Genomic DNA, 111372 nt, shown 5'->3' on the forward strand with positions numbered 1-111372 from the left:
CGACGTCCGAGGAACTGGAGAAAAAGGGCATCAAGGACTTCCAGCTGGATTATGCGATCAAGACGCTGAAGCGGCTGGCGCCGGGCACGCCGTCGACCGTCGCCAAGTCGCGCTAAGGACGTCCGTCAGCTTATGGCTTCGGCCGCACAGCGAGGTTCTGCACCCATGCCCGGCAGCGCGCTGGCGCGCCTGATCGCGCTCATCGTGCCGGTTGCGCTGCTCGGCGGCGCTCTTGGCTCCCAGTATGTTGGCGGACTTCACCCCTGCGAGATGTGCTACTGGCAGCGCTGGCCGCATGGCGCAGCGATCCTGCTCGCCGCGGCCGCCTTCGCAATGCCGGCAAGGTCGCGGACCCTGACCGCGCTGGCGTCCTTGGCCATCGCCATTTCCGGTGCGATCGGCGTCTATCATGCCGGCGTGGAAATCGGTTGGTGGCAAGGCATAACGACCTGCACTGCAGGCGGCGCGCTCAGCCTCGACCAGCTGATGAAGGTACCGCTGGTACGCTGCGACCAGATCCAGTGGTCGCTGTTCGGCATATCAATGGCGGGCTGGAACGCAATCATCTCGCTGGGCGCTTTTGCGGCGATCTCGGCGCTTCTCATCCGGAGCAGGCCGTGAGCCGCTGGAAGCCCGGCGACGCCCGTCCGGACGCGACCAGCATGCTGCGGGTCGACCAGGCCGGCGAATATGGCGCCACTCGAATCTATGCTGGCCAGCTAGCCGTCATCGGTCAGGACCGACCCGCCGGGCGCGTGATCGCCCGCATGGCCAATCAGGAGCGCCGCCACCTGGAGCGCTTCGATGCTCTGATGGAGGAGCGGGGTGTCCGGCCGACGGCTCTGCAGCCTTTGTGGAAAGTCGCGGGCTTCGCGCTCGGGGCGGCCACCGCCCTGATGTCGGAGCGGGCGGCGATGGCCTGCACCGATGCGATCGAAACGGAAATCGACCGCCATTACTCCAGGCAGCTCGCCGAACTGGGCGACAGCGATCCTGAATTATCGGCCGACATCGAAGCCTTTCGCGCCGAGGAATTGGAGCATCGGGACACTGCCCGCGAGCATGGCGCAGCCGAGACGCTGGGATATCCCCTATTGACCGCAGCCATCCGTGCGGGATGTAGGGTGGCAATCGGCCTGTCGAAGCGAATCTGAGTGAATTTGAGGAACCTGAGGGGCGGCCGGGCCGCTGAACCGATCGAAAGGACGCCTGTAATGTCGAAGCTGCCCCTGGCCCTTGCAGCCGCCGCCACCGGCCTCGCCGCGCTGGCCCTCCCGTCCGCGCCCGCGCTGGCGCAGAATAACAACGGCAAGGTGAGCGAGATTATCGTTTACGGCACCGACCCGTGCCCGCGCTCGACTGACGATGAAATCGTCGTTTGCGCGCGCAAGCCGGAGAGCGAGCGCTATCGCATTCCCGAAAGGCTCCGTCAGGGCGGTTCGTTGCAGTCGCGCCAGTCCTGGGCCGCGCGCGCCAAACAGTTCGAAACGGTTGGCCGGACCGGCGTCAACAGTTGCTCGGCGGTTGGGCCGGGCGGCTATACCGGTTGCGAGCAGCAGCTGATCAACCAGGCGTTCAACGAGCGCGAGGAGCAGGTCTCCAACGAAAGCTCGCCTCGCTAGGCCAAGCTAGGCCCTCGATTTTTCGGCCTGAATCCACGCATTGATCTGCGCATCCAACGCATCCAGCGGCACCGCGCCCTGCCCGATCACCGCATCATGGAAGCGGCGGAGGTCGAATTTCGGCCCCAGTTCCTTCTCTGCCCGGGTCCGAAGTTCGCGGATCTTTAGCTCGCCAAGCTTGTAGGCGAGTGCCTGGCCGGGGTTGGAGATGTAGCGGTTGACCTCGGAATCGATGTTCTTGTCGGTCAACGCCGTATTGTCCTTCATGAAGGCGACGGCCTGCTCCTTGGTCCAGCCCTTCGAATGGATGCCGGTGTCGACCACCAGCCGGCAGGCGCGCCACATCTCGTAGCTCAGGCGCCCCATGTCCTTCTGCGGCGTGTCGTAAATGCCAAGCTCGATGCCCAGCCGTTCCGAATAAAGTCCCCAGCCTTCGACAAAGGCGGTGAAGAAGGCCCCGTATTTGCGCCAGGCGGGCATGTCCAGCTCTTGCTGGGTCGCAACCTGCATATGGTGTCCCGGAACGGCTTCATGGACGGTCAGCGCCGGCAATTCCCAAAGCGGCCGCTGATCGAGATGGGTCGTGTTGACGAAATAGGTGCCCGCGACGCCTGCGTCGGGGCTGCCGTCCATATAATAGGCCGTTGTATTGCCCTCCGCCGTTTCCAGCGGAATGGGTTTCACGCCATAAGGCAGGCGCGGGAGCTTGGTGAAAAGGGTCGGCATCTTGCCGTCGATAGTCTTTGCCATCAGCGCCGCGGCCCCCATCAGCTCTTCGGGCGTCTTGGCGAAATATTTGGGATTGGTCCGCATGTCCGCGATCATCGCCTCGCGGCTGGCGAAGCCCGACTTTTTGGCGAGCGCATCCATCTCGGCGCGAATGCGAGCCACTTCGCCGAGGCCGAGCTGGTGGATTTCGTCCGGCGTGCGATTGGTCGTCGTCTGCTGTCGAACGAGGAAGGCGTAATATTCCTTGCCCTGCGGAAGCGCCGAAATGCCGACGCTCTGGCGACATTTGCCGGCGAGTTCCTTGTGATAGACGTCGGCCCAATTCTGGTAGGACGGATTGAGCTTGTCAGTGATCAGTGCCTTGGCCCGCGCCTGCAGGTCGGCCCATTGCGCGTCAGTCACGCTCGCCGGTTTCGGCGCAGCGAACGGCGCGTAAAAGCGGGACTTAGTTGGATCGGCGGCGATCACGCCAGTGATGGTCGGCTCGAACGTGGTCAGCGTCACGCACGGCTGAACGAAGCCTTCTTTGGCGGCCTTGCGGCTGATGTCGGCCATGTTCGCCATCTGCGCCGGAACTTGGCCGATACGGGCGAGGTAATTGTCATAGTCGGCATAGGTGCGGACGGGCTGCATTTCACCCAGCCCTGCCCAGAACTGATGCAGGCTGCCGAGTGTCGAGAACAGCATCTGCCGTTCGCCGAATCGGTTGCCGGCAATGGCATCGGACAGCGTACGCCTGAGGATTGCATAATTGGTCTGGTCGGCGGGCGACAGCGAAGCCTCCGGAATCGCCTCGAGCCGCTTTAGGTCGGCTGCGGCCTCGGCGGTCTGCCGGTCCATCTCCGCCAGTGTGAAGACACCGAGCTCACGATCGTATGTGGTAACACCCGTCTGGGTGGCGAGGATCGGAGAATCCTTCAGGTTCGCCGCCCAATAATCGTCCATTAGCTTGTGAAAATCCTCGGTCGGACCCGCCAGCGCCGGCGCGGCGATCGACAGGCAGGTGGCGGCAAGCGCAATCTTCAGGTGACGCATGTGATTGACCCCCTCGTTAGGGCGGCAAACTAATCCCGCCTCGACAGGGCGCAAGTGCCTTCGACGGACGGCAGCGGCGGAACTTCCAATCCCGCCATGCGCTGCTGCCTCCGGTGCCATGACAGTCGCCGACACAACTCCGGACTTCGAGCCCGCTCCGCCGCACGACCGGGCCTTCCTCGGCCATCCCAAGGGCCTTGGCTATCTGAGCTTCACCGAGGCTTGCGAGCGCTTTTCCTATTATTCCATGCAGACGCTGCTGGTGCTCTACATGGTGCAGTATCTGCTGCATCCCGGGCACGTCGAGAATGTCGTCGGCCTGCAGTGGCTGAGGACGCATTTCTATGCGGGGCTCGACGGCCAGCCGCTCGCGTCTGCAATATTCGGCACGTACACAGCTCTCGTCTATGCGACGCCAATCCTCGGCGGCATCATCGCCGACAAGTGGCTGGGCCGCCACAAGACTCTGATCCTCGGCGGCATCTTCATGGCGATCGGCCATTTCCTGATGGCGTTCGAAGGCAGTTTCCTGCTCGCCTTGTTCGCGCTCGTCGTCGGCGTCGGCCTCTTCAAAGGCAATATCGCAACCCAGGTCGGCGCGCTTTACGGTGACGAGGACAACCGCCGGGCGATGGCCTTCCAGATCTTCTACATCGCCATCAACGCCAGCGTCATCGTCGCGCCGCTGATCACAGGCACGCTTGGCCAGAAAATAGGCTGGCACTGGGGCTTCGGCACGGCTGGCGTCGTCATGGTTTTGGGGCTTTTCATTTACATCTCAGGCAAGAGATGGCTGCCGGCCGACACCGTCCATCCGAACAGCGTCACTGACGAGCCGGCACCCCCTCTCGACAAGATGGACGGCAACGATTGGACGCGTGTGATTGCGCTGATGCTGCTGATCCCGGTGATGGCGGTTTCGCTCCTGACCAATCAGGAGATATTCAATGCCTATCTGGTTTGGGGCGATGAGCATTTCGCGCTCAGCTTCATGGGCACCCAAATCCCCAGCACCTGGCTAATCACCCTTGATGCGGCCTTGAGCTTTTCCATGCTCGTCGGCGTCGCCCTCTTTTGGAAATGGTGGGGCACGAAGCGCCGCGAGCCCGATGAGCTCGGAAAGATGATCATCGGATCATGCTTCACGATCGCCGGCGGCCTCTGCCTGTTCATGGCAGCGCTCACGCAGCCCGCGGCCGGCAAGATCGGCCTGTTCTGGCCGTTCATGTTCCACCTGCTGAACAGCATCGGCTTCGCCAACATCCTGCCGGTCAGCCTGGCGCTCTTCACCAAAGTTGCGCCGCGGCAGATCACCGCGACCGTGGTCGGGCTCTATTACCTGGCCTTCTTCGCGGCAAACGCCGTCGTCGGTTATGTCGGCGGCCTCTACTCGTCGCTGCCGACCACGACCTTCTGGCTGCTCCACGTCGCCAGCGCCGCCTTCGGCCTCGTCTGCTTCATCATCTTCAAGGTGACCATGGCCAGCCGCATGCATCACAGGACCGAGCCGGCGACGGCCTGACGACACCAACCTTGCCCCGCCGCGTTGTAGCGGCATGAGCGATCGAGCCATTGCCGAGCACGGCCTTTCCGACGCGCTCCAAGCCGAACGGGGCCTCCAGCCGGGCGGCAACCTGCGCCGCGCCTGGGAGGAACTGCTGGCCGAAGCCCGCAGATGCACGCGCTGCGACCTTTATAGATGCGCGACGCAGACCGTGTTCGGCGAGGGCCCGCTGGACGCGAAAATCCTGTTCGTGGGCGAGCAGCCGGGCGACCAGGAAGACGTGGCTGGCCGCCCGTTCGTCGGCCCCGCCGGCCAATTGTTCAACGAGGCCTTAAAAAGGGCCGGCATCGATCGCGTCGAGACCTACGTCACCAATGCCGTCAAGCATTTCAAGTTCGAGCTCCGCGGGAAGAAGCGCATTCATAATTCGCCCAACGCCGGCGAGATCACCGCTTGCCGCTGGTGGCAGGAGCAGGAGCGCGCATTGATCAGGCCGCCGCTGACCGTGGCGCTCGGCGGCACGGCTGCCCGGTCCCTGTTCGGGAAGGCCATGACGATTTCAAAACTCCGCGGCGCTCCGCACGAGCTACCGGATGGCAGCGAATGCTGGGTGACGGTGCACCCGAGCTTCCTGCTGCGCATGCCCGAAGAAGTCCGCCGCCGCGAAGAACGCGCGCGCTTCGTCGAAGACCTCATCGCGATCCGCAAGCGAGCGGCGAAGCTGGCGGGCTAGAATCCGAAACGGAGCTGGGCCCGAATTGACCGGGGGGCGCCCGGCGCAATGTTGTTATCGCCATTGGTCATCGGGAAATAGTCGACGTTGAAGATGTTCTCCAAATTGACCTGCGCCTCCACTCCCTTGAGCAGCTTGTAATAAGCGGCAGCGTCAACGCGAGTGTAGCCGGGAAGCGTCACACTGTTGCCGATCGACGCATAGGACTTCGACCGGGCGACCACGCCAAGGCCAAGCCCAAGCGATTTCGAAACGTCATAGCGGTTCCAGAGCGAGAAGCTGTGCCTGGGCACGTTTGGCACGTTGCAATCGCCGCTCGCGCAGGCCGTCGTCGCCTCGGTCACCTCCGCCTTCTGCCATGCGTACCCTGCCGAAACCTGCCAGCGTGGGCTGAGGCTCCGCTCCAACCCGAGTTCCAGGCCACGGCTGCGCTGTTCTCCCGAAAGGAGGAAAGTCCCGCTGCCGTCCGGATTCGCGACGCGCGTGTTGGTGCGATCGAGGCGATAGATTGCCGCGGTCGCAAGCAGCCCGTTGATAGGCTCCCATTTCGCACCGAGCTCGTAATTGTCGAAGCGTTCCGGCTTCAGCGAAGACGTGTTGATGTCGAGGCCGCTGAACTGGTCACCCGACTGCGGAAGGTACGAACGGCTGTAGCTTGCATAGATTGACAGATTTTCGCCCGGCTTGAGGACGAGGCCGAAACGTGGCGACAACAGCTCATCTCGGCGGCTGAAACTGCGATCCACGGCGGGCCTTAAGTCGTCGACTTCCAGTTTGAAGCTGTCGAAGCGCAGGCCGGCGACGATCTCGAGCCATTCCGTCGGCCGGATCTGGTCCTGAACATACAGAGCACCGATGCTCGCCTTCGTTCGGTTGTTCGCGTCGGTGGGGAGCGGCGCGAAGACGGTGATCGTATCGACGGTCGGATCGCTTAGCGGCACGGAGCCATCGGGCAGGATTCCGGTCCCGGATACAGCGCCGGTCAGGCGGTGGTTGCGAGTCTTCTGCCGCCCGACCTCGAAGCCAAGCAGGAGCGTCTGGTCGACACCGCCCAATCGGCTCTCCCAGATCAGGTCGGTTTCGCTCAACAGGTTTCGACGGTCGTTGCGATTGTTATAGGCGCCGAGCTTGACTCGCTCAGGCAGCGTCGAGGTTGCGGCAAGGACGGCGCCGTTCGGGAAGATGTTCTGATAGAATTTGTTGAAGTCGCCGAAGATCGTGTGGTTCCTGATCGTCAGGCCCGGCGCAATCTCGTGCTCGGCGCCGAACCGAGCGATGTTGGCGTCTACCTTCGCGTAACTCTGATCGGGATCGCCGAAGAAGGTCCGGTCGAAGCCTTCCAGCGGCTCGCCTACCTTCGACGGCACGCCGCGGTCGGCGGTCCTGCGGTCGTGGAAAAATTCGTAGCCGAAATCGAGCCGCGTAGCTTCGCCAGCCTGGAAGGCGAGCGTCGGGTTGATGCCGTAGCGCTCCAGGTCGACATGACGGCGGAAGCTATCCCCGTCTTCGTACATACCGGTAAGGCGGACGGCGACATTGTTGCCAAGCAGCTGGTCGGCATCGCCCGAAAATCGAACGCTGCCGTAGTTATCGGTCGAAACCAGCGCTTCGCGATGTGAACCGAAGGTGGGCCGTTTGATGACGCGGTTGACGATGCCGCCGCCCCCGCCGCGGCCGAAAATCATGGCGTTGGGTCCCTTGAGGACTTCCACTCGGTCGACGTTGTAGAAATCGCGGAAATACTGAACGTCGTCGCGGAGGCCATCGGCGAAGAAATCCGCTGTCGAGCTGTTGCCGCGCAGCGTGAAGGTGTCGCGATTGCCTTCGCCAGTGGCGGGGCTCGCTCCGGGCACGAAGGTCAGCAGGTCGCCGACGGACCGAATTGCCTGATCCTCGATCTGCTTTTCCGAGATGACGGTCAAAGCCTGCGGGATGTTGCGGACCTCGGTATTTGTCTTCGTCGCCGTTGAAGTGCTCTTGGCGCCATATTCGGCGCGCTGGCCTGTGACGGTGATCGATTCGGCCCCGGCCGCCGCGGCTGTCGCCGCCAAAGTTTCACTATCCGCCGCCGCTTCCGCGGCTAAGGCCGGCGTAGCGAACGCAAGCAGCGACACGGCGGATAGTTGAACCGAAACCGAACGCATTCCCTTGGACCCCTTACTCTCGTTGAGGCCCGGTTAGCGTTACTGATAATCATTCGCAATAGCGATGACAGCAATTGTTTCGGTCAGTCGCTCATTCAGCGGCCAACAGGGTTTCCGCACCGCCAAGGTCGACCGAGACGAGGCGGCTGACGCCCTTTTCCACCATGGTCACACCATAGAGCCGGTGCATCCGGCTCATCGTCACGGCATTGTGGGTGACGATCAGGTAGCGGGTGTCGGTTTCCTGCGTCATCCGCATCAAGAGGTCGCAGAAGCGTTCGACATTGGCATCGTCCAGCGGCGCGTCGACCTCGTCGAGCACGCAGATCGGCGCCGGATTGGTCAGGAACAAAGCAAAGATCAGCGCGACCGCCGTCAGGGCCTGCTCGCCGCCGGAGAGCAGGGTCAAAGCGCTCAGGCGCTTGCCTGGCGGCTGGGCCATGATCTCCAGCCCCGCCTCCAGCGGGTCGTCGCTTTCGACCAGCTCCAGGTGCGCCTGGCCACCATCGAATAGGGTCGTGAACAGGCTGCGGAAGTGGGCGTCCACTTTCTCATAGGCCTCGAGCAACCGCACCCGGCCCTCGCGGTTGAGGCTGCCGATCGATCCGCGCAGGCGATTGATCGCCTCCTGCAACTCGTCGCGCTCGGCGGCTCCGGCCAACCGGCTTTCCTCGAGCTCCGCCAGTTCCTGCTCGGCGACGAGGTTCACTGGCCCCAGGCGCTCGCGCTCGGCGGTCATGCGGTCGAGGTTGGATTTCTCCGCGTCGGCATCGTCGAGCGCTTCGGAATCGAAGCCGATGCGCTCCGGCAGCAGGGGCGGCGGACATTCGAACTGCTCGCCGCATTCCCGCGCCAGCTCCGCACGCCGCGCTTCCTGGCCCTCGGCGCGGGCGACCGCCCCGGCACGCATTTCGCGGGCTCCCGCGAAGGCTTCGCCGGCCTCGGCCAGCTTGCGGGCGGCGGCAACGCCGCTGGCCTCCGCCTGCGCCTCGGCGGAGGCTGCCTGCGCCGTCCAGGCGTCGCTCGCCTGATTGTCCTTTTCGATCCGCGCGATTTCCCCGGCCAAGCGGTCCGGCTCCCCGGACATTTCCTGCCGCTCGCTCGCCAGCTCCTCGGCCCGGCTAGCCGTTTCCAGCAAGCGGGCTTCGGCGTCCTTGGCGCGCGTCCGCCATTCGCCCTGTTCGCGCTGGGCGGCGGCGTCGCGTTCCCGATCGGACGCCATTTCACGGGCGCGCGTCGCGGCAGCGGCGCGGATTTCCGCAACCGCTTGGCCGGCGGCACTCGCCGCCTCGCGCGCAGTGTCGATTTCACCGGCCAGCTGGGCCGGGTCCGCGAGCGCATCCAGCGTGCCCTGTGCGGCCGTCACCGAATCCCGTGACGCGGCCAGCAAAGGCTCGAGGTCGGCGCGGCGCTCGGCCAATGCCGTGCGCTGCGCTTCGAGCCTCTCCAAGGCCCCGGCGGCGGCGTCGGCGGCGCGGGCCGCATCACGTCCCTGACGCTCGGCCGCCGTCGCGGCGGCACGGGCTGCTTCCGCATCGCGGCGATGCTGCTCGACCGCCTCGGTCGCCCGGTTTCGGCCCATCGCCGCCTCGTCGACAGCCGATTGCAACGCCGGCAATAAGCGCTCGATTTCGGCCAAGCGATTGGCGCGGATCAGCCGCTCAGCCGCCGCCGCGCCCCCTGCCTCCGCGACAAAGCCATCCCAACGCCGCATGCGGCCGTCACGGGTCACCAGCCGCTGGCCAATCGCCAACGGCTGGCCAGTGTCATCATCGGCAACGCCCACCTGGGCCAGGCGCCGTGCCAGCTCCTTCGGCGTGGTTGCATGCGCCGCCAGCGATTGCAGGCCCTCAGCCAACGCGGGATCACCCGCCCGGGCATCGCTTCCCACCCAGCGCCGCGGGCCGTCGCCGCCGATCGCGGCTTCAAGGTCGTCGCCCAGAGCCGCCGCCAGGGCCCGCTCGTAACCCGGTTCGGCGCGGACTTCGACAAGCGCCGCGCCGCCGCCCTGCGCTAGCGCCTTGCTCAAGGCATCGCGTTCGGACGTCGCCGCCGCCAACGCCGCGCGTGCCGCCGCCAGTTCGCTTTCATAACGGTCGCGGGTCTCGGCGGCCTCGGTCCGGCCATGCTCCGCATCCGTCAGCGCCGCTTCGGCGCTGGCCAACGCCTTCGTTGCTTCGGCTGTCGTCCTTTCGGCTTCGGCCTTGGCGTCGACATGCTCGGCGCCATCCCCCAATTCCTCGATTTGTCGCGCCAGCTTGGCGGCCTCGGCCTCAGTCCGCTCGGCTTGGGTGCGCGCCGACTCCAGCGCCGCCTCGGCAACCCGGCGCTCCGCGCGCATCGCCGCTTCGCGAGCTAGCAAAGCAGCAAGGTCCGCCTCTGCCTGCCGCGATGCGGCTTCGGCGGCCGTCAAATCCGTCGCAATCCGTCCAGCCTGCGCCTCGCCGTCGGCAAGGCGGGACTCGATCTGACCGCGCTCCGTCTCCAGCGCGGCGATGGCTTTGGCGGCATCCTCGCGCAGCGCTTCCTCGCGCGCGGTCTCGACCTGCAACGCATCCTGCAGCCGATCGAGCTCGGCGAGCCTGCGAACCACTGTGTCTCGCCGCGCCCGCGCGGTCGCCAGCTCATGCGCCAGCGTCCGTCCACGGTCCCGGGCATCGGCCAGTGCCGACCGCCGGGCCGATAGCTCGGACGCCTCCTGCTCCTGCGCCAGCTGCGCGTCCTGCATGCCCTGCTGCAGCGCCGCCACGGCAGCGGCCGCGCGGCGCGCTTCCTCGGATGCTGCCTTGGCCGCCCGGTCGGCCTCGCGCCACCGCGCGTAGAGCAGGCGTGCTTCGGCGGCGCGGATCTTCTCCGACAGCTGGCGGTAGCGCTCGGCCGCTCGCGCCTGCCGCTTGAGCGCCGATGCCCGCGCTTCCTGGTCGCCAAGCAATTCATTGAGGCGGGTGAGGTTGGTCTCGGTCGCCCTGAGCTTCTGCTCGGCATCCTTGCGGCGTGCGTGAAGCCCGGAAATCCCGGCCGCTTCTTCCAGCATTTGCCGGCGCTCCACCGGCTTGGCGGCGATGACCGCGCCGATGCGCCCCTGGCTGACCAGCGCCGGCGAATGGGCGCCCGTCGCCGCGTCGGCGAACAGCAAGGCGACGTCCTTCTGACGAACGTCGCGGCCGTCGATCCGATAGGCGGACCCGGCCCCGCGCTCGATACGCCGCGTGACCTCGCTTTCGCCATCGGCATCTTCGTCACCGCCGTCGCCGGCCTGCCGTTCGATCAACAAAGAGACTTCGGCGAAATCGCGCGGGGGGCGCGTCGCCGTCCCGGCGAAGATGACGTCCTCCATGCCGCCGCCGCGCAGCGACTTGGGGCTGCCTTCGCCCATCACCCAGCGAATGGCTTCGAGGAGGTTGGATTTGCCGCAGCCGTTTGGGCCGACCACGCCGGTCAGCCCTGGCTCGATCCTCAGTTCAGCCGGCTCGACGAAGCTCTTGAACCCACCGAGCTTGAGCCTGCGAATTCTCAACGCGCCCCTCCCCTAGCGCGCCCGGCCATTACCCGCCGAGCGCCGCCTTGATCTTGCCTTCCAGCTGGTTCCAGACGGTCGAGCTGTTGTCCATTTTCACCAGCTCGCCGTTGAGCAGGAAGCCCGGTGTGCCCGGAATGTTATAAGCCGACACGGCGTCGTTCTGCATCTGCACCAGCCGGTCGACCTCGGCCTGGTTGGCAAGGCAGGCGTTGGTCTTCTCCGCCGGCAGGCCGCGCAGAGCCGCCCAATCCTGGAAGCCGGCGATCTTGGCCAACTCGACGAATTGCTGGTTGGGCGGCAAATTCTGGATGGTCTGAAGCTTGCTCTGGTCAGCAGCCTGGATCTTGGAGACCCAATCGCGCTGGTCGGCATAGAAGCCCCGCGTCAGCCCAAAGAAGCTGGCCGGGCCGCCGCAGCGCGCCACCAGCGACGCGGCTACATCATAGGGATCGCGGACGAAGTTGCGGAATTCGTAGCTGACCTTGCCGGCCTTCACGTAATTCTCGATGAGCGGCTTGGCGCCGGTCTCGTCGAATTCGGCACAGTGCGGGCAGGTCAGGGATCCGAACTCGACGATCTTCACCTTGGCATTGGGGTCGCCCATCAGGAAGCCGCCTTCGGGCGTTTGGCTGACGACCGTCGTCCAGTCGCCGTTCTTCGGCGGCGCGACGGGTTTCACCGGACCGGATGCGGCCGTGCTGCTCTTGTTGCCGGCCTTTTCGGCATTGCAGGCGGCGGTCGCGAAGCTGGCGGCGGCAAGCGCCAGGAAAAGTGTGCGGGTTTTCACTTTGGCAGGCTCCGAATGATGGGAATGGGTTTCTCGTCCACAGGAGTGACAACCGGTGGCCCGGTCGTCGCGGCGATATGCCCGGCAAGCGAGGTGAGGCAAGCGAGAAGTTCCGGGTCGGCGATGGCGCGCAGGCCCTCGCCAAGCTCAGTCGGCACGTCGGACGGTTCCCGCCGCTGCCGCTTCGGCGTCGAACTCGGCACCTTGCCCTGGCGGAACGCGACCTTGTTGATCGCCTCATAGCCGAAGAAGCGATTGACCCTTTCGATGATCATCGGGCCCAGATGCTGGATCAGGGGCGCATGGGCACCTTCGACCAAAAGTGTAAGCGTGCCGCCCGATTTCTTGCCCGTCGGGAAGCGGATTGATTCGGGTACGGAGACATGGCCGTAGCGGTCCCCGACGATTTCCTTCCAGCGGCTGACGATGCTCGCCTGGACAAACCCGAACCGCTTCAAGGTCGTACCGCCGATGTCACCCACCAGGTCCCCGCACGACCGGGCATGGCCGCGGCGCGGAGAATCGTCGTTGGTGGGCTTTCGCTTCGACATTCGCCTTGGTCATGCCATAGCGCTTCCATGAGCGCCAATGCCGCAAGCCGGCTTTTGCAACATTATGTGGATAACTTCAGGCGCTTGCCGTGGCGCTCGCCACCCGGCTCGCCGCCACCCGAGCCCTACCGGGTGTGGCTCAGCGAGGTGATGTTGCAGCAAACGACGGTTGCGGCCGTGACTCCACGCTTCGAACGCTTCCTGGAGCGCTGGCCGACCATCGAGGCATTGGCCGCCGCCCCCGAAGCGGATGTCATGCAAGAATGGGCAGGCCTCGGCTATTACGCCCGGGCTCGCAACCTCATTGCCTGCGCCCGTGCCGTCGCGGCAATGGGAGGCTTTCCAGCTTCCGAGGCCGAGCTCCGCAAGCTGCCCGGCATTGGCGCCTACACATCGGCTGCCGTTGCCGCGATTGCCTTCGGCGAGGCGGAGGTCCCCGTCGACACCAATGTCGAACGCGTCGTCGCCCGCCTGCATGCGCTGACCGACAAGTCCGCGGTCCCTGCATTCGCTAAGGCCATGATGCCCGAAGGCCGGCCCGGCGATTTTGCGCAGGCGATGATGGACCTGGGCGCCAGCATCTGCAGGCCCAGGGCTCCCCTGTGCACGCAGTGTCCGCTCGCCGCCGATTGCAGGGCCTTTGCGCTGGGCACGCCCGAAGCCTTCCCGACGCCAAAGCCGAAGACAATCCGCCCCCAGCGCTACGGCATCGCCTGGTGGATCGAACGCGACGGCCTTGTCTGGCTGGTCCGCCGTCCCGCCAAAGGCATGCTTGGCGGCATGGCGGCGCTGCCCGGTCCGGATTGGCAGGACGAGCCCGTCACGGCGAACGCCATCGCCTGGGTGACGCATGTCTTCACCCATTTCGCCCTCGACCTCACCATTGTCCCCGTGGCCGAGCCATGCGGCGAAGGCTGGTGGCAACCCATCGACCGGCTGTCCGAAGCCGGCCTGCCAACGCTTTATCGCCGCGCTGCCGAGGCCGCGCTTGCCGGGATGACCGCCCTTGCCGCCTGACGTTTTCTTCGGCGGCCTCGGCCTCGACCGCGCCGATGTGCTGCGCGCCCAGCCCGAACGGATTGCCGAGCTTGCCACGCGGCCCGATGCCCGCCAGCTGCAGTGGGCCGAAGGCTTGCCCTTGCTGGACAGCGAAGGCCGTCTCAATTGGGGAGATCTCCAGGACCCGCAGGTCTTCCTGGGCCTCGATGGCGATTCCCCGCGATTCTCGTCCCTGCCCAGGGTGGACGCCGGCCGCTCCGCCTTTGGCTTGCTAGCCGACCTCAACGACAAGGACGCGCCGCTCTTTGCCTGCGCCTTGAGCCTCGCCAATTGGCACTCGCGGCATCCCCATTGTTCTGTGTGCGGCCATGCCAGCGACATCGTCCGCGGCGGCTGGTCGCGGCGTTGTCCGGACTGCGGCGCCGAGCATTTCCCGCGCTCCGACCCGGTCGTCATCATGCTTGCCGAGCATGACGGGCGCCTGCTGCTGGGGCGCCAGCCCCACTATCCGCCGGACCGCTATTCAGCCCTCGCCGGGTTCGTCGAGCCGGGGGAAAACATCGAGGCCGCCGTCGCGCGCGAAATATCGGAGGAGGCAGGCATCGCCGTCACCGATGTCCGCTATATCGCCAGCCAGCCGTGGCCCTTCCCTTCGACATTGATGATCGGTTGCCAGGCACATGCACTCAGCGACGAATTGACCATCGATTTCACCGAACTCGAAGACGCGCGGTGGTTCACCCGCGACGAGGTCGCCGCAGCGCTTGCCCGCGTCGAAAATCCGCCATTCCTGCCACCGCCGCGCCACGCCATCGCCCGCACATTGCTCGAGCATTGGCTGGCCGCTTGATGAACTGATTGGCGCGCCTTAAAGGATGCGCCAATTCACCGCTCCAATCGTCGGAAAAGACCTTCATGCAAGATCGCCAGAACACCATTAACGGCTGGGTGCTGTTCGCCGGAATCGTCGCCCTGGGCGGCACGATCGTCTTCGGCGAAGTGTTCCATGCGGAGCGCCCTGAACATATGGGCTATCCGATCGAAGGCGTGGTCGAGGAAGGCGCCGGCGCTGCCGAGGCGGAGAAGCCGATCGAGTTCTACCTCGCGTCGGCAGATGCGGTGAAGGGCGAGCAGGTCTTCAAGAAGTGCGCTGCCTGCCACAATGCCGACAAGGGCGGCGCCAATGCGCTCGGCCCGAACCTGTGGGGCGTGCTTGGCGAACCGATCGGCAAGGGTGCCAATGGCTTCGCCTTCTCCGACGCTTTGTCCGGCAAGGGCGGCAATTGGGACTGGGACTCGCTCGGCCAATGGCTGCACAGCCCGAAGAAGTTCGCGCCCGGCACCAAGATGACCTTCGCCGGCCTTTCCAATCCGGAAGACCGTGCCAACGTCATCGCCTTCCTGAATGCGCATAGCGACGCTCCGAGGCCGCTGCCTGCGGCTCCGGCTGAGGCCGCACCGGCGGCTGGCGACAAGGCGGCTGCAGAAGCCGCGGGCGCCGGCGCTCAGAAGGCCGAGAACGAGCCTGTGCTCAACGAGCAGCAGGCGGCCAAGGGCGGCCAGAAGAACGTCGGCGGCGAAGGCGCGCCGAAACTGACCGGTACCGATCCGACCGCCAAGCCGAAGCAGTGAGCCAGGCCGGTGGTGAGCAGCAAAGCCGCCACCGTCGCCGACTATCTCGCTGAGCTACCGGCCGACCGCCGGGCAGAAATCGAGAAGGTACGTGACCTGGTTAACGCTGCGCTGCCCGCCGGATATCGCGAAGGCATGGCCTGGGGATTGATTGGCTGGGTCGTTCCGCTCGAAGTGCATCCCGACACATACAACAAGCAGCCTTTGCTGTACGCAGGGCTGGGCGCGCACAAGAACTACAATTCGCTCTATCTAACCTGCGTCTACGCCTCGAAGGAGCGAACCGAGCGCCTTAAGGCAGCAGCAGCCGAAGCCGGCAAAAAACTCGACATGGGCAAGAGCTGCATACACTTCCGACGCGCCGAAGACCTGCCGCTCGATCACATCCATGACGAGATCGCCTCGACCGCACCGGATAAATTCATCAAATTTTACGAGGAAGCCCGCCGCAGCGGCAGCTGTTAGTCGTTTTCGTAATAGTCGCGGACGAACTTCCAGGCTTCGTCGGCATCCTCGCACCAGTGGAACAGGTCGACGTCTCCCGGCGAGATCACGCCTTCCTCGGCCAGCGCCTCGAAATCGATAACCCGGGTCCAGAAATCCTTGCCGAACAGCAGGATCGGCAGCGGCCGGACCTTGCCGGTCTGGATGAGCGTTAGCAGCTCGAAGAATTCGTCGAATGTGCCGAAGCCGCCAGGGAACACCGCTACCGCCCGCGCGCGCAGCAGGAAGTGCATCTTCCTCAGCGCGAAATAGTGGAACTGGAAGCTGAGATCCGGCGTGACATAGCTATTGGGCAGCTGCTCGTGCGGCAGGACGATGTTGAGCCCGATCGACTCCTTGCCCTCATCCTGGGCGCCGCGGTTGGCGGCTTCCATGACCGACGGGCCGCCGCCCGAGCAGACGACAAAATGCTTCTTGCCTTCCTCATCGCAATCGCAGCGGCTGGCATGGCGGGCGAGTTGCCTCGCGATGTCGTAATAATGCGACTTGGCCTTCAGCCGCTCGGCGACCTTGCGCTGATAATCTGTCTGCGCGCCGGCGAGCAAAGCATCGGCCTTGGCTGGTTCCGGGATGCGGGCGGATCCGTAGAAGACGAAGGTCGAGCCGATATTGGCTTCGTTCATCAGCAACTCGGGCTTCAGCAGCTCGAGCTGGAAGCGCACCGGCCTCAGGTCCTGCCTCAACAGGAAGTCCGTGTCCTGGTACGCGAGCTTGTAGGCCGCGCTCTCTGTTTGCGGGCTGGACGGCACATGCTTGGCGGCCTGTGCGTCGACCTTGGCTTCAGGGAAGATACGCTTGGGAGGGATATGGTCAGCAGTCATAGGCGGCTGGCCTTAGCCGACCATATCCCAAAGCCCAAGCGGCTCAGGCCGTCACCTCCTCGCGGCGTCCGCCCCAATCGATGTGGCGGGTGGCGTACATGACGCCGGCCAGCGCCGCGAAGAGCAGCAGCGAACCGATCAGCAACGAGAAGGCCTCGAGGCTGAGCAGGATGTAGAGGACCGCATAAAGGCCGATCAGCAGCCCGCCGATAAACGTCGCGCGACGCCAGCTCTTCAGCACCGCTGCCGAATAGGCCGTGTTGAGACCGGCGATTGCCGCCGACGCCAGCACATAAGCAGGCGTGAAGCCGATGACCTCGGCGAAGGCCAGCAACAGGACGAAGAACAGCACCAGCGCCGCGCCCATCAGCAAATATTCCACCGCCGATACGCGAACGCCGCCGATGACATCGAACAATAGCAGCGCGAGAAACGTGAAGCCGATGAACAGGAAACCGTATTTCACCGACCTGTTGACCTGCGAATAGAGGTCGACGGTCTGGATCAGGCTGATCTGGGCAGACTGCGCCTGGCCGGCATCCTGCATGACCACCGGCGCCGGCTTCATGGTCGGGGCGGGCGTATCCGCGACCGCGCCCGCGTCGGCGGTCGAGATCAGCGAGCGGCCAAGCGCCAGGTTGCCAATGTCATAGCTGGCGGTGAAACCCTTGCCGGTGACACTGCGGTTGCCGGGAATGAACGACCCTCCGAAGCTCGGGCTCGGCCAGTTGGAGGTCACCGCCCATTTGGTGTCCCCGGCCTGCGGGGCCAGGCTGAGGGCGCCGTTGCCGCGCACCTCATAGGCATAATTGACCGCGATATTGCCGCCACTGGCCAGCGATGCCGCGTCGATGAATGCGAAAAAGCCGCGCCCGCCGCTGCTGCCGCCGCCGGGTTGGAGCCGCAGCGGCGTGCCTTGTGCAAGGACCTTGGGATTGGCGCCGAGGCCGCGCGGATCGCTGAGCGAGAAGCGCAGTTCGGCGCGGTCGAACTTGAGGTCGGGCAAGCTAATTCCGAAACGGGCTAGGTCGGGCGGCAGCACGAATCGCGCTCGGCCTTCCATCTTCGCATTGTAAATCACCGCCTCGTAAATCGAGCGCTTCCGGTGCTGCGACTGTATGTCGGTCTTGAGCTCGACGGTTTCGGGAGCGAGGGTCAACTCCCGCACCACGTCGCGTGCCACCGTCGTGCTCTTCCCTGCCTGGACGACCGTGTCCGTGGCGGTGGCGCGATAGGGGATGACCAGTACCGGCCCGGCCATCGCCTGTGGGCCGCCCCAGCCTTCGGTGATCGAGGCTTGGGCCTGCTCCGACTGGTTCTGGCGGTCATAGACCAGCGCCCAGACCATGAAGGTCGGAATCGCCAGCGCCGCGGCAATGAGTATCGCCATCAGCAATTTGAAACCCGGTGACCGCTCACCGCCCGATTTGATCATGCTCCATCCCCTTGCTTGTCATGGCTGCACATTGCCGGCCTGACCGGCAAGGGGTCATGAGCGGAGGGTGAGCAATTGCTGAATTGAGCGCTCAGCGGTTGAGCGGCTTGCAATAATGCTGCTGCTCTTCGGGTGACGAACGCAGGCGGGTCGTCACATAATATTCCGCCGCTTGGCTCGCATAGTCGCGATGCGCATCGTCGATGAAGGGCGCCGCGTCCTTCAACCATCCGGCGAAGCATTCCGCGACCGGTTTTGTCGAATGCCCGCAGTCAACGAAGTTCCCGTAGGCGGACTTCCATTGCAAGAAACGCGCGCGATCCATGGGTTCGCCGTGACCGGGAATCAGAGTCTCGAACCGGGTCGCCGCCACCTCGTCTATCGCCTTACGCCAGCCGTCCGGGCAGGCCGTGTCCATGAAGGGCACAAGGCCGACGACGAGGTCACCGACAATGGCCAGCCTCGCCTTGGGATCGTAAAGCCACAAGTCCGCCTCGGTTGCCGCAAAATGCGCAACATGGACGTCGAGCCTGCGACCGCCGATTGTGAGGCTCCGAGATTCCTTGACGACATCAGTCGGTCGCAACGTGTCGGGGTGATCCATCACATAAAAGCCGCGCTGGAGCTCCGCCTGCATCGCCGGCGGCACTTTGCCAGATTTCAGATACTCCTCGGCGCCCTTGCGGCTCTTCGGAAAGAAGTCCGTGATCGCACCGTCGATGGCATCCGTCGCATAGACACGTGCCCGCGGATAAGCGGCGCGGATTTCGGCATTGCCCGTCGTGTGATCGAGGTGCCAGTGCGTGTTGAAGATGGCGATGATCGCCCGCCCGCGCTCCTTCGCATAAGCCAGCAGGCGGTCGCGATGTTCGGGATGCCGCCCGGTATCGATCAGGATCAGCCCGTCCTTCGTGTCGAGGAAGATGCTGTTGCCGTCCGGTCCCTTGCCGGGCGTCACCTGTCCTGACACGAGGTGATAGTCGACCGGCACCGAAGCCGCCGTCAGCAACCCTGCCGCGATGATCAAAAGCCTGCGCACCGGCGCCCCCTTTGCCCTGCCGCTCGCAGGCTAGGGCGGTGCGCAGCATCGGAAAGCGGCGGTCGGCAGAGGCGTCAGGATTTTCGCCTAACGGAGGCTCAGTACACCCGGGCCTTGGGCTTGATGTAATCGACGTCGCTGGTCAGCGTATATTCGTGGACCGGTCGGTAATCGATCTTCACGCCGCCTCCGTTGCCGCCCCAGCCGTCGAACCAGGCGATGGTGTGCTTCATCCAGTTCTTGTCATCGCGCTTGGGGTAATCCTCATGCATGTGCGCGCCGCGGCTTTCCTTGCGATTGGCGGCGCAATGCATGGTGACAACCGCCTGGCTAAGGAGGTTGTCGAGCTCCAGCGTCTCGACCAGGTCGGTGTTCCAGATGAGGCTGCGATCGGTGACGCGAACGTCCGCCATCCTCTTGTAAACGGCGTCGATCTTCGCCTGGCCCTCGTCCAGCGTGCGTTCGGTGCGGAAGACCGCGCAATCGGCCTGCATCACTCGCTGCATCTCCAGCCGGATTTCGGCGGTGGGGGTGCCCCCTTCGGCATGGCGGAACTTGTCGAGCCGCGACAACGACAGATCGGCGCTGTCCTTCGGCAACTCGGGCTGCTTGCCGTTCGCCTGCAGGATTTCGCCCAGCCGGTGACCGGCTGCGCGTCCGAAGACGACCAGGTCGATGAGGCTGTTCGAGCCGAGGCGGTTGGCGCCATGAACCGAGACGCAAGCCGCCTCGCCGACCGCGAACAGGCCGGGGACGACGGCGTCGGGATTGCCGTCCTTCAGCGTGACGACTTCGCCGTGATAGTTCGTCGGGATGCCACCCATGTTGTAGTGGACGGTCGGCGTCACCGGGATCGGCTGGCGGGTCAGGTCGACGCCGGCGAAGATCTTCGCGGTCTCGGTGATGCCCGGAAGGCGCTCGGCCAGGATCTTCGGGTCGATGTGGTCGAGATGGAGGAAGATGTGATCCTTGTGCTCGCCGACGCCGCGGCCTTCGCGAATTTCCATTGCCATCGAGCGTGAGACCACATCGCGGCTGGCGAGGTCCTTCGCGCTCGGCGCATAGCGCTCCATGAAGCGCTCGCCCTCGCTGTTCGTGAGATACCCTCCCTCGCCGCGCGCGCCTTCGGTGATCAGCACGCCGGCGCCGTAAATTCCGGTCGGGTGGAATTGGACGAACTCCATGTCCTGCAAAGGCAGCCCGGCGCGGAGCACCATGGCGTTGCCGTCACCGGTGCAGGTGTGCGCGGATGTCGCGGAGAAATAGGTGCGACCATAGCCGCCGGTCGCAAGCACGACCGACTGGGCGCGGAAGCGGTGGATCGAGCCGTCGTCGAGGCACAGGGCGACGAGGCCGCGGCACGCGCCGCCTTCCATGATCAGGTCGAGGGCGAAATATTCGATGAAGAAGTCAGCGTCGTATTTCAGGCTCTGCTGATAGAGCGTGTGCAGCATGGCATGGCCCGTGCGGTCGGCGGCGGCGCAGGTGCGCTGTGCGGCCGGGCCCTCGCCCATATTCTGGGTCATGCCGCCAAAGGCGCGCTGGTAGATCTTGCCTTCGTCGGTCCGGCTGAACGGCATGCCGGCATGTTCAAGTTCGTAGACGGCGGCGGGCGCCTCACGGACGAGATATTCAATCGCGTCCTGGTCGCCGAGCCAGTCGCTGCCCTTGACGGTATCGTACATGTGCCACTGCCAATGGTCGGGGCCCATGTTGCCGAGCGAGGCGGCGATGCCACCCTGGGCGGCGACGGTGTGGCTGCGGGTCGGGAAGACCTTGGTAACGCAGGCGGTCTTCAGGCCCTTCTCGGCCGCGCCCATCGTCGCGCGCAGGCCGGCGCCGCCGGCTCCAACGACGACGACGTCATAGACATGGTCGATGACCTTGTAGGCGCTGCTCGTCATGCTGCGGCTCCGAAGGCGATTTTCAGCAGGCTGAACAGGGCCCAGGCACCGCCGCCGATGCCGGCGAACAGGATCAGGCCGTTGAGCGCGAGGTTGTTGCCGGCGTCGTGGACGTAATCATCGACGACGACCTTCAGGCCATCGATGGCGTGGACGAAGGCGGTGACGACGAACAGGAACATCGGCACGAAACCGCTGGCAGACTTCAACCACTCGGCCAGCGTCGCCCGGTCGAGCGACGGCAGCAGGACGAGCGAGACGATCAGCCAGATGCCGAGCAGCAGCAGCGCCGCACTGGTCAGCCGCTCGCGAAGCCAGTGGCCGCCGCCATGATGCGAGGAGCCGAGGCCGCGAACCTGGCCGAGCGGGGTCGAACTTTCCTGCGCGCTCATTGATTCACTCCCAAAATCAGGAACACGGTCAAGGCCGTCAGGAAAAGGCCGCCGACAATGGTTAGCACCGCGAAAAACCGGTTGGTCTTGAGCTCGAACCCGGCGCCGATGTCCATGACCAGATGCCGGATGCCGCTGAGCAGATGCTGCCAGAAGGCCCAGGTCAGGCCGATCAGTACGACCAGCCCGTACCAGCGCGTCGCGTGAGTGGTGAAGGTCGCATAGGCGTCACCGCCCGCAGCGATCGCCCACAGCCACCAGGTCAGCACGGCGAGGCCGACCACCGCGAGCCCGCTGCCCGTGATACGGTGAAGGATGGAGACGGTCATGCCCGGCCCCCAGCGCCAGACTTGAAGATGTGGCGATAACGGCCGGTCCGAATTGCGGCTCATGCGCTTGGATGCTCCCGATGGAATGGCGCTGACCGCTTAGGAGGCACTTGTCGGCGGCGCAAGTTTCGCGCCCCTCCCTAACCCGGTCTTAACCATTCGCCCCTCATAGCCGCCCGCTAGAGACGGCAATTGGCTTTCGAGGATTGTGAGAATGGCGAGCGTGCGTGGCAATTCGAGTTACGATCTGGCGCGTGGTGTGCGCCTGTATGAGGAGGACGGCCCCCTTCCGGAGCGGGCCGCCAACCTCTGGCGTGTCGTCGCCTCCGCCGACGCTGAAATGGCTCGTGCCTTCTGGCTCCGTTATCGCCGCTCGGACGAGGTGATGAGTCCGATTTCGGATGCCAAGGTCAATGAGCTTGTAAGCGACATCCTCCCTTACCTCCGCGACAAGTTCGAGCGCATCGCCAGCCCGCAATGGGTCGAGACGGCGCGCGGCTTCGTCGAAAACGCGCTGGCCAAGAACGTCACGCTGTCGACCTTGCTTGCCGGCCTTGCCGCCCAAACGGACGCGGCCTTCGCTGCCCTCCGTGCCGCGGTCGAAGAAGGCCCGGAACTGGTCAATTGCTGCCGGACGCTCAGTGACGTCCAGATGCTGGAAATCGATGTCTTCGTGCATCACGCCGTTGCTTTCACCCGCGCGGAAGCCGACGCCCGCCAGGCTAGCCACGCCAATAATTTCAACCAGAAGGTGGTGGGCGTCGTCCAGCGCTGCACCGCGGAGAGCGAGCAGCTGCGCTCGCAGGCATCGACCACGTCGAGCGCGGCTCGCGGCATGCTCGGCAAGACCAGCGAAGTCGCCGCCGCCGCGGAGCAGTCGGCGACCGCCATGCGTGAAGCCGCGCAGACCGCGGCCGGCCTCATTCGCGCCATTGAAGACGCCCGTTCCGAAGTGGAAGTCGCCGCCGGCGTCGCCACTCGCGCCGGCGACCAGGCCGAGGCTGCCGTGAAGGTTAGTCAGGCCCTCAGCTCGCACGTCGAAGCCATCGAATCGATCCTCGGCCTGATCCGCGATATCGCCGGCCAGACCAACCTCCTTGCCCTGAACGCGACCATCGAGGCTGCCCGCGCCGGTGATGCCGGCCGCGGCTTCGCGGTCGTCGCCCAGGAGGTGAAGAGCCTCGCGTCGCAGACTGCCCGCGCCACCGACGACATCACCGCCAAGATCAGCGCCATCACCGCCGCGACCAAGCAGACCGTCGAAGCAAACGGCTCGATCCAGGCGACGGTCGAGGAGGTCGAAGCTTCCGCCAACCGCATCCGCGAGGCCATGGAGCTCCAGGCCCAGACCGTTACCATGATCACCGCAGCCGTCGACGAAACCGCGCTTGCCGCGGATTCCATGTCCTCGACCATCGCCGCCATCCGCAGCGATACGGAGAATGTCGCCAAGGACATCGACAATGTCGAACAGGGCTTCGGCCGCTTTTCCGAGCAGATCTCCGACTTCCGGTCGGCGACCAGCGAGTTCGTTTCGAAGTTCGCCGCGTAGGAGCAACCCGAGGGATATTTTCCCATGACCGCCTTGCAGCCATTGACGGATACCCAAGTGCAGAACCGTCTCGACGCCTACAATGCCGGCGGCAAGCTGGAGCGTGACATCCGCGCGCTCTGGGATGATTCCGGAGACCTCATCGAAGCCGAGGTCCGCGACCAGTTCGGCGAGCAGGCCGCCGAGCGCGTCCGCAAGCATTACACGTCGAAAGTCGATGCCGACTGGGTGCAGGAAATCGCCGAATATGGCCGCCGCATTTTCAGCGAGAAGACATCGGTCCCGGCCTACATCGCCGAGCGTGACAAACTCGTCGGCAAGATCACGGCGCGGATGTTCGAGCGCTTCGCAGCCGAGCCCGACAGGCTGCTTGAAAACACGCTCTCCTTCCAGCGGCTGACTACCTATGAGACGGACATCATCCTGGCCCAGGTCGCATTGCTCGAGGCCGACGATGCCGCCGAGGCTCGCGGCGAGCAAACCAAGATGTTCGAGCGCAAGGTTACAGACCTCGTCGGCAAGGGCGTCAGCCAGTCCGAAGCCCTGATCCAGCGCACTGGCGCCACCGCTGCCGCCGCTCGCGGCATGCTCGGCAAGACCAGCGAAGTCGCCGCCGCCGCCGAGCAGTCCGCGACCGCCATGCGCGAAGCCGCGCAGACGGCGGCTGGCCTCATTCGCGCCATCGAGGACGCCCGTTCGGAAGTGGAAGTCGCCGCCGGTGTCGCCACTCGCGCCGGCGACCAGGCCGAAGCCGCAGTGAAGGTTTCCCAAGCCCTGAGCTCGCACGTGGAAGCGATCGAATCGATCCTCGGCCTGATCCGCGACATCGCCGGCCAGACCAACCTCCTCGCGCTGAACGCCACAATCGAAGCCGCCCGCGCCGGTGACGCCGGCCGCGGCTTCGCGGTCGTCGCACAGGAAGTGAAGACGCTGGCTGCCCAGACGGCCCGCGCCACCGACGACATCACCAACAAGATTACGGCCATCACCGCCGCCACCCGCGAAACGGTCGAGGCCAATGGCTCGATCATGGGCACGGTCGAGGAGGTCGAGGCTTCCGCCAACCGTATCCGCGAGGCGATGGAATTGCAGGCCCAGACAGTGACGATGATCACCGCTGCCGTCGATGAAACGGCTTTGGCTGCCGACTCGATGAGCTCCACCATCGCCGCGATCCGCAGCGATACGGAGAATGTCGCCAAGGACATCGACAGCGTCGAGCAGGGCTTCGGCGAATTCGGCAAGCAGATGGTCGACTTCCGCGCCGCCGCGAAGGACTTCGCCAGCCGCGTTGCCTGAGGACCCCGCCCCGCGCTAGTCGGGGCAAATGAACATCCTGCTCACCGGCGCGAGCCGCGGCATCGGTGCCGCCACCTATGAACTGCTGCGATCAAAGGGCCACCAGGTTGTCGGCCACTGCACGCAGGGCAGCGAGGATTTGGTTGCCGGCGACCTTGCCGAACCAGGCGCGCCCCGGAAGATCTGGGACGAGGCCCTCGCCCGGCTCGGCCGCATCGACGTGCTGGTCAACAATGCCGGCATCTTCGAAGCCATTGAGGACGACGCCTCTGACGCCGAGTGGCAGGCCGGCTGGACCCGCACTCTAACCGTCAATTTGACGGCTTCCGCCGACCTCTGTCGCTTCGCCGTCCAGCATTTCAAGGCGAATGGCGGCGGCCGCATCGTCAATGTCGCCAGCCGCGCCGCCTTTCGCGGCGACAGCCCCAGGCACTGGCACTATGCCGCCTCAAAATCGGGCATGGTCGGCATGACCAAGACCATCGCTCGCGCCTATGCGGCCGATGGCGTCCTCGCCTTCTGCGTCGCGCCCGGATTTACCGTTTCGGAGATGACCGAGGAATATCTGAGCGGGCGCGGCGGCGCATCGATCCTCGCCGACATCCCGCTCGGCCGAGTCACCAGCACCACCGAAGTCGCCGAGGCCATTCGCTGGCTCGCGACCGAGGCGCCCGCCGCTTCGACCGGCTCGGTGATTGATCTCAATGGAGCCAGCTATGTTCGTTAGCCTCGCCGCCGCCGCGCTGGCCGCCTCGGGTCCCGCGAGCATGCCCGAGTGGCACACGGCCTGTGACGGCAAGGAAGCCTGGAGCGATCCCGCGCCGCCGCTTCACGTCTTCGGCAATGTCTATGACGTTGGCACCTGCACGATCACGGCGTTGCTGATTACCTCGCCGAAGGGGCACATCCTGCTCGACGCCGGTCCCGCGGAGTCCGCGCCGGCCGTCGCCGCCAACATCGAGCGGCTCGGGTTCAAGCTGTCGGACGTCAAACTGATCGGCGGCAGCCACGAACATGTCGACCATGTCGGCGGCATCGCCGCGCTGCAGAAACTGACCGGCGCGACCGTCATGGCCGCTGCCCGCGCCTATAATCCCTTTGAGACCGGCGAGCTCGACAAGTCGGACCCGCAGTCGGGCCTCCTTCCCCCTTATCCAGGTTCGGACGTCGGCATGATCCTTTGGGACGGCCTCGTCGTCGATGAAGGGCCGCTGCACCTGACCGCCCACATGACCCCGGGCCACGCGCCGGGCGGCACGACCTGGTCGTGGCGATCCTGCGAGGACAAGCGCTGCGTCAGGATCGTCTATGCCGACAGCGTGACGGCGGTGTCGCGCGACGATTACCGCTTCAGCGACCATCGCGGCTACGTCCTCCGCTTCCGCCGCAGCCTCGGCGAGATCGGCCGCCTCGATTGCGATTTGCTGATCACGCCGCATCCGGGAGCCAGCAATTTCATCGACCGTCTCGACGGCAAAGCTCCGCTGATCGATTCCGGCGCCTGCAAGGCCTATGCGGACAAGGGCCGCGCGGCGCTCGATGAACGGCTCGCGAAGGAAAAAACGCCATGAGCTGGCGAGTCAGCCTCGACTGCACCAAGGCGGAGGCCGAGGCGTTGCCCGATTCCGGGGATCTCTTTCCGGACCTCGACAATCCTCCGGTGATCGTCGCCGAAGAACCCGACCCGGCGAGGCCGGACCTGTGGCGGCTGCATGCCTATTTCGACGAGCAGCCCGGCTGGAACGAACTCAAGGTCCTCGAAACCCTCGCCGACGAGGGCGACCCGGTCCTCGAGCGGCTCGACGAAACGACCGACTGGGTAACCGTCAGCCAGGCGGGTCTGGAGCCGATCCGCGCGGGACGCTTCTTCGTCCATACTCCGCCCCACTACAAAGAGCGTCCAGAAAGCGCCCTCTGCTTCGAAATCGACGCCGGCCTGGCCTTTGGCACTGGCCAGCATGCGACCACCGCCGGTTGCCTGGCCGCTTTGGACCGTCTGGAACGAAGCGGCGCCAGCTTCTCGAACATCGCCGACATCGGCACCGGCACCGGCCTCCTCGCTTTTGCCGGTTTGGCGCTCTGGCCGGACGCCAAGGCGATCGCCACGGATATCGATCCGATCGCGGTCGACGTCAGCCGCGACAATGCCGCCATCAATGGCGTGAAGCTCGGGATGCAGGCGGGGGAACTGCTGCTGGCGGTCGCCGACGGCATGGACTCACCGATGCTGGCCGCCCGCGCGCCCTTCGACCTGCTGATCGCCAACATCCTCGCCGGGCCGCTGATCGAGCTGGCACCGGCCTTCGCCAAGGCAACCGCGCCGGGCGGGACGATCATTCTCGCCGGGCTGCTCGATACGCAGGCGGACGCCGTCATCGCGGCTTATGAATCGCAAGGGGCGACGCTCGTCGAGCGAGGCCCCGGCGAGTGGACCGTATTGGTTCTACAGGCTGCCTAGGCAGCGGCGACGATTTCCGCCCACTCCGCTTCACCGATGACTCGGATGCCCAGTTCTTCGGCCTTTTTGAGCTTGGACCCTGCGCCCGGGCCGGCGACGACCAGGTCAGTCTTGGCCGATACCGAGCCTGCCGCCCGTGCCCCCAGCCGCTCGGCCTGGGCCTTGGCCTCATCGCGGCTCATCGTCTCCAGGCTACCGGTGAAGACGATGGTCTTGCCGGTCCATTCCGTCTCGCGCGCGGTCGAGACGAAGGCCGCGGGCCTGGCCAACGCCAGCAGGTCGGCGAGCTCCTCACGATTGTGCGGCTCATGGAAAAAGTCGACAACCGCTTCCGCGACGACCCCGCCGACGCCTTCAACAGCCGACAACTCGGCAATGGCGTTTTCGCTTCGAGCCACCCGCTCCAGCTCTTCGATCGTGCCGAAGCACTTCATCAGGTCTTTGGCGGTCACCGCGCCGACGTGGCGGATGCCAAGTCCGAAGAGGAAACGCGCCGGGTCGAAGCCGACCCGCGCGTCAATGGCGGCAAGCAAATTGTCGACCGATTTTTCCTGCCAGCCCTCGCGGCCGATCAGCTCACCGCGTCGTCCCTTCAGCCGGAAAATATCCGCCGGCCCCTTCAGCCACCCAAGCTCGACAAACTCGACGAGGCTCTTCTCCCCAAGCCCGTCGATGTCCATCGCCCCGCGCGAGACGAAATGGCGCAGGCGCTCGATGCGCTGGGCGGGGCAGATCAGGCCCCCAGTGCAACGGACATCGACTTCGCCTTCCTCGGCGACGGCTTCCGAATGGCACTCGGGACAATGGTCAGGAAAGGCGTACGGCTTACGCCGCTCGTCGCGGGTGAGGTTCTCGACGACCTGCGGGATGACGTCACCGGCCCGCTGGATGCGAACCCGATCGCCTTCGCGCAGGCCCAGCCGCGCAATTTCGTCGCGGTTGTGCAGCGTGACATTCTGGACGATCACGCCGCCGACCCCCACCGGGGTCAGGCGACCGACGGGAGTGAGCTTCCCAGTCCGCCCAACCTGGATTTCAATCCGCTCCAGAGTCGTCTCGGCCTTTTCAGCCGGGAACTTGTGCGCCAGGCCCCAGCGCGGCGCCCGCGCCACCTGTCCAAGCCGCTCCTGCCAGTCGAGCCGGCTGACCTTATAGACGACGCCATCGATGTCGTACGGCAGCTCAGCCCGCTCATGCTCAATGGTGCGGTAGTGAGCGAGCGCCTCCTCAATGGTTTCGCAGCGTTTCAGGAGCTCGCTGACGGGAATCCCGAACCCCTCGATTGCGCGCATGGCGAGGATTTGAACCGTCGCCAACGGCTCGCTGACCTCGCCCCAGCCATGGGCGAAGAAGCGCAGCGGGCGAGACGCCGTCACCGCGGGATCCTTCTGCCTGAGAGAACCGGCGGCGGCGTTGCGAGGATTGGCGAAGACCTTCGCCCCCGCGGCTTCTTGCCGTTCGTTCAGGGCGGCGAAGTCGTCCTTCGACATGTAGACTTCACCGCGCACCTCCAGGACATCCGGAGCGCCGGCAATGCCCTGCGGAATGTCGCGAATGGTGCGGACATTGGCGGTGACGTCCTCACCGACGGTGCCGTCGCCGCGAGTGGCTGCAAGGACCAGCACGCCATACTCGTATCTCAATGAGCAGGAGAGGCCGTCGATCTTTGGCTCGGCGGTCATCGCCACCGGTTCACTGTCCGGCAAATTGAGGAAACGCCGGACGCGCGCGACAAACTCGCGGACTTCCTCCTCGGAAAAGGCATTCTCCAGGCTGAGCATCGGCCGGGCATGCGCGACCTTGGCGAGACTGGATGTGGGCGCGGCGCCGACAGCCTTCGATGGCGAATCCGGACGAACGAGCTGGGGGAATCGCGCCTCGAGCTCGGCATTCTCGCGGATCAGCGCGTCATATTCCGCATCGGAGATCTCCGGCGCGTCCTGGTCATGGTAGAGGCGGTTGTGGCGGGCAATTTCCCTCGCCAGCCGCATTAGCCGGTTGGCCGCATCCGCTTCGGTGATCGTCTCAGGCAAACAGCTCACCAAGGAAATCGTAAAGCGCCGCGAACGATCGCCGCGCCGCCGCCGCCTGATATTCGACGCCGGGGATGCCGATCTGCGCGGTTGCATTGGGGTTGGTGAAGCCGTGGCCGGTGTGGCCGTAAGCGTGGATCTGCCAGTCGGCACCGGCTTCCGTCAGCTCTTTCGCCAGAGCGACGACCGCATCCGGCGTGACCATCGGGTCGTCCCAGCCGTGATAGCAAACCACTTTGGCGCTGATCTTGTTGGCGGGCAGGCCGGGCGGATCGAATAGGCCGTGGAAGCTGGCCACGCCCGCGATGTCCTCGCCGGTTCGCGCGAGGTCGAGCGCGCACTTGCCGCCGAAACAGAAGCCCATGACGGCAATTTGGGTTGAATCCACCTCGGATTGCCCACGGGCGAGTTCGAGCATGGACAGCAACCGGTCGCGCAAATTGGCGCGGTCCTTCCCGACGCGGCCCATCTCCCCGAACATCACGTCGCGCGCTGCTCCGCGGAATTGCTTCCCGAACATGTCGACGACCAGCACATTGTATCCACGCCCCGCAAGGTCGCGCGCCCAGCCGATTTCCAGGTCGGTGATCCCCATGACCGAAGGGATTAGGATGACGCCGGGAAGCGCCTGGCCCGTCCCGTCCGTAACCAGGACGCTCTCCAACTGGTCGCCGTCGAACTCGTGGGCGATATTGCGCTGCTCGATACTCATTATGCCGCCTCCATCAGCCGCGCGGCCTGAGCGCGGGCCTCATCGGTGATTGCCGCGCCTGAAAGCATGCGGGCGATTTCCTCGCAACGCTCTTCCGGCGAAAGTTTGCGCACCGTCGTCCGGGTGCCGCCGTCGCCGTGGCTCTTCTCGATCCGGTAATGGTGCGCTGCCCGCGCGGCGACCTGCGGGCTGTGGGTGACAACCAGCACCTGGGCATCGGCCGCCAACCGCGCAAGCCGTTCACCGATTGCGCTCGCGACCGCGCCCCCGACACCGCGATCGACCTCGTCGAAGATCATTGTCCGCGCGTTGCCGGCTTCGGCCAGCGCCACCTTCAGCGCCAGGATGAAGCGCGACAATTCGCCGCCGGAAGCGATGCGGGTCAGTGCCCCGAACGGCGCGCCGGGATTGGTCGAGACCTCGAACTCGACTCGGTCCATGCCTTTCGGGCCGGGCTCCGCATCCGCGATCGCGGTCCGGAACCGGGCCGCATCCAACTTCAGCGGCGCGAGTTCCTCGGCGACTTTGGCATCTAACCGCCGCGCGGCCTCTTCCCGTCGGGAGCGCAACGCACTGGCGACGGCATCATAGGCAACTCGCGCCTCGCGCAGCGCCCTCTCCAGTTCGGCAAGCCGCTCGCCGCCCGCTTCTATGGCCTGCAGTTTCGCCTGCATTTCTTCGCCCAGCGCCGCCAGCGCATCAGGATCAACGCGATGCTTGCGGGCCAAGGCGCGAATCTCGAACAGCCGTGCCTCCGTGGCCTCCAGCCGCGCCGGGTCGAACGCCAATGCATCCGCGGCGCGTGCGATTTTGTCCTCGGCCTCGCCCGCCTCGATCACCGCCCGATCGAGCGAGGCCAGCGCTTCGGCCAGCAACGGATGATCCGCCGCGCCTCGTTCGATCCGCCGTGCCGCCAGCCGCAAGTTTGCCAGCGCGCCGTCCGATCCGCCGAGCAATTCGTCGAGTCCGGTCAGGCTTTCCCCGGCCTTTGCGCCGGCCTGCATTGCCGCCCGCTCCTCGGCCAGCCGCGTCTCCTCTCCCGCTTCCGGGCCAAGTGCCGCAATCTCGTTCGCCGCATGCTCGAGATAATCGCGGTCGCGCTCGGCATTGTCCGCCAGTTCCCGGGCCTCATCCAGTTCCCGTGCGATCTCCTCGACCTGGTTCCAGGCCGCCTCCACGGTCGAGACATCGATACGCCCGAAAGCGTCGAGCAAGGCGCGATGGCCACGGGGATTGAGAAGCCCACGATCATCGTGCTGGCCGTGGATCTCGATCGCCTGCGCGGAAACGTCGCGCAGCAGCGACGCCGGCACGCTCGCGGCCCCTGCAAAAGCCCGGCTGCCGCCATCGGCCTTCAGCGATCGCCGCAGGATGACCGGCTCGCCCGGCTCATGGTCGATGCCCTGCTCGTCGAGCACCGCCAAGGCGGCATGGCCGTCCGGCAGCTCGATCTCGGCCGATACGCTGGCTTGGCCCTGTCCGCTGCGCACCAGCGACGCATCCGCGCGGTTACCCAGCGCTAGCCCGAGCGAATCGAGAAGGATGGATTTGCCGGCGCCGGTTTCACCGGTCAGCACGCCGAGGCCCGGCTCGAACTCGAGCGCGAGCCGGTCGATCAGCACCACGTCCTCAATGATGAGCTGCCTCAGCATCCGGAGGCGCCCGCGAGGATCAGCTCTGCGGCGTCGCTGCCGCTGCCGGCGCGTGCCGCTGCATCAATTTGTAGCTGCGATCATACCACTTGCTGCCAGGGTAGTTGGCGCCCAGCACTGCCGCGGCCTTCTGCGCCTCATCGGGAATGCCGAGGGCAAGATAGGATTCGACCAGGCGCTCAAGCGCTTCGGGCGTGTGGCTGCTGGTCTGGTATTTATCGATAACGGTTCGGAAGCGAATCGTCGCCGCCAACCAATTGCCCTGGCGCTGGTAGAAGCGGCCTACCTCCATCTCCTTGCCGGCAAGGTGGTCGTTGATGAGGTCGAGCTTCAGCCGCGCATCGGCGGCATAGCGGCTCTCGGGATAACGGCGGATTAGCTCGTTGAAGGCGTCGGATGCCTGCTGCGTAATCCCCTGGTCGCGGTTCACGTCCTCGATCTGCTGGTAATAGCTCATCGCGATCAGATAGTTCGCGTACGGGGCGTCCTTGTTGCCCGGGTGAATGGTCAGGAAGCGTTGCGCCGAGCTGATCGCGTCCGGATAGGACTGCGCCATATAATAAGAGAAAGCGCTCATAAGCTGCGCGCGCCGCGCCCAGACCGAATAGGGATGCTGGCGCTCGACTTCGTCGAAGGTCTTGGCCGCCATCAGGTAATCCTTCTGGTCCAGCCGCTTCTTGCCCAGGCTGTACAGCGTGTTGACGTCGCGGGCGACGTAGGCCGTATCTCCCTTGATCTTGTTCTTCGCGCAGCCGGCGACGGGGAGGATCAACGCGGCAGCGACGAGCGGCGCTGCGATACGGGTCAGGGTCGACATGGCGGGCTTTCTAGCGCGGGGTATTGGGGAGGCCAAGCGTCTGGATGGAGCTTATTTTCTGAACCGCCGATTGCCGGTCAGGAGTCGCGGGCCGGCTCGCCGCGTCCTGCCGGCCGTGCCTCGTCCGCCGGCGGCGGCCCCGAGGACAGGCCGAGCGTGATCAGCAGCGAGGACGAGACATAGATCGACGAATAAGTGCCGATGATGATGCCCAGGATCATCGCCGAGGTGAACCCGCGCAGCACATGGCCGCCGAAGATCAGCAGGGCGCCAAGGGCCAGCAGGATGGTCAAGGACGTCATGACCGTCCGCGGCAGCGTCTCGTTCACCGACAGGTCGATCAAATTGCCGAGGTTCATCTTGCGGTATTTGCGCAGATTCTCGCGAATGCGGTCGTCGATGACGATCTTGTCGTTGATCGAGTAGCTGATGATGGTCAGCACGGCGGCGACAATGTTGAGGTCGAACTCCATCCTCGTCAGCGCAAAGAAGCCCAGGGTCATGAGCACGTCGTGGGCAATGGCGACGAAGGTCGAGACGCCGAACTGCCATTCGTACCGGAGCCATGAGAAGATGGCGATTGCGAACACCGCCAGGAACACGGCGAGAAGCCCGTTGCGGATAAGCTCGCCCGAAACCTTGCCCGACACGGTATCCGACCGCGTAAACTGCACGCCCGGATTGGTCTGCTCGACGGCCGCCTTCACCTTGGCGACGACACGGTTGGTAGCGCCGGAGTCCGTCTCATGCGGCAGCGGCAGGCGGATCGACACCGTCTTCGGGTCACCGAATTGCTGCAACGAGCTCTGGCCGACGCCGAGGCTGTCGATCGTGCCGCGCAGCGTGTCGAGATGCGCCGGCTGCTGGAACTTGGCCTCGATCATCAGGCCGCCGACGAAATCGACGCCGAGGTTGAGGCCGCGGATCCCGACCAGCGCCATCGCCCCCAGCGTCAGGGCGGCGGTGATTCCAAACGCCCAGTAGCGCAGCTTGACGAAGCCGATGTTGGTGTTGTCGGGAATGAGCTTCAGGTGACGCATTGCGTTCGGGCCTTAGATATTGAGCACGCGGGGCCGGACGCGCCGGAGCCACAGCGCGACAAGCATGCGGGTGAAATAGACTGCGGTGAACACGGACGTGATGATGCCGATCAGCAGGACGACCGCGAAGCCGCGCACCGGCCCGGAACCGAGCGCCAGCATAATGACGCCGGAAATCGCGTGGACGGTATTGGCTTCGAAGATGGTGCGGCTCGCTTCCTTGTAGCCGAACTCGATCGACTGGATGACGCCGCGGCCTCGTCGCTGTTCTTCGCGTATGCGCTCGTTGATCAGCACGTTTGCGTCGACCGCGGCGCCGATGGTCAGAATGAAGCCGGCAATGCCCGGCAGCGTCAGCGTCGCGTTGAACAGCGCCATGACGCCGATGATCACGAAGGCGTTAATCACCAGCGCGATGTCGGCATAGACGCCGAATCGCCCGTAGGTGATCAGCATGAAGATGATCACGGCCAGCGTCGCGACGATGCTGGCGACGACGCCCTTCTGGATCGAGTCCTTGCCGAGCTCCGGTCCGACCGTTCGTTCCTCAATGACGTTCAGCTTCACCGGCAGCTTGCCGCTGGCAAGGCTGACAGCCAGCTGATTGGCGCTCTCTACGGTGAAATTGCCGCTGATCTGCGCCTGGCCGCCAAGGATGGGTTCGTTGATGTTCGGGGCCGACAGGACCTTGTCGTCAAGGATGATCGCGAACGGCTTGTTGACGTTCTCCTGGGTCACCCGGCCAAAGCGGCGGGCGCCGGTCGAGTTGAATGTGATCGAGACGACCGGGCGGCCGTCCTGGTCGAAGCTTTGCTTGGCATCGGTCAATTGCTCGCCGGAAACCATGACGCGGCGCTTGACCGCGATCTTGGAGGAACCGTCCGCCATCGTCAGCACCTGGCTGCCTGCGGGCGCACGGCCCTGCGCGACCTGGGCCGGGTCGGCCGTAAGGTCGACCAGCTTGAACTCAAGCCGGGCCGTCTGGCCGATCAGCTGCTTCAGCGCTTCTGGGTCTTCGACGCCCGGCACCTGCACCAGGATGCGGTTGCCGCCTTGGGTGATGACCGTGACTTCCTTGGTTCCGCCCGGATCGATGCGGCGGCGGACGACCTCGCGGGCGACGCTCATCGCATTCTCGATGGCCTGCTTGGAACCACTGGCGGTCGGGGTCAGCACGACCCGCGTCGTGTCGACCACCTGGACGTCCCAGTCGCGCTGGCCGGTCATGCCCTGCGGGCGGGTCATGGCCCGCATGCGCTCGACCGCGGCATCGACCTGCGATGGGTCGCGGACCATGAACGACAGGCGCCCACCCTGCGTCGAGATGTCACCGATGGCGATCTTGGGGTCGCCGCGGCGAAGCTCGGTCGTGACCGAATCCTCCATCGCCGCAAGGCGCGTCTTGTCCATGTCCCGCGCATCGGCCTCGAGCAGCAGGTGACTGCCGCCGGCAAGGTCGAGACCCATGCTGATCTTGTAATGGGGAAGCCACTTCGGCCAGCTCGACGCCAGCGGCGTGCCGGCGATCAGGCTAGGGATGGAAAGGAAGATGCCGACCGCAATGGTCAGCGAAATCAACCAGATTTTCCAGCGCGGGAAATCGAGCATCGATCGTGCGCCTTAGTCGTTGGCCGGTTTGGCGTTCTTGCTGAACACCTGGCTCAGAGTCGACTTGACCACGCGGACCTTCACGCCTTGCGCGATTTCCACCTCAACCTCGTCGTCGGTGATCTTGGTCGCCTTGCCGCGAATTCCGCCGCCGGTGATGACCTCGTCGCCCTTCTGCACCGCGTTGATGGCCGCGGTGTGCGCCTTCATGCGCTGGTTCTGCGGACGCAGGACGAGAATGTAGAAAATGATGAAGACCAGGGCCATCGGCATGATGAAGCCGATGAGGCCGGCAGCGCCGCCTGCAGGGGCCGCGGCCGAGGCCAGGGTGGTCGCGAAAATCGAGCTGGACATGAGAGGAAGAGATTCCCTTCGAAGGACTTGGCCGCGTTCTTTGCGCGATCGCGCGGATAGCGCAAGAAATGCGATGGTCGGGGCGACTGGATTCGAACCAGCGACCCCCACACCCCCAGTGTGATGCGCTACCAGGCTGCGCTACGCCCCGACCGATGCCACCGCTCAGGGCAGCGAGGGGCATCTAGTCAGGCGGGCCAGCCAAGGCAAGGTCAGGAGGAAGAGTGCCGCGTCGAAAGTCCAAAAGAAACAGGCTCCTCAGGCGAATCGCGCTGGCGATTGCGGCGATTCCAGCGGCCTATCTGCTGGCGGCGCTCATCGGCTCGCTGATCCCGGTCAATCGCGCCTGGAATGAGCCTGACGACGGAATCACCATCTATGTCGCCAACAACGGCGTCCATGCCGACCTCATCCTGCCCGCCGACGTCCAGGGCCTCGATTGGGCGCTGCTCCTGCCGAAAGGCGACTTTGCCGCGCCCGACCCGCAAGCGCATTGGGTCGCGTTCGGCGCCGGCGAGCGGCGGGTCTACCTCGACACGCCGCGCTGGCGGGACATCACCCTGCCCACAATCTGGTCGGGCTTGAGCGGCGGCGGGAGGGTCATGCACGTCGAATGGGTCCGCGACCCGGCTTATGCGGCTCGCGCCATTCGCCTGCGCCCCGAAGAATATCGCCGCCTGTGGCAATCGATCCGCGCGGAGTTCGCCCTCGACGCCAATGGCCGACCGACCCGCATCGATCATCCGGGTTACGGCCCGGACGACGCTTTCTACCAGGGCCGCGGCAAGGCCAATGCCATCAGCACCTGCAACGTCTGGGCCGCCGACCGCCTGCGGTTGGCAGGCGTCAGGACGAGCTTGTGGTCACCCTTCTCACAGGGGCTCGTCTGGCGATATCGCTCGGAAGGAACGCTCGCGAAACAATAATGCTTGCATAGCCGCGGCATCGGCCCACAGTTCGCCACGAAATTCGGGGGCTTGGCCCATGGCGACTGTCGCACTTGATTCCGCCGCACCGGCGGCGGTCCGCCGTCACCCTCCGGGCCTGTGGACGCTGGCAGCCACCGAACTGTGGGACCGCGCCAGCTTCTATGGCATGCAGGCGCTGCTGATCCTGTACATGACGCAATACTTGCTGCTTCCTGGCCCAGTCGACCAGGTGGTTGGGCTGCACACGCTCAAGTCGGTTATTACGGCCGTCCGGGGCCCGCTTAGCGTTGAAGGTCAGGCGACCCAAATCTTCGCGCTCTACATCACGGTGCTTTCGCTGCTGCCACTTGTCGGGGGCTGGCTCGGCGACCGGTTCATCTCGCGGCGAGCGGGGGTGATCGCCGGGGCGTCGCTGATGAGCGCGGGTCATGTCTTTCTCGGCTACACTGCGACCTTTCTGGTCGGTCTAATGCTGGTGCTTGCCGGTGCGGGATTGCTCCGTGGCAACGTCACTCCGCAAATCCGGGCGCTTTACGACGCCGAGGACACACGCACCGCCGAAGCCTTCCAAATCTTCTATCTCACGGTTTCGGGGGGCGGCTTCATTTCGCCGCTCATCATCGGCATCGTCAACGAGCGGTATGGATTCCATCCCGCCTTCGCCATCGCAGCGGTCGGCATGCTGATCGGTCTCGCCTGGTATCTCGCACGGATGAAAACGCTCCCGCCCGACCCACCCCGGACGATGCGTGTCGACAAGGCCGCGGCGCTCACGAGTGCAGAGAAACGCAATGTCCGCACACTCCTCCTGTTCTTCGCCGTGCCCCTCGCCTTCTGGGTGGCGCAAGCGCAGGTCTGGAACATCTACAACATATGGGTGAAGGACCATGTGGACCGCGTGATCGGCGGGTTCAGGATCCCGATCCCCTGGCTGCAGTCTTTTGACAGTCTTGCACCGATGGTGATGGCGATCGCTGCCATCTTCTATTGGCGGAAGGGTGTACCCCGCACCGAGAATTACGGGCGGATGGCGGCGGGCTGCGCCCTGTTCGGCCTCGGTATGTTGATCCTCGCCGCCGCGCCCTCCATCGCCGGGCGTGAGTCCCGGATTCCAATCTTGCTGCCGATCGCCTTTCACATCGTTTCGAACGCGGGCTGGGTCCTGTTCGTCCCGACCTGCGCCGCTTTTGTCGCCACTTACGCACCCGAGAGTTGGCGCGGAACGATGCTCGGGCTCAACTTGCTGACCGTCAGCGTTGCCGGCTTCGTCAGTGGCCCGCTTAGCAGTATCTACGAGGCGCGCGGGCCGACCTTTTTCTGGGCGGCGATCGCAGTCGTGCCGATTGCCGGAAGCGTCATCCTGCTCGTCGCGACACCGTCACTGCGACGTCTCCTAACACCTCTGGAGGTGCCTCAGAGCACGTAGCGGCTGAGGTCGGCGTTGCGCGCAATGCCGGCCAGCTGCGCCTCCACGAAAGCCTTGTCGACGACCAGGCTATCGCCCTTGCGGTCCTCGGCGGTGAAGCTGACCTCTTCGAGCAGCTTCTCCATCACCGTCTGCAGCCGCCGCGCGCCAATATTCTCGACCGCCTCGTTCACTTCGGCGGCGATCCGCGCCAGCGCCTCGATGCCGTCGTCCGCGAACTCGATCGTCACGCCTTCGGTCGCCAGCAGCGCCCGATATTGCTCGGTCAGGCTGGCGCGCGTCGCCGACAGGATCCGGACGAAATCCGCCTGGCTGAGCGCCTTCAGTTCGACCCGGATCGGCAACCGTCCCTGCAACTCGGGCAACAGGTCCGCGGGCTTGGCGATGTGGAACGCGCCTGATGCGATGAACAGGATATGGTCCGTCTTCAGCGGTCCATATTTGGTCGCCACCGTCGTCCCTTCGATCAGCGGCAAGAGATCGCGCTGGACGCCCTCGCGGCTCACTGAACCGCCGCGCACGTCGCTGACGGCGATCTTGTCGATCTCGTCGAGGAAGACGATGCCGTTCGCTTCGGCATCGGCCAGCGCGACGCGTGCCACATCGTCCTGATCGACGCGCTTGTCGGCTTCCTCCTCGAGCAGCTTCTCGAACGCCGCCGGCACTTTCAGCTTGCGCCGCTTCTTCGGCGGCCCGCCCATGGCCTTCGACATCATCTCACTAAGATTGATCATGCTGACGCCGTTGCCCGGCATCTCGAACTGCATGGCGGGCGCCTCGGCGACCTCCACCTCGACCTCTGCATCGCTCAGCGCCCCGTCGCGGAAGCGCTGGCGGAAGCTCTCGCGCGTCGCCTCGCTCGATCCCTTGCCGGTCAGCGCATCGAGCAGGCGATCCATCGCCTCGCCTTCCGCCGCCTCACGGACGCGCTGGCGGCGCCGCTCCTTCTCAAGGCGCACCGCTTCCTCCACCAGGTCGCGGGCGATTTGCTCGACGTCGCGGCCGACGTAGCCGACCTCGGTGAACTTGGTCGCCTCCACCTTGACGAAGGGCGCATCGGCGAGCTTCGCCAGCCGGCGGCTGATCTCCGTCTTGCCGCAGCCCGTCGGCCCGATCATCAATATGTTCTTGGGCGTCACTTCCTGCTTGAGCTCGGGCTTCAGCCGCTGCCGCCGCCACCGGTTACGCAGCGCCACCGCGACCGCCTTCTTGGCGTCCTCCTGCCCGACGATATGCGCATCGAGCGCGGCGACGATCGCCTTCGGCGTAAGGTTGTCGTTCATCAGCCGATCGTCTCCACGGTCAGGCGATCGTTGGTGAACACGCAGACCTCGGCGGCAATGGCCATGGCCCGACGCGCCAGCGTCTCCGGATCCGGCTCATAGTCCGCCAGGGCCCGCGCCGCGGCGAGCGCATAATTGCCGCCGGACCCGATGGCGGCGATCCCGCCTTCCGGTTCCAGCACGTCGCCATTGCCGGTGAGGATCAGCAGCGAATCCGTGTCCGCGACGATCATCATGGCTTCGAGGTTGCGAAGGTATTTGTCGGTCCTCCAATCCTTCGTCAGTTCGACCGCTGCCCGCATCAGCTGGCCGTTATGCTGCTCCAGCTTCTTCTCCAGCCGCTCGAACAGAGTGAAGGCGTCCGCGGTCGCCCCGGCGAACCCGCCGATGACCTGCCCGTCCGCGCCCAGGCGCCGGACCTTCTTCGCATTGGGCTTAATGACCGTATTGCCCAGGCTCACCTGACCGTCGCCGGCGATAACGGTCCTGCCGTCCTTGCGGACACCCAGGATCGTAGTTCCGTGATATTGTTCCAACGAGATGCTCCCGCTCAGTTGCAGGAAATCTGGGAAGCGGGTGGAAGCCTTACAAGCCGGATGCCGGAACCGTCCCCCCGAGCGCATAGGCAAGCCCGTCGGAAAGTGCGCTGTCATCGATATGATGATCGCCGACGAAAGGCCGGAATATTGGCTTCAGGTGGTTGGCTATGATCAAGCCGGCAATGTCCTTCTCGGCAACCTGGAACGGCAGCACCTGATCCTGCCGGCCATGGGCAATGAACACATGCTGCGAAGGCGCTACCATCTTCGGTATAACGACGAATCCCGGCGAGAAAGCGAGCACCGTCGTGAACAGCTGCGGGTTGGCCAGCCCCAGCGACAATGCGTAACTCGCGCCATCCGAGAAGCCGAGCAGGACGACGTGGCGCGTATCGATCGGCATATGGCTGAAAAGATCGCTGAGTGCAGCGTCGATACGGGCAATATCCGCTCCAAACCGCAAGTTCGGTGCTGATTTCATCGCCAGCGGCCCGTCTCCGCCGTCATGGCGCGGAATCAGGTCCCAGGTCGGCCCTTTCGATTGCAAGGCAAGAAGGATGACGCCCCGGTTGTCCGCTTCCTTGGTGAAGCGGTTGAGGAACTGGTCAGCCTTGCCACCATAACCATGCAGCAGGACGATCAGCGGCATGGGTTTGCCGTTCGCGGAGGCCGGAACGTAGGCGATTGCACCATTGGCTACGACGGTCCGGCCACTCGGCAGGACCGATGCCGTCGCGGTCGGCTTCGCGGTCAGGATCGGGGAAACCGCACCGGGGGCGAGGCTCGGCACTGCCACCAGAACCAGGAACGCGAACAGCCGGCGCATCAGGGCTGGCGCGCGAAGCGGCGGTCCGGGACGATCCAGATCAGCGCGACCGCCACATACATCGCAACGGAGACATATGGGCTCCAGAACGCGACAGCGATCGCCGCGAGGTAGATTGCGAGGCTCGAATATTCCTTCAACGGATGCTGGACGACTTCCCTGATCCGCGCGCCTTCGCTTGCCGCAGCCGCCAATGCCCATTGCAGCATCCTGAACGTCAGTGCGGCGCCCGCAAGCACGATTCCAAACGAAGCCACCGGCCAGGGAGTCACGCCGGCCTCGCCAATCCAGCGGATCATTAAGGGAAACAGGGTCAGGCAGAACAACAAGGCGTGGTTCGTCCACAAGACCAGGCCGGTCACCCTCTGCGCCGATTGCATCATGTGATGATGGTTGTTCCAGTAGAGGCCCACGTAAATGAAGGCGAGGAGGTAGGCCGCAAGCAGCGGCATCACCTCCATGACCGCCGCGAACGTGTTTTCGGCCGGGAACTTCAGCTCCAGCACCATGATGGTCAGCACGATGGCGACGACGCCGTCGGTCAGCGCATTCAGTCTCTCGGGTCTCATGGCGGCAACCTTATCGGCAAAATCCTGAGGCCCAAAGCGGGACACCCCCGGATGGACGGAGCAAAGCGCGCGACGGAGGGTTGAACCGTCGTGAACAGGGGCCGCGAGCTGAAGCTGATCTGCGCCGGGCTGAGCGCCTGCTTGGCGAGCGCTGCTTTTGCGAAGGACGATCCGCCTTCGCTTTCCATCGACCCGATCGTCGCGCGCGGCCTGCTCGCCCCCATCGATGAGGCGACAGCGCCCTCCTCCTACCGTCTCGACCCGGGTCCTGACCCCTCAGCCGGACAGCGCGCCAAGCTGACGTTCGACCTTGGCAAGGCGTCGCTGTTCGCGATCACTGGCCGCATCAAGCGCGAGGCCGCGCCGACCGGCCCGCTCGATCCCGGCCACGCGCGCCTGCTTGGCCAGAAACGCGACAGCGGCAAAATCTATGGCGCCGGCGTTTCCGGCACCTTACACGGCATCGATCTCAGCGCGACCTACCAGTACAGCAAGATCAGCGCCGAGCAGGGCGATAGCGACAGCGTCGCCGATGGCCCGGGCCGCAGCCATTCGCTCCGCGCCACCGCCCGCCTCCATTTCCGCCGCTAGTCTTTGGATGGCGCGACCGCCGCTTGCGCCCGCACCCACTTGATCAGTTCGTCGAGCTGGATCGCCTGTTCCGTCGCCGTCAATTGGTCGGGCTGAGGAAGTCCACCTTCTTCGGTGTCTTGAGCAACCCGCTTGGCGGCAATGGATAGGCCGGGCACTGGCGCTGTTCCGCCATTGCGGGAATCGCTTGCGGCGGGGCTGAGTGCGCGCAGGCCCCCGGCAGCAGCGCGAGCAGCGGCAATACGATCTTCAAATTCATTCTCTGTCCTTTCGTTGATTGCCGCCTGCTCGGCCTTCACCCGCGCGGCATTGGCCGCGTCTAAGGCACGCGCCTGCTCGGCGGCGGCGCGGACATTGGCGACCGTCGCGGCATGCGCCGCCCGCTCGCCCGCCAGCATTTCGGCATAATTTTCTGTCTTCGCCTTCCAGCGGTTGCGGTCATGAACCAGCAGCGCCAGCAGCAGCACGCAGCCAATGCCGACGATGAGCTTCGGCGCCAAGCGGTTCGGGATCGGGATCATTCACCCTCCGCTTCCAGGCTGACGCCGTCTTTGCCCGCCGCACCCTTGAACCGTCCCACGGGTCCGCCGACCAGCAGGCCGACAATCACCGAGCTCATCGCGGCGATGAATCCGCCGAGTGCACATCCGAAGATGACGACGATGCTATGCTCCTGGGCCGCGCTCCAGCCGCCCCACATCAGCAGGCAGACCATCGCGACCGCCGCAATGGCACAGAACATGCCGGCCGCGGCCGCCAGCCAGCCGTAAATCAGTCTCTGGCCCTCGGCGAACGTGAGAGGCGGAGGAAAGCTCAAGCGGTTCGTCCTGCTCTCCATCACGAACCTATCCGGTTTGCTAGCCAGCCATAGAGAAAGGCCTCATTGGCCGGCCGGCGCTCGGCGAGGCGCAGGTAGCGCTCGCCCTGCAGCGCCTCGATCGCGCGCAGCAGAACGGTTTCACCCTTGGCTCCGCGGCTGGCGAGGAAGGCATCGAGCGCCGCGAGCGTCGCCGGACCGATCCGCCCGTCCGGCACCAGGTCCGGATAATCCTGGCCGTTGCGGTTCAGCGCCGTCAGCGTCCGCTGCAGGAAGGTGAGGGCGACCGCCGGGCCCATATTGACGCCGGTGTCGAACAGCTCCGCCGCCAGGCGCTCCGACCGTTCGGCGACCGCATCCAGCCTCGGCCGCAGCCAGTAAAGCCGACGGTAGATCGCCGCAGCTTCCTCGCGCGGCAATGACGTCATGACGCCGGTATAGCCATGCGCCCGCGCCACCGCCTCGGTAATCCCGAACTTCGTCGGCCCGCCCTTGTCGGCGGGATGATGGACGTACCCGCCCTCCCGCTCAATCAGTTCGTCAATCAATGTGTCGACCGTCATCCACGTCCTCCGGTTTACCGAGTCGCGATGAAATAACCGTATAGGTTATCTGTAGGACAGAGAAATTATCCCGCGTGCGCGGTTGCACCCTCATGCTCTGGCGCTAAGCTGCCACCATGCTCCGCACCCTCACCGCTTTCGCCAGCCTGTCGCTGCTCGCCGCCGTTCCCGCCTCTGCGGCCTTGTCTCCGCAGGAACGCAAGATGACCGCCATCGTCGATGCCGAGCAGGCGCGCACGCTCGCCATGCTGGAGAAATGGGTCAACCAGAACAGCGGCTCGCTCAATATCGAGGGCGTCACCAGGGTCCGCGACATGCTCCGCGCCGAACTGGAGCCGCTCGGTTTCGACGTGCAGTGGGTCGACATGCGCGCCACCGGCCGCGCCGGCCACATCGTCGCCCGTCACAAGGGCAATGGCGCCGGCAAGCGCCTGCTCCTTATCGGCCACCTCGACACTGTGTTCGAACCGGACTCGCCCTTCCAGAAATGGACGCGCCAGGGCGACTGGGCGGAAGGCCCCGGCTCCGGCGACGACAAGGGCGGCATGGCCGTCATGATCGCGGCCCTGCGCGCCATGCAGGCCGCCGGCACATTGAAGAACGCCGACATCAGCGTCGTCCTCACCGGCGACGAGGAAGACGCCGGCGACCCGATCACCATCGCCCGCCGCGACCTGATCGCCGAGGGCAAATGGGCCGACGTGGCGCTCGATTATGAAGGCCTGGTCGTCGATGGCGGCAAGGACTGGGGATCGACCGCCCGCCGCAGCGCCGGCGGCTGGACCGTCACCGTCAAGGCGAAGAGCGGCCACTCGTCCGGCATCTTCACGCCGGGCGCAGGCGCCGGGGCCATCTACGAACTGTCGCGGATCATCGACACTTTCCGCCGCGAGCTTCCGGAGGACAAATTGACCTTCAACGTCGGCCTGATCGGCGGCGGCGCCAGCGCCGATCTCGACGCGGGCCGCATCCGGCTGCAGGCGACGGGCAAGACCAACGTCATCGCCGCCTCTGCAGTCGCGCGCGGCGACCTCCGCGCCATCAGCCAGGAGCAGATCGACCGCACGCAGGCGAAGATGCGCGCCATCGTCGCCCGCTCGCTGCCCGGCGCGACCGCGACCATCACCTTCGACACCGACGGCTATCCGCCGATGGCGCCCACCGCCGGCAACCGCGCCATCCTTGCCCGGCTCAACACCGTCAACCGCGACATGGGGCTGGAACCGATGGGCGAGCTCGACCCGGTCAAGCGCGGCGCCGGCGACATCAGCTTCGTCGCCGCCGACACCGACGGCCTCGCCGGCCTCGGCCCCGACAGCGCCGGCGACCATGCGCCCGGCGAAAAGGTCAACATCCCATCGATCTGGCGCCAGGCCAAGCGCGCCGCGATCCTGATGAGCCGGCTGTCAGCGGAGAAACGCTAGAGTCCGGAATCGACGCCAAAGCTGCGAGAATGCCGATTTCTCGGTTCGGCGGGAAAATGCGGCAACCCCGAGCCGACTACTGTTCTTCACGTTCCTCGGCCGCAAGCGCTTTATCGGCCTCGTCGATCGCTGCCACGAGATCGATGAAGCATGGGTCATCATTGACCGGGAAGTATCGCCTGAACTCCTGGCCAAGGATGTCCAGGTCGCTCTGGGTCAATAAACCTATAGCTATGATGGGGCCTCTATTCACAGGCCTCGAACGAACGGATGGCAGACGCGTGCCTTTCGTTACGGGTCCTTAGGTCGCGTGAACCTCTTGGTCCACACGGCTGCGGCGATAATTCAGCACAAGCCCGCAAAGCTCAGCGAACGCATCGGCGGTCGTCAGGTCGCTCCGGTTAAGGCCCGATTTCGGCGGATAGGCGACGACAAAGGTTCCAAGGGCTGTCCCGTTAGAGTGCTTTGCGGGGATGGACACCAACGCCTCAAGTCCATGCGTGAGTCCCAGGTCCTTCCAGGCGGATGTGAAGCGGGAATCCGCCGCCACGTCAGTGCTGACGACGGTTCGGCCCTCATAAACCGCAAGCGCACAGGACCCCGGCTTGTCCGCGACGGCGATCCCTTGGAGAGCCTTCGCGTATTCAGGTGAAAGCGAGGGAAATATTGCATGTTCGAATGTGTGCAGGTGACGATCGAGAATGGTCACTCCGGCTCGGGTGCCGGGCGAATGCCCCTCGAACGAAATGCACAGATCCTCCAGGATTTCTCCCGGCTCTGTTCTATCCGCGATTTGCTGAACCACCCTATCCCGGACCGAGGTGATGACTACGGTCATGACTGTACTGCCCTCTCTCGGCTGGGAGCACCTTCGTCTCTCTGTCGTTCGCGGGCCGGCCAAAGGGCGGACGATGCCGGGTAAGTATCACGGGTGCGGCAACGACGCCAACCAACTGCATCTGCATCGACCTTTAGATAGGCCCTCTAGACGTACATCCCGTCACGCAGGTTGATGCGATGCTCGACCCACATTTTGAGCGCGCACAGCATCTGGCTCCAGCCCATGCAATTGCCGTAGCTCGCCTTGAGCGCGCCCTCATTCTCGCGCCAGCCTTCCTCGGCGATCTCGACCATGGTCCGCGCGCCATCGTCGAGGGGGGAGAATTTCATCGTCACCGTCGTCTTGTAATCGCTGCCCGTCATCTCGCCACCCTCGACGTTCGGCGGCTCGCCTTCATTGGCCTGCCATTTGAGGATGATCGTCTCGTCCGGCACGACCTCGACCACCTCGACCGGGAAGGCGCCGGGGAAATCGTGGAAATCCCACATCACCGTCGCGCCTGTCTCCAGCCGCCCTTTGGCGCCGCCGGTCGTGAAGTAATGTGACAATTGGTCGGGATCGGCGACCGCTTCGAACACCTCATGCACCGGCCTGGCGATGCGCGCGGCCACACGGAATTTCAGCTCCATGGCAATTCTCCTCAGCCGTTCAAACGCGCGCCATCCATCGCGGAGCCACGCAATCAGGCCGGCACGTAGGTCAGCCGGATGACATCCTCGTCGATCCGCTCGCTATCCACGAAACGAAGCCGCGGCCGCGGCCCGTGGAAATAGGGGTTCCCGCGGCCGAGCACGACCGGGTGCAGATAGATCCGGTATTCGTCGATCAGGTCGAGGTCCGTCAGGCTGCGCGCCAGCACCGGCCCGCCGACCTCGATCTCGCCTTCCACCTCGGACTTCAGCCGCCGCATCGCCGCGCCAAGGTCGCGCCCCACGAGCGTCGCGTTCGGCCCGACCGATCTCAGCGTGCGCGACACCACCCATTTGGGTTGCCGCCGCCAGGCCTCGGCGAATTCCCGCTCCGGCTCGCCCCACTCGGGACGGTCCTCGTCCCAATAGCGCATGATTTCGTAGAGGACGCGGCCATAGACGCTCCCCGCCTGTTCGCGCGCCTGCTCGATGAAATGACGGAAGAGCACCGGCCCCGGCCCGAACGCCATATGGTCGACATAGCCGTCCAGCGACTGGTTCATTCCAAAGACGAGCTTCGCCATGCGCCGATCCCCAGGGTCCAGGTTTTCAGCATAGCTTGGGCCTGTGCGGACGATCTACCCATAGTCCCTACCTTTGGGCGGCGAATGCGAGTAGGCGCTCCACCCATGCAACAATCCGGAATTCACGCCGCGCTCGCGGACGCGCTGGCCGTTCGCGGCTATGACACGCTCACATCCGTCCAGTCGGCCGTCATCGAGGAGCAAGCGCACGGCCGCGACCTCATCGTCTCCGCCAAGACCGGCTCGGGCAAGACCGTCGCCTTTGGCCTCGCGATCGCCGGCCAAGTCCTGGAGGGCGACAAGGCGCCCTGGACCCGTGAGCCGCTGGCGCTGGTCATCGCCCCGACCCGCGAGCTCGCCATTCAGGTCAGCAAGGAGCTTGAGTGGCTCTACGCCTCCGCCTCGGCTCGCGTCGTCACCTGCGTCGGCGGCATGGACCCGATGAAGGAGCGCCGGGCGCTGCAAAGCGGCGCCCATATCGTCGTCGGCACACCCGGCCGCCTGCGCGACCATCTCGAACGCGGCGCGCTCGACCTCTCCGCGCTTCGAGCGGTGGTCCTCGATGAGGCGGACGAGATGCTGGACATGGGCTTCCGCGAGGAGCTTGAGGAAATCCTCGACGCGACTCCGGCTGAGCGGCGCACCCTCCTATTCTCCGCCACCATGCCGCGACCGATCGTCGCGCTTGCACGGCGCTACCAAAAGGACGCGCTGCGCATCGAGACCATTGGCGAGCGCGAGGCCCATGCCGACATCGCCTACCAGGCTGTCGCCGTCTCGCCGCCCGATATCGAGCATGTCGTCGTCAACCTGCTGCGGCTGCACGAGGCGGAGACCGCCATCCTGTTCTGCGCCACCCGCGACGCCGTGCGCCGCCTGCACGCCAGCCTGACCGAGCGCGGCTTCCAGGCGGTGGCGCTGTCGGGCGAGCACAGCCAGAGCGAGCGTAACAACGCGCTGCAGAGCCTCCGCGACAAGCGCGCCCGCGTCTGCGTCGCCACCGACGTCGCTGCCCGTGGCATCGACCTGCCCTCCGTCTCGCTCGTCATCCATGTCGAACTGCCCCGCGACGCCGAGGCGCTGCAGCACCGTTCGGGCCGCACCGGCCGCGCCGGCCGCAAGGGCATTGCCGTGCTGATCGTGCCCTTCCGCCGCCGCCGCAATGTCGAGACGATGCTGCGCAATGCCCGCATCAACGTCGAATGGATCGACCCGCCGATGCCGGAGCAGATCCGGGACCGGGACCGCGAACGCTTGCTCGAAATGCTCTCGGCGCCGGTCGAGGTCGACGACAATGACCGCCAGCTTGCCGAACAATTGATGGCTGAGCTGCCACCCGAAACCATCGCCAATGCTTTGGTCCGCACGCTCCGCACCGACCTCCCGGCACCGGAGGACATTCTAAGCTCGGGCGGCGGCCAGGATCGCGGCGAGCCCGGCCCGCGCGCCGGGTTCGAAGGCTCGACATGGTTCGTCATCAACGCCGGCCGCCGCCACAATGCCGACCCGCGCTGGCTGCTGCCGGTCATCTGCCGCTACGGCCACATCGGCCGCAACGACATCGGCGCGATCCGTATCGCCGCGAACGAAAGCTATTTCGAGGTCACGCAGCGGGCGACGCCCGGCTTCATCAAGGCGCTGCGCCGCGCCGTCATCGCGCCGGAGGACGAAGGCATGGTGATCGAGCAGGCGCCGCCGCGCTCGGCCGAGGCGGAAGCCCGGCCCCGCCGCGCCCCAATGGCGAATCCGCGGCACAAGCCGAAATGGCAGGGAAAGAAGGCCGGCCGCCGGAACTAGGCCCGGTATTCGCCTCCGGACGCCGCCAGCAAATCCATCAGGTTTCGCGCCGCTTCCCGCTCCGCTTCGTCCTTGAAGGCGACATCGAGGTCGGGCGCCTGCCCCAGCATGTATAGCACCGACCACAAGGCGAAGCGCCGGGCGCGATCGCGCTCCAGCCCGAAATCGACGCGCATCTTGTCGATGCCGGACTGCTGCACGGCCGCGGAAACCTGACTGAGGTCCGTGGTGCCGAAATAGCGCTGCAGGAGGTCGTCGAAGTTCATGGGCGTCGGCCGGGAAAAGGCTCGGGCGGCGCAAAGGCCTGACAGGCCGCCGCGATCCGCTCAGGACATTGGCGACTAGGCGTCAGGCTGCTCGGACTTGGACTTGAAGGCAAGGATCAGCGCCGTGGCTATGCACAGGATGAATCCGAGAATGATTGCGACTGTTGCGATTGACTGGATCATCCGCGTCCTCCGTGGGCCGCCGCCATTCTAGCAGCTTGGCGCCCGCATTCCACCCATTGCCGATAGCCCCCGCGAATGAGATGCTTCGGCAGGGGGGATCAGCATGAGTGCGATCGAATGGCTGCTCAATCTGTTCACGCTGTTGCTCGGCTTCATCCTTGTTGAGGTCCTGAGCGGGTTGATGCGAACGCTTCGTGCCCGCTTGCCCAGCGGGCCCGGCGTCAAGGCCGACATCCACATAGGCTGGCTGACGCCGATGCTGGGGGCCTACATCATGCTCAACGTCCTGCTGATGTGGGGGACGCTCTGGGTCTACAGCCCGATGATTCCGGTCGGCTATGACACGATGACCCTCGGCCTCATCCTCTGCAGCTTCTATTATTTCGCCGCTTCCATGATCTTTCCGGACAAGCCGCGCGACTGGCCCGACGTCGACGCGTGGTTCTGGCTGCACCGGCGGCAGGTCCTGGGCTGCATTCTGGCGGCAAACATCCCCGTCATGTTGCCGGACTATTTGGTCTGGAAAGCCACGGCGAGCGAGATGGCCGTCAACTCGGTCGTGGTTGTGTTGCAACTGGGTTCGCTGCTGCTGGCGATCTTCGCGCGGAAACACGCAGTCGTGTTGGCGGCATTGGGACTTCTAATCGCGATCCACTTGTCCTTCATCCCACTCGAATATCTTCACCGGCAGGGAATCTGGTAGAGTCCGCTTTCGACCCATTGCGGACGTTAGCCGAAGCAGCAAGCGGTTGACCGATCAGGAGGCAGGCTACGGCGGCAAGCCGAGGGGCTCACCGCCATAGGCAGGGATTCGAGATTAGTCGTCGTCCTCGCTGGCGTTGATGCCGGCCAGATACTCGCAGGTCGCCTCGGTCGTATCGCCGGCATAGTGATAATCCACGCCCGCGCCGGTGTAGCCGCTGTCGCCGTACGTGTAGATGTCGCTGATGCTGTCCGAACGCATTTCGAGGCGCATCGCAATCGACAGGGGCAGATATTGGGCCTTTGCAACGCCCGCATCGGCCTGGCTGGCGGCAGCTTCTTCCGACACGAAAGTTACAAGGCAGACCTTGGGATCGTGTCCATAAGCCTTTCCGGCCGCAAATGCTGGGCCCGAGAACGCGGATCCGACTGCTAGTGAAACCATCAACAAAGTACGCATGTGGGAACTCCTCTCCGCTTCGGACGGACGAACAAGGAAGCCATCGCCCAAAGCTCGCCAAGAACGAACGGAAATTTAATAGGGTCCGAGAATCCGCCTTCGACCCATTCTGGCCTCTAGCCCGACCATCCTAAGGCCCGATATCCCCGCCCTTCGACCGCAGCACGCGCCGCGTCCGTTGCGGTAATTGCAGGGCGTTGGCGACATCGTCGTCCCAGCCATAGGCGTCTGCCTGCAGCCTGAGCGTGCCGCCATCGTCGAGGAAGGCAGTGTGGTAGAGCAGGCGCACCGGCACCGGCGTCTTCATGGTCACGAAGCTCTCGTCTTCGCCCGTCTCCGCTTCCTGGAACTTGGGCAGCACGCCGTCGTCTCCCGCCAGCATTTCCGCGAAGCCGACTGCGTCGTCGACGCGGATGCAGCCGTGGCTGCGGTGGCGTTCATTCGCTCCGAACAAAGCCTTGGCCGGCGTGTCGTGGAGGTAGATTGCGTGGTCGTTCTTCATGTCGAACTTGACGAGGCCGAGCGAATTGTCAGGCCCAGATTCCTGCACCAGCCGGCCGTTCTTCCGGACGATATGGTTCTCGGCGAGATAGGCCTCGCCCTTGGGCGCCAGCTCCTTTTCCTCGATCGACTTGGGCACGTTCCAGGTCGGGTTGGCGACCAGCTGGACGATTGGCGACAGCAATTGCGGCGTCTCCCATTCCGGCTGGCCGACGACGACGCGGCGCTTGTCGCGCAAGCTGCCGTCCCGCCAATATTCCAGGAACGTCCCGGCCGTATTGACGTCGATCCTGGTCCCCGGCGGGTTGCGGTCCAGCCAGCGCCGCCGCTCCAGATTCACCGCCAGTTGCCGTGCGCGGTCCGCCGGGCCGGTGTTCAGCACCTGCAGCGTTTCCGGCCCGACAACGCCGTCGTCCTTGATCCCGTAATTGGCCTGCAGCCCCTTCACCGCATTGGCGATCGCCTGTGTGTAGAGCTGCGGCTTTTCGGACTTCGGCAATTTGTCCGGCAGATAGCCATTGGCCTGCAGCGCCGCGACCAGGGCCGGCACGCGCGGGTCGGACTGGCCGACCTTGATCGTATCGCCGCCGCCGATTGCCGGTGCCGCCGACAGGTTCTTCAACTGGTCGACATAGGCCGCCGACAGCGCCTTATATTCTTGCGTTTGCGGGGCCAGGGATTCCAGCCACTCGCCCACCTTGCCCCGCTGCACGGCCGTATTGAGGCCACCGGCCAAATCCAGATCCGGCACCGGCAGGGTATAGATCGCCCACAATTTCTTCGGGTTCACGACGCCGTGCGACAGGGCCTTGGCATAATTGAGCGCGGCGCTGGTCAGCGCGATTTCGCGCGCCGTCGCATCCGCGGGCGCCGTCTTGGGCAGGAAGGCGATATGCTCCAGCGCGTGTTTTTGCGCCTGCGACAGCGCCGCCGTGAGCTGCGCCGCATGGTCCTTGTCCCAGGCCGCTGCCCACTGCCGCGCCTCGTAGAAGCGGCGGAGATCCTCATCCTTGACCGCGGCCTTCAGCGCTTCCGGGCTGACGCTCGCCGCATCGCTCCACTCTTGCGCGGTCTGCGCAGCGGCATCCTGATTGGAAATCATGCCGCATCCGCTCAGGGAAATGACGGAACAGGCGACCAGCAACGCTCGATACTTCAATGTACGCAAACTCCTCTGTGCATTGGCCTAACAAGCGAAGGCCCGACAGCGTTCCGCCGCCGAAACTTGACAGGCCGGACGGAAAGGCATTCCCTCCGTCCGTGCCGGGGCGTCTTCGGCCCTGGCCTCTTGGGGGAGGGGCAAGTTGCAAAACGCTGTGAGAGAACGGACCCCGGTCCATTTGTGGATCGTCGGCGGGCTGGCGGCCCTTTGGGGCGCCTTCGGCTGCTACGACTATACGATGACCCGCATGCGCAACACGGATTACATCGCCAGCATGATGCCCGGCGTCGATCCGCAGGCAGTGCTGAACTGGGTCGACGGTTTCCCGATCTGGGTTGCCTTCGGTTGGGGCCTTGGGGTCTGGATGGGCCTTGCTGCCGCGTTGCTGCTGCTTTTCCGCAGCCGCTGGGCCGTTCCGGCGCAGGGCCTTTCCCTGATCGGGGCTTTGCTTGGCCTTGGCTACCAGATCATGGGCGGCGCGGAACCGCTGCCCGGCATGGAAGACACGATGGTGAACAAGCTGATGCCGTTCATCATCATTGCCATCGCGCTCGGCCTGTTCCTTTATGCCCGCGCCATGGCGAACAGGGGTGTGCTGAAATAGCTTTTCGGGCGGTGCGCGGGGCTATTTGATGGCCCAGCGCGCCGTTACGAAATCCTTGGCCCGCCGATACTCAAAGGTCGTCACCCGGCCGTCCTTGTCGGCGTCGGCGATTTCCTTGAACGCCGCCAGCGCCGGCTGCGCCTCGAACAGGGTCAGCCAGCCGTCATGGTTGGTGTCGAACAGCCTTAGCGCCCAGGCCTTCAGCTCCGGATCGCGGTCGAACAGTTCATTCGCGTTCGGGTTCACCGGCGCCGACGCCAAAGTCGCCTGTGCAGCCAGTCCGATGATGAAGCCAATCATGCCGCCCCAAACGCTTAAGGGCCGCCATTCTTTCCCTTCTCCAGGCAATCTCGCACCGCGGCGTCCAGCGCGTCCGGGCGGAAAGGCTTGGCGAGCAGCTGCGCGTCCGGCGCCGCCGCGCGGATCGCCTCCGTCTCGTTATAGCCGGAAACGAACAGGATCGGCTGGCCCGGCACCTCGCGCAGCATCCGCGACGCCACCTCGCTGCCGTTCATGCCGGGCATTGCATAATCGAGGATGACGAGGTCGGGCCTTTTCTCCTCAAACGCCTTCAGCCCCTCCACCCCATCCACCGCCTCGCGCACCGCATAGCCGAAGTCGGCCAGGCTAGCGGCGATGAACTCGCGGACGTCCGGGTCATCGTCCACGACAAGGACCGATGCCTTGCGACGACGGCCCTTGGCGACGGTAGCAGCTTCGGCCACCTCCTCGGCACTCTCCTCCGCGCGGCGGAAGTACAGCCGGACGGTCGTCCCCTCGCCCGGCCGGCTCTCGATCCGCGCCGTGCCGCCCGATTGCCGGGCGACGCCATAGACCATCGACAGGCCGAGCCCGGTCCCCTTGCCGACTTCCTTGGTGGTGAAGAAGGGCTCGAAGGCGCGGGCGATGACGTCCTCGCCCATGCCCTCGCCGGTGTCCGAGACCGCAAGCTCGATATAATCGCCGTCCGCCAGTTCGGGGTCGCCCTCGACATCGACCTTGGCGGTGGTGAAGCTCAGCACGCCGCCGTCCGGCATGGCGTCGCGAGCGTTGATCGCGAGGTTCAGCACCGCCAGCTCCAGCTGCGTCGGGTCCGCCATCACCGGGATCATCGCCTCGTCGAGGTCGAACTTTTTCTCGATCGTCGGGCCGAGCACGTTCCTGAGCAACGGCCGCATCGCATCGATCAGCACCGCGACATGGGTCGGCTTGACCTCCAGCCTCTGCACCCGGCTGAACGCCAGCAGCTGCGCCGTCAGCCGCGCCCCCCGTTCCGCCGCCGTCAGCGCATTGGCCGCGTAGCGCTTGAGCCTTTCCTCCTTCACATTCTTCTCGATGAGGTCGAGCCCGCCGACCACCACGGTCAGCAGATTGTTGAAGTCGTGGGCGATACCCCCCGTCAGCTGCCCCAGCGCCTCCATCTTCTGGCTCTGCCGCAGCTGCTCCTGCGCCGCCTTGAGCTCGGTCACGTCACGCGCTTCGAACAGGAGGTAGACGACCTTCCCCGCCGGATCGCGGATCGGCTGGACGGCGACGTCGAGGAAGGCGGTCGCCACCCCCTCGCGCTCCATCTTCACTTCCTCGTTGAACAGCTCGCCCTTCGCCGCCGCCTTGATGCCGCGCTTCATCGTCGGGACGTGTTGCGGATAGGCGATGAGGGTCGGCGAATCCCAGATCTTCTTGCCGATCGCCTTGCGCGGTTCGGGATCGCGCCACACCGCCGACTTGTGGTTCAATTCCAGCACCGTGCCCTCGGGGTCGAGGAGGACGATCACCTCCAGCACCGTGTCGAAGATCGCCCGGAACCTTTGCTCGCTGACCGCCAGCTCGCCGGCTTGGCTTTCGACCAGCGCCATGAGGTTGAGCTCCGCCTCCTTCGCCAGCGTCACGTCGCTCGCCACCCCGATGAACCCGACCAGCTCCCCCTCCGGCCCGAAGCGCGGCTGCGACACGCTCCTGAGCCACCGCCACTCCCCATCGAACCTCTGGTACCGCCCCTCCAGCGTGAACATCCGCTGCGAAGCTTCCCCGGCGATGCTCTCGCGGACGATGCGATCGACATCGTCGGGGTGGATCCGCGTCCGCCAGTCGAGCGCTTGCGCCTCCTCGCGGCTCAGCCCCGTGAACTCCATGTAAGCGTCGTTGACGAAGTCGCGGGTGCGGTCGAGCCGCGTCACCCACATCATCGCCGGCGCCGAATTGGCGATGCGGCGGAAGCGCTCCTCGCTCTCGCGCAGCGCCTTTTCGGCCAGCTTCTGCTCGGTGACGTCCGTGACCAAAGCGACGATGCCGGCGACCGATCCGTCGGCGGCATGTTGCGGAATATATTCGGCCTGGATCGACAGCGGCCCGCGCGTCGGGTGCTCATATTCCGCGACGAAGAACTGCCGCTCGCCGCCATAGGCCGCGGCCAGCATCGGCTTGCGGATTGCATAAACCTCCGGCCCGACAAGCTCTTCCATGGTCGCACCGAGGATCTCCGAGCGCGGCCGCTCGAAGAACTCCGCCAGCGCCCTGTTGACGAAGCGATAGCGCCGCCCCGCATCCAGATACGCAATCGGCATCGGCAAGGCGTCGGCGATGGCGAGCACCGCCTGGAAATCCCACGCGGCCGCGGGCGCCGGGGCTGCCCCGCTACCCGTCGAATCGCTGCCCGCACGCTCCGCCATCAGCGAAGGCTACGCCCTATCTCGCGCCGGACAAGAAAAGAGATGTACAGCATTCCGGTGCCGAAATGCTTTGGCGCCCTAAGGTTCCCTGACCGCCTTAAACTGTCCCGCGCCCACCTGCCGGTACCAATCCCCGCCGCAGTAGAAATAGGCCCCGCCCGCCTCCACCATCTTCATGCATCCGCCCGGCAGGGAGGCGTAGGTCGCCCCGAGCGCCCAGGGCTTGCGCGGCGGCGGTGGCGGCTCGGGCAGCGGCGCGGGCACCTGCACCTCATGCACGACCTCTCGCTCGATGACATGCACCACCTCGCGGTCGGGATAGAAGAACGGAATTTGGAAGCCTTGGTTGGGCATAACCCCACCGCCATTGGCCTGCGTCGAACTGCTCCTGGGTCCACCCGGAAAATTGTTCTGCGCCTGGGCTGCGGACGTCAGGCCGCAAAGCACCAGGGCAAAAGCGAAGGCTTTCATCGCCCCGCCCCCTTACTCCAATTTGCGCGCTTCACTTATAGGATTTGATTTGCTCCACCCTCGCGGATGGAAAATCCCAACCAGCAAATCCCCGTCATCTGCGATCAGTGCCGCGCCACCGGCATGGCCGGCGACGAGGCTTTCTCCGCCATCCCCGACATCCTCGACTTCACGCCGGTGCAGCGCCGCGCCCACGTCAACGGCTGGAAGGACGAGCACCAGCGCGCCTTCATCGCCGCCCTCGCCATCACCGGCTCCCCGCGCCAGGCCGCGCGCGCCATCGGCAAGCACGCATACGGCGCCGAGCAGCTCCGCACCAACCGCGCCGGCAAGAGCTTCGCCGCCGCCTGGGACGCCGCGCTGGAGCTCGCCCGCGAACGCGAAACCCACCGCATCCACCACAACCTCACCGACCTCGCCCAGCAGCGCGAAGCCGAACTCGCCTCCCTCTCCGTTCGTCCTGAGCTTGTCGAAGGGCGTTCACGCCACCCCGAATCCTTCCCACCAGGCTACGACCCCGAGTTCGACGACGAAGACCGCCTCGAATATCTCGAGGCCAGGATGAACATCCGCCGCAAGCTGCTCGCCGCCCGCCGCCTCTACCTCGCGCGGATCGCGGAGTGCCCCCGCAAGCGGCTGGCCTGGGAATTGCTCGTCGGCCCCACGGATTGGGAGAAAGCCGGGCGCATGGAGCCGCAGGACGACGAGCCCTGCCCCGACCCCGACCGCAACCCGCAAGGCATGCCGCGCATGACCAGCGCGGACATGATCCTGACGGTGGACGGCGGAATGCTGCCGGATTTGACCGGCGGCGAGGACGCACTGGCCCCGCTGCGTGCAGCCTTCAGCGGACAGCGGCTGCTAACCGGCGACCCGGAAACCGACGCGATGTTCGCGGCGATTGCGGCGGCAAGGGAGGCGCATCCCGAAGACTTTGACTAGATCAGGGGACCGTCTAACGAGTCACTATGGCCAAGCGCAGAATCCCCACCTCGTTTTGGAACGGAATCGCAAAGGTTTTCTTCTGGCTCGTCGTGATCGCCGGAGCGCTGATCATCCTCAAATGGCTGGCAATCATTGCCCTCGGTTTGATCGCATTTTTCTGGATTGCCGACCGGCTGTTCGGGTCTTCGGGCGACGATCCGGCTACGGACTCCGAATAATCCTTGTTCCTGAAATGTTCTCATCGGCGTAAGCCAATGGAATGTCTTTCAGGCGAGTCAAAACCATCGGGGAATTGCTGCGGCATCGCTGCGCTTTGCAGGTGATCTGTACCTTTTGCGAGAACATCCGAACGCTGACCTATCTCGAATTGGGCAGGCTGCCGGGACAGACCCCCCTCGAGGGTTTGCACCGCCGCTTTCGCTGCCACCGCTGCGGTTTCAAGCAGGCGCGAACCAAGCTGCTCTTGCCGATCAGCGGCCAAGAGCCGTTTCGGCTGCCCTAGATTTCCGCTTCGACCAGTCGCAGATTGCGACCATGTGCAACCTCTACAACATGCGGAAGAACGTCGATGAGGTCGCCCGGCTGTTCCGGGCCGACCCCGACCCGCGCGGCAATGCCGGGGAGATGGTCTATCCCGGCTATCCCGGCCTTGTCGTTGCAGGCGGCCGCGTGCGGCAGATGACATGGGGCTTCCCGCTGACGCTGAAGGGCAAGAACGGCCAGCCGCTGAAGCCCAAGCCGGTCAACAATTGCCGCACCGACAAGCTCGACAGCTTCATGTGGCGCTATTCGTTCCAGGAACGGCGCTGCCTGATCCCCGTCAGCGCCTTTTGCGAGGCGGAAGGGGAAAAGGGCGCCAAGACCCGCACCTGGTTCTCACTGCCCGACCAGGAGCTGTTCGCCGTCGCCGGCATCTGGCGCGACACGGACGAATGGGGACCGGCCTATTCGATGGTGATGACCGAGGCCTGCGAGCATGTGCAAGGCGTCCACGACCGCATGCCCGCCATCCTCCCGCCGAGCGACTGGGACGATTGGCTGAACGGCGCGCCGGATGCGGCGGGATTGCTGTGCAGGCCTTACGAGATGGTGATGACGGTTGAGCGGACCGAGGAGCCTTGGGTTCGGCGGTAGATTAGGCGTCAGAGATACGATGGGGCCGGGTCATATCAGGCTCCCAATACATTGTGGCGAGCACCAAAACCCTACGGACCTCATCTTCGCTGTCGACTTGCACGATAACGTCGGTCCCGGAGCAATAACGTTCCGTCCTAAGTTTTCCGGCTTTTTGAAGCGTAAAAAGATGCGCCTTGGTTCGGTAATCCATTCGAATCCGTGGCATTTGGCTATCTCACATCCGCTCGATGATAGCAGTGTAAGTAAGCTGAATTAATGGATGCAGCAGGCGCGCGCGATCTACTTCGCGACCAGACCAGAGCGTTCCAGGTCTTTCATTAATCTCTTGCGGGATTCGTCGATCTTCGCCTTCTCAGACGTAACCGCGCGAGCATCCTTCCGGCTGGTGAAGCCGATCGGCAGCAAGAGATTTAATTGTGAGCGATTAGGCTGCTGTTTCTGGATCATCACCTTCACCGTCCCCCCCGGCGTTTAGTTTTGAGATCACCAAATTTTCGGTCATCGTATATGAATCCAAGGGCGTTGCGAATATCGGTTTAGCTTCCCGAGGATTCGCTTCAACGAATTTTCCGTTCTCCTTACGTTCTCTTCCGCTGCTTGAAAAGAGTCTGAGGGACGTCCGAGGCGCAAAGCCCTCGTACTGAAGAAACCGCACCTTTTCGCCTAAGCTTTCATCCAAGGTGATGGAGTCGCTGTGCAGCTCCAGCGCCAAGCTCTTAGAGTATGGCTCTACGTAATAGACCGTGCTGACTCCGGCCGCCACGATGTGCCGAGCACAATTATGACAGGGGAATGTAGTGGTATAAAGCGTTGCGCCTATCGTGGAGCCCGTACCCAGCCGAGCGACGGAAACGATTGCCTCCATTTCAGCGTGAACCGAACGCGAAAACTCGATCAGGTTCGCAACGCCACCCTCCATCGCTTCTGCGACAAGGTCAGTTGCATTTTCCTTGGTAGTCCCCACGGCGGCAACGATGTTCGTTGCAAGCGAGAGCTTGTGCTTGTCATTGTGGCACTCATTTTCTTGCCACCGGAAGCAGCGGTGATCCGCGCCCCCATCCTCACCATAAAGACCCCCGCCAGACTTCGGCACATCATTGCAGCCTACTCCGAGCAAGTCTCCCTTTTGATCGTAGATCGCCGCCCCCACCTGGCGCGACAGGCACGCTGACCGAACAGCTGCTGACGCAGCTTCCATCATCCCCTTTTCGGCATATGTCGGAGTGTGAAGCTCGATGCCGAAAATTGTCTGAAGAAACCTCTCGCAAGGCGCCTTGAGATCTTCCTTATTCTCCGATGAATTTCGGATAAAGTAATTCGCTTGGTGAGCGATCTTACTGACCTTTTGGCCAGAGTTGAGCTCCTCATCGTAATCCCGTGTCATCGCATAGCGTGCGTCGCTGTCTTCCATTCCCTTCCGTTTCAGGCGTTCCAGCCGAACATCCTCTGGCGCGAAGACGCTAACGACCCAAAGGAGATCGCCGTAAACCTGTCTCAACCTCTTGAGTTCAGCAGGATTCTTCAAGGAATCAAGGAAATAGGCGCGACGCTGCGGCACCACGACACGGGTGTCGCCAACGGCTTCATAACCCTTTCGCTGGTCGCGCTCGATTGCGATCTTTTCGATCGCTCGGTCGGCAAGATATCGATCGGCAAACCTTGACCGGAGCGCATTTCCTGCTGTCTGAAATCGGTCGATACGATCACTCGCGCTTAGGGCGGCTGGAAAGTCCATGAAGACTTCGTGCGCGTGATCTTTGATAAGGTCACTGAACACGATGTGGACCGTGTCGTAGCCGTACTCGTCGGCAAGTTCTTTCGACAGCGTTTCGTATGTCGTTGTGCAGCCCGAACCTACGGGGCCAACGAGAGCGATCACCAACTCTAAGCTGAGCCGATCGTCGATATCTGCGAATTTGGGTTTCGGAGCAGTTGAATCGTCAAGGTCATTCGCGACCGGTGATGTACTGGCCATGCAGGTTCCCCATGCACGCCGATACCAATGCCGACGCGCCCCACCCGAGCAGGATTAGATTCGTGTTAAATTGGCTCGAATGCAAGGGCTTATACGTAGACCTGCCTGGGGTGCAACGGAACCGCCAAGCCTCATCCCCCATCCGCAGCGCATCAATAAACGCCTCCTGCGGGATGTTCTCTAATTCAGTGCCGTGTTCGGTCATGCCCCGAAGTGACGCGTGCTCGCACTCCCCTACCGCCTATTCTTCCGAGCCGCATAGCGGGCGTCGCGGGTGGCTTTTTTCTCTTCTTCGGTGGGCGGGGCTGATGCGGCTGCCTTGATGGCATCGTCGGCTGCCTTGGCTTCGGCGGCGGCCTTTTTCGTTGCCGCCTTTTCGGCCTTGGCGGCTTCGCGGCGCTCGGCGGCGGCCTTGCGTTCGGCGGCGGCTTTCTCGTCGACCGGCGGCCTGGATTTATATTGCTCCAGCAACTTCTGCTTCGCCTGCGCGGCCTGGCCGGCGCGGTCCTGGAATGTGCTGTTGTAGGTCATGATCTCTAATCTCCTGGCCGTCGCTATAGGCGTTTCGGGGCCGGTTGCGGGGATAATCGTGGGCAAGCAAAGAAAGGCCGTCACGAACTGAATTCGTGACGTCGGTCGGGCTCGCTGCGCGACCCGCCGTCCGGAATGCGCCGTCTCTTCGCGCTGGCTCCCGATTGCTTGCGCAATCGCTCACCTGCGCTCGGCGGCTTATTCTTCCCCCATCCGCAGGGCCGCGATGAAAGCCTCCTGCGGGATTGAGACGTTGCCATATTCCCGCATCTTGGCTTTGCCCTTCTTCTGCTTCTCCAGCAGCTTGCGCTTGCGGGTCGCGTCGCCGCCGTAGCATTTGGCGGTGACGTCCTTGCGCATGGCGCTGATCGTTTCACGGGCGATGACCTTGCCGCCGATCGCGGCCTGGATCGGGATCTTGAACAAATGCCTGGGGATCAGCTCCTTCAACCGCTCGCACATGCCGCGCCCGCGCTGTTCGGCGGTGCCGCGGTGGGTGATCATGCTCAGCGCGTCGACGGGCTCCTCGTTGACCAGGATGCTCATCTTGACGAGGTCGCCCTCGCGGTAGCCGATCTGCTCGTAATCGAAGCTGGCATAGCCGCGGCTGATCGACTTTAAGCGGTCGTAGAAGTCGAACACGACTTCGTTCAATGGCAGCTCGTACTTGACCTGCGCGCGCTGGTGGGCGCCGCTGCCGACATAGGTCAGCCCCTTCTGGATGCCGCGGCGGTCCTGGCACAGTTTGAGGATCGCGCCCAAATATTCGTCGGGGGTGTAGATGGTCGCCTCGATCCACGGCTCCTCGATGCGCTCGATCCGATTGGGGTCGGGCATGTCGGCGGGGTTGTGCAACTCGATCGTCTGCGCCGGCTCGTTCTTCGAATGGGTGAGGTGCATCTTGTACACCACGGATGGCGCGGTGGTGATGAGGTCCAGGTCATATTCGCGGGTCAGCCGCTCCTGGATGATCTCGAGGTGCAAAAGGCCGAGGAAACCGCAGCGAAAACCGAAGCCCAATGCCGCGCTGCTCTCGGTCTCGAAGCTGAAGCTCGCGTCGTTGAGGCGCAGTTTGTAGAGGCTGTCGCGGAGCTTCTCGAAGTCGGCGGCGTCGACCGGGAACAGGCCGCAGAAGACGACCGGCTGGACTTCCTTGAAGCCGGGGAGCGCCGCGGACGCGGGCTTCTTGGCGTCGGTGATGGTGTCGCCGACGCGGGTCTCCGAGACTTCCTTGATCTGGGCGGTGATGAAGCCGATCTCGCCGGGGCCGAGCTCGGGCAAGTCGGTGCGCTTGGGCGTGAAGCAGCCGACGCGGTCGATGAGGTGGGTCGTCCCCGCCGCCATGAACTTGACCTGCTGGCCCTTGCGGATCGCGCCGTCCATGACCCGGACGAGGATGACGACGCCGAGATAGGGGTCGTACCAGCTGTCGACCAGCATCGCCTGCAGCGGCTTGTCGCGGTCGCCTTTCGGGGGCGGGATCTTGTCGACGATCGCCTGCAGCACGTCGTCGATGCCGATGCCGGATTTCGCGCTGGCGAGGACGGCTTCACTGGCGTCGAGGCCGATGATCTCCTCGATTTCCTGGCGTACGCCTTCCGGGTCGGCGGCGGGGAGGTCGATCTTGTTGATGACCGGCACGATTTCATGGTCGTGCTCGATCGACTGGTAGACGTTGGCGAGGGTCTGGGCCTCGACGCCCTGCGCCGCGTCGACGACGAGGAGCGCACCCTCACAAGCCGCGAGCGACCGCGAAACCTCATACGCGAAGTCCACATGACCCGGCGTATCCATCAAATTCAGCTCATAGCCGTTCCACGTCAGGCGGACGGTCTGGGCCTTGATGGTGATCCCGCGCTCCTGCTCGATCTCCATATTGTCGAGGATCTGGCCGTGCGTCATCTCGCGGTCCGTGAGGCCGCCGGTGCGCTGGATCAGCCGGTCGGCAAGCGTCGACTTCCCGTGATCAATGTGGGCAATGATCGAGAAATTTCGGATGCGATCGATTTTGGTCGATGTGGGCGATGTGGTCATTGTGCGCGCCGCTAGCAGTTGCGGTGAACGGTGTCAGCACTGCCTCGCTTGCCCGGTTAAATAGTGGTAGGGGCTGGACCGTTACTTCAGGGGGTAATGATGCGTAAATTGATGATTGCGCTGACCGTTTCGGCCGCGCTGACCGTTCCTTCGATGGCCTCGGCGCAGACCAGCAACACCGGCATGAGCTCGGCGCACAGGATGCAGCTGAACGCACAGAGCCAGATCCCGGTTTGCACCAAGAATCTCGGCACGATCGCCATCGTCCCGCCCGACAACGAGTGGTGGCATGCCTATAATCTCGGCAGCCCCGAGGCGATCCTCAAGGTCTTCATCCAGCAGTCGCGCTGCTTCAGCCTCGTCAACCGCGGCAGCGCCATGCGCAGCCGGGCGATGGAGCGGGCGATGGCCGACAATGGCGACCTGCAAGCCGGCTCCAACGTCGGACGCGGCCAGGTGAAGACCGCCGACTATTTCATGCAGCCCGACATAGTCACCGCGAACCAGAACAGCGGCGGCGGCGGCGCGGGCGCGGCAATCGGCGGCATCCTCGGTCATATGGGCGGCTGGGGCGGCACGTTCGGCTCGCTGGCAGGCGGCATCAACGTCAAGAAGGGCGAGGCGGCAGTCACGCTCGACCTCGTCAATGCCCGCACGACCGAGGACATGGCACTGACCCAGGGCTATGCCCGCAAGAAAGATGTCAGCTGGGGCGCCGGTGGCGGCGCGGCCTGGTGGGGCGGCTTCGCGGGCGCCGGCGGCGGCGGTTATCAGAATACCGAGATCGGCCAGGTCATCGTCCTCGCTTATCTCGACGCCTACATCCAGATGGTGACGCAGCTCGGCGGCCTTCCGGCCAATCCGTCGGCGGCGGCCCCGCAAGCGCAGTAAGCCGGACGATCAGTTCAGGAGGTGCGGTCCCTTCGCGGGGGCCGCGCCTTTCTTATGCGGCGAGCCTGTATCCAACGGCCGGTTCATTGAGGATCAGGCGGGGGCAGGAAGGGTCCTCCTCCAACTTCTGACGCAGCGCCCGAACGGCGACGCGAAGATAATCCGTCTGATGTTCCTGGGCCGGGCCCCATGCGACCCTGAGCAAATGTGCGTGGGTCAAAACCCTACCCGGATGCTTCGCCATCTCCGCCAGCACCGCATATTCCTTTGGGGTCAGGTGCACTGGCGCGCCGTTCCTCGACACTGTCCGATGAAAAAGGTCGATGGTCACCTCGCCGACTTCGACCGGCTTCTGGTCGTCGTCCGAGCCGGTCTCGCTCAGGTTTGCAAGATAGCGCTCCAGCTTTGTCGCCTCTGAGGCGAGCGCTGACATCATTTCCTTTTTGTCCTCGCCGCCGCGCCTGAGACCGCTCACCGCCCTGACAATCGCCGACAGGCGCGGGCCCATGTCCTGAGCGATGGTCGACAACAAGGCCGAACGGATCCGGTCACGGTCGCGCGTCGCTTCGAAGTCGCGCGTTTCGGCTTCCAGCCGCGATCGTTCCATCGCCAGCGCAAGCTGGTCAGTGAGGTTGTCGAGCAGGTCGATCTGCCCAGCCGCAACTGGCCGTGTGCCGTCGTCGCGGGCAAGTCCGATCGTTGCCAGCACGGCACTTTCCGATCTGATCGGGTAGAAGACCCACTCGGTGGCGTTGACCGCCTCGGCGCCGCGGCCGGCAGGGCGGCCCGATTGCATCGCCCAGGCTGCGGCGGCGATGTCGCTGGGGGTCAACAAGGCGTGAGTAGGCCGCGCCGCGACCAGCTGCGGCTCCTCGACCCCCGCCATGAACACTGCATTGCACTCGAAGAGACCGGCAAGCTCGCGGCAAGCGATCCTGCCAATCTGCTCGTCGTTCGACGTAGAAAGAAGCCTTCGCGCGAAGCCTGCGATCGTTGCGTTGCGCGCCGCATTGGCCTCGGCAATTCGAGCCGCCCTCCTCATTCGCGCCGCAAGCTGGCTGGTGACCAGAGCGACCAGGAACAGCAAGGAAACGGTTGCGACGTCCTGTGCACTGGCGATGCGGAACGTGTGGAAGGGCGCCGTGAAGTAATAATTGAACGCCAGCGCCGAGCCGACGGCGGCAACCAGGCCGGGACCTAGGCCATAAAGTGCGGCAGCGGCCAGCACGGCCGGGAGATAGAGGAGATCGACTGGGGAATTTCCCCAGCGCGGCGCCACCAGCATGCCGGCAAGGGTCGACACGGCCACCATGACCAGCGTCTCGGCATAGGGCCTGACGAGACCGATGGCAGTCGCTTCCCGGCGCTTGGCGATCGAAATCGATGCGTCGTCCATGGCCGCCAGATGCGCCTTGCCGATGCCGCCGTCGAGACTTCCCTATGGTTCATTCCCGAAAACCACATGGAATCTTTATGCTCCCCGCCGCCACTTCGGGGCCATGACAAGCATCACCGCGACGGCCGACACCGTCCCCGCTCCAAGCGCAGCTCACCAGGGTCCGCGCGACAAATTGCCGATCCTCATGCTCGGCGCCATCGGCGTCGTTTACGGCGACATCGGCACCTCCCCGCTTTACGCGCTGAAGGAGAGCTTCATCGGTCCCCACCCGATGGCGGTCGATCGGCTGCATATCTTCGGCGTCATCAGCCTCATCTTCTGGTCGTTGATGCTGGTCGTCACGGTCAAATATGTCTTCGTCGCGATGCGCGCCGACAATCGCGGCGAGGGCGGATCACTGGCCTTGCTCTCCTTGATCCAGCGAAGCCTGCCCGGCCGAAAATGGACGGCCAGCCTTGTCACCATGGGGGTCCTGGCGACCTGCCTTTTCTACGGCGATGCCATGATCACGCCGGCCATTTCGGTGCTTTCGGCGGTCGAGGGCCTGACGATCGTCGAAGCCGGGCTTCAGCCTTTGGTGATTCCCATTTCAATCGGAATCCTCGTAGGCCTGTTCCTTGTCCAGGCGCGCGGCACCGCCCGCGTGGGCGCGATGTTTGGGCCAATAGTCCTCGTCTATTTTGCCGCCCTGGCGGTCCTTGGCGTAAACAATATCGCCTTGCATCCCGATATCCTGGGAGCGCTCAGCCCCAACTGGGCCGTGGAGTTCTTTCTCTACAATCCGAAGCTGGCCTTCCTCGCCATGGGTTCGGTGTTCCTGGCGGTGACAGGCGCTGAAACGCTCTATGCCGACATGGGGCATTTCGGACGCAAGGCTATCGGCTTTTCCTGGTTGGGGCTCGTCTATCCGTGCCTCATGATCAACTACATGGGGCAGGGCGCACTGTTGCTCAGCAATCCCGCGGCTGCGGAAAATCCCTTCTACCTCATGGCCCCCGAATGGGCGCGTTTGCCGCTGGTCGGAATCGCCACGCTGGCGACCATCATCGCCAGCCAGGCCGTCATTTCCGGTGCATTCTCGGTCACCCACCAGGCGGTCCAGCTCGGGTTCCTTCCCCGACTGAAGACCATGCAGACCAGCGCCAAGGCCGCGGGACAAATCTATATCCCCGCGGTCAACTGGCTCCTGCTGGCGATGATCATCATCCTGGTCCTGGGATTCAAGGAATCGACCAACCTTGCCTCGGCCTACGGGATCGCGGTTACAGGAACGATGCTGATCACCACACTGATGCTGGCTTTCCTGGTGTTCCAGGTCTGGAACTGGAACCGCTTCCTGGCGATTCCGATCATCGGCATCTTTGCATTGGTCGACGGCATTTATTTTGCGTCGAACATTACGAAGATTCCGGACGGCGGCTGGTTCCCGCTGGTCGTGGCTGCGATTAGCTTCACCGTCCTCACGACCTGGGCGCGCGGCCGGCAGCTGCTGCGCAAGGCGCTGGAGGAAAATTCGGTGCCGCTGCAGGTTTTCGTCAAATCGGCCAAGTCGGCCTTCCGCGCCCGTGGCACCTCGGTCTTCATGTCATCCTCGGCTGACGGCATCCCCTCGGCGCTGCTTCACAATTTGAAGCATAACCAGGTCGTACACGAGCGTGTCGTCATCCTGACCGTAAAGGTGGAAGGCGTGCCCCACGTCGATGCCGCCAATCGCAGCGAGACGAAGGAAGTCGGTGACGGCTTTTATCGCGTCATCCTCCATTACGGCTTCATGGAAGAGGTCGACATCCCCGGCGACTTGCAGCGGGTGACCGACGCGGGCGGTCCATTTGACATGATGCGCACCAGCTTCTTCCTTGGCCGCCAGAAATTGATCGCGACAAAGGAGCGGCCCGGCATGGCCCTGTGGCGCGAACGGCTGTTCGCCTGGATGCTCAAGAGCTCGGAGAGCGCGATGGAATTCTTCCGCCTGCCGATCAATCGCGTGATCGAGCTTGGCAGCCAAGTGCAGATATGAGCTCGCTCCTGCTCGCCGCGGCTGCCGCGGCTGCTGCGGCCCTAGACACGCCGATCTGCGCCGACCGACCGGCCAAGGCCAATGCCGTCTGCACCGTGCCGGCCGGGCATTTCCAGTTGGAGGTCGGCGCGATTGATTGGGCGCAGATCAAGGAAGGCGGCGAGACGGTCGAGGCGACCGCGTTGGGGTCGAGCCTGCTGAAGGTTGGCGTCGATGACCGGTCGGACGTCGAATTGAATATCACGCCGTACGTCCGGATCACGGGCGACGCGGGCAAGGCGTCCGGATTTGGAGATATTTTGGTCCGATACAAATACCGGCTGTCGGATGATGACGCGCCGGTTCAGCTTGCGCTCCTGCCATTCGTGAAATTTCCCACCGCCAAGCACGATATCGGCGACGGAAAGCTGGAAGGCGGACTGGCTATTCCCGTCAGCTTTTCATTGGGCGGGGCGGTCAGTGCGACGCTCGGCCCAGAGGTGGATCTTCTCGCCGATGTGGACGGTCATGGTCGCCACGCCGCCTTGGTCAACGTCCTCAATATTTCCGCGGCGGTTACGCCCCGGCTGACGATCGGCGGCGAGCTGTGGAGCAGCTTCAATTTCGACCCGGCGGAAACCGTTAGCCAGGCATCGGCGGACGCCGCCATCGCCTATGTCATCGGCAATGATGTGCAGTTGGACGCGGGCGCCAATTTCGGTTTGACCCGCGAGACTCCCGACCTGGAATTCTACGGCGGAATTTCGGCGCGATTCTGAAGCGGTTCCGGTCGTTTATCGATGCCCGGCGCGCTTTAACCGAAGACAGTTGCGCTTGCGCGTCAGCCGCTTAGTGTGCGCCCGCATATTTTCTCTTCATCCGGAGCCTCCCTCCCATGCGTAACTTGTCCAAGCTGACCGTCCTGCTTGCGTCCGCGTCCGTGCTGGCGGCCTGCGCTCCCAGCGCCCGCGTCCAGTCCGCGGCCGTCGCCGATCTTACGGCAGCGGTTGCGCCGGCCATCCCGCCTGCCCCGCCCGTGATTCAGGCCGCTCCGGTGAGCGCGCTGGTCAGCCAGGTCGCCATCCCGCACACAGAGTTCAAGCTGGCGAATGGCCTGACGGTCATCGTCCATGAAGACCACAAGGCGCCGGTCGTTGCGGTGAGCACCTGGTATAATGTGGGCTCCAAGGACGAACCCGCCGGCAAGACCGGCTTCGCGCACCTGTTCGAGCATTTGATGTTCAACGGCTCGGAAAACCTGCCGGGCGATTACTTCACCTATCTGCAGCAGATCGGCGCGACCGATTACAACGGCACGACCTGGTTCGACCGCACCAATTATTTCGAGACGGTTCCGAGGGGCGCGCTGGAACGGGCCCTGTTCATGGAAAGCGACCGCATGGGCTATCTGCTCGGCGCGATCGACCAGTCGAAGCTCGATAACCAGCGCGGCGTCGTGCAGAATGAAAAGCGGCAGGGCGACAACCGCCCAGGCGGCCTCGTCGACTATGAAGTGCTGGCGACCCTTTTCCCGGGCGCCCACCCCTACCATCACGACACCATCGGCTCGATGGCCGACCTCGACGCAGCGACGCTCGCCACGGTGAAGGAATGGTTCATCGACAAATACGGCCCGAACAATGCCGTGCTGGTCCTTGCCGGCGACATCAACGCCGCCGAGGCGCGGCCGCTGGTCGAGAAATATTTCGGCGCGATCAAGCCAGGCCCGGTCAACAATCCGGCACAGGCGAATGTCCCGACCCTGCCGGCGACCAAGACGATCGAGATGAAAGACCATGTCGCCGCGGTCGAGCTGCAGCGCCACTGGGCCGTCCCGGGCATCAATTCGCCGCAGCTGGCCGCGATCGACCTTGGCGGCTCGATCCTCGGCGGCCTTGCCAGCTCGCGCCTCGACCGCATCCTGGTCCGCGACGAGAAACTGGCCGTCTCGGTCAGCGCCGGCCTGCAGGTCTTCCAGCGCATCGGCCTGTTCGAGGTCAGCGCGACGGTTAAACCCGGCGTCGATCCGGCGGTGGTCGACAAAAGGCTCGACGAGATCATGGCCGACTATCTGGCCAACGGCCCGACCGAGGAAGAGGTCGCTCGCGCGGCGACGCAGGACGTTGCCGGCCGCATCCGTGGCCTCGAAACGGTCGGCGGCTTCGGCGGCAAGGCCGTCGCGCTGGCCGAAGGCAAGGTCTTCACCGGTGACAGCGATTTCTACAAGCGCTCGCTGAACCAATATGCCTCGGTCTCGGCGGCCGACGTCAAGGCGGCGATGCAGCAATGGCTCGGCCGGCCGGCGTTCAAGGTGAACCTCGTACCCGGTGAGCGCCCGCCGTACGAGGAAGCCAAGGGCGGCAAGGCCAAGGGCAAGGACATCCCGACCAAGAAGACCCCGCGTGTCATGCCGGCGGTCGCCCAGACGCCGCCGCTCGACTTCCCGAACGTCACCCACACGACACTGTCGAACGGCGTCCAGGTCCATTACGCCCAGCGCAATGCCATCCCGACCACGCAGGTCGCTCTGTCGTTCGACGCCGGTTATTCGGCCGACGCCGTTTCGGGTCGCGGCTTGCAGAATTTGACGCTGAACCTCCTGGAAGAAGGCGCGGCCGGCAAGACGAGCCAGCAAATCGCCGAGGAAGAGGAGAGCCTGGGAGCCGAAGTTTCGGCCAGCGGGAGCGCCGACCGGTCCACGATCATCCTCGGGGCCCTGTCGGCGAACCTGTCGCCGTCGCTCGACTTGCTGCGAGACATCGTCGAACGGCCGGACTTCAACGCCCCGGATGTCGACCGTGTGAAGACCCAGACGCTGACCGCGATCAGCCAGGCGCAGAAGGAGCCGAATTCGATGGCGGCCCGCGCCTTGCCGGCGCTGATCTACGGCGAGAACCACCCCTATGCGACGACCGGGCTGGGACAGGTTGCGGCTGTGACCGGTTTTACGCCGGATAACCTCAAGGCGTTCCACAGCACCTGGCTGCGCCCGGACAATATGGAGATTTTCGTAGTCTCCAACCTGCCGCTGGCGGAACTTCAGCCGCAGCTGGAGCAGCGTTTCGGCACCTGGACCGCGCCGGCAACTCCCAAGGGCGTCAAGACCTTCAGCGCGCCGCCGGCTCGTCCGTCCGCCCAAAGGATCTACCTGATCGACCGTCCGGGCTCGCCGCAGTCGATCATCTATGGCGGCCAGCTGACGGGTATCAATCCATACGGAGAAATCGTCCCTTACAGCGGCGCCAATGAGGTTCTGGGCGGCAACTTCCTGTCGCGCATCAATATGGACCTCAGGGAAACCAAGGGCTGGTCCTATGGCGTGCGCTCGTCGATCGCCCTCAACGTCAATGCCGTGCCGTATTTGATCAATGCGCCCGTGCAGGCAGACAAGACGGGCGAGTCCATCCGCGCGCTTAACAACGACCTGCAGATCATGCTCAACAAGCAGGGCGTGACTCAGGAGGAACTGACCCGCCTCGTCTCCAACAATGTCGACGCGCTTCCGGGCCGGTTCGAGACAAGCGGAGCGGTGCTTGCAGCGATGATGGCCAACGACCTCTACCGCCGGCCGGACAATTATTATGAGCTGCTGGCCGACAAGTATCGCGGCCTGACCCGCGCAGGCCTCGACCAGGCGCTGAAGACGGCGGTCGACCCGAACGGCTTCAGCTGGGTCGTCGTCGGCGACGCCAAGCAGGTGAAGCCGCAGCTCGACAAGCTGGGCATTCCGGTCGAGGTGATCCAGCCGAAATAAGCGGCGGGATACCTCGCGAAACGATGGCGGCGGTTGCCTTCCGGCGGCCGCCGTTTTCGTTTGGGGCTAAGGGCGACTTTAGGCGGAAACCGGATGCGGCCGTTTTGGGTGGAAAGCTGCCGTCAGCGGGCTTCCAACTTTGCGGACCTCACCAGGAAGCGCTTCTCGGCATTGAGATAGGTCCATTCGACGCCAGCGCATCGACATACGATCCTTTTGCCCAGCAAGGGGATTGCTTCGCCCTTGAGGTAAACCCGGCCGGGTTGAATGAAGTCATCGAAAGCCGCCTGGACCTGCTGATCGGCAAAGTCGGGCCATAGGTCGTCGCCGGGGTGGTCTACAGGCGTCAGGGTGTAGCCGTAGTGCATTTCCCAGCCCACGTAGAACTCACGCTCCACGTTGGTTGGTGACGCCTGCACTTCGCGGAGAGCGGCCGCCCGGCCGTCGGCAATTTCCCTCTGGACGGCATCCATATCCACGCGCTCAAGGACAGGAGGGCTCGGGACGCAGGCGGTCAGGCAGCAGAGAGCGAACGCCGCGGCACATAATTGATGCGTATCGCTCAATTCGATTGCCGGTACGTATCGATCATCACGGATTTCACGCATCCTCCGCGGGGTTCGGGCAATTCGAAAGACAGCGTGCCCCAACTCTGCCGAGCTTTGTAATACCAGCATTGCGCGTCGAGACAGGATTGCTCGACCCCACCGCCCTCGAAGTGTCGGGCCATCACGCTTGCCCTCACGCATTTCCCGGAAATGTCGTCGAGCTCGAAGATCAGCCCGTTGCGGTCGAACCTCATCTCGCCCTTTCGCGCGACCATGCCGCCAATGGCGGTTTGGCCAAAGTGGCATCCGTGTGTCGCGCACTCGCTTTGCAGATTGAAGGCGCGGGCCACGGCCGCAGCCGTTACGGGCTGCTTTTTGAGTGCATCGGCAAGGCGTTCGAACAGCTCGCTCTCGCTGCGATTGGGTCGATCATCGCTGGGTTCCAGCGGAAAACCCGTCTGGAGTGGCTCCGGCTCGATCGGCCCGGCAATCGGCGGCTCCGTTGAGCATCCGGCCGCGCAAAGAAATGCCAACAAAGCGACGAACACACGCATAACCCAATGCTTACAGGCAAGGCCAATGTCCGCAATGGGCCGAGAGCGGACATAAGCGGCGTCGCCAACACTCAAGCGTGTGGCGTGATCGCGAAATGCTTTTTTTGCCTGCCCAATAGTGTCTCGCGCCTGTTGTTTTGGGATGTGCGATGAGTCTTGTCGGCGTGCTCAAGCGGTGGCTGGTCGAGCCGCCGGTGTTCGATGCCATGGTGCTGCCCTGCGCCTTTGCGGCGGTGACGGTTCCGACCGCCCTGCGTTTCGTAGTCGATGACCACATTTCCGGCGTCGCCTTCTCGCCCTATTTGCCGTTCGTGCTGATCGCGGCGCTGCTGATGGATTGGCGCTATGCCGCGCTGGTTGCGCTGGCGTCGGCGGCGGTTGCGGACATGATGTTCATCGACCCGCGCTTCGTGCCGATCGCCGGACCGACCGACGTCTTCGGCATCCTCGTCTTCCTGGGCACATCGGCGTTGATGCTGACGCTGGTGCGGGCGGCGCGCTACTTCGTTCGCAACAGTCCTGGACCGGTGGCGTGCGAGAGCAAGGCGACGGGTATCATCTTCAGCCTGGAGGACGGCCAGGCCTGGGCCAGCTGGTCCGGCTGCGGTTCGAGGCAGCGCCTCGGGCCCGAAGAGGAAGTTGCGGGCATGATGAAGGACTTTCTTGCCCAGGTGGAGATCGGCAGGCGGCTCAACCGCCAACCGCTTTGACTAGTTAATCCATGTTGCCAATTTGCTGAAACGCGACATGTCGTGATTTCTTAAATTCAAGGCGCTCAAGCCAAGTTGCCCCTTCCCCGCAACCGTTACGTCACACCCGTACTCCAAGCGAACTGGGGGCAGTCGATGTTTCGCTACAATCTCTATGTTTTCGACCGCGAAGGCGGGCTGATCATTCAATATCATCCATTCGAAGCAGCCGGCCATGAAGCGGCGGTCGACCATGCCGGCAGCCTGAACGGCCATCAACCGATGGAATTGTGGAGCGAGGACGCCTTGGTGAAATCCTGGCCGCATAGGAGCAGCGGCGCCACTTGCACATGCGGATGCGCCTGCGCCGCCTAATAATGGGCTAGCCAGACGGGCACGCACGCCGCGGCGATCAACGCCAACTGCAGTGCCATCATGGGTATCGTGAAACGCCTGCGCAGGTCCGCCGTCGCGATCGAAATGGCGACCAACGGCACCTGGGCCGTCATCAGCAGCTGCCAGAGATGCGCGCTGGTCGTCTCGTCCGCTTTAGGGCCGATGCCAGCCAGGATGTTGGCGAACACCACGAAGAGGGCGAGGGCCGAACAGGCGAGGGACGTGATCAACGCGCAGCGGTGGACGTCCCTTCGGCTCACATCATCCCCTTCCCGCCAGCCGGAATAGCATCGAAGAACCAAGCCAGAGAAGCACGAACATGCCGCTGGCGCCCATCAGGTCGAGCGGCCAGTTGGGGTCCTCAACGCCAAGGCCGGAGCCAAGCGCGATGCCGGCGACGACCGCTTGGGCGATCGCGGCCAGAGCCGTGACCCACACCATCGCCCTTGCCCGCCCGCGGACGACGACCGCTCCGACGATGACGATGCCGAGGACGGCGAGGTAAATCTGGTTCGCCGGATTGTCGTCCGAGCCGATAATGCCGACGGCAAGATTGACCCAGACGAGCAGGAAGCAGGTGAGGATCGCGAGGCCAAAGCCGGCGCGATAGGCACGGCGGTCGGACAGGCGCGCGACGAGCTCATAGGAACCGCAGGCGAGGCCCAGCATCGCCCCCATGACGATGAAGTCTTCCGGGCCCCAGACGACGCCGCTGCCGGGGAACTGCATGGCGATAGCCGGGAGCAGCAGGAGAGCTGCGGCCCCTCCCCAGATTATCCACCGCATCCGGTTGCCGCGCCTTATGCCTTGCCCCTCTGCATTGCTTGCCATGACCTTTCTCCCAATCGGCAAATATGGTCGTAACGGTGCCATTGCATGCCGCTGAACGTCATGAGCGGGGCATGAGGAAATGCTGAAACGCGCGCAAATGTCATTCCGGGAGCGTCAGGGTTAACCCGCGCAAAACTGTCCCAGGTTGCATCATTGGACTCGATTCACCCCGTCCCAGCAACGTCCGAACGCAGGATTCATCGCTAATCAATGAAGTTCGCGTAGACCTTATCCTTTCGATTCAATCCGATACGGGAGCGATATGAGGCGGCTAACTGGGGCTCTGGTCTGTTTCTATGCGCTGATTGCGACCCCCGCTCTGGCGGAGGCGCCGGACGGCCTGCGGTTCCTTGAGAGCAACCTCAGCTCAATCGCCAATTCGAGCCCGGGCAATATCGGCATTGCAGCATTGGACCTGAAGACCGGCGAGCTGGTTGCCGTGCATGGCGACCAGGCCTTCCCGATGGCGAGCACGGTCAAGGTCGCGGTCGCCGCCAACTATCTCGCCCAGGTCGAATTCGGCCAACGCGACCTCGATGAAATCATCGGCGGCCAGACTGCCTCGCAGCTGATGGCGCGAATGCTGATTCACAGCGACAATCACGCCACCGACCTGCTGATCCGCAATCTCGGCGGGCCGGCCAAGATCCAGTCCTGGCTGGAACAGCGCAATGTCACGGGCCTGCGCATCGACCGCAACATTGCCGACCTGCTCGCTGCCAAGCGCGACCTTTGGGACGTGCGCGATTCCGCCAGCCCCAAGGCCATGGTCGAGCTGCTGCGGCGGATCGACAATGGCACGCTGCTAAGGCCGCAAAGCAAGTCCTATTTGCTGAGACTCATGGCCCAGTGCCAGACCGGCAAGAACCGCATGCGCTACCTGCTGCCGGCGGGGACGCCGGTCGAGCACAAGACGGGGACGCTGACGGGCCTGACCAGCGATGTCGGCTTCATCACACTGCCTAACGGCCGCCGGCTGGCGGTGGCCTTCTTCGCCCGCGCCGGCACCAACCGGCCGCAGACGATCGCGACCGCCGCGAAGGCCGTTTACGACGGCTTCGTCTATTACCTGCGCCAGCCGTTCACGGTGTCGTTCGGCTCGCAGTACGGGACGCCCTAAGGCTCCACCTTCGTGAAGTGACCCATCTTGCGGCCGGGGCGGGCTTCGCCCTTGCCGTAGAGGTGCAAATGCACGCCGGGCGCGGCCATCAGTTCGGGCCAGCGCTCGACCTCAGGACCGATCAGATTTTCCATCACCGCCTTGCGGCCGGCAAGCGCGGTCGAGCCCAAGGGCAGGCCGCAGACAGCGCGGATATGCTGTTCGAATTGCGAGGTCTCGGCGCCCTCGATCGTCCAGTGACCGCTGTTGTGGACGCGCGGGGCGATCTCGTTGACGACCGGCCCGTCGGCGGACGCAAAGAACTCGACCGTCAGCACACCAACATGTCCGAGCGCCTCGGCAATGCGGAGCGCGAAGTCGCGGGCTTCCTCGACCTGGGCCAGGACGGCGGCCGGTGCGGGAACCGTCGAGCGACGGAGGATGCCGCCTTCATGGCTGTTGTCGGGCGAATCCCAGAAGGCATGGCTGCCATCGGCACTGCGGGCGAGGATGACCGAGAATTCGTGGTCGAAAGGGACGCCCTTTTCGGCAACTGCCGGTTCGCGCCCGATGGCATCCCAGGCGGCTTCCGCCTCGTCCGCCGATCGAATCCAGGCCTGGCCCTTGCCGTCATAACCGTAACGGCGGGTCTTGAGCACAATCGGATGCCCGAGCGCCTCGACGGCCGAGCGGACATCTTCGGCGCTGTCGATGCATCGCCAGGGCGCGACCCGCGCGCCGCAGCCTTCGATGAATTCCTTCTCGCGACCACGATCCTGGGAGATACCCAGCGACTTGGTGCCGGGCAGCAGCCGCTTGCCGATGACCAGCAAGGGATCGACCGGCAAATTCTCGAACTCGTAGGTCACGACATCGACCTGAGCGGCGAAATCCTCCATCGCCAGCAGGTCGTCGAAATCGGCGCAGACATGGCCGGCGGCGACGTCGGCGGCGCAGGTCCGCCTGTTCGGATCAAAGATGATTGTGCGATAACCGAGCTGTGCCGCGGCCATGCTGAGCATCCGGCCGAGCTGGCCGCCGCCGACGATGCCGATGGTCTCGCCCGGTGCAATCATTCGGGATGTTCGGCGACGCTACTGGTCTGGCGCTCGCGGTGCTCGTCGAGCTTGCGGCCCAGCTCTGGATCGGCGGTGGCGAGGATCGAGGCGGCGAGCAGCGCCGCATTGACCGCGCCAGCCTGGCCGATGGCGAGTGTCCCCACCGGCACGCCGGCCGGCATCTGGACGATGCTGAGCAGGCTATCCATGCCCTTGAGCGCCTTGGATTCCACCGGCACGCCGAGCACCGGCAGAGTCGTCATCGATGCGGCCATGCCGGGAAGGTGCGCTGCCCCGCCAGCGCCGGCGATGATCACCTTCAGCCCACGGCCCTTGGCGCTGTGCGCATAATCATAAAGCCGCTGCGGCGTGCGGTGCGCGGAGACGACTTTCTTCTCGTAGGCGACACCCAGCATGTCGAGCGTTTCGGCGGCATGGCGCATCGTCTCCCAGTCGGAGGTCGATCCCATGATGATTCCGACCAGCGCCATTTGAATTCCAAGCCCCTTACGAACAGGCCTGCGGTTTAGGAACAACAGTTGGTTGGCGCAATCTGAGACAACCGCAAACGGCTAATTCCGTTTCAGTTGAAATTCGGCTATTTGGGAAAAGGGCAAAGCGGGCATCACGATATGGATCAGCGCGTTATCAGCGTGGACCCAGAAACATTGGTCGCCGAAATCTCGCGGTTGCGAGCCGAAGTGGCGCGTCTGGAATCGCGGGTGGAGGAACTCGATCGGCTGGCGAACATGGATTCGCTGGTGCCGGTCGCGAACCGCCGCGGCCTGGTCGCCTCGCTCGACCGGATGATCGCCCGCCAGGAGCGCCACGGCACGCCGTCGGCTCTGTTATTCGTGGACGTCGACGGGTTGAAGGCGCTCAACGACGCGTTCGGCCATAGCGCCGGCGATGCTGCACTGATCCATTTGACAGAGATGATGGTGGCTAGCGTTCGGCAGACCGACATGGTCGCGCGGATCGGCGGCGACGAATTCGCCATCCTGCTCGACCATGCCGACGAGAAGAGCGCCGAAGAGACCGCCGCGCGGCTGGCCGACCAGGTCGCGGATTGCGAGTTCTGCTTCGGGGGCAAGTGCCTGCCGCTTAGCATCGCCATCGGCTTTACGGTGCTCCAGACCGGCGACTCTCCAGCATCTGTCCTCGATCGGGCCGATGAGGCGATGTACCGGGAAAAGGACGCTGCCTGACCGCGTCTCAGCTGCGTTCGGTCAAATAATAGCGGTCGTGGACTGAGAGATCGTCCGCCAGCTCATAGACAATCGGCTCACCGGTCGGGATTTCCAGGCTGACGATTGCGTCGTCGCTGATCTTCGACAGATGCTTTTCCAGAGCCCTCAGCGAATTGCCGTGCGCGGCAACGATGATCCGCTGGCCCTGCATGAGGCGCGGCGCGATCTCCGCCTGATAGTAAGGCAGCGCCCGCTCGATCGTATCCTTGAGGCTTTCGCTCGCCGGCACGTCAACGCCTGAATAGCGACGGTCCCTGCCGACGAAGTAGGGACTGTCCTCTGGAAGAGGTGGCGGCGGCGTGTCGAAGGAGCGACGCCAGATCTTGACCTGCGCGGCCCCGACCTTGTCGATCATCTCCTGCTTGTTGAGCCCGGTCAGCCCGCCATAGTGACGCTCGTTGAGGTGCCAGTCCTTGGTCACCGGCAGCCACAGGCGGTCCATTTCATGCAGGACGAGGTGCAGGGTGCGGATTGCCCGCGTCTGCACGCTGGTGAAGCATTGATCGAAATCGAACCCGCGATCCTTGAGCAGCTTTCCGGCGGCGCGCGCCTCGGCAATGCCCTTGTCGCTGAGGTCCGAATCCCACCAGCCGGTGAAGCGATTCTCAAGGTTCCACTGCGACTGTCCGTGCCGCAGCAGGACGAGCTTAGGCATCGACCTTCTCGGACTTCGAGCTCGCCGACTGCGCAGCCTTGAGGTCCGGCAGGATCGCATGCAGCGAATCCAGGCAGGAGAACGCCAAATATTTCGAGCGGTCCGGCGACCAGCCATAGACCTCGTCGGGCAGGTCGAAATTGTCCTTGAAGGGCATTTCCAACGTCATCGACACGCAGCCGTAGCGCTCGGCCAGCTGGGTCGTGGACATCGACATATTGGCCTGGCCCGGGGCCGGGATCTCATAGCCCTGGCGGGTCTGGAAGTCGGGCGATAGCCGCTCAAGCGTGTCGCTGAACAGCTTGAAGAGCCTTGTCTGGCTGTCCTTCAGCGACGGGATGCCTTCGAAACCGGCAAGGAAGTTGGCGGGGATCGCCTCGTCGCCGTGGACGTCCATGGCGAAGGCCGGCGGCTGCTCATCCATGGCATTGCGGACGCACAGGACTTCCGGGCTCTTGTCTGCGCTTGGGGCATGCCATTCGCGGTTGAGGTTCACGCCGACGGCGTTGGTGCGCAGGTGGCCGCGTCGCGACCCGTCCGGGTTCATATTCGGAACCACATGGAACGTGCATTCGCTGCGGAGGACACGGGCGACTGGATCGTCTGGATCGGTCAGCTTCTCAAGCGCGCCTTCCATCCACCATTCGGCCATGCTCTCGCCCGGATGCTGGCGCGCATAAAGCCAGACGGTCAGCTTGCCCTCCCCGATCGTCAGGCAGTCGATGTCCTGGCCGTCCAGGCTCTTGCCGAGCGAGCGGTAGGCAACGCCCGGAAGCGCGGCAATCGTCGAAACCAGGTCGTGGTGCCGCTCCATCGAATAAGGCGCGAAGTAAGCGATCCAGACGATGTCGGCTTCCGGCGTGAAGCGGATGGAAAGAGTGCCGTCGGCGTAGCTGGTGCCGTCGATGCGGGTCCAATCCTCACGGTCGATCGAAACGCAAGCCTTGTAGTCCGGCCAGCCGCCCGGATAGGCCGAGCCGCCGCAATTGGTGATCTTCAGCGTTACTTCGCGGCCGGCTGCGCCCGCTAGGCGGAAGTGGAACCACTGGTAGAAGTCGCTCATGTGATCGGTGACGATCTCCAGCTCGGCAGTCGTGCCCGATTGCTTGACGACGCGAATGTTGCCGGCGTCGAAGGCGCTGGAGATGGTGATCGACATGAAAGGCCCTTCGGAATTTATGGTGAATTTGGCGGCCTGATAGAGCCCCCGGCGGCTCCTCGCAAACCCTAGTGCTTGACAGGCAGGCCGTCGGAGCCGAAGCTTATGGGGATGGCTAACGCTTTTGCATCGCTGACGAATTTTACGGCTCGCGGCTGGTGGTGGCGTTCGCACTCGTTTGGCGCGGCCCGATGGCGCGGCTGGTGAAGCTCTAGATCACCAACCCAAGTCCTTCGAAGCCCGCCCTCAAGGCGGGTTTTTTCTTGCCTTAGCCAAACGAGATCAGCCCATGTTGTCACAAGCCCAAGTTGAGCTGCCGCCGCTTCGCCACGAGGTCGTCGACCACGGCCCGGTGCCCAATCCCCTGCCTCGGCTCCTGTCCGGCCATGACCTCAGTTCGGAGGATTCCGAGCATCTGTTTGAACGCCTCGTGCTCGGAAAGCTGGAGCCCGCCGAAATTGCCGGAATGCTCATTGCCTTGCGCATGAAGGGCGAAACGACCGAGGAGATGATCGGCGCGGCGCGCGGGCTCTTCGCGGCGGCAACGCCGTTCGATCGGCCCGATTACCTCTTCGCCGACTGCTGCGGCACGGGCGGGGATGGATCGGGCCTGATCAACGTATCGACCGCGACCGCCTTCGTTGCGGCCGCCTGCGGCCTGCCCATCGCCAAACATGGAAATCGTGCCGTCAGCTCGAAATGCGGATCGGCCGATGTGCTGGAAGCCCTGGGCGCGAAGATCGAGCTCGCGCCGGACAAGGCGCGTCGGCTGCTCGACACGACCGGCTTCTGTTTCCTTTTCGCGCCGGCCTATCATCCCGGCCTGCGCCATGCGGGACTGGTGCGGCGCCAGCTTCAGGTGCGGACCGTGCTCAACCTGCTCGGACCCTGCATCAATCCGGCCCGGCCCCCTGTGCAGCTGCTGGGCGTCGCCGATCCTGCGAGGCTGCACATGATCGCAAAGACACTGGATGCAATGGGCGTCGAGCAAGCGTTGGTCGTCCACGGCTCGGGCCTCGACGAGATCGCTTTGCACGGCGAGACGCATGCAGTGCGTCTCGATCGCGGCCGGCTGGAGGAGCAGATATTGGTGCCGGAGGACGTCGGCCTGCATCGCGCACCGCTCGAGACGGCAGTCGGCGGCGATGCCGAGGAAAATGCCGCGCGCCTCCGGGTGCTTCTCGCCGGCGCCGGCACCAAGGCCGAGCAGGACATCACCGCGCTCAACGCCGGGGCCTTGCTGATGACCACCGGCAAGGCGTCGAGCCTGCGCGAAGGTTTCGGTCTGGCGCGTGACGCCTTGCTCTCGGGCGAAGCGGGGCGCGTCCTTAACCTCTATGTCGAGGCGAGCCATGACTGACGTCCTGGCCGGTATCGTCGCGCGAAAGCGGAGCGAAGTCGCGGATCGGCTTCGCGGCCGCTCGTTCGAAGTCCGGCCCTCGACCCGTAGCCTGTACGACACGCTGGCCAGGGACGGCGCGCGGTTCATCATGGAGGTAAAGCGCGCCTCGCCCTCCGGCCATCGTAGCAGCCTGCCCGTGATAGATGCGGTAAAAGCCTATGCGCCGGTCGCGGACGCGATCAGCGTGCTGACCGACGGGCCGGCCTTTGCCGGTTCGCTTGCAGATCTCTCCAAGACGCGGGAGCTGTTCGACGGCCCGATTCTCGCCAAGGATTTCATCGTCGATCCGGCCCAGGTGCTGGAAGCGCGCGCCGCCGGGGCCGACGCGGTGCTGGCGATGATGTCGGTGCTGACCGACGGAGAGGCCCGGACGGTCATGACCGAAGCCGAGCGCCTCAACATGGATGTCATTGTCGAGGTGCATGACGAAAAGGAGCTGGAGCGTTCCCTGTCGCTTCGGCCGAAGATCATCGGTGTCAATAATCGGGACTTGAAGACGCTGGCGACCGACCTTTCCGTCACCGAGCGGCTTGCGCCGCTCATCCCCGCCGGCGTGCTGGCGATCGCCGAATCCGGCATCGCCGCGCGCAGGGACGTCGACCGTCTAGCCCCCTTGGTCGACGCCTTCCTGGTCGGTTCGGCGCTCATGGCAGCGCCCGATACCGGCCAGGCGGCGAGGGCACTGGTCCATGGCAACGTCAAAATATGCGGACTGACATGCGTGGAAGATGTGAAGCTGGCGGGAGCGGCGGGCGCGACCCATGCCGGTTTTATTCTCGCGCCATTCTCGTCACGAACAGTAACTGCCCAGCGTGCGAAAGCCTTGGCCGAGGTGGCGCGATCGGCAGAGATGAAGCCGGTCGGCGTGTTTCGCGACGCACCGGTGAACGAGGTCATCCGTGTCGCCGCAAAGGCGGGCTTGGCTGCTGTGCAATTGCATGGCGCGGAGACGGAACAAGAGATCGCGACCGTCCGCGCGGAACTGCCCGAAGATGTCGAGGTCTGGGCGACCTGCCCAGTAAACGGCCATGCCCCAGCTGCCCGCAGGGGCGCCGACCGGAGCCTGTTCGACACTGCACGCGACGGACGCGCCGGCGGCACGGGCGAGACGTTCAACTGGTCGCTGGTGAGGGAGCGGAACGACCTCCCCTCCGCGTTCCTCGCCGGCGGCATAGGACCAGACAACGCCCGTACGGCGCAGGCTGTTGGCGCCTTTGGACTCGACCTTTGCTCGCGCGTCGAATGTGCGCCCGGGTTGAAGGATCCTGACAAGGTCGCAGCCCTGTTCGCTGAACTTCGGGCGCCGTCGAGGAGCGGATCATGCTGATGACCGGCCGCTTCGGCCGCTTCGGCGGTGCCTACGTCCCCGAGATCCTCGTTCCAGCGATCACCGAACTCGAGAACGCCTTCCTGGCCGCGCGTGGCGACCCCAGTTTCCAGGCCGAGCTCGACGATCTGCTCACCACTTATGCCGGACGGCCGACACCGCTGACGCGTTGTCGCAACCTCGGCGCCGGCAAGGCCCGCATCTACCTGAAGCGCGAGGACCTGCTTCATGGCGGCGCCCACAAGACAAACCAAGTTCTCGCACAGGGCCTGTTAGCGAAGCGCATGGGCAAGTGCCGGCTGATCGCTGAAACCGGCGCCGGACAGCATGGCGTCGCGACGGCGATGGTCGGCGCGCTACTGGGATTCGAGACGCGAATCTACATGGGCGCCGACGACGTCGAGCGGCAGCAATTGAACGTCTTTCGCATGGAGCTGATGGGCGCTGAGGTCGTGCCGGTGACCAGCGGCGGGCGGACATTGAAGGACGCGGTCAACGAAGCGCTGCGCGACTGGACCGCGAGCTTTGCCGACACCCATTATCTGCTCGGGACGGTAGCCGGCCCGCATCCTTTCCCACTGATGGTCCGCGAATTTCAGCGCGTCATCGGTAAGGAAGCGCGCGAACAGATCCTGGAAATGGAAGGCCGACTGCCCGACGCCGTCATCGCCTGCGTCGGCGGGGGTTCAAACGCAATCGGCATCTTCTCGGACTTCATCGAGGATGAGGGAGTGGCGCTGATCGGCGTCGAAGCCGCCGGCAAGGGTCTCGACGGGCGCGACCATGGCGCCACCATCCTCAAGGGCCGCCCCGGCATCCTTCATGGCGCCGAGACCTTCCTGCTGCAGGATGAGGACGGGCAGGTTGACGATACCTGGTCGGTTTCGGCTGGGCTCGACTATCCCGCTGTCGGCCCGGAGCACGCGCATTTGAAGGAGAGCGGCCGCGCCGATTATGTTGGCGTGAACGACCAGGAAGCGCTGGACGCCTTCGCGGCGCTGGCACGGAACGAGGGCATCATTCCGGCCTTCGAAAGCGCCCACGCCGTCGCTTTTGCCCTGAAGCTTGCCGAAGAGCGCGACGACAATCCGGTCCTGCTCGTCAATGTCTCCGGGCGCGGCGACAAGGACATGGCCTCGGCGCAAAGGCTGCTCGGCAAATGACGCGCTACGCCGCCATGTTCGAACGCAGCGGCCAGCGCGCGCTTGGGGCCTTCCTCACGCTCGGCGATCCCGGCATTGCCGAGTGCGAGGCCTACCTCGATGCGCTCGTCGACGGCGGAGCCGACATGGTCGAACTCGGCATTCCGTTCAGCGATCCGGTCGCCGACGGCCCGGTCATCCAGGCTGCCGCCGTCCGGGCCCTCAAGGCAGGCGTACGGACCGGCGATTGCTTCGAGATGATCGGGCGCTTCAGGAAACGACACCCGGATATTCCGATTGGCGTTCTGACCTATGCCAATATCGTCAACGCTCGGGGCATTGAACAATTTGCACATGAACTGGCCGAGGCCGGCGCCGACAGCCTGCTGGTCGCCGACGTCCCGTGCTTGGAGGCCGAACCCTATGCGGCGGCGGCGAAGGCGGCGGGGATCGACTTGGTGATGATCGCCGCGCCCAACACCCCGCAGGCGACGATCGAGCGGATCGCGCGCATCAGCAGCGGCTACACCTATTGCGTTGCCCGCACGGGCGTGACCGGCGCGGACCGCCGCCTTCAGCTCGATCACCGTTCCCTGTTCGAATCGCTGGATTTGGCCGGAGCGGCGCCCCCTGTCCTCGGTTTCGGGATTTCCAGCCCCGATCATGTTCGCGAAGCCTTGGACCATGGGGCGGCTGGCGTGATCAGCGGTTCGGCCATCGTCCAGCGGATCGCGGACGGTGCCTCGCCTGCCGAAGTTGCGGCTTTCGTTCGGGAATTGAGGGGCGCCACGGAGGCGCAGCGCCTTGACTTCGCCTCGGTCGCCTTATAGGGGACGCCCCGGTTTCACGACCTCCATACATTTTAGAACAAGAGAACGAGCAGGCAGCCCGGCCATGAAGATTCGCAATAGCCTCAAGTCGCTGAAGTCGCGTCACCGCGACTGCCGGGTGATTCGCCGTCGTGGCCGCACCTACGTCATCAACAAGACGAACCGGCGCTTCAAAGCTCGTCAAGGCTAAGCTGCGGGGCAGCTTTGCCCCTTTGCGAGCTCGCCAAGGCTAACCAGCCCTTTCCACAATTGTCATTCCCGGCCGGGGGTCCTTAAGTGGAACCCCGCATTGGCGTGCGCGTTCGTTTCGCCATTGTAAGCAAGATTACAGGGAGTGAACGACATGGCCGATGATAGAGACACCGACCGTACGACCATCGTCGAAACCGACGGCGGCGGCAGCGGCGGCGTGGTTGCCGTCGTGCTGCTGATCATTGTGGTTCTGGTGCTGCTGTTCCTGTTCCGCGACCAGCTCGGTTTCGGCGGCAAGGACACCAACATCAATATCCCCGACAAGGTCAACGTCGACGTCAATACGCATTAATGAGACTGGGCCGGCTCCCTGCGCGGGAGGCGCGGAGTCGGCTCACTTCCCCTCAGCGGTTTGAATTATCGAGCGGTCCGGCGTAACCCCGGCGGCCGATGAGCCATCCTTTCGCACTCAACCGAATCCACCATGCCGCCTATCGCTGCAAGGACGCGGGCGAGACGGTCGCCTGGTACCAGCGCGTACTCGGCATGCGCTACACCAACGCCTTCGCCGAGGACCATGTGCCCTCGACAGGCGCCTATGATCCCTACATGCACGTCTTCCTGGACTGCGGCGGCGGCAACGTCATTGCCTTCTTCGAACTGCCCAACCAACCAGAGATGTCGCGCGACCCCAACACGCCCGAGTGGGTGCAGCATATCGCCTTCGAGGTTGGCGACTTGGACACCCTGCTCACCGCCAAGACGCATATTGAGGCGCAGGGCATTGACGTGCTTGGCCCGACCTATCACGGCATCTTCCGCTCCATCTATTTCTTCGATCCCAACGGGCATCGGCTTGAGCTTGCGTGCAACATCGGCACGCCGGATCAATATGAAGAGCTTGAGCGCGTAGCGCCGTTGATGCTCGAGGAATGGAGTCGGACCAAGAAAGCGCCGAAGCACGCGCAATGGCTCCACGTCGATCCCGGCTCCCTGGCCGAATGACGTCCGAGCCGGCGTTCGCCCAACCCACGATCGGAACCGCATGAAGCTCGCATCGCTGAAAGATGGCCGCGACGGCCGCCTCGTCGTCGTTTCCGAGGATCTCGCTTATTATGCCGACGCAGGCCACATCGTCGCTTCGCTTCAGGCGGCGCTTGACGACTGGGACCGCTACGAGCCGGCTTTGCGACTGCTGGCCACCGACCTTCAACATGAAGCCATCCCGCTCGAGCGATTCCACGAGCGCGATGCCGCCGCGCCTTTGCCCCGCGCCTATCAATGGGCCGATGGATCGGCCTATGTGAACCACGTCGCCTTGGTGCGGCAGGCGCGCGGTGCGGAAATGCCCGACAGCTTTTGGCACGACCCGCTCATGTACCAGGGCGGTTCCGATGCCTTCCTTGGTCCGCGCGACGACATTCCGCTCACTGACGAAAGCTGGGGATGCGACCTGGAAGCCGAGGTCGTGGTGGTCACTGGCGACGTGCAGCAGGGCGTCAGCCGCGAGGAGGCGTTGAAGTGCATCCGCCTTGTCGGCCTCACCAATGACGTCAGTCTGCGTAACCTCATCCCCGGCGAACTCGCCAAGGGCTTCGGCTTCTTCCAGTCGAAGCCGGCGTCGAGCTTTTCGCCGGTCTTCGTCACGCCCGAAGCGCTCGGCGACCGCTGGCGCGACGGCAAGCTGCACGGTGCGCTGGAAGTCGAATTGAACGGCCAGCCCTTCGGCAAGGCCGACGCGGGCGAAGACATGACGTTCGATTTCGGAACGCTGATCGCCCACGCCGCCAAAACCCGGAAACTCGGCGCCGGCACGATCATCGGATCGGGCACGGTGTCCAACCGCGATTCGGATGGTGGACCCGGCCGCCCGGTCGCCGACGGCGGCCTTGGCTATAGCTGCATTGCCGAAGTGCGAATGGTCGAAACCATCCTTCGCGGGCAGGCGGCAACTCCGTTCCTCAAGGCTGGTGACCGAGTCTGCATCACCATGCACGACGACCGTCATCACCCGATTTTCGGAACGATCGACCAGACGGTCGTCGCCGCCTGAGTCCAAGCCCTTAGGAGATTCCCCTGACATGACAGGGGGATGACAGCCATTGGTGGCCGCCGTTCGTCCACCCGTCGATGATTGCCGCCTTTTCGGAGGTCGTTCCGGCGCCGAACGATTCAGCCGGATGGCTGGTCGAAGCGGGCGCGAAATCAAATGTAAACGGGCGCATTGAGTCTCCTGCCGCACGCACGGCGCAAAAAGGAGATTTCAGATGTTCGGACGCAAGACTGCCCCCGTCGTTGCCGCCCTCATCTCGGGCCTGGCAAGTATCGCCATCGCTGCCCCTTCCTTCGCGCAGGAGCCGCCCGTCATCGTCTACGGCGGCGCCAACGTGAAGACGGAACGCGTCGGTTTCGCCGACCTCCAGCTCGCCAGCGCTTCCGAACAGAAGCGCCTCAAACATCGGGTCGGCGGCGCCATCGAGCGCGTCTGCGATATCGACCTCGGCCGCGATGGCCTGCAGGACAATGGCTATTACGCCTGCGCCAATACGGCCTGGGAGTCCGCCGCGCCGCAGATCGCCGAGGCGGTCGCCACCGGCAAGACCTCGATCGCAGGTGCGGCAATCATCGTCAGTGGCCGGTAAGCACTCCCCCACCCCCCGGCCAATGCTTGCGGCGTCGCTACCCGAAAGCGGCGCCGCAAGTCATTTGGGGCCGCGCCTAGGGCAGGAACGGATAAGGCGAGATGCTCTTCGCGTTACGGTCGACCGCCAGCATCCGGCCTGCCGGCGGAGTTGCACGATAACCGCAATCGAGCCTGGGACAGATTGAGCAGGCCGGCCCGACCGGCGTGACTGGCGCATCGGCCAGGTCATAGGCCTCCGCGCAGTGCAGCTTGTGGGCAAAGACAATATCGCAGCCCAGCCCGATGGCGAGCAGTCCGCCGGACAGGTCCGACTTGATTGGACGCTCTATGGTTCGCGCGACCGTGAAATAGCGATGCCCGTCCGGCGTCTCGATCAGCTGGGTGACAACCTGGCCCGCCGCCTGAAAGGCTGCGTGCAGGTTCCAGCGTGGGCAGGTGCCGCCGAAACGCGAGAAGGGAAACTGGTCGCCGGCGTAACGCTTGGAAATGTTCCCCGCCGGATCGACCCGCAGCATGAAGAACGGCACGCCGCGCGCACCGGGCCGGCTCAACGTCGTCAGCCGGTGTGCGACCTGTTCGACATTCGCGCCGAACTCGCCGCACAGCCGGTCGATCGAATAGCGCATCTCCTCGCAGGCCTGGAGAAACCGGCCGTAGGGCATCATGATCGCCCCGGCCGCATAATTGGCGAGGCTCATGTGAAGAAGCTGGCGAATTCCCTCGTCGGGCGCGCCCGCCTCCGCGACCATGCGGTCGATGACACCCGCGAACTCGACCAGCGCCAATTGATAGGCGAGGGCGAATGTCCGGTTTTCCGGCCGGAGCTGCGATGAGATCAGGAACAGCTGCCGCTCGGCGTCGAACTGCTGGCTTATATTGCCGAGCTCGGACTGGGAGACGACGCGGGTCGTGATCCCCCAGGCGTTCTTGAGCCGCTTCCGCATCGGCTCCTGCATCGACAGCGGATCGCTGAGTGCGCCGCCCAAGGTCTCCGCCGCCTCCTCGAGCTCCGGATAATGGTTGCGGTGCTGCTGGATATAGTCGCGCACCCAATTTTCCGGCGTCACGACGGAGCGCGCATCGTCGTTGCTCGCAAGGCTCGGGTTTCGGCCGGCTTCTTTCAGCGCGGCGTAGAGCCGGGCGACGGCATCGGCGACGGACGGAGAATTATGGGCCAACTCGGCAAGTTCGTAACGCGGCACTCCAAGGTCCGCGAGCAGATGATCGGAGAAAATTTCGGCAAGCTCGTCCGGCCCGGTGCGCGTGCCGCCGCCTGCCGCAAAGGCGCGGACATCGACATCGTAATGCTCGGCCAGCTTCAGCAGCAAGGTTGCCGTCACCGGCCGCTGGTTACGCTCCAGGTGATTCAGATAGCTCGGGCTGATCGCCAGGCTCGTCGCCATGTCGGTCTGCGACATTTGGTGGTCGCGGCGGAGGCGGCGGAGGCGGTGGCCGAGGAACAGCTTGCTGGACATGATTCACTGGCTGTCAATTTCGCCCATCCGGCACAAGTCAATTTGTGACAATCCGACACTTTTTGCCGGTGCCAAACCCGCGCTCGCATGTTGGAAATGGTGCAAACACAGCCATTTTTTGCGGAGCAACAGGCGATGACAAGTTTTGACCAACTGATCCCCGCTCCCCCCGGCCGCTTCGATGGAATCACTCGTCCCTATTCGGCCGACGAGGTCCTGCGGCTGCGCGGGTCGATCCCGATCGAGCATTCGCTGGCGCGACGCGGCGCGCTGAAGCTTTGGGAATTGCTGAAACGCGAGGAACCGGTCCGGGCGCTGGGCGCGGTCACCGGCAACCAGGCCATGCAAATGGTACGAGCCGGCCTGGAAGCGATCTACCTTTCCGGCTGGCAGGCGGCGGCAGACGCCAACACGGCGGGCGCCATGTACCCCGACCAGTCTCTGTATCCGGCCAACACAGGGCCGGAGCTGGCGCGGCGCATCAACCGCACGCTCGCCCGCGCCGACCAGGTCGAGCATATGGAAGGCGGCGCCAAGCGCGACTGGTTCGCGCCGATCATCGCCGACGCCGAAGCCGGGTTCGGCGGCCCGCTCAACTGCTTCGAGATCATGAAAGCCTATATCGAGGCCGGCGCGGCAGGCGTGCACTTCGAGGACCAACTCGCATCCGAAAAGAAGTGCGGCCACCTTGGGGGCAAGGTGCTGATCCCGATCCAGGCGGCGATCCGCAATCTCAATGCCGCACGCCTCGCCGCTGATACCTGCGGCGTGCCAACAGTCCTCGTCGCCCGTACCGACGCGGAGAGCGCGAAGCTCATCACCAGCAACGTCGACGAGCGTGATCGACCGTTCCTTACCGGAGAACGGACGCCCGAGGGCTTCTACCGCTTGAAGGACGGCAGCGGGCTCGATCATTGCATCGCCCGCGGCCTCGCCTTTGCGCCGCATGCCGATTTGCTGTGGTGGGAAACGAGCCACCCCGATCTGGAGGAAGCGGCCATCTTCGCTGAGGCCATCCATCGCCAACACCCCGGCAAGCCGCTCGCCTATAATTGCAGCCCCAGCTTCAACTGGGCGGCGAAGCTCGACGCGGACACGATCGCCCGCTTCCAGCGCGAGCTCGGCGCCATGGGCTACAAGTTCCAGTTCGTAACGCTGGCGGGGTTCCACAGCCTCAACCACGGCATGTTCGAACTGGCCGCCGGCTATCGCGATCGCGGCATGGCTGCTTACTCCGAACTGCAGCAGGCCGAGTTTGCGAGCGAGGCCGCTGGGTACACCGCCACCCGCCACCAGCGCGAGGTCGGCACCGGCTATTTCGACGCCATCGCTACCGCCGTGTCCGGTGGCGAAGCCTCGACGGTCGCGTTGCAGGAATCCACCGAAACCGCCCAGTTCGCGGCGGCCCGCTAGGGAGAATGAGCATGGGACAGCGCTACTGGGTCTTGGGCGGCGAATATCGCAACTGCCGCTTCGACGAGGTTGTGCCGGGCACGGAAGAAATCTCCGGCCCGTTCCCGGATTTGCAGCGCGCCCGCACCGAATGGACGCGGCTGACCTTCCGCGACCGTCTGGCGGCCACCACCCGCTACGTCATCACCCAGGAAGCGATGGCACGCTGACCGTGCTTGCCGAGCCGCAACAGCGGGCGCATTCCGCCCGCATGATCGAAGTCGCGCCCAGCGAGGTCCCCGGCGCCGAAGGAATCCTGACGCAGGGTGCGCTGGCCTTCCTCGCCGAGTTGCACGAATTGTTCGACGCCCGGCGGCTGGAACTGCTTGAGCGCCGCATCGAGCGGCAGGCGCGCTTCGACGCAGGCGAGTTGCCCGACTTCCCGGAGGAAACCCGCGCTATTCGCGAGGCCGAATGGAAGGTCGCGCCGATCCCGGCCGACCTCCAGGATCGCGAGGTCGAGATCACCGGCCCGACCAACGCCAAGATGGTCATTAACGCGCTCAATAGTGGCGCCAAGGTCTTCATGGCGGACTTCGAAGACGCGACCTCGCCGACATGGGACGAGCTCGTCCAGGGCCAGGTGAACGTCCGTAACCGGTGGCTCGGCACGCTCGATTTCACCGATCCCGGCAACGGCAAGGCCTATTCCCTTGGACCAAATCCGGCCGTGCTGATCGTGCGCCCGCGCGGCTGGCATCTTCCCGAGCGGCATGTGATCGTCGACGGGCGCCCCATCGCCGGTGCCCTGTTCGATTTCGGTCTCTATCTCTTCCATAACGCCAAGGTCGCGCTCGACGCCGGCTCGGGCCCCTATTTCTACCTTCCCAAGCTCGAGAGCCGCCACGAAGCGGCGCTGTGGAGCGACGTCTTTGCTCATGCCGAGCAGCGGCTCGGCCTCGCGCGCGGAACGATCAAGGTAACGGTGCTCATCGAGACCATCCCGGCCGCGTTCGAGATGGATGAGATCCTCCACGCCCTACGGGAGAATATCGTCGGCCTCAATTGCGGGCGCTGGGACTATATTTTTTCGTACATCAAGCGACTGGGGCGTCAGGCGGGGCGGTTAACTCCTGACCGTTCCGCCATGACGATGGATAAGGCCTTCCTCGCCGCTTACTCGCTCCGCCTCGTCGCCACCTGCCACCGCCGCGGTGCCTTCGCGATGGGCGGCATGTCCGCCTTCATCCCGGTCAAGGGCGACGAAGCCGCGAACCAAGCGGCGATGGACAAGGTGCGCGCCGACAAGCTCCGCGAAGTCGGCAACGGCCATGACGGAACCTGGGTAGCGCACCCGGCGCTGGTGCCGGTGGCACTGGAAGCGTTCGCGACCATGCCCGGGCCGAACCAGTTGTCGAAGATGCCTGGGCGCGCACCTGGCCGTGACGACATGCTGGATCTGCACGAGGGCCCGCGTACCGAGGCTGGTGCCCGGGAAAATATCCGTGTCGCCGTCCAGTATATCGCCGCCTGGCTGGGCGGCCGCGGCGCGGTGCCGCTCTACAATCTCATGGAAGATGCCGCGACGGCCGAGATCTGTCGCGCCCAGCTCTGGCAGTGGCTGCGCTTTGCGGCGCCGCTCGACGACGGCCGGCACTTCAGCCGCGACATGTTCGAGGATTGGCTTGCCGAGGAACTTGCGGGCCTCGGAGACGAGGATCCCAACCTCGCCCCGGCCGCGACACTGTTCTACGACCTCGTCACGCGCGAGGATTTCGAGGAATTCCTCACTTTGCCTGCGTACGAGTTGCTGGATTAGTCAGGCCACGGAAGTGGTGCCGCTTGGGGGACTCGAACCCACGACCCCATCATTACGAATGATGTGCTCTACCAGCTGAGCTAAAGCGGCATTTCCCGGAGGACGGGCGCCCTTAACAGTGACACCTGCGTCCCGCAACCCGCGCTGTATCAAACAAACATGCTTAACGCTTTGTTAGTCGATTCCGGGCAAATTACACCCGAATTGGGGGCAATCGGGGCGTTTACGAAGCATGGATAGCTTCTCCGACTACAGCCAAGCGTTTGATGCACCGGTTGAGCCCGTTGGCTCGGCCGGCGATGACGCGACGGTGGCGATCGGCACGGACGAGCGGCGCATGCACGTTCGCGCCTATAATTACTGGGTCTCGCTGCTGGACGGCCGCGACTATCCCTCGATCGAGGACCTCGATCCGGCGAACATCACCGATTTCGCGCAGAACAGCGTGCTGCTGGACTTCACGGGCGGACGCGACAATCCGGCGACGCCCTATATCGGAGCCGCGATCCGGTCCGAATGCGATCTAGGCGACGAAGTTGCCAGTATCGACCAGGTGCCGAGCCGCTCTCTGCTGTCACGCCTGACCGACCATTACATGCAGATCATCGCCAACCGCGCGCCGGTCGGCTTCGAGGCCGAGTTCGTCAACCAGCGTGGCCATTCGATATGCTACCGCGGCATCCTGATGCCCTTCTCGTCGGACGGCGACACCATCGATTTCATCTATGGCGTCATCAACTGGAAGGACGCCGGCGACGCGCCGGTCGAGTCGCCGGTGCTCGTGCCTGCCTTGGCTCCGCTGGAGCTGGAACAGGTCGACGAACTGGATGAGGAGATCGAGGACGAGGAGCCGCTTGAGCTCGACGAGCCGCAGGAGATTGAGGTCGAAGCCGAGGCGGGCCTCGCCGATCGCCTCTGGGCCGCCCGCGAAAGCGCCGAAATCTGCAAGCAAGCCGACGGCCGCAGCCGCGCAGCCCTCTATCGCACGCTTGCCATGGCCTACGACTTTGCAGTCGCGACCAAGCGCGTGCCGGACGAATATTCCGAAATCCTAGACGACGCCGGCGTGAAGGCTCAGGCCCGTGCGCCGATGACGCCGATCGTCAAGCTCGTCTTCGGCGTCGACTATGACAAGACACGCCTCACCGAATTCGCATCCGCGCTCAGCCATGCCGAGCGCTGCAAGGTCGAGTTCGGCGGCTTCCTCGATTTCGTCGAGCAGGCAGAGGGCGGCCTCAAGGGCCTCGTCGCTGCCGAGCGCAAGGCGCGCCGCCCCGATTTGCCGGTCGAGAACAAGTCGGAGATCGCCCGCTCGCACTTGCGCGCAGCTCGCGGAATTGCACTTTCGGAATTGCCGACCAACCAGGAATTTGCCCTCGTCGTCACGCGCCGCAATGCCGCCGGCGTGCACGAGGTCGTCGCATTGGTCACCGACGAATCCTTGCTCGACCGCGCGCTCCGCCGCACGGCCTAGCCTTTCCAAGCCTTGTTTCGGCCAAGGGGGCGGGTCTATAGGCCGCCGCCAATGACCCTCAAGGAAATGGCAAGACCTATGGCGGCCCAACCGGTCGTGGACGGATCGCTGATTAGCGCCGTTCGCGACGCCCTGATCAGCAACGCGCTCCCCGGCGAGCTCGATGGTTTCTCCCAGGAAGACCGCGACGAGGCGGCGGCTTTCGTCGTCGATGTCGGCGCCAAGCGGAAGGCCGGCGAGCTTGCCTTGCAGATGAAGTCGATCGGCGGCGAAGTCGGCAAGCGGCGCATGCGGCTTGCCATCGTCAACGACGACATGCCGTTCCTGGTCGACAGCGTCGCCGGCGCCATCGCGGGACGGGAGCTCGGCATCCACCGCCTGCTGCACCCGGTCGTCAAGGCCCAGCGTGACGACAAGGGCAATCTCATCGCCATTGGTGAGGGCCAGCCGGAATCGATCATCTACATCGAACTCGACCGCGCCGACGCCCGCCGCCGGCAGGAACTGGTCGAAGAGCTGCGCGCCGTGCTCACCAACGTCCGCCATGCCGTTGCCGACTGGCGCGAGATGCTGGCGTGCATGGAAGCCGATGCAGAAATCCTGGACGGCCCCGACGACGAGGGCGCGGCGCTGCTGCGCTGGCTCGCCGAGAATCACTTCACCTTGCTCGGCCATGCCGAGATCGACCGGACCGGTCACGCCCGCAGCTCGCTGGGTATCCTTCGCGGCCAGGACAATTTGTGGGATGAGCCCAAATCCAAGGCCGCCCTCGAGCATTTGAGCGGCAAGGAAGCGCCCGCGCTCCTGCTCAAGGCCGACCGGTTATCGCCGGTCCACCGCCGCGTGCCGCTGGACGTCGTCATGGTCCGCCGCCCTGACGGCTGCGTCTCGGTCCATTGCGGCTTGTGGACCAGCGCCGCCATGCGCGAGCCGGCCGAGCATGTGCCGGTCCTTCGTGGCCGGCTTGCGGCCCTCGACCGCGAGCTTGGCTATTCGCCCTCGAGCCACGGCGGCAAGGCGCTCGCCCACGCGATTTCGACGCTTCCGCACGACCTGCTGATCTCGTTCGACGAGCATGAGGTGCGCGACGCGGCCCTGACCGCAATGTCGCTGGCCGACCGGCCGCGGCCCAAGCTGTTGCTGCTCACGGGCGCGCTCCAGCGCCAGCTTTACGCGTTCGTCTGGTTGCCGCGCGAACAGCTGACCACTGCCCGGCGCCTGGCCATCAGCGACATGGTCGGCGAGGCGGTGGATGCGCCGCTCAGCAGTTGGTCGGTGGACGTCGGCGAGGATGAGCTGGCGCTTGCCCGCTTTACCTATAGCGTCGACACGACAACGAAGATTCCCGACGTTGAAGAACTCGACGCCCGCTTGGTCGAGATGGTCCGCGGCTGGGCGCCGGCGGTCGAGAACGAACTGGTCGACCAAGCCGGTTCGGGACGTGGCGCGCGCCTCGCCCTCACCTATCTCAATCTCCTGCCCGACGATTATCAGGCACGCACCAACGCCAGCGAGGCGGCGCAAGACATCGTCCGCCTCGGCGCGTTGGAAGGCCCGGACGACCGCGACGTCCGTCTCATTAGTTGCGACACCGAGGGCGACCTTCGCCTCAAAATCTATCGCTGCGGCGGATTCGTGCCCTTGTCAGATGCGGTGCCGGTACTCGAGAATTTCGGTTTCCGCGTGCTTGAGGAAATGCCGACGCGGGTCGGCAGCGACAATGTCGGTCACATCCACGACTTCGAGATCGACCTGCCGGAAGGTGTCGATTGCGAAGGCTCGTTGGAGCGCAACCAGACGGTCGAACGGGCCGTTGCGTCCGTGCTCCGCGGCGAGTCCGAGAACGATGACTTCAACAAGCTGATTCTCGCCGCCGACCTTTCCCCGCAGGCCGTCGTCTGGCTGCGCGCCTGGTTCCGCTATTTGCGCCAGACGGGCGTAACCTACGGCGTCGCCACGGTCGTCGACGCGCTTGGCCGCGCTCCGGCCGCGACCAAGGCGCTGATCGACATCTTCAGCGCCCTCCACGATCCGCAGCACCGGAACGGCCGCGAGCAATTGGTCCAGAAAGCCCGGGAGGCATTTGAAGACGCCCTGCGTGCCGTCAGTTCGATCGAGGACGATCGGATCCTCCGCCTGATGCGCGCCCTCGTCGAAGCGACCTTGCGCACCAATGCTTTTTCGCCCGCCAGCGCGCTCGCTTTGGCAATGAAGATCAACAGCTCCAAGGTGCCCGGCCTTCCGGCGCCGGTGCCGTGGCGCGAAATCTGGGTCTACAGCCCGCGCGTCGAGGGTATCCACTTGCGCTACGGGCCAATCGCTCGCGGCGGCCTGCGCTGGTCCGACCGGCGCGACGACTTCCGCACCGAAGTCCTCGGCCTGATGAAGGCGCAGGTGGTGAAGAATGCCGTCATCGTGCCGACGGGCGCCAAGGGCGGCTTCTATCCCAAACAGCTGCCGAGCCCTGCCAACCGCGATGCCTGGCTGACGGAAGGCACCGAAAGCTACAAGGTTTTCATCCGTTCGCTGCTCTCGATCACCGACAACATCCTCGAGGACAAGGTCGTCCATCCTGAGTCCGTCGTCATCCACGACGGCGACGACCCTTATTTCGTCGTTGCCGCTGACAAGGGCACCGCGACCTTCTCCGACGTTGCCAACGGCCTGGCGCTGGAGGGCAACTTCTGGCTTGGCGACGCCTTCGCCAGCGGCGGGTCCAATGGCTACGACCACAAGGCGATGGGCATCACCGCCAAGGGCGCCTGGGTTTCGGTCCAGCGCCACTTCCTGGAAATGGGCATCGACGTCCAGACCGACCCCGTTCGTGTCGTCGGCTGCGGCGACATGTCGGGCGACGTTTTCGGCAACGGCATGCTGCTCTCGCAGGCGATCAAGCTGGTCGCGGCCTTCGACCACCGCCACATCTTCATCGATCCTAATCCCGATCCGGCGGCGAGCTGGGCAGAGCGCAAGCGCATGTTCGAGCTGCCGCGCTCCAGCTGGGACGATTATGACCGCAGCGTCATGTCGAAGGGAGGGATGATCGTGCCGCGCTCGCAGAAGTCGATCACGCTGACCGAGGAAGCCCGTACGGCGCTCGGCATCGAGGCGACGGAAACCGATCCCACGACGCTGATCAGCGCGATCCTCAAGAGCGCCGTCGACCTTGTCTGGTTCGGCGGCATCGGCACCTACATCAAGGCTTCGACCCAGAGCCACGCCGACGTCGGCGACACCGGCAATGACGTGCTGCGCGTCGATGCCAACCAAGTGCGGGCACGGGTTATCGGCGAAGGCGCCAACCTTGCCATCACCCAGGCCGCGCGTATCGAATTCTCGGAGCATGGCGGCCGTATCAACACCGACTTCATCGACAATTCGGCCGGCGTCGATTGCTCGGACAATGAGGTGAACATCAAGATCCCGCTCAACCGCGAAATGCGCGAAGGGCGGCTCGAGGAAGGCAAGCGCAACGCCCTCCTCGAAAAGATGACCGACGAGGTCTCCGAACTCGTACTGGAAGACAATCGCCTGCAGAGCCTCGCACTATCTATCGCCGAAGCAGGCGGCGCCCAGGCGCTCCCCGCCTTGGTCCGCACCATCGAGATTCTCGAAGCAAGCGGCCGGCTCGATCGCAAGGTCGAAGGCCTGGCCTCGAGCGACGTGCTCCTGCGTCGCGGCATGGACGGGCGGGGCCTGACCCGGCCCGAGCTCGCCGTCATCCTGTCGATGTCGAAGATGTCGTTGCAGGAGGCGATCGAAAAGACACATCCGGCTCGCGATCCGATCCTCGAACCTCAGCTGTTCGCAGCCTTCCCGAAGCCGATGCAGAAGGCGCATGCCGACGCCATCCGCGCCCACCGCCTGCGCGATGAAATCCTCGGCACCAAAGTCGCCAACCGCATGGTCAACCGCCTCGGGCCCAGCATCTGCATGTTGCTGTCCGAGGAAGAGGGCGTGTCGCTTGGCCAGGTGGCGACGGCCTTCCTCGCGGCCGAAGAATTGCTTGACCTCCCCAAACTCTGGCATCGCATCGAGCAGGCCGAAATCCCGGAATCGCTCCGCATCGAACTATTCCAGGTCGCCGCGCGGTCGGTCCGCAGCCACGTCTCGGACATCCTGCGGTCGACGGGCGCGGAGACCACGGTCAGCGACCTCGTCAACCTGCTCGGCCCGGGCGTGAAGAAGGTTGCGGCGGCGGCCGCGCGACTGATCCGCTCCGAAGTTCGCAACGAGGCGGCCAGCCGCCACGAGCGCCTGATCAACCTCGGCGCCGACGAGGACATCGTCGACGGCCTGGTGCGGCTCTACGAGCTGGATGGCGTCATGGGCATCGCCGCCCTCGCCGCCCGCAAGCATTTCGACGAGCTGGATCTGACCAAGGCCTATGTCGTCCTTGGCGAGGCGCTTGGCCTCGACTGGGCGCAGCAGCAGGTGGCGCGCTTCGTGCCCGCCGACCCGTGGGAGCGCCTGCTGATCGCCGGGCTGGAACGCGACTTCGAGCAGCTTCGGATCGACTTCCTCGGCCGCTTGCGCGACCCGGATCTGGTCGCCTCGACGCAGCGCTGGATCGATCGCCATGCCTCGCGCATCGAGCAGTTCCGCCGGCTGGTCGTCCAGGCCCGGACCGCCGGTGCCGTGACCGCCGCCATGCTTGCGCAGATCGCCAGCCAGGCGCGGGTATTGCTCGGCCGCTGATCGAACAAGCCAAGTTGCCGCACGTCCTGATCCTGGTCCCGGATCCCCTGTATCCGGAGCCCTTCGCCTGGGCTTTCCACGTCGAGGCCGACGCGCTTCGGAATGGCGGGTTCGAGGTGACGGCGCGGCCGTGGACGGCGATCGGCGACCTGACGCCGTTTGACGCCGTGCTGCCGCTCGTCGCCTGGGGCTATCATGAACGCTACGATGAGTGGCTGGCGCTGCTCAACCGGATCGAGAGCGAGGGCGCCCGCTGCATCAACCCGCCGGCGATCCTGCGCTGGAACAGCGACAAGGCCTATCTCGCGGAAATGGACGCTGGCGGCGTCCCGACCGTCCACACCATCGCAGTCGATGCGCTGGACGAGCATGTCCTGCGCGAGGCACGTGACCGCTTCGGCTGCGAGCGGCTGGTGGTGAAGCCACCGATCTCCGCGTCGGCCACCGGCACCTTCCTGCTCGGGCCGAACGACCCGGTTCCGGGCGAGGCCGCCGGCCGCCGAATGCTGGTGCAGCCGTTCATGGCTTCGATCGCCAGCGGCGAATATTCGATCATGCTGTTCGACGGAGCGTTCAGCCACGCCATCGTCAAGAAACCCAAGGCCGGCGATTTCCGGGTACAGCCGCATTTGGGCGGTACCGAAGAACCCTGCGAAGCACCCGCCGGCGCCATCGATCTCGCCAAGGCCGCGCTCGCCGCTGCTCCCCCCGAGGCCGTCTACGCCCGCGTCGACATGGTTGCCGACGATGACGGACAATTGCGCATCATGGAGCTTGAGCTGATCGAGCCCTCGCTCTGGCTGCAACATGCGCCCGACAAGGGCGCCGCCTTCACCTCAGCCGTTCGCCGCGCGATCGAACAGCCATAAGCGCAGTGCGCTCGTCAGGTTCGGTGGGCTCGACGCCTCGATCCTGAGCGCATCGATCCGCGCTACCAGCGCATTGACCGGCACGTTGAGCTCTTTCGCCGTCCGCTCCAGCGCCTCCCAGAACATTGGCTCCAGGCTGATCGATGTCTCATGGCCGGCGATCGTCACCGACCGTTTGACCGGCCCTTCGAAGCGTTCCGGCCCCATCAATACATGTGCTGGCCGCCGTTGACCGACATGGTCGAGCCGGTGATGAAGCCGCCCTGTTCGTCAACGAGGAAGCCGACGGCGCGGGCGATCTCTTCGGCCTTGCCGAGACGCCCGACCGGAATCTTGGCGATGATCTTGGCCAGCACCTCTTCGGGCACCGCGGCGACCATGTCCGTGTCGATATAGCCCGGAGCGATCGCATTGACGGTGACGCCGTTACGCGCGCCTTCCTGCGCCAGCGCCTTGGTGAAGCCGTGGATGCCGGACTTGGCGGCGGCGTAATTGACCTGGCCATATTGCCCGGCCTGGCCGTTGATCGAGCCGATATTGACGATGCGGCCGTAGTTCCGGCCCTGCATGCCCTCGAACACCGCTTTCGCCATGTTGAAGCAGCCGCCGAGATTGGTGTCGATGACGTCCTGCCACTTCTGGTGGTCCATCCGCTTCATGGTCGTGTCGCGGGTGATACCTGCGTTATTGACGAGCACATCGACCGGGCCGAGGTCGGCTTCGACCTTCTTCACGCCCTCCTGGCAGGCATCGAAGTCGGACACGTCCCACTTGTAGGCGGCAATGCCGGTGCGCTCGGTGAACTCGCGCGCCCTTTCGTCATTGCCGGCGTAATTGGCCGCAACCTTCATCCCCATGTCTTTGAGGGCAACGCTGATCGCCTCGCCAATGCCTCGCGTGCCACCCGTGACAATCGCCACTCGTCCCATGAAGCCTCTCCCTGTCGTTGTATGCGGTTCGCTTATGCCCCCTCATGCCAGCCTGCAAGCTCGCGGCGGATCAGGGTTTCCAGCAGGCCCATGCCTTCCGGGCTGTCGTTCAGGCATTCGAGCAACGCGAACTTCTCGCCGCCCGAGGACAGGAAACTCTCGCGCCCGCGGATGCCGAGCTCTTCCAGAGTCTCCAGGCAATCGGCCGAGAATCCGGGAGCGGCAACCGCGATGCGTTTCACGCCCTTTCGCGGATAGGCCTCGATCGTTTCATCGGTCGCTGGCTCGAGCCATTTCGCTCGGCCAAAGCGCGACTGGAAGGTCACATCGACCGGCAAGCTGAGCTTTGCCGCCAGCAATCGCGCTGTCGTTTGGCAATGGTCGTAGTAGGGATCGCCGAGCTTGCGGGTTCTCTCCGGCATGCCGTGGAAGCTGAGCAGCAGCTTCTCCGGCTCAAAGTCGAGCGCCGCGAGCTGCCGTTCGATGTTGGCCTTCAGCGCACCGATATAGGCAGGGTCGTCATAATAGGGCGGCAAGGTGCGGATCGCCGGTTGCCAGCGCATCCCGCTCAAAATCTCGAAGGCCTTGTCGTTGGCCGTGGCGGTCGTCGCCGCGCAATATTGCGGGTAGAGCGGCGCCAGCAGAATCCGATCGCAGTCGTGCGCCAGCATTTCCCCGAGACCGTCGGCTATCGACGGCTGGCCGTAGCGCATGGCGTCGAGGATCATGATCTCATCGCCCAGGCGCGCCCGCAGCGCCGCCGCCTTGCGTTTGGTGATCGCCCGCAGCGGTGAGCCGTCCTCGGTCCAGACCTTGCTATAGGCCTCGGCGGATTTCCTTGGCCGGGTCCTGAGGATGACCCCGCGCAGCAACGGCTGCCAGGCAATCTGCGGAATCTCGACTACCCGGCGGTCCGACAGGAATTCGGCGAGATATTTCCGGACCGCCTTCGGCTCCGCGCTGTCCGGCGTGCCGAGGTTGATGAGGAGGACGCCGATGCCGTGCATCATGCCGCCATCAGGTCGAACGGCAGCTTGCGCAAGCGGCGTCCCGTTCCCGACGCCAGTGCATTGGCAACGGCGGCCGCACAGACCAGGTGGCCAAGCCCGCTGACCCCGCCCGCAGTCTCGCGGCTGCCGATCAATTCGATTTCGACCTTGGGAACCGGTGAGAGGCGCCTTAAGCCGAGCCCACCGAGAGGTCGCGCGACCGGCATGCCGGCGATGAACTCCGGCGCCGGTGTCGTCGCCAGATCGAGCGCATGCAGAAGTGAGCCTTCAACCTGCTGCCGGACGAGGTTGGGATTGACGATCCGGCCGCAATCGACGGCGGCGACCATCCTCTCGACCTGGATTTTCTGGTCAGGGCCAACGCCCGCCTGCACGAGGAGCGCGATGTGCGAGCCGAAGGCGGAGGACGCAGCCACGCCCATCGTGCTGCCCTTGCCGCCGCCGTCCCAGCCGCCGATCGCGGTCACCGCCGTCAGGCATTTTGCCAGCCGGACGCTGCCGCCCAACATGCCCATGCGAAAGACGAAGGGATCGGCGTTTAGCGCCCGCGCCATTTCATCGACGAAGCTCTCCGTCGCGAACCCGGCCAGCGCTTCCAGGCCGCCACGCATGTAGGCGGTCTCGAACGGCAATTCGGTGTTCGACCGCCCCACCCGGATCGACGGAATGGCATATGAAGGCACTGCGTTCTCGATCTTGGCGTTGCCGGCGACCGCAAGCCGCGCGCTCCACGCTTGCACCGCGCCATTGGGCGACGGCAATCCCGCCATCCTGGCCAGCAGCGGCGAGCGCGGACGGTCGTGATTCTGTGAGCCATTGGCGGACAGGGTCAGTTGCACCGGCTTGCCCGTCCGCTTCGCCAATTCGACGGCGATCGGGATGACGTCCGCCTGCATCGCTGCCCCGCCGCCATCACCGACCGGCATCGGATAGAGGGTGACAGCGCTTGGCTTCAGTCCCGCGGCGTCGGCCGCGGCGCGGTGCGCGGCGTCATAGTCCTGGACCGGCGCCCAGACCTCCAGCCTGCCATTCGCCAATCGCGCGGTGGCCGCCATCGGCTCGAGGCCGAGGTGCTGGCTCGGCGCAATGCGATAGGCCGCCCCAAGAGCGCGGGCCGAACCGACGGCCTTGTCGAAATCACCCTGATCGAAAATCGTCTCGAAGTCGGCCGCCTCGTCGGGCCGCGCGCCGCGGCCATGACCGCTGAAATGCGGCTGCCCCGCCTGCAGCGCCTTCTCTGCCGCCCACCAGGTCTCACCGATCGCGGCCAGCCAGCCCTTGGCCGCGATGACCTGTTGCGCGCCCGGCTGGCGCTCTGCAGCCGAACGCGAGAACGCCTTGAGCTCCCCGCCCGGCGGCGCGACCCGGACCGCTGCCAGCACCATGTTCGGCAAACGGACGTCCCCGGCGAAGCGCAGCGATCCATCGGATTTCGCCGGAAGGTCGAGCCGGGGGAGCGGCTGCCCGACCAGCCCGCCCGCACCCCAGGCCCGCACTTCGACATCGTCGCGGGCGCTGAGACCGGCGGCGGCAGCGGCAAGCTCGCCGATCGCCGCTCGTCTGTCCTCGTGGCTGACGAAGCCATTCCGGACAGTACATTCCGCCGCGGCCACGCCCCACTTCTTGGCGGCAGCCCTGACCAGGAGGTCGCGCGCCGTTGCGCCGGCCTGCCGCAGCGGGCCTTCGAAGGCACGGATCGATGTGGCGCCAGCCGTGACCCGGCCATCCAGCATGGCATTGCGATAGACGGGTGCGTCCGGGGCGGGCACGACCGCGACATTCTCCCAATCCGCGCCAAGTTCATCGGCCACCAGTTGCGCCAGGCCGGTCCAGATGCCCTGGCCCGTCTCCGCCTGCGGCACGGCAACGGTCACCTGTCCGTCGGTCGCGATCTTGAGATAATGGCCGAAGACCTTCTCGTCCTTGCCGGCGCTGAGCGCGCTGCCAAGCTCGCGCGGCCACAGGGAGAAGGCGACGACGAGGCCGATGCCGGCCCCGCCGCCGATCAGCATTGTGCGGCGGTCGATCGGCTTCAACGCGCGTACTTTTCCTTGAGCTCGACCCGGTCGATCTTGCCGGTGCCGAGGCGCGGCAGCGGTGCGGCGGAGAAGATCATCCGCGCCGGAATCTTGAAGGCGGCGAGCTTGCCGTGGAGGAAATCACGCAAGCTACCCTCGTCGAGCGACGCGCCGTCACGACTATGGAGCACGGCCACAGGCACCTCGCCCAGTCGTTCGTCGGGCGCTCCAAACACCGCCGCCTCGGCGATGTCAGGATTGGCGTAAAGCGCAGCCTCGACCTCGGCGGCACTAATGTTCTCGCCGCCACGAATGATGATGTCCTTCTTGCGGTCGACGATGAAGAGATAGCGATCCTCGTCGAGGTAACCGATGTCGCCAGTGCGCAGATAGCCGTCGGCGGTGAAGGCAGCGGCGGTCGCTTCCGGATTTCGCCAATAGCATTTGATGTTGGCGGCGGCGCGGATGCCGATTTCGCCGCGCTCGTTCGCCGGCAAATGCACGTCGCCAGCACCGAGGATGGCGACTTCGACAAACGGGATCTGCTCGCGGCCGGTCGAGGCCGGCTTGGCCGCGTAATTGCCCCAGAAATTGGCACAGCCGACCGCGTTGGTTTCGGTCAGGCCGTAGCCCAGCGCCGGCTGGGAGTTGGGGAATGTTTCCTGCAGCCGCCTTACGTGGCTGACCGGGCGCGGCGCTCCGCCGCCTGTGATGTCGGTCAGCGAGGACAAATCATACTTGTCGCGGTCGGGGTGGTTCATGAGTTCCAGGCTCATGGTCGGCACGCCGACGAAATAGGTGATATGCTCCTTTTCGATCAGCCGCAGCGCCTCGCCCGCATCCCATTTCGGCATGACCACCAGCCCGCGCCCCACGACGAAGCTGTTGAGTAGGACCGGTACCTCCCCGGTGACATGGAACAGGGGCACGCTGAGCAAGGTGCGCGGCGGCGCCGGATTCTTTCCCTGACTGAGCAGGATTTCCTTCAGCACGATCAGGCCCACCGAATAGGCATAGGTCCCGGTCGTCACTGCGCGGTGCGTCGAAAGCGCGCCCTTGGATTCGCCGGTCGATCCCGAGGTGAAAAGGATCGTCGCATCGTCCTCCGGCACGACTTCCGGAAGCTCCGCATTCTCGTCCGCGCCCTCAAGCAGCTCGGCCAATGCCTCGCCGAGCGGTCCCTCGATCGGCAGCGAGAGTGTCTCGATCTTTCCGCAACGCTCGGCCAGGCGTTTCGCGCGCGGCGGATCGGCGAGGATCAGGACCGGCTCGGTCAGCTCGACCGCATGCCGCATCTCCTCGGCTTCCCACCAGCCGTTGAGCAGGGTCGAAATGCCCCCAACCTTCAGGATCGCCATGTGACTGACGACCCAGGCCGGGCAGTTGCGCATGGCGATGCCGACGCGGTCGCCCTTGCGGATTCCGCGCGTCACCAAAGCCTTGGCAAGCCTGTCCGACCAATGGTCGAGATCGGCGAAAGTCAGCCGTTCGTCGCCGGCAACCATGGCTTCGACCTGGCCGTTCAATGCGCAGAAGGTCTTGAAGAAGACAGGCAGCGTCGCCGGGAAGTTGCCGACAATGGCGCGGCCCTCGGCGTCATGGTCGATGACGATGCGGCCTCCGGGTCCCGTAGCCTCGGCCAGCTTCTCGTCGAACTTCAGGTCGAGCTCAGTCCGCAAACCGCAACTCCTTTGCCTTTCGCTGGCACCACCTTATGAGGCGGCAAACCCAGGGGGAAGTGCATGGCGTTGCCTGTAGTGAATAATCAAGACGCGATTGCCTGGACCGACCTCCACCTCTCACCGGTGGCGCTCGACCTCGGCTTCTTCCAGCTGCGTTGGTACAGCCTCGCCTATCTCGCCGGAATCTTCGTCGGCTATTGGTATTTGCTGAAGCTGGTGAAGCAGCCCGGATCCCCCATGGCCCGCCGCCATGCCGACGACATGGTCTTCTATGCCGCGCTTGGCATCATCCTCGGCGGGCGCCTTGGTTACGTCCTATTCTACAACCTCGCCTGGTACATTCAGCACCCAGCCGACATCCTCAAACTCTGGGACGGCGGCATGTCGTTCCACGGCGGGGTCATCGGCACCACGCTCGGCATTCTCTATCTGTCATGGAAAGAGAAGCTGCCGTGGCTGCGCATGCACGATTATGTCGCTTGCTGCGTGCCCTTCGGCCTGTTCTTCGGCCGCATTGCCAATTTCGTGAACCACGAACTTTGGGGCGCGCCGGCCGGCTCCGGTGTCCCATGGGCGATCCGTTTTCCGGAGGTCATCGCCGGCCTGACGGTGCTCGGCCCACCGCGCCATCCGACCCAGCTCTATGAGGCAATTCTGGAGGGCGCCGTCCTGTTCGCGATCCTCGCCTGGATGTTCTGGAAGACCCAGGCCCGTTACGAACCGGGCAAGCTCGTCGGCGCCTTCATCTTCTTCTACGGCTGCTTCCGCTTCGGCATCGAGTTCGTCCGCGAACCGGACGCCCAGCTCGTCGAGTTCGCCCGGGCGACCCACCTGCACATGGGCCAGTGGCTGTCGCTGCCGATGATCCTTGGCGGTCTCTACCTGATGTTGACTGCCAAGGGGCGGCGGGTGCGGGTCGAGCCGACGGCGGGGTCGGCCAGCGTCGCGTGACGCCGCTCGAAAGAGCGCTACGGGAACGCATCGAGGCCGAGGGGCCGATTACGGTCGAGGCCTTCATGGAGGCCTGCAACGATTTTTATTACGCAACCCGCGACCCCTTGGGCGCGGCCGGCGACTTCACGACCGCGCCGGAAATCAGCCAGATGTTCGGAGAGTTGGTCGGCGCCTCCCTCGCGGATTGCTGGCATCGGTCGGGATCGTCTGCGCGTGCAATCTACGCCGAGATCGGCCCGGGCCGCGGAACCCTTGCGGCGGACGCACTGCGCGCCATGCGGAGCGCGGGCTTCGCCGGCGAAGCGCATCTGGTCGAAACCAGCCCGAAGCTGCGCGAGAAGCAGGCCAGCTCCGTCCCTCACGCCAGGTTTCACGACCGCGTGGAGCAGCTTCCCGGAGTGCCGCTATTGCTCGCCGCCAACGAGTTCCTCGACGCTTTGCCGGCCCGCCAGTGGATCGGCGATGAAGAGCGGAAGGTCGCGATTGCCAATGACCGGCTGAGCTTCACGCCGGACGGCGAAGTCCATGAGGATTCTCCCGCCCGGCGCGAGGCAGTCGCAGCCATCGCCCGCCACCTGGTCCGGAACGGCGGCGTTGCGCTGATCATCGACTATGGCCACGCCCGCACCGCGCCCGGCGACACGCTTCAGGCTGTCCGTCGCCATGAATACGCCGACCCGCTGGCCGATCCCGGCGAGCAGGACCTCACCTCCCATGTCGATTTCGAGGCGGTAGGGCACGCCGCGGAACAGGCCGGCGCGCTAGTCAGCACTCTGGTGACCCAGGGCGACTGGCTGCGCCATCTCGGCATCGAGCATCGTGCGCAAAGCCTCATTGCCAGCAACCCCGACAAGCGCCACGATGTCGAACAGGCACTGCATCGACTCTGTGGACGGGATGAGATGGGCGAGCTGTTCAAAGTCATGGCCATCCGGTCGCCGGATTGGCCCGAGCCGGCCGGGTTCGCGGCATGACCGTCACCTTCCGCTTGGCCGGCACCGACGACGCCCCCGCGCTTTCCAAGCTTGGCGCCGCGACCTTCACGGAGACCTTCGGCCACCTCTACGATCCGAGCGACCTCGCCACCTTCCTTCTCAACCATGACGAAGCAAATTGGCGGCAGGAGCTGGCCGATCCGGGCTTTGCCGTCCTGCTGGCCGTCGACGAGGATGGCGAGGCCGTGGGCTATGCCAAGGTCGGGCCGCCGCATCTGCCATTCGAGCCGCGCGGCGTCGCCGTCGAGCTTCGCCAGCTCTATTTGCTGGAGCCCTTCCAGGGGCAGGGCCTCGCTGACCAGATGATGCAATGGGTCATCGACGAGGCCGAGAAGCGCGGCGGCAACGACCTCTATCTTTCGGTGTTCACGGAGAACCACAAGGCGCGGAAATTCTACGAACGCTGGGGCTTCGTCGCCGAAGGGCGCTACGCCTTCATGGTCGGCAGCCATGCCGACGAGGACATCGTCATGCGGCGGCCGCTTTGAGCGGCGTTGAAGTCATTCGATCCTCAGCATTGAAAGGCGTCCCCCACGGCTTTCTCGGGCGTCGCGGAGGGGTGTCGCAAGGCGTGGTCGCCGGTCTCAACGTCGGTTGGGGGAGCGACGACGACCGCGCCGCAATCACCGAGAACCGCAGGCGGGCCGTTGAGTCCGTGCTGCCCGGCGCACGGCTGGTCACCGTCCATCAGGTGCACTCTTCTGATGTCGTCGAGGCAGGGGATTGGCCCGACGATGATCGTCCGCACGCCGATGCCCTGGTCACGAACAAGGCCGGCATTCTCCTCGGCATCCTCACCGCGGATTGCGCGCCGGTGCTTTACGTCGATCGTGAAGCCGGAGTGATTGGCGCCGCGCACAGCGGCTGGCGCGGCGCAGTTGCAGGCGTCAACGAGGCCACGGTCACCGCCATGGAAAGGCTGGGCGCTCGCCGCGACCGCATCGCTGCCGCCATCGGCCCCGCCATCGCCGCCCGCAACTACGAGGTCGACCACGGCTTCGAGGAGCGCTTCCTCTCGCTCGATCCCGCCAATGAGCGCTTCTTCACCGAAGGTCCTGCTGGCAAGCCGCATTTCGACCTCGAGGCCTATATCGTCGCGCGGCTGGCGGCTGCAGGCGTCCGCAAGGTCGAGGCACTCGGCCTCGACACCTACGCCGACAGCGACCGTTTCTACAGCTTCCGCCGCGCCACTCACCGCCGCGAGCCGGACTACGGGCGACAAGCCTCCCTTATAGGACTCCCCGCCTAATCGATTGGCGCTGCCCGCACGGACGCGCTAGAGCGCGCCGCGAACGGGAGATTAGAGTGTCCGACGAATTTGATCCGATGCCGTCCACCAAGCGGCCGCCGAAGCAGACCCCCACCACCATCGGCAACCACAAGCTGAAGCCAGCAACCCTGATGATGGGGTACGGCTTCGATCCGTCACTGTCGGAAGGATCGCTCAAGGCCCCGATCTTCCTCACCTCGACCTTCGTTTTCGAGAAGGCGGCCGACGGAAAGCGCTTCTTCGAGGGCATCACCGGCAAGCGGCCGGGCGGCGGCACTGCCGAGGGCCTGGTCTACTCCCGCTTCAACGGCCCCAACCAGGAAATCCTCGAGGATCGCCTGCAGATTTGGGAAGACGCGGAAGCTGCCCTCACCTTCTCCAGCGGCATGACCGCTATCTCCACCTTGCTGCTGGCGGTCGTCCGCCCGGGCGACGTCGTCGTTCATTCCGGCCCGCTCTATGCGGCGACGGAATCGATCATCGACAAGATCCTGCCGCAGTTCGGCGTGAAGTGGATCGACTTCCCCTCCGGCGCGACCCGCGAGGAGATTGACGAAGTCCTCGCCAAGGCGAAGGCGATGGGGCGCGTCTCGCTCGTCTATCTGGAAAGCCCGGCCAACCCGACAAATGCGCTGGTCGACGTCGAGGCGGTCCACGCCGCCCGCGCCGCCGCGTTCGCCGGCGAGGAACTGCCGCCGATCGCCATCGACAATACATTCCTGGGGCCACTCTGGGCGAAACCACTGGCGCAAGGAGCCGACGTCAGCGTCTACAGCCTGACCAAATATGCCGGCGGCCACAGCGACCTCGTCGCCGGCGCCCTCGTCGGCAGCCGGGCCGTGATAGACAAGGTTCGCTTCATGCGAAACACGATGGGCGGCATTTGCGACCCCAACACCGCCTGGATGCTGCTCCGTAGCCTTGAAACGCTGGAGCTACGCATGAGTCGTGCCGGCGAGAATGCCGAACGCGTCTGCGAATTCCTCCGCGACCATCCCAAGGTCGAAAAGGTCGGCTATCTCGGCTTCCTCGAGGAAGGCTCGCGCCAGGCCGACATCTACAAGCGCCACTGCACTGGCGCCGGATCGACCTTTTCGCTGTACCTCAAGGGGGGTGAGAAGGAGGCATTCGCCTTCCTCGACAATCTCTCGATCGCGCATCTGGCGGTCAGCTTGGGCGGCACAGAGACGCTGGCGAGCGCGCCCGCGGCCATGACGCATTTGTCCGTACCCGACGAGCGCAAGAAGCAGCTGGAAATCACCGACAACCTCGTCCGCATTTCGATCGGCGTTGAGGACCCGGACGACCTGATCGCCGACTTCGAGAACGCGTTGAGGGCGGTCTAAGACCAATCCTCGATGGCCCAGCCGCGCTCCGTCGCGAGCCGGCGGAGCTTGTCATGCGGGTTCACCGCGACAGCTTCGTCGGCCCATTCGAAGACCGGCGCGTCGCTGGCATGGTCGGAATAGAAGCGGACGTGGCCGCGCTTGAAACCGCTCTTGCCGAGCCAGTCGGTGACCATGCTAAGTTTGGCGGGACCGTAGCAATTCTCGCCGTCAATCTTCGCGTGCACACGCGCGTCGAGACCGATGATCGAGCCGGTACCGATGACGTCGTCGAAGCCGAGCTTGCGGCCGACGGCGTCGGCGTAAAGCGTGTAGCTGGCGGTCGCCATAACGACCCTGCGTCCTTCCGCCTTGTCCCGCGCGATAGCTTTCAGCGCGCCCGGCCGGATATTCCCGGCGACCGTCTTCTCGGCAAAGCCGTCCACCAGTGGCTTCAATTCATGCGGGTGGCGCTTGTGGCCCAGCAGCAGCCGGTGGTTGATTTCCTTAAGCCGCCCTCGGTCGATCAGCTTGGCGACGTAAGCCAGCATCGACAGGATCACGAACGGCAGGAGAAGCAGCCGCCACGGCGCCCGCTTCACCGCGCAATGCAGCAGGAAGGGCGTGTAAGTCGCGTGTCGCGTGATCGTCCGGTCCATGTCGTAGATGGCGAAATCGGTCATGCGCGGCGATCCAGGATGGCGGTCACCAGCTCATAGTCGCTCGGCTTGTCGACATCGACCGCGGCCAGCGGGTCCTCGAGCCGCACCGCCCGCAGGCTGACGCCCAGTTTCCGCCCCATGGCGTCGAGCGTCTGGTCGAGCGTCCGTAGGCGTAGCAAGCCAAGCAGTCCCGGCCAGCCAAGCGCCAGCAACAACCGCCAGCCTTTCTTGCGATCCTGCTCGACATCCCGCCACAAGGCGATTGCCTTCATCGCGTTCGCCGAGCCGAGCAGGAACAAATTGGCGCCGGTATATTTGCCGCGGCGGAAGCCGATCCAGGTGCGCCGGGTCTGCGGCAGCCGCTTCATCAGCGCGCTCCGTGTCACGACTCCCAAGGCAAGGTCCGCGCCCTCGCCCTCGGCGCAGAACTGGTCGACCATGGCTTCGTCGAGCAAGGCGTGATCGGCGGTCGTCACCAGCAGCGGCCAGCGCGTCCGCTCGTCGGTACAGATGTGCTCCAGCGTCTCAGCGATCGTCCCGCTCGAGGGTTCGATCGACCAGCGGCCGTCATCGAACAAGACCGGCGCGATCAGGTCGGGCTCCTGCGTCAGGATCCGTACGGCGCCGACATTCCTGCTCGCGAGCAACGCCTTCAGTGGCCGCAGCACCATGGCCTCGCCAAGAATGGGAATCAGTGCCTTCGCGTCGACCCCATAGCGCTTCGCGAACGGATCGCCGCCCGGCCGCGAGCCGGCAAGCAGCAGCGCCGTGACCTTGCTCACGACAGCCAGCTGACGACCTTGCCGCCGCGCTCGGTCAGCGCATTGGCCTGCGCCAGGCGGACGGCGTGGAAGATCAGTGACACGATCGTCCACAATGCGACCAACTCCAATCCCGTGTCGGGCTTTCCGCGGATCAGCGAGAAGACCAAAATCACCATGTTCGGGTTGCGGCGCGCGGTGATCAGCCGGAACTTGCTGTCGATCTTGCGCCAGACATGGATGTGCATGCCGTATTTGCGCATGAAAATGCCCTCGATCACGCGCTGGACGACATAGCCACCGACGATCGCGCAGATGATTAGCCATTCGTAGACCGGCTCGAAGGGGTCGGCCCGCGAATTGAGCCCGTTCGCCCAGGCCCACCACCAGAAGGGCGGGTGAACGAGGTCGAGGCCGTGGTCGAAGATATTGCCCCATTTCGACGACTGACCAGTGCAGCGCGCCAACTTCCCGTCGACCGTATCAAGCACCATGAAACCGAAGGCGGTGGCGACGCCCGACCAGTACAGGCCCTCCATCCACAGGAAGAAAGTAGCGATGCAAAGGATCGCGCCAATCAAGGTCACCTGGTTGGGCGTCATCCCCGCCTGGGCTGCCCAACGGGTCAGATAGAAGGCCGGCCTTCGCCACAAATAGAGCGTCAGGATATCGGTGACGCCCTTGTAGCTGGCGTCATAGGCTGCACGTTCCACCGGCTCCGGGTCGGCGGGATCGAGCGGCAGGACGAACGGCCGGTCGCGCTTGCGCAGCTCGGAATAGCTGAGTTCGGCGGTCTCGGCGTCGATTTTGTCGAGCCCCGTTCCGGTCCACGGCGAAGCGGATTCCATCGCCCGCTGCACCGGGCTTGAATCCTGTCCCGCAGGAACATGGGCCAGCACCGCCCGGTCGCCGATCATGAGGACATTATTCGGGTGGTGCTTGATCGCGGTCAGCCACACTGGGTCCCAGGCGAAGCCGAGGTCCGAAAGGATGACGGGCCGCGACGGATCGACCTCGCGCGAGCAATCCATGCCGGCCTTCTCGGCCAGCCGTTCGACGCGCGTTTCCGCGTCCAGCCCAAATACGCGGGCGGGGTTCTCGCCAACCGGAACGAGCAAAAAATCGGTGCGGACGGGTTCGGACGCCATTGTGGCAAGCGTATAAGGCACAAAGTTCGGCAGGAAAGTGGCAGTTTGGCTCGCATTGTCGCAAGCTATTGCCGCTGGCCGTTAATTCGCGCAGTGTCCGCCCCGCATGGCGACCAGGGGGTACAGGAAGGGCGACGAGCATTCTGACGAGCGCATCTATCGGTGCGTCGGCAGCCTGACGATCTCCCGCGCCGCCACCACCGAACGAGAAATCGAGCTCATGCCGGACGGCATGACCATCGATTTGTCGGGCGTGAACAAGATGGACACGGTTGGCGCCTGGCTGGTCTATCGGGCCACACGCGACCGGGGCGCCAGGGTCGAGGGCGCCAGCCCAGAGGCCGAAGGCCTGCTGGAGCAGGTCCGGCAGGCGGACGTGCCCGTCCGGGTCACTCCCGAAGAGGAAGGCACAGGGTTCAAGCGCGGCGTCTCCGAGCTCGGCGAATATGTCGTCGAAGCCGGCCAGATCCTGTTCGGCCTGCTAAACTTCTTCGGCGCGACCCTGATCGGCTTCTGGCAGGTCTTCAAGCGCCCGCAGCAGCGCTTCCGGATGAACGCGGTCGTCACCCGTTTCGACCTCGTCGGCGTCCGTGCGCTCGGTATCATCGGCCTGATGAGCTTCCTCATCGGCATCGTCATCGGCCAGCAGGGCGCCGTCCAGCTGCGCGCATTCGGTGCCGAAATCTATACGATCAACCTCATCGGCCGCATCACCGTCCGCGAGCTCGGCACGCTGATGACCGCGATCATGGTCGCCGGCCGCTCCGGCAGCGCCTTCGCCGCCCAGCTCGGCACGATGAAGCTGACCGAGGAAATCGACGCGATGCGCACCATCGGCGTCTCCCCGACCGAAGCGCTGGTCATCCCGCGCATGATGTCGGCCATCGTCATGATGCCGCTGCTCTCTTTCTACGCGATGATCATGACCATCCTCGGCGGCGGCATTTATTGCTGGATCGACCTCGAGATTCCGCCACTGACGTTTGTCCAAAGACTGCAGGAAGTCATTCCGATTACCGACGTCTGGGTCGGCCTCATCAAGGCCCCGGTGTTCGGCTTCGTCATCGCCCTGGTCGGCTGTTTCCAGGGCATGCTGGTCGAAGGCGATGCCGAGCAGGTCGGCCTGAGGACGACCAATGCCGTCGTCCAGGCGATCTTCCTGGTCATCGTCATCGATGCCGTCTTTGCGGTTTTCTTCAGCTCGATCGGCTGGATATGAGCGACACGTCGCCGATACTGCCGGAGGGTGCCAAGGTCGTCATCTGCATTCGCGGGCTGCGCAACGCCTTCGGTGAGGAAGGCGAGCAGCAGCAGGTCATCCACGACAAGCTCGACCTGGACGTCAAGCGCGGCGAGATCCTCGGCGTTGTCGGCGGATCGGGCACCGGCAAGTCGGTGCTGATGCGCTCCAT

The 111372-nt window shown here is 64.6% G+C and carries 111 protein-coding genes and 2 tRNA genes (2 of these 113 running past the window's edge); 55 read left to right on the forward strand and 58 right to left on the reverse strand.

Translation table 11 applies throughout. The features are described from left to right. The 4 genes in view from LZ536_RS06150 to LZ536_RS06165 are tightly spaced (at most 60 nt apart) and all read left to right on the forward strand, a layout consistent with a single transcriptional unit that may run on beyond the window. Nucleotides 1–116, forward strand: the final stretch of a protein-coding gene (locus LZ536_RS06150; protein WP_249847422.1) for a S41 family peptidase. The gene continues 1219 nt to the left of window position 1, outside the view; only the last 116 of its 1335 coding nucleotides appear in the window; the start codon falls outside the window, past its left edge; its stop codon occupies nt 114–116. Nucleotides 117–165: 49 nt separating this feature from the next. After that, complete coding sequence (locus LZ536_RS06155) at nt 166–621, forward strand: disulfide bond formation protein B (protein ID WP_249847424.1); 456 nt, start codon at nt 166–168, stop codon at nt 619–621. Between the two features lie 41 nt (nt 622–662). Continuing rightward, entirely contained in the window at nt 663–1154 is a 492-nt protein-coding gene (locus tag LZ536_RS06160) for a demethoxyubiquinone hydroxylase family protein (RefSeq protein WP_249848570.1), read from the forward strand. Nucleotides 1155–1214: 60 nt separating this feature from the next. Beyond that, the gene (locus LZ536_RS06165; protein ID WP_249847426.1) at nt 1215–1622 is read left to right on the forward strand and encodes a hypothetical protein; all 408 of its coding nucleotides are present in this window, start codon (nt 1215–1217) and stop codon (nt 1620–1622) included. 6 nt (nt 1623–1628) lie between these two features. Here the strand turns inward: LZ536_RS06165 and LZ536_RS06170 are convergent, their stop codons facing one another. Then, the gene (locus tag LZ536_RS06170) at nt 1629–3386 is read right to left on the reverse strand and encodes a DUF885 domain-containing protein (RefSeq protein WP_249847427.1); all 1758 of its coding nucleotides are present in this window, start codon (nt 3384–3386) and stop codon (nt 1629–1631) included. Between the two features lie 118 nt (nt 3387–3504). On the opposite strand from LZ536_RS06170, the gene LZ536_RS06175 reads away from it, so the two are divergent. Both LZ536_RS06175 and LZ536_RS06180 read left to right on the forward strand, forming a co-directional pair. Then, nucleotides 3505–4908: a peptide MFS transporter gene (locus LZ536_RS06175; RefSeq protein WP_249847428.1), complete on the forward strand. Its 1404-nt coding sequence runs from the start codon at nt 3505–3507 to the stop codon at nt 4906–4908. Between the two features lie 34 nt (nt 4909–4942). Then, entirely contained in the window at nt 4943–5623 is a 681-nt protein-coding gene (locus LZ536_RS06180) for a UdgX family uracil-DNA binding protein (protein ID WP_431357915.1), read from the forward strand. Here LZ536_RS06180 and LZ536_RS06185 read toward each other — a convergent pair. The 4 genes from LZ536_RS06185 to LZ536_RS06200 all read right to left on the reverse strand — a co-directional run bounded on the left by LZ536_RS06185 (nt 5620) and on the right by LZ536_RS06200 (nt 12625). Next, nucleotides 5620–7767, reverse strand: a complete 2148-nt coding sequence (locus tag LZ536_RS06185) for a TonB-dependent receptor (protein ID WP_249847429.1) — start codon at nt 7765–7767, stop codon at nt 5620–5622. The two genes, LZ536_RS06180 and LZ536_RS06185, sit on opposite strands and share 4 nt — an antisense overlap. 91 nt (nt 7768–7858) lie before the next feature. Further along, nucleotides 7859–11284 carry a chromosome segregation protein SMC gene (gene smc, locus LZ536_RS06190; RefSeq protein ID WP_249847430.1) on the reverse strand — a complete coding sequence of 1142 codons (3426 nt, stop codon included), beginning with the start codon at nt 11282–11284 and terminating at the stop codon, nt 7859–7861. 28 nt (nt 11285–11312) lie between these two features. Beyond that, nucleotides 11313–12074 (reverse strand): thioredoxin domain-containing protein, encoded by a 762-nt coding sequence (locus LZ536_RS06195; RefSeq protein ID WP_249847431.1) that lies wholly within the window; start codon nt 12072–12074, stop codon nt 11313–11315. After that, nucleotides 12071–12625 (reverse strand): DUF721 domain-containing protein, encoded by a 555-nt coding sequence (locus tag LZ536_RS06200; RefSeq protein ID WP_249847432.1) that lies wholly within the window; start codon nt 12623–12625, stop codon nt 12071–12073. Before LZ536_RS06200 ends, LZ536_RS06195 begins: the two co-directional genes overlap by 4 nt. Nucleotides 12626–12652: 27 nt before the next feature. Between LZ536_RS06200 and LZ536_RS06205 the strand changes: the two genes are divergently transcribed. From LZ536_RS06205 to LZ536_RS06220, 4 genes are all read left to right on the forward strand, one after another. Continuing rightward, a complete protein-coding gene (locus LZ536_RS06205; protein WP_249847433.1) occupies nt 12653–13642 on the forward strand; it encodes an A/G-specific adenine glycosylase in 990 nt (329 codons plus the stop codon). Then, nucleotides 13632–14474, forward strand: a complete 843-nt coding sequence (gene nudC / locus LZ536_RS06210) for an NAD(+) diphosphatase (RefSeq protein ID WP_249847434.1) — start codon at nt 13632–13634, stop codon at nt 14472–14474. The genes LZ536_RS06205 and nudC overlap by 11 nt, the downstream gene beginning before the upstream one ends. Before the next feature lie 65 nt (nt 14475–14539). Then, complete coding sequence (locus tag LZ536_RS06215) at nt 14540–15256, forward strand: c-type cytochrome (protein WP_249847436.1); 717 nt, start codon at nt 14540–14542, stop codon at nt 15254–15256. A gap of 9 nt (nt 15257–15265) precedes the next feature. Continuing rightward, nucleotides 15266–15721, forward strand: coding sequence for a DUF1801 domain-containing protein (locus tag LZ536_RS06220; RefSeq protein ID WP_249847438.1), 456 nt, complete (start codon nt 15266–15268; stop codon nt 15719–15721). On the opposite strand, the gene LZ536_RS06225 is transcribed toward LZ536_RS06220, so the two are convergent. The 6 genes from LZ536_RS06225 to sdhC all read right to left on the reverse strand — a co-directional run bounded on the left by LZ536_RS06225 (nt 15718) and on the right by sdhC (nt 21743). Next, the gene (locus LZ536_RS06225) at nt 15718–16581 is read right to left on the reverse strand and encodes an LOG family protein (RefSeq protein WP_249847440.1); all 864 of its coding nucleotides are present in this window, start codon (nt 16579–16581) and stop codon (nt 15718–15720) included. The two genes, LZ536_RS06220 and LZ536_RS06225, sit on opposite strands and share 4 nt — an antisense overlap. Nucleotides 16582–16624: 43 nt before the next feature. Then, the gene (gene creD / locus LZ536_RS06230; protein WP_249847442.1) at nt 16625–18016 is read right to left on the reverse strand and encodes a cell envelope integrity protein CreD; all 1392 of its coding nucleotides are present in this window, start codon (nt 18014–18016) and stop codon (nt 16625–16627) included. Nucleotides 18017–18107: 91 nt separating this feature from the next. Further along, on the reverse strand, nt 18108–19055 hold the full coding sequence (locus LZ536_RS06235; protein WP_249847444.1) for an MBL fold metallo-hydrolase: 948 nt from the start codon (nt 19053–19055) through the stop codon (nt 18108–18110). A 98-nt stretch (nt 19056–19153) separates the two neighbouring features. After that, nucleotides 19154–20959 carry a succinate dehydrogenase flavoprotein subunit gene (gene sdhA / locus LZ536_RS06240; protein ID WP_249847446.1) on the reverse strand — a complete coding sequence of 602 codons (1806 nt, stop codon included), beginning with the start codon at nt 20957–20959 and terminating at the stop codon, nt 19154–19156. Then, the gene (gene sdhD / locus LZ536_RS06245; protein ID WP_249847448.1) at nt 20956–21351 is read right to left on the reverse strand and encodes a succinate dehydrogenase, hydrophobic membrane anchor protein; all 396 of its coding nucleotides are present in this window, start codon (nt 21349–21351) and stop codon (nt 20956–20958) included. Before sdhD ends, sdhA begins: the two co-directional genes overlap by 4 nt. Next, nucleotides 21348–21743 carry a succinate dehydrogenase, cytochrome b556 subunit gene (gene sdhC / locus LZ536_RS06250; RefSeq protein WP_249847449.1) on the reverse strand — a complete coding sequence of 132 codons (396 nt, stop codon included), beginning with the start codon at nt 21741–21743 and terminating at the stop codon, nt 21348–21350. The genes sdhD and sdhC overlap by 4 nt, the downstream gene beginning before the upstream one ends. Before the next feature lie 151 nt (nt 21744–21894). Here sdhC and LZ536_RS06255 point away from each other — a divergent pair, with 151 nt between their 5' ends. The 5 genes from LZ536_RS06255 to LZ536_RS06275 are packed head-to-tail and all read left to right on the forward strand — an operon-like array spanning nt 21895 to nt 26989. After that, entirely contained in the window at nt 21895–23232 is a 1338-nt protein-coding gene (locus LZ536_RS06255) for a methyl-accepting chemotaxis protein (protein WP_249847451.1), read from the forward strand. A 24-nt stretch (nt 23233–23256) separates the two neighbouring features. Further along, nucleotides 23257–24531, forward strand: a complete 1275-nt coding sequence (locus LZ536_RS06260; RefSeq protein ID WP_249847455.1) for a methyl-accepting chemotaxis protein — start codon at nt 23257–23259, stop codon at nt 24529–24531. 28 nt (nt 24532–24559) lie between these two features. Then, nucleotides 24560–25258: an SDR family NAD(P)-dependent oxidoreductase gene (locus tag LZ536_RS06265; RefSeq protein WP_249847457.1), complete on the forward strand. Its 699-nt coding sequence runs from the start codon at nt 24560–24562 to the stop codon at nt 25256–25258. Next, nucleotides 25248–26102, forward strand: coding sequence for a subclass B3 metallo-beta-lactamase (gene bla, locus LZ536_RS06270; protein WP_249847463.1), 855 nt, complete (start codon nt 25248–25250; stop codon nt 26100–26102). Before LZ536_RS06265 ends, bla begins: the two co-directional genes overlap by 11 nt. Further along, nucleotides 26099–26989: a 50S ribosomal protein L11 methyltransferase gene (locus tag LZ536_RS06275; RefSeq protein ID WP_249847465.1), complete on the forward strand. Its 891-nt coding sequence runs from the start codon at nt 26099–26101 to the stop codon at nt 26987–26989. Before bla ends, LZ536_RS06275 begins: the two co-directional genes overlap by 4 nt. Here the strand turns inward: LZ536_RS06275 and ligA are convergent. The 8 genes from ligA to LZ536_RS06315 form a co-directional block, all read right to left on the reverse strand. Next, complete coding sequence (gene ligA, locus LZ536_RS06280; protein WP_249848571.1) at nt 26986–28980, reverse strand: NAD-dependent DNA ligase LigA; 1995 nt, start codon at nt 28978–28980, stop codon at nt 26986–26988. The two genes, LZ536_RS06275 and ligA, sit on opposite strands and share 4 nt — an antisense overlap. 34 nt (nt 28981–29014) lie before the next feature. Then, nucleotides 29015–29734, reverse strand: a complete 720-nt coding sequence (locus tag LZ536_RS06285) for a dienelactone hydrolase family protein (RefSeq protein WP_249847466.1) — start codon at nt 29732–29734, stop codon at nt 29015–29017. After that, complete coding sequence (gene recN / locus LZ536_RS06290) at nt 29734–31386, reverse strand: DNA repair protein RecN (protein ID WP_249847468.1); 1653 nt, start codon at nt 31384–31386, stop codon at nt 29734–29736. The genes LZ536_RS06285 and recN overlap by 1 nt, the downstream gene beginning before the upstream one ends. 19 nt (nt 31387–31405) lie before the next feature. Next, nucleotides 31406–32203, reverse strand: a complete 798-nt coding sequence (locus LZ536_RS06295) for an outer membrane protein assembly factor BamD (RefSeq protein WP_249847470.1) — start codon at nt 32201–32203, stop codon at nt 31406–31408. A gap of 77 nt (nt 32204–32280) precedes the next feature. Next, nucleotides 32281–33243 (reverse strand): protein translocase subunit SecF, encoded by a 963-nt coding sequence (secF, locus tag LZ536_RS06300; protein WP_249847472.1) that lies wholly within the window; start codon nt 33241–33243, stop codon nt 32281–32283. A 12-nt stretch (nt 33244–33255) separates the two neighbouring features. Further along, nucleotides 33256–34851, reverse strand: coding sequence for a protein translocase subunit SecD (gene secD, locus LZ536_RS06305; RefSeq protein WP_249847474.1), 1596 nt, complete (start codon nt 34849–34851; stop codon nt 33256–33258). A gap of 12 nt (nt 34852–34863) precedes the next feature. Beyond that, the gene (yajC, locus tag LZ536_RS06310) at nt 34864–35205 is read right to left on the reverse strand and encodes a preprotein translocase subunit YajC (RefSeq protein WP_249847476.1); all 342 of its coding nucleotides are present in this window, start codon (nt 35203–35205) and stop codon (nt 34864–34866) included. A 74-nt stretch (nt 35206–35279) separates the two neighbouring features. Next, nucleotides 35280–35356, reverse strand: a tRNA-Pro gene (locus LZ536_RS06315). A 73-nt stretch (nt 35357–35429) separates the two neighbouring features. Between LZ536_RS06315 and LZ536_RS06320 the strand changes: the two genes are divergently transcribed. Both LZ536_RS06320 and LZ536_RS06325 read left to right on the forward strand, forming a co-directional pair. Further along, entirely contained in the window at nt 35430–36131 is a 702-nt protein-coding gene (locus LZ536_RS06320) for a TIGR02117 family protein (RefSeq protein ID WP_249847477.1), read from the forward strand. Between the two features lie 58 nt (nt 36132–36189). Further along, nucleotides 36190–37560 carry a peptide MFS transporter gene (locus LZ536_RS06325; protein WP_249847479.1) on the forward strand — a complete coding sequence of 457 codons (1371 nt, stop codon included), beginning with the start codon at nt 36190–36192 and terminating at the stop codon, nt 37558–37560. On the opposite strand, the gene hslU is transcribed toward LZ536_RS06325, so the two are convergent. Genes hslU through LZ536_RS06345 form a run of 4 tightly spaced genes read right to left on the reverse strand, consistent with a single transcriptional unit; the run spans nt 37548 to nt 40777 of the window. Further along, the gene (hslU, locus tag LZ536_RS06330; RefSeq protein WP_249847487.1) at nt 37548–38843 is read right to left on the reverse strand and encodes an ATP-dependent protease ATPase subunit HslU; all 1296 of its coding nucleotides are present in this window, start codon (nt 38841–38843) and stop codon (nt 37548–37550) included. The genes LZ536_RS06325 and hslU overlap by 13 nt on opposite strands. Further along, nucleotides 38843–39379 carry an ATP-dependent protease subunit HslV gene (gene hslV / locus LZ536_RS06335; protein ID WP_249847489.1) on the reverse strand — a complete coding sequence of 179 codons (537 nt, stop codon included), beginning with the start codon at nt 39377–39379 and terminating at the stop codon, nt 38843–38845. Before hslV ends, hslU begins: the two co-directional genes overlap by 1 nt. Nucleotides 39380–39428: 49 nt before the next feature. Then, nucleotides 39429–40208 (reverse strand): alpha/beta hydrolase, encoded by a 780-nt coding sequence (locus LZ536_RS06340; protein WP_249847491.1) that lies wholly within the window; start codon nt 40206–40208, stop codon nt 39429–39431. Then, nucleotides 40208–40777: a TMEM175 family protein gene (locus tag LZ536_RS06345; protein WP_249847492.1), complete on the reverse strand. Its 570-nt coding sequence runs from the start codon at nt 40775–40777 to the stop codon at nt 40208–40210. The genes LZ536_RS06340 and LZ536_RS06345 overlap by 1 nt, the downstream gene beginning before the upstream one ends. 90 nt (nt 40778–40867) lie before the next feature. Here LZ536_RS06345 and LZ536_RS06350 point away from each other — a divergent pair, with 90 nt between their 5' ends. Continuing rightward, nucleotides 40868–41368, forward strand: coding sequence for a hypothetical protein (locus tag LZ536_RS06350; protein WP_249847494.1), 501 nt, complete (start codon nt 40868–40870; stop codon nt 41366–41368). On the opposite strand, the gene LZ536_RS06355 is transcribed toward LZ536_RS06350, so the two are convergent. From LZ536_RS06355 to LZ536_RS06365, 3 genes are read right to left on the reverse strand one after another with little or no spacing between them, the layout of a single operon-like run. Continuing rightward, nucleotides 41365–41889 carry a hypothetical protein gene (locus LZ536_RS06355; protein ID WP_249847503.1) on the reverse strand — a complete coding sequence of 175 codons (525 nt, stop codon included), beginning with the start codon at nt 41887–41889 and terminating at the stop codon, nt 41365–41367. The two genes, LZ536_RS06350 and LZ536_RS06355, sit on opposite strands and share 4 nt — an antisense overlap. After that, nucleotides 41886–42185 carry a hypothetical protein gene (locus LZ536_RS06360; RefSeq protein ID WP_249847505.1) on the reverse strand — a complete coding sequence of 100 codons (300 nt, stop codon included), beginning with the start codon at nt 42183–42185 and terminating at the stop codon, nt 41886–41888. Before LZ536_RS06360 ends, LZ536_RS06355 begins: the two co-directional genes overlap by 4 nt. A gap of 20 nt (nt 42186–42205) precedes the next feature. Next, the gene (locus LZ536_RS06365) at nt 42206–42748 is read right to left on the reverse strand and encodes a glycoside hydrolase family 108 protein (RefSeq protein ID WP_249847507.1); all 543 of its coding nucleotides are present in this window, start codon (nt 42746–42748) and stop codon (nt 42206–42208) included. A 116-nt stretch (nt 42749–42864) separates the two neighbouring features. Here LZ536_RS06365 and LZ536_RS06370 point away from each other — a divergent pair, with 116 nt between their 5' ends. Continuing rightward, nucleotides 42865–44172 (forward strand): M20/M25/M40 family metallo-hydrolase, encoded by a 1308-nt coding sequence (locus tag LZ536_RS06370; RefSeq protein ID WP_249847509.1) that lies wholly within the window; start codon nt 42865–42867, stop codon nt 44170–44172. 76 nt (nt 44173–44248) lie between these two features. Here the strand turns inward: LZ536_RS06370 and LZ536_RS06375 are convergent, their stop codons facing one another. From LZ536_RS06375 to LZ536_RS06390, 4 genes are all read right to left on the reverse strand, one after another. Then, nucleotides 44249–44392, reverse strand: coding sequence for a hypothetical protein (locus LZ536_RS06375; RefSeq protein WP_249847511.1), 144 nt, complete (start codon nt 44390–44392; stop codon nt 44249–44251). A gap of 81 nt (nt 44393–44473) precedes the next feature. Continuing rightward, nucleotides 44474–45010 carry a GAF domain-containing protein gene (locus LZ536_RS06380; RefSeq protein WP_249847513.1) on the reverse strand — a complete coding sequence of 179 codons (537 nt, stop codon included), beginning with the start codon at nt 45008–45010 and terminating at the stop codon, nt 44474–44476. Nucleotides 45011–45156: 146 nt separating this feature from the next. Then, nucleotides 45157–45642, reverse strand: coding sequence for an SRPBCC domain-containing protein (locus LZ536_RS06385; RefSeq protein ID WP_249847514.1), 486 nt, complete (start codon nt 45640–45642; stop codon nt 45157–45159). Nucleotides 45643–45695: 53 nt separating this feature from the next. Further along, complete coding sequence (locus LZ536_RS06390; protein ID WP_249847517.1) at nt 45696–46226, reverse strand: dihydrofolate reductase family protein; 531 nt, start codon at nt 46224–46226, stop codon at nt 45696–45698. A 105-nt stretch (nt 46227–46331) separates the two neighbouring features. Here LZ536_RS06390 and LZ536_RS06395 point away from each other — a divergent pair, with 105 nt between their 5' ends. Next, a complete protein-coding gene (locus LZ536_RS06395) occupies nt 46332–48023 on the forward strand; it encodes a DEAD/DEAH box helicase (RefSeq protein WP_249847519.1) in 1692 nt (563 codons plus the stop codon). Here LZ536_RS06395 and LZ536_RS06400 read toward each other — a convergent pair. Then, a complete protein-coding gene (locus tag LZ536_RS06400) occupies nt 48020–48289 on the reverse strand; it encodes a hypothetical protein (protein ID WP_249847520.1) in 270 nt (89 codons plus the stop codon). The genes LZ536_RS06395 and LZ536_RS06400 overlap by 4 nt on opposite strands. Before the next feature lie 286 nt (nt 48290–48575). Between LZ536_RS06400 and LZ536_RS06405 the strand changes: the two genes are divergently transcribed. Further along, nucleotides 48576–49175, forward strand: a complete 600-nt coding sequence (locus LZ536_RS06405) for a hypothetical protein (RefSeq protein ID WP_249847522.1) — start codon at nt 48576–48578, stop codon at nt 49173–49175. Nucleotides 49176–49289: 114 nt separating this feature from the next. Here the strand turns inward: LZ536_RS06405 and LZ536_RS06410 are convergent, their stop codons facing one another. Then, nucleotides 49290–49634 (reverse strand): hypothetical protein, encoded by a 345-nt coding sequence (locus tag LZ536_RS06410; protein WP_249847524.1) that lies wholly within the window; start codon nt 49632–49634, stop codon nt 49290–49292. 130 nt (nt 49635–49764) lie between these two features. Further along, nucleotides 49765–51237 (reverse strand): L,D-transpeptidase family protein, encoded by a 1473-nt coding sequence (locus LZ536_RS06415; protein ID WP_249847526.1) that lies wholly within the window; start codon nt 51235–51237, stop codon nt 49765–49767. Nucleotides 51238–51451: 214 nt separating this feature from the next. Here LZ536_RS06415 and LZ536_RS06420 point away from each other — a divergent pair, with 214 nt between their 5' ends. After that, complete coding sequence (locus LZ536_RS06420; protein WP_249847528.1) at nt 51452–51901, forward strand: hypothetical protein; 450 nt, start codon at nt 51452–51454, stop codon at nt 51899–51901. A gap of 21 nt (nt 51902–51922) precedes the next feature. On the opposite strand, the gene LZ536_RS06425 is transcribed toward LZ536_RS06420, so the two are convergent. The 3 genes from LZ536_RS06425 to LZ536_RS06435 all read right to left on the reverse strand — a co-directional run bounded on the left by LZ536_RS06425 (nt 51923) and on the right by LZ536_RS06435 (nt 55041). Beyond that, entirely contained in the window at nt 51923–52201 is a 279-nt protein-coding gene (locus tag LZ536_RS06425; protein ID WP_249847529.1) for an EF-hand domain-containing protein, read from the reverse strand. 14 nt (nt 52202–52215) lie between these two features. Further along, nucleotides 52216–54570 carry a hybrid sensor histidine kinase/response regulator gene (locus tag LZ536_RS06430; protein WP_249847531.1) on the reverse strand — a complete coding sequence of 785 codons (2355 nt, stop codon included), beginning with the start codon at nt 54568–54570 and terminating at the stop codon, nt 52216–52218. Between the two features lie 78 nt (nt 54571–54648). Beyond that, the gene (locus tag LZ536_RS06435) at nt 54649–55041 is read right to left on the reverse strand and encodes a hypothetical protein (RefSeq protein WP_249847532.1); all 393 of its coding nucleotides are present in this window, start codon (nt 55039–55041) and stop codon (nt 54649–54651) included. Nucleotides 55042–55107: 66 nt separating this feature from the next. Here LZ536_RS06435 and LZ536_RS06440 point away from each other — a divergent pair, with 66 nt between their 5' ends. From LZ536_RS06440 to LZ536_RS06450, 3 genes are all read left to right on the forward strand, one after another. Next, nucleotides 55108–55983: a hypothetical protein gene (locus LZ536_RS06440; RefSeq protein WP_249847534.1), complete on the forward strand. Its 876-nt coding sequence runs from the start codon at nt 55108–55110 to the stop codon at nt 55981–55983. A 26-nt stretch (nt 55984–56009) separates the two neighbouring features. Next, nucleotides 56010–56204, forward strand: a complete 195-nt coding sequence (locus LZ536_RS06445) for a DUF4349 domain-containing protein (protein WP_249847536.1) — start codon at nt 56010–56012, stop codon at nt 56202–56204. A gap of 316 nt (nt 56205–56520) precedes the next feature. Next, the gene (locus tag LZ536_RS06450; protein ID WP_249847538.1) at nt 56521–57120 is read left to right on the forward strand and encodes an SOS response-associated peptidase; all 600 of its coding nucleotides are present in this window, start codon (nt 56521–56523) and stop codon (nt 57118–57120) included. A 427-nt stretch (nt 57121–57547) separates the two neighbouring features. On the opposite strand, the gene LZ536_RS06455 is transcribed toward LZ536_RS06450, so the two are convergent. The 3 genes from LZ536_RS06455 to lepA form a co-directional block, all read right to left on the reverse strand. After that, nucleotides 57548–59098: an anti-phage dCTP deaminase gene (locus LZ536_RS06455; RefSeq protein WP_249847540.1), complete on the reverse strand. Its 1551-nt coding sequence runs from the start codon at nt 59096–59098 to the stop codon at nt 57548–57550. A 234-nt stretch (nt 59099–59332) separates the two neighbouring features. Further along, the gene (locus LZ536_RS06460; RefSeq protein WP_249847542.1) at nt 59333–59629 is read right to left on the reverse strand and encodes a DUF6481 family protein; all 297 of its coding nucleotides are present in this window, start codon (nt 59627–59629) and stop codon (nt 59333–59335) included. Between the two features lie 198 nt (nt 59630–59827). Beyond that, complete coding sequence (lepA, locus tag LZ536_RS06465) at nt 59828–61663, reverse strand: translation elongation factor 4 (RefSeq protein WP_249847544.1); 1836 nt, start codon at nt 61661–61663, stop codon at nt 59828–59830. Nucleotides 61664–61762: 99 nt separating this feature from the next. Between lepA and LZ536_RS06470 the strand changes: the two genes are divergently transcribed. Then, complete coding sequence (locus LZ536_RS06470) at nt 61763–62554, forward strand: CsgG/HfaB family protein (RefSeq protein ID WP_249847546.1); 792 nt, start codon at nt 61763–61765, stop codon at nt 62552–62554. 52 nt (nt 62555–62606) lie between these two features. On the opposite strand, the gene LZ536_RS13120 is transcribed toward LZ536_RS06470, so the two are convergent. Continuing rightward, on the reverse strand, nt 62607–63950 hold the full coding sequence (locus LZ536_RS13120) for a DUF4118 domain-containing protein (protein WP_348538814.1): 1344 nt from the start codon (nt 63948–63950) through the stop codon (nt 62607–62609). A 103-nt stretch (nt 63951–64053) separates the two neighbouring features. Between LZ536_RS13120 and LZ536_RS06485 the strand changes: the two genes are divergently transcribed. The 3 genes from LZ536_RS06485 (at nt 64054) to LZ536_RS06495 (ending at nt 69703) form a co-directional block, all read left to right on the forward strand. Beyond that, the gene (locus LZ536_RS06485) at nt 64054–65970 is read left to right on the forward strand and encodes a potassium transporter Kup (protein ID WP_431357916.1); all 1917 of its coding nucleotides are present in this window, start codon (nt 64054–64056) and stop codon (nt 65968–65970) included. Then, nucleotides 65967–66728: a transporter gene (locus tag LZ536_RS06490; RefSeq protein WP_249847547.1), complete on the forward strand. Its 762-nt coding sequence runs from the start codon at nt 65967–65969 to the stop codon at nt 66726–66728. Before LZ536_RS06485 ends, LZ536_RS06490 begins: the two co-directional genes overlap by 4 nt. 116 nt (nt 66729–66844) lie before the next feature. Beyond that, complete coding sequence (locus tag LZ536_RS06495; RefSeq protein WP_249847549.1) at nt 66845–69703, forward strand: M16 family metallopeptidase; 2859 nt, start codon at nt 66845–66847, stop codon at nt 69701–69703. Nucleotides 69704–69825: 122 nt separating this feature from the next. Here LZ536_RS06495 and LZ536_RS06500 read toward each other — a convergent pair whose 3' ends face one another. Then, nucleotides 69826–70176: a hypothetical protein gene (locus LZ536_RS06500; RefSeq protein WP_249847550.1), complete on the reverse strand. Its 351-nt coding sequence runs from the start codon at nt 70174–70176 to the stop codon at nt 69826–69828. Nucleotides 70177–70265: 89 nt separating this feature from the next. After that, a complete protein-coding gene (locus LZ536_RS06505; protein WP_249847552.1) occupies nt 70266–70805 on the reverse strand; it encodes a hypothetical protein in 540 nt (179 codons plus the stop codon). 149 nt (nt 70806–70954) lie between these two features. Here LZ536_RS06505 and LZ536_RS06510 point away from each other — a divergent pair, with 149 nt between their 5' ends. Together LZ536_RS06510 and LZ536_RS06515 are read left to right on the forward strand one after the other, a co-directional pair. Continuing rightward, nucleotides 70955–71515 (forward strand): DUF4118 domain-containing protein, encoded by a 561-nt coding sequence (locus tag LZ536_RS06510; protein ID WP_249847554.1) that lies wholly within the window; start codon nt 70955–70957, stop codon nt 71513–71515. 135 nt (nt 71516–71650) lie between these two features. Next, nucleotides 71651–71869: a hypothetical protein gene (locus LZ536_RS06515; protein WP_249847556.1), complete on the forward strand. Its 219-nt coding sequence runs from the start codon at nt 71651–71653 to the stop codon at nt 71867–71869. Here the strand turns inward: LZ536_RS06515 and LZ536_RS06520 are convergent. Next, on the reverse strand, nt 71866–72150 hold the full coding sequence (locus LZ536_RS06520) for a hypothetical protein (RefSeq protein ID WP_249847558.1): 285 nt from the start codon (nt 72148–72150) through the stop codon (nt 71866–71868). The two genes, LZ536_RS06515 and LZ536_RS06520, sit on opposite strands and share 4 nt — an antisense overlap. 1 nt (nt 72151) lies before the next feature. Continuing rightward, on the reverse strand, nt 72152–72721 hold the full coding sequence (locus LZ536_RS06525) for a hypothetical protein (protein ID WP_249847560.1): 570 nt from the start codon (nt 72719–72721) through the stop codon (nt 72152–72154). A 262-nt stretch (nt 72722–72983) separates the two neighbouring features. Here LZ536_RS06525 and LZ536_RS06530 point away from each other — a divergent pair, with 262 nt between their 5' ends. Beyond that, nucleotides 72984–73841, forward strand: coding sequence for a serine hydrolase (locus tag LZ536_RS06530; protein WP_249847561.1), 858 nt, complete (start codon nt 72984–72986; stop codon nt 73839–73841). Here LZ536_RS06530 and LZ536_RS06535 read toward each other — a convergent pair. Together LZ536_RS06535 and purE are read right to left on the reverse strand one after the other, a co-directional pair. Continuing rightward, a complete protein-coding gene (locus LZ536_RS06535; protein ID WP_249847563.1) occupies nt 73838–74896 on the reverse strand; it encodes a 5-(carboxyamino)imidazole ribonucleotide synthase in 1059 nt (352 codons plus the stop codon). The two genes, LZ536_RS06530 and LZ536_RS06535, sit on opposite strands and share 4 nt — an antisense overlap. Next, on the reverse strand, nt 74893–75369 hold the full coding sequence (gene purE, locus LZ536_RS06540) for a 5-(carboxyamino)imidazole ribonucleotide mutase (RefSeq protein ID WP_249847565.1): 477 nt from the start codon (nt 75367–75369) through the stop codon (nt 74893–74895). The genes LZ536_RS06535 and purE overlap by 4 nt, the downstream gene beginning before the upstream one ends. A 141-nt stretch (nt 75370–75510) precedes the next feature. Between purE and LZ536_RS06545 the strand changes: the two genes are divergently transcribed. Beyond that, a complete protein-coding gene (locus LZ536_RS06545) occupies nt 75511–76086 on the forward strand; it encodes a GGDEF domain-containing protein (protein ID WP_249847573.1) in 576 nt (191 codons plus the stop codon). A 7-nt stretch (nt 76087–76093) separates the two neighbouring features. On the opposite strand, the gene gpmA is transcribed toward LZ536_RS06545, so the two are convergent. Next, nucleotides 76094–76783 (reverse strand): 2,3-diphosphoglycerate-dependent phosphoglycerate mutase, encoded by a 690-nt coding sequence (gene gpmA, locus LZ536_RS06550; protein WP_249847575.1) that lies wholly within the window; start codon nt 76781–76783, stop codon nt 76094–76096. Continuing rightward, entirely contained in the window at nt 76776–77942 is a 1167-nt protein-coding gene (locus LZ536_RS06555; protein ID WP_249847577.1) for a M14 family metallopeptidase, read from the reverse strand. The genes gpmA and LZ536_RS06555 overlap by 8 nt, the downstream gene beginning before the upstream one ends. A gap of 289 nt (nt 77943–78231) precedes the next feature. Between LZ536_RS06555 and trpD the strand changes: the two genes are divergently transcribed. The 9 genes from trpD (at nt 78232) to LZ536_RS06600 (ending at nt 85477) form a co-directional block, all read left to right on the forward strand. Beyond that, nucleotides 78232–79302, forward strand: a complete 1071-nt coding sequence (trpD, locus tag LZ536_RS06560; RefSeq protein ID WP_249847579.1) for an anthranilate phosphoribosyltransferase — start codon at nt 78232–78234, stop codon at nt 79300–79302. Continuing rightward, nucleotides 79295–80671 (forward strand): bifunctional indole-3-glycerol-phosphate synthase TrpC/phosphoribosylanthranilate isomerase TrpF, encoded by a 1377-nt coding sequence (gene trpCF, locus LZ536_RS06565; protein WP_249847581.1) that lies wholly within the window; start codon nt 79295–79297, stop codon nt 80669–80671. Before trpD ends, trpCF begins: the two co-directional genes overlap by 8 nt. Next, nucleotides 80665–81834, forward strand: coding sequence for a tryptophan synthase subunit beta (gene trpB / locus LZ536_RS06570; RefSeq protein WP_249847583.1), 1170 nt, complete (start codon nt 80665–80667; stop codon nt 81832–81834). The genes trpCF and trpB overlap by 7 nt, the downstream gene beginning before the upstream one ends. After that, the gene (trpA, locus tag LZ536_RS06575) at nt 81831–82643 is read left to right on the forward strand and encodes a tryptophan synthase subunit alpha (protein WP_249847584.1); all 813 of its coding nucleotides are present in this window, start codon (nt 81831–81833) and stop codon (nt 82641–82643) included. The genes trpB and trpA overlap by 4 nt, the downstream gene beginning before the upstream one ends. Nucleotides 82644–82707: 64 nt before the next feature. Further along, the gene (ykgO, locus tag LZ536_RS06580; RefSeq protein ID WP_006833921.1) at nt 82708–82833 is read left to right on the forward strand and encodes a type B 50S ribosomal protein L36; all 126 of its coding nucleotides are present in this window, start codon (nt 82708–82710) and stop codon (nt 82831–82833) included. A 153-nt stretch (nt 82834–82986) separates the two neighbouring features. Continuing rightward, nucleotides 82987–83187, forward strand: a complete 201-nt coding sequence (locus LZ536_RS06585) for a hypothetical protein (RefSeq protein WP_249847585.1) — start codon at nt 82987–82989, stop codon at nt 83185–83187. Nucleotides 83188–83285: 98 nt separating this feature from the next. Then, complete coding sequence (locus tag LZ536_RS06590; protein ID WP_249847589.1) at nt 83286–83840, forward strand: VOC family protein; 555 nt, start codon at nt 83286–83288, stop codon at nt 83838–83840. A gap of 40 nt (nt 83841–83880) precedes the next feature. Then, nucleotides 83881–84888, forward strand: coding sequence for a fumarylacetoacetate hydrolase family protein (locus tag LZ536_RS06595; protein WP_249847591.1), 1008 nt, complete (start codon nt 83881–83883; stop codon nt 84886–84888). Between the two features lie 214 nt (nt 84889–85102). Then, a complete protein-coding gene (locus LZ536_RS06600; RefSeq protein ID WP_249847593.1) occupies nt 85103–85477 on the forward strand; it encodes a UrcA family protein in 375 nt (124 codons plus the stop codon). Nucleotides 85478–85553: 76 nt separating this feature from the next. On the opposite strand, the gene LZ536_RS06605 is transcribed toward LZ536_RS06600, so the two are convergent. Continuing rightward, the gene (locus tag LZ536_RS06605; RefSeq protein ID WP_249847596.1) at nt 85554–86954 is read right to left on the reverse strand and encodes a helix-turn-helix domain-containing protein; all 1401 of its coding nucleotides are present in this window, start codon (nt 86952–86954) and stop codon (nt 85554–85556) included. 135 nt (nt 86955–87089) lie between these two features. Here LZ536_RS06605 and aceA point away from each other — a divergent pair, with 135 nt between their 5' ends. The 3 genes from aceA to aceB are packed head-to-tail and all read left to right on the forward strand — an operon-like array spanning nt 87090 to nt 90165. Then, on the forward strand, nt 87090–88367 hold the full coding sequence (gene aceA, locus LZ536_RS06610; RefSeq protein ID WP_249847598.1) for an isocitrate lyase: 1278 nt from the start codon (nt 87090–87092) through the stop codon (nt 88365–88367). An 11-nt stretch (nt 88368–88378) separates the two neighbouring features. Beyond that, nucleotides 88379–88576, forward strand: coding sequence for a DUF4170 domain-containing protein (locus tag LZ536_RS06615; RefSeq protein ID WP_249847599.1), 198 nt, complete (start codon nt 88379–88381; stop codon nt 88574–88576). 2 nt (nt 88577–88578) lie between these two features. Next, entirely contained in the window at nt 88579–90165 is a 1587-nt protein-coding gene (aceB, locus tag LZ536_RS06620) for a malate synthase A (RefSeq protein WP_249847601.1), read from the forward strand. A 14-nt stretch (nt 90166–90179) separates the two neighbouring features. On the opposite strand, the gene LZ536_RS06625 is transcribed toward aceB, so the two are convergent. Continuing rightward, nucleotides 90180–90255 (reverse strand) — tRNA-Thr (locus LZ536_RS06625). A gap of 142 nt (nt 90256–90397) precedes the next feature. On the opposite strand from LZ536_RS06625, the gene LZ536_RS06630 reads away from it, so the two are divergent. The 3 genes from LZ536_RS06630 (at nt 90398) to LZ536_RS06640 (ending at nt 97206) form a co-directional block, all read left to right on the forward strand. Then, nucleotides 90398–91639: a PAS domain-containing protein gene (locus LZ536_RS06630; protein ID WP_249847603.1), complete on the forward strand. Its 1242-nt coding sequence runs from the start codon at nt 90398–90400 to the stop codon at nt 91637–91639. 78 nt (nt 91640–91717) lie between these two features. After that, nucleotides 91718–96337: an NAD-glutamate dehydrogenase gene (locus tag LZ536_RS06635; protein WP_249847605.1), complete on the forward strand. Its 4620-nt coding sequence runs from the start codon at nt 91718–91720 to the stop codon at nt 96335–96337. 14 nt (nt 96338–96351) lie between these two features. Further along, nucleotides 96352–97206: an ATP-grasp domain-containing protein gene (locus tag LZ536_RS06640; protein WP_249847607.1), complete on the forward strand. Its 855-nt coding sequence runs from the start codon at nt 96352–96354 to the stop codon at nt 97204–97206. Here LZ536_RS06640 and LZ536_RS06645 read toward each other — a convergent pair. The 5 genes from LZ536_RS06645 to LZ536_RS06665 are packed head-to-tail and all read right to left on the reverse strand — an operon-like array spanning nt 97174 to nt 102842. Then, on the reverse strand, nt 97174–97413 hold the full coding sequence (locus LZ536_RS06645) for a ribbon-helix-helix domain-containing protein (RefSeq protein WP_249847609.1): 240 nt from the start codon (nt 97411–97413) through the stop codon (nt 97174–97176). The two genes, LZ536_RS06640 and LZ536_RS06645, sit on opposite strands and share 33 nt — an antisense overlap. Beyond that, nucleotides 97413–98135, reverse strand: coding sequence for an acetoacetyl-CoA reductase (gene phbB, locus LZ536_RS06650; RefSeq protein ID WP_249847611.1), 723 nt, complete (start codon nt 98133–98135; stop codon nt 97413–97415). The genes LZ536_RS06645 and phbB overlap by 1 nt, the downstream gene beginning before the upstream one ends. Nucleotides 98136–98167: 32 nt before the next feature. After that, nucleotides 98168–99145 carry a ferrochelatase gene (gene hemH, locus LZ536_RS06655; RefSeq protein WP_249847613.1) on the reverse strand — a complete coding sequence of 326 codons (978 nt, stop codon included), beginning with the start codon at nt 99143–99145 and terminating at the stop codon, nt 98168–98170. Continuing rightward, nucleotides 99142–101181 carry a molybdopterin cofactor-binding domain-containing protein gene (locus tag LZ536_RS06660; protein ID WP_249847614.1) on the reverse strand — a complete coding sequence of 680 codons (2040 nt, stop codon included), beginning with the start codon at nt 101179–101181 and terminating at the stop codon, nt 99142–99144. The genes hemH and LZ536_RS06660 overlap by 4 nt, the downstream gene beginning before the upstream one ends. Next, entirely contained in the window at nt 101178–102842 is a 1665-nt protein-coding gene (locus tag LZ536_RS06665; protein WP_249847616.1) for a class I adenylate-forming enzyme family protein, read from the reverse strand. The genes LZ536_RS06660 and LZ536_RS06665 overlap by 4 nt, the downstream gene beginning before the upstream one ends. Before the next feature lie 63 nt (nt 102843–102905). Here LZ536_RS06665 and lgt point away from each other — a divergent pair, with 63 nt between their 5' ends. The 5 genes from lgt to LZ536_RS06690 all read left to right on the forward strand — a co-directional run bounded on the left by lgt (nt 102906) and on the right by LZ536_RS06690 (nt 107410). Next, nucleotides 102906–103796 carry a prolipoprotein diacylglyceryl transferase gene (lgt, locus tag LZ536_RS06670; protein WP_431357917.1) on the forward strand — a complete coding sequence of 297 codons (891 nt, stop codon included), beginning with the start codon at nt 102906–102908 and terminating at the stop codon, nt 103794–103796. Then, nucleotides 103793–104773, forward strand: coding sequence for a class I SAM-dependent methyltransferase (locus LZ536_RS06675; protein ID WP_431357918.1), 981 nt, complete (start codon nt 103793–103795; stop codon nt 104771–104773). The genes lgt and LZ536_RS06675 overlap by 4 nt, the downstream gene beginning before the upstream one ends. Beyond that, entirely contained in the window at nt 104770–105282 is a 513-nt protein-coding gene (locus tag LZ536_RS06680) for a GNAT family N-acetyltransferase (RefSeq protein WP_249847620.1), read from the forward strand. Before LZ536_RS06675 ends, LZ536_RS06680 begins: the two co-directional genes overlap by 4 nt. Next, nucleotides 105279–106043, forward strand: coding sequence for a peptidoglycan editing factor PgeF (gene pgeF / locus LZ536_RS06685; RefSeq protein WP_249847622.1), 765 nt, complete (start codon nt 105279–105281; stop codon nt 106041–106043). Before LZ536_RS06680 ends, pgeF begins: the two co-directional genes overlap by 4 nt. A 77-nt stretch (nt 106044–106120) precedes the next feature. Next, on the forward strand, nt 106121–107410 hold the full coding sequence (locus LZ536_RS06690) for a cystathionine gamma-synthase family protein (protein WP_249848574.1): 1290 nt from the start codon (nt 106121–106123) through the stop codon (nt 107408–107410). Here LZ536_RS06690 and LZ536_RS06695 read toward each other — a convergent pair. Genes LZ536_RS06695 through LZ536_RS06705 form a run of 3 tightly spaced genes read right to left on the reverse strand, consistent with a single transcriptional unit; the run spans nt 107407 to nt 109960 of the window. After that, a complete protein-coding gene (locus tag LZ536_RS06695) occupies nt 107407–108072 on the reverse strand; it encodes an HAD family hydrolase (protein ID WP_249847634.1) in 666 nt (221 codons plus the stop codon). The genes LZ536_RS06690 and LZ536_RS06695 overlap by 4 nt on opposite strands. Then, nucleotides 108069–108833 carry an NTP transferase domain-containing protein gene (locus LZ536_RS06700; protein ID WP_249847635.1) on the reverse strand — a complete coding sequence of 255 codons (765 nt, stop codon included), beginning with the start codon at nt 108831–108833 and terminating at the stop codon, nt 108069–108071. Before LZ536_RS06700 ends, LZ536_RS06695 begins: the two co-directional genes overlap by 4 nt. Further along, entirely contained in the window at nt 108830–109960 is a 1131-nt protein-coding gene (locus LZ536_RS06705) for a CDP-alcohol phosphatidyltransferase family protein (RefSeq protein WP_249847636.1), read from the reverse strand. The genes LZ536_RS06700 and LZ536_RS06705 overlap by 4 nt, the downstream gene beginning before the upstream one ends. Before the next feature lie 106 nt (nt 109961–110066). Between LZ536_RS06705 and LZ536_RS06710 the strand changes: the two genes are divergently transcribed. Together LZ536_RS06710 and LZ536_RS06715 are read left to right on the forward strand one after the other, a co-directional pair. Then, complete coding sequence (locus LZ536_RS06710) at nt 110067–111179, forward strand: MlaE family ABC transporter permease (protein ID WP_249847638.1); 1113 nt, start codon at nt 110067–110069, stop codon at nt 111177–111179. Beyond that, nucleotides 111176–111372 carry the 5' end (the start) of an ABC transporter ATP-binding protein gene (locus LZ536_RS06715; RefSeq protein WP_249847640.1) on the forward strand. 610 nt of this gene lie beyond the right edge of the window, so only the first 197 of its 807 coding nucleotides appear in the window; the start codon lies at nt 111176–111178; its stop codon lies off the right edge, out of view. Before LZ536_RS06710 ends, LZ536_RS06715 begins: the two co-directional genes overlap by 4 nt.

It is taken from the genome of Sphingomonas alba, assembly GCF_023516555.1.
GTDB lineage: Bacteria > Pseudomonadota > Alphaproteobacteria > Sphingomonadales > Sphingomonadaceae > Sphingomicrobium > Sphingomicrobium album.

Bases quoted from the DNA above. Each gene is read 5' to 3' on its own strand.
- LZ536_RS06155 (WP_249847424.1), top strand. From the start codon at position 166: ATGCCCGGCAGCGCGCTGGCGCGCCTGATCGCGCTCATCGTGCCGGTT.
- LZ536_RS06160 (WP_249848570.1), top strand. From the start codon at position 663: ATGCTGCGGGTCGACCAGGCCGGCGAATATGGCGCCACTCGAATCTAT.
- LZ536_RS06165 (WP_249847426.1), top strand. From the start codon at position 1,215: ATGTCGAAGCTGCCCCTGGCCCTTGCAGCCGCCGCCACCGGCCTCGCC.
- LZ536_RS06170 (WP_249847427.1), bottom strand. From the start codon at position 3,386: ATGCGTCACCTGAAGATTGCGCTTGCCGCCACCTGCCTGTCGATCGCC.
- LZ536_RS06175 (WP_249847428.1), top strand. From the start codon at position 3,505: ATGACAGTCGCCGACACAACTCCGGACTTCGAGCCCGCTCCGCCGCAC.
- LZ536_RS06180 (WP_431357915.1), top strand. From the start codon at position 4,943: ATGAGCGATCGAGCCATTGCCGAGCACGGCCTTTCCGACGCGCTCCAA.
- LZ536_RS06185 (WP_249847429.1), bottom strand. From the start codon at position 7,767: ATGCGTTCGGTTTCGGTTCAACTATCCGCCGTGTCGCTGCTTGCGTTC.
- LZ536_RS06200 (WP_249847432.1), bottom strand. From the start codon at position 12,625: ATGTCGAAGCGAAAGCCCACCAACGACGATTCTCCGCGCCGCGGCCAT.
- LZ536_RS06205 (WP_249847433.1), top strand. From the start codon at position 12,653: ATGAGCGCCAATGCCGCAAGCCGGCTTTTGCAACATTATGTGGATAAC.
- LZ536_RS06215 (WP_249847436.1), top strand. From the start codon at position 14,540: ATGCAAGATCGCCAGAACACCATTAACGGCTGGGTGCTGTTCGCCGGA.
- LZ536_RS06225 (WP_249847440.1), bottom strand. From the start codon at position 16,581: ATGACTGCTGACCATATCCCTCCCAAGCGTATCTTCCCTGAAGCCAAG.
- creD (WP_249847442.1), bottom strand. From the start codon at position 18,016: ATGATCAAATCGGGCGGTGAGCGGTCACCGGGTTTCAAATTGCTGATG.
- sdhA (WP_249847446.1), bottom strand. From the start codon at position 20,959: ATGACGAGCAGCGCCTACAAGGTCATCGACCATGTCTATGACGTCGTC.
- sdhD (WP_249847448.1), bottom strand. From the start codon at position 21,351: ATGAGCGCGCAGGAAAGTTCGACCCCGCTCGGCCAGGTTCGCGGCCTC.
- sdhC (WP_249847449.1), bottom strand. From the start codon at position 21,743: ATGAGCCGCAATTCGGACCGGCCGTTATCGCCACATCTTCAAGTCTGG.
- LZ536_RS06255 (WP_249847451.1), top strand. From the start codon at position 21,895: ATGGCGAGCGTGCGTGGCAATTCGAGTTACGATCTGGCGCGTGGTGTG.
- LZ536_RS06260 (WP_249847455.1), top strand. From the start codon at position 23,257: ATGACCGCCTTGCAGCCATTGACGGATACCCAAGTGCAGAACCGTCTC.
- LZ536_RS06265 (WP_249847457.1), top strand. From the start codon at position 24,560: ATGAACATCCTGCTCACCGGCGCGAGCCGCGGCATCGGTGCCGCCACC.
- bla (WP_249847463.1), top strand. From the start codon at position 25,248: ATGTTCGTTAGCCTCGCCGCCGCCGCGCTGGCCGCCTCGGGTCCCGCG.
- LZ536_RS06275 (WP_249847465.1), top strand. From the start codon at position 26,099: ATGAGCTGGCGAGTCAGCCTCGACTGCACCAAGGCGGAGGCCGAGGCG.
- ligA (WP_249848571.1), bottom strand. From the start codon at position 28,980: ATGCGGCTGGCGAGGGAAATTGCCCGCCACAACCGCCTCTACCATGAC.
- LZ536_RS06285 (WP_249847466.1), bottom strand. From the start codon at position 29,734: ATGAGTATCGAGCAGCGCAATATCGCCCACGAGTTCGACGGCGACCAG.
- recN (WP_249847468.1), bottom strand. From the start codon at position 31,386: ATGCTGAGGCAGCTCATCATTGAGGACGTGGTGCTGATCGACCGGCTC.
- LZ536_RS06295 (WP_249847470.1), bottom strand. From the start codon at position 32,203: ATGTCGACCCTGACCCGTATCGCAGCGCCGCTCGTCGCTGCCGCGTTG.
- secF (WP_249847472.1), bottom strand. From the start codon at position 33,243: ATGCGTCACCTGAAGCTCATTCCCGACAACACCAACATCGGCTTCGTC.
- secD (WP_249847474.1), bottom strand. From the start codon at position 34,851: ATGCTCGATTTCCCGCGCTGGAAAATCTGGTTGATTTCGCTGACCATT.
- yajC (WP_249847476.1), bottom strand. From the start codon at position 35,205: ATGTCCAGCTCGATTTTCGCGACCACCCTGGCCTCGGCCGCGGCCCCT.
- LZ536_RS06325 (WP_249847479.1), top strand. From the start codon at position 36,190: ATGGCGACTGTCGCACTTGATTCCGCCGCACCGGCGGCGGTCCGCCGT.
- hslU (WP_249847487.1), bottom strand. From the start codon at position 38,843: ATGAACGACAACCTTACGCCGAAGGCGATCGTCGCCGCGCTCGATGCG.
- LZ536_RS06340 (WP_249847491.1), bottom strand. From the start codon at position 40,208: ATGCGCCGGCTGTTCGCGTTCCTGGTTCTGGTGGCAGTGCCGAGCCTC.
- LZ536_RS06345 (WP_249847492.1), bottom strand. From the start codon at position 40,777: ATGAGACCCGAGAGACTGAATGCGCTGACCGACGGCGTCGTCGCCATC.
- LZ536_RS06355 (WP_249847503.1), bottom strand. From the start codon at position 41,889: ATGATCCCGATCCCGAACCGCTTGGCGCCGAAGCTCATCGTCGGCATT.
- LZ536_RS06365 (WP_249847507.1), bottom strand. From the start codon at position 42,748: ATGACGGTCGACACATTGATTGACGAACTGATTGAGCGGGAGGGCGGG.
- LZ536_RS06370 (WP_249847509.1), top strand. From the start codon at position 42,865: ATGCTCCGCACCCTCACCGCTTTCGCCAGCCTGTCGCTGCTCGCCGCC.
- LZ536_RS06380 (WP_249847513.1), bottom strand. From the start codon at position 45,010: ATGACCGTAGTCATCACCTCGGTCCGGGATAGGGTGGTTCAGCAAATC.
- LZ536_RS06385 (WP_249847514.1), bottom strand. From the start codon at position 45,642: ATGGAGCTGAAATTCCGTGTGGCCGCGCGCATCGCCAGGCCGGTGCAT.
- LZ536_RS06390 (WP_249847517.1), bottom strand. From the start codon at position 46,226: ATGGCGAAGCTCGTCTTTGGAATGAACCAGTCGCTGGACGGCTATGTC.
- LZ536_RS06395 (WP_249847519.1), top strand. From the start codon at position 46,332: ATGCAACAATCCGGAATTCACGCCGCGCTCGCGGACGCGCTGGCCGTT.
- LZ536_RS06400 (WP_249847520.1), bottom strand. From the start codon at position 48,289: ATGAACTTCGACGACCTCCTGCAGCGCTATTTCGGCACCACGGACCTC.
- LZ536_RS06405 (WP_249847522.1), top strand. From the start codon at position 48,576: ATGAGTGCGATCGAATGGCTGCTCAATCTGTTCACGCTGTTGCTCGGC.
- LZ536_RS06410 (WP_249847524.1), bottom strand. From the start codon at position 49,634: ATGCGTACTTTGTTGATGGTTTCACTAGCAGTCGGATCCGCGTTCTCG.
- LZ536_RS06415 (WP_249847526.1), bottom strand. From the start codon at position 51,237: ATGATTTCCAATCAGGATGCCGCTGCGCAGACCGCGCAAGAGTGGAGC.
- LZ536_RS06425 (WP_249847529.1), bottom strand. From the start codon at position 52,201: ATGATTGGCTTCATCATCGGACTGGCTGCACAGGCGACTTTGGCGTCG.
- LZ536_RS06430 (WP_249847531.1), bottom strand. From the start codon at position 54,570: ATGGCGGAGCGTGCGGGCAGCGATTCGACGGGTAGCGGGGCAGCCCCG.
- LZ536_RS06435 (WP_249847532.1), bottom strand. From the start codon at position 55,041: ATGAAAGCCTTCGCTTTTGCCCTGGTGCTTTGCGGCCTGACGTCCGCA.
- LZ536_RS06440 (WP_249847534.1), top strand. From the start codon at position 55,108: ATGGAAAATCCCAACCAGCAAATCCCCGTCATCTGCGATCAGTGCCGC.
- LZ536_RS06445 (WP_249847536.1), top strand. From the start codon at position 56,010: ATGGCCAAGCGCAGAATCCCCACCTCGTTTTGGAACGGAATCGCAAAG.
- LZ536_RS06450 (WP_249847538.1), top strand. From the start codon at position 56,521: ATGTGCAACCTCTACAACATGCGGAAGAACGTCGATGAGGTCGCCCGG.
- LZ536_RS06455 (WP_249847540.1), bottom strand. From the start codon at position 59,098: ATGGCCAGTACATCACCGGTCGCGAATGACCTTGACGATTCAACTGCT.
- LZ536_RS06460 (WP_249847542.1), bottom strand. From the start codon at position 59,629: ATGACCTACAACAGCACATTCCAGGACCGCGCCGGCCAGGCCGCGCAG.
- lepA (WP_249847544.1), bottom strand. From the start codon at position 61,663: ATGACCACATCGCCCACATCGACCAAAATCGATCGCATCCGAAATTTC.
- LZ536_RS06470 (WP_249847546.1), top strand. From the start codon at position 61,763: ATGCGTAAATTGATGATTGCGCTGACCGTTTCGGCCGCGCTGACCGTT.
- LZ536_RS13120 (WP_348538814.1), bottom strand. From the start codon at position 63,950: ATGGACGACGCATCGATTTCGATCGCCAAGCGCCGGGAAGCGACTGCC.
- LZ536_RS06485 (WP_431357916.1), top strand. From the start codon at position 64,054: ATGACAAGCATCACCGCGACGGCCGACACCGTCCCCGCTCCAAGCGCA.
- LZ536_RS06490 (WP_249847547.1), top strand. From the start codon at position 65,967: ATGAGCTCGCTCCTGCTCGCCGCGGCTGCCGCGGCTGCTGCGGCCCTA.
- LZ536_RS06495 (WP_249847549.1), top strand. From the start codon at position 66,845: ATGCGTAACTTGTCCAAGCTGACCGTCCTGCTTGCGTCCGCGTCCGTG.
- LZ536_RS06500 (WP_249847550.1), bottom strand. From the start codon at position 70,176: ATGGATGCCGTCCAGAGGGAAATTGCCGACGGCCGGGCGGCCGCTCTC.
- LZ536_RS06505 (WP_249847552.1), bottom strand. From the start codon at position 70,805: ATGCGTGTGTTCGTCGCTTTGTTGGCATTTCTTTGCGCGGCCGGATGC.
- LZ536_RS06510 (WP_249847554.1), top strand. From the start codon at position 70,955: ATGAGTCTTGTCGGCGTGCTCAAGCGGTGGCTGGTCGAGCCGCCGGTG.
- LZ536_RS06515 (WP_249847556.1), top strand. From the start codon at position 71,651: ATGTTTCGCTACAATCTCTATGTTTTCGACCGCGAAGGCGGGCTGATC.
- LZ536_RS06525 (WP_249847560.1), bottom strand. From the start codon at position 72,721: ATGGCAAGCAATGCAGAGGGGCAAGGCATAAGGCGCGGCAACCGGATG.
- LZ536_RS06530 (WP_249847561.1), top strand. From the start codon at position 72,984: ATGAGGCGGCTAACTGGGGCTCTGGTCTGTTTCTATGCGCTGATTGCG.
- LZ536_RS06535 (WP_249847563.1), bottom strand. From the start codon at position 74,896: ATGATTGCACCGGGCGAGACCATCGGCATCGTCGGCGGCGGCCAGCTC.
- purE (WP_249847565.1), bottom strand. From the start codon at position 75,369: ATGGCGCTGGTCGGAATCATCATGGGATCGACCTCCGACTGGGAGACG.
- LZ536_RS06545 (WP_249847573.1), top strand. From the start codon at position 75,511: ATGGATCAGCGCGTTATCAGCGTGGACCCAGAAACATTGGTCGCCGAA.
- gpmA (WP_249847575.1), bottom strand. From the start codon at position 76,783: ATGCCTAAGCTCGTCCTGCTGCGGCACGGACAGTCGCAGTGGAACCTT.
- LZ536_RS06555 (WP_249847577.1), bottom strand. From the start codon at position 77,942: ATGTCGATCACCATCTCCAGCGCCTTCGACGCCGGCAACATTCGCGTC.
- trpD (WP_249847579.1), top strand. From the start codon at position 78,232: ATGTTGTCACAAGCCCAAGTTGAGCTGCCGCCGCTTCGCCACGAGGTC.
- trpCF (WP_249847581.1), top strand. From the start codon at position 79,295: ATGACTGACGTCCTGGCCGGTATCGTCGCGCGAAAGCGGAGCGAAGTC.
- trpB (WP_249847583.1), top strand. From the start codon at position 80,665: ATGCTGATGACCGGCCGCTTCGGCCGCTTCGGCGGTGCCTACGTCCCC.
- trpA (WP_249847584.1), top strand. From the start codon at position 81,831: ATGACGCGCTACGCCGCCATGTTCGAACGCAGCGGCCAGCGCGCGCTT.
- ykgO (WP_006833921.1), top strand. From the start codon at position 82,708: ATGAAGATTCGCAATAGCCTCAAGTCGCTGAAGTCGCGTCACCGCGAC.
- LZ536_RS06585 (WP_249847585.1), top strand. From the start codon at position 82,987: ATGGCCGATGATAGAGACACCGACCGTACGACCATCGTCGAAACCGAC.
- LZ536_RS06590 (WP_249847589.1), top strand. From the start codon at position 83,286: ATGAGCCATCCTTTCGCACTCAACCGAATCCACCATGCCGCCTATCGC.
- LZ536_RS06595 (WP_249847591.1), top strand. From the start codon at position 83,881: ATGAAGCTCGCATCGCTGAAAGATGGCCGCGACGGCCGCCTCGTCGTC.
- LZ536_RS06600 (WP_249847593.1), top strand. From the start codon at position 85,103: ATGTTCGGACGCAAGACTGCCCCCGTCGTTGCCGCCCTCATCTCGGGC.
- LZ536_RS06605 (WP_249847596.1), bottom strand. From the start codon at position 86,954: ATGTCCAGCAAGCTGTTCCTCGGCCACCGCCTCCGCCGCCTCCGCCGC.
- aceA (WP_249847598.1), top strand. From the start codon at position 87,090: ATGACAAGTTTTGACCAACTGATCCCCGCTCCCCCCGGCCGCTTCGAT.
- LZ536_RS06615 (WP_249847599.1), top strand. From the start codon at position 88,379: ATGGGACAGCGCTACTGGGTCTTGGGCGGCGAATATCGCAACTGCCGC.
- LZ536_RS06630 (WP_249847603.1), top strand. From the start codon at position 90,398: ATGGATAGCTTCTCCGACTACAGCCAAGCGTTTGATGCACCGGTTGAG.
- LZ536_RS06635 (WP_249847605.1), top strand. From the start codon at position 91,718: ATGGCGGCCCAACCGGTCGTGGACGGATCGCTGATTAGCGCCGTTCGC.
- LZ536_RS06645 (WP_249847609.1), bottom strand. From the start codon at position 97,413: ATGGGGCCGGAACGCTTCGAAGGGCCGGTCAAACGGTCGGTGACGATC.
- phbB (WP_249847611.1), bottom strand. From the start codon at position 98,135: ATGGGACGAGTGGCGATTGTCACGGGTGGCACGCGAGGCATTGGCGAG.
- hemH (WP_249847613.1), bottom strand. From the start codon at position 99,145: ATGATGCACGGCATCGGCGTCCTCCTCATCAACCTCGGCACGCCGGAC.
- lgt (WP_431357917.1), top strand. From the start codon at position 102,906: ATGGCGTTGCCTGTAGTGAATAATCAAGACGCGATTGCCTGGACCGAC.
- LZ536_RS06680 (WP_249847620.1), top strand. From the start codon at position 104,770: ATGACCGTCACCTTCCGCTTGGCCGGCACCGACGACGCCCCCGCGCTT.
- LZ536_RS06690 (WP_249848574.1), top strand. From the start codon at position 106,121: ATGCCGTCCACCAAGCGGCCGCCGAAGCAGACCCCCACCACCATCGGC.
- LZ536_RS06695 (WP_249847634.1), bottom strand. From the start codon at position 108,072: ATGACCGATTTCGCCATCTACGACATGGACCGGACGATCACGCGACAC.
- LZ536_RS06705 (WP_249847636.1), bottom strand. From the start codon at position 109,960: ATGGCGTCCGAACCCGTCCGCACCGATTTTTTGCTCGTTCCGGTTGGC.
- LZ536_RS06710 (WP_249847638.1), top strand. From the start codon at position 110,067: ATGGCGACCAGGGGGTACAGGAAGGGCGACGAGCATTCTGACGAGCGC.